This window comes from Paracoccus sp. (in: a-proteobacteria) (assembly GCF_047605025.1).
Lineage (GTDB): Bacteria > Pseudomonadota > Alphaproteobacteria > Rhodobacterales > Rhodobacteraceae > Paracoccus.
This window is the reverse complement of the sequence record NZ_JASGGO010000014.1, coordinates 1-95,714: the sequence shown is the minus strand read 5'-3', so window position 1 is coordinate 95,714 and position 95,714 is coordinate 1. Positions and strand designations below refer to the sequence as shown.

General features: G+C 68.1%; 77 protein-coding genes, 1 pseudogene and 1 riboswitch. Of the genes and pseudogenes, 39 read left to right on the top strand and 39 right to left on the bottom strand.

The window, feature by feature from the left end:
• Both QM682_RS10045 and QM682_RS10040 read right to left on the bottom strand, forming a co-directional pair.
• Window positions 1-176: hypothetical protein (locus QM682_RS10045; RefSeq protein ID WP_415129295.1), on the bottom strand; the 176-nt coding region annotated here is incomplete at its 3' end.
• A 1,006-nt stretch (window positions 177-1,182) separates the two neighbouring features.
• Window positions 1,183-2,361: a replication initiation protein gene (locus tag QM682_RS10040; RefSeq protein WP_415129291.1), complete on the bottom strand. Its 1,179-nt coding sequence runs from the start codon at window positions 2,359-2,361 to the stop codon at window positions 1,183-1,185.
• A 529-nt stretch (window positions 2,362-2,890) separates the two neighbouring features.
• Between QM682_RS10040 and QM682_RS10035 the strand changes: the two genes are divergently transcribed.
• From QM682_RS10035 to QM682_RS09985, 11 genes are all read left to right on the top strand, one after another.
• Entirely contained in the window at window positions 2,891-4,315 is a 1,425-nt protein-coding gene (locus tag QM682_RS10035) for an AAA family ATPase (protein ID WP_415129289.1), read from the top strand.
• A complete protein-coding gene (locus QM682_RS10030) occupies window positions 4,308-5,417 on the top strand; it encodes a ParB N-terminal domain-containing protein (RefSeq protein ID WP_415129287.1) in 1,110 nt (369 codons plus the stop codon). The genes QM682_RS10035 and QM682_RS10030 overlap by 8 nt, the downstream gene beginning before the upstream one ends.
• Window positions 5,418-6,069: 652 nt before the next feature.
• Complete coding sequence (locus QM682_RS10025) at window positions 6,070-7,218, top strand: YncE family protein (RefSeq protein WP_415129285.1); 1,149 nt, start codon at window positions 6,070-6,072, stop codon at window positions 7,216-7,218.
• Between the two features lie 130 nt (window positions 7,219-7,348).
• Window positions 7,349-8,572, top strand: coding sequence for a PepSY-associated TM helix domain-containing protein (locus tag QM682_RS10020; protein WP_415129283.1), 1,224 nt, complete (start codon window positions 7,349-7,351; stop codon window positions 8,570-8,572).
• Window positions 8,569-9,117, top strand: a complete 549-nt coding sequence (locus tag QM682_RS10015) for a thiamine pyrophosphate-binding protein (RefSeq protein WP_415129281.1) — start codon at window positions 8,569-8,571, stop codon at window positions 9,115-9,117. The genes QM682_RS10020 and QM682_RS10015 overlap by 4 nt, the downstream gene beginning before the upstream one ends.
• Window positions 9,114-9,443: a hypothetical protein gene (locus tag QM682_RS10010; RefSeq protein WP_415129279.1), complete on the top strand. Its 330-nt coding sequence runs from the start codon at window positions 9,114-9,116 to the stop codon at window positions 9,441-9,443. Before QM682_RS10015 ends, QM682_RS10010 begins: the two co-directional genes overlap by 4 nt.
• On the top strand, window positions 9,440-9,976 hold the full coding sequence (locus QM682_RS10005; protein WP_415129278.1) for a DUF6162 family protein: 537 nt from the start codon (window positions 9,440-9,442) through the stop codon (window positions 9,974-9,976). Before QM682_RS10010 ends, QM682_RS10005 begins: the two co-directional genes overlap by 4 nt.
• Entirely contained in the window at window positions 9,973-10,950 is a 978-nt protein-coding gene (locus tag QM682_RS10000) for a metal ABC transporter solute-binding protein, Zn/Mn family (RefSeq protein ID WP_415129276.1), read from the top strand. Before QM682_RS10005 ends, QM682_RS10000 begins: the two co-directional genes overlap by 4 nt.
• Complete coding sequence (locus tag QM682_RS09995; protein WP_415129274.1) at window positions 10,947-11,654, top strand: metal ABC transporter ATP-binding protein; 708 nt, start codon at window positions 10,947-10,949, stop codon at window positions 11,652-11,654. Before QM682_RS10000 ends, QM682_RS09995 begins: the two co-directional genes overlap by 4 nt.
• On the top strand, window positions 11,651-12,535 hold the full coding sequence (locus tag QM682_RS09990; RefSeq protein WP_415129272.1) for a metal ABC transporter permease: 885 nt from the start codon (window positions 11,651-11,653) through the stop codon (window positions 12,533-12,535). Before QM682_RS09995 ends, QM682_RS09990 begins: the two co-directional genes overlap by 4 nt.
• The gene (locus QM682_RS09985) at window positions 12,532-13,437 is read left to right on the top strand and encodes a metal ABC transporter solute-binding protein, Zn/Mn family (protein WP_415129270.1); all 906 of its coding nucleotides are present in this window, start codon (window positions 12,532-12,534) and stop codon (window positions 13,435-13,437) included. The genes QM682_RS09990 and QM682_RS09985 overlap by 4 nt, the downstream gene beginning before the upstream one ends.
• A 16-nt stretch (window positions 13,438-13,453) precedes the next feature.
• Here QM682_RS09985 and QM682_RS09980 read toward each other — a convergent pair whose 3' ends face one another.
• Window positions 13,454-15,562, bottom strand: a complete 2,109-nt coding sequence (locus tag QM682_RS09980; protein WP_415129268.1) for a TonB-dependent siderophore receptor — start codon at window positions 15,560-15,562, stop codon at window positions 13,454-13,456.
• Window positions 15,563-16,030: 468 nt separating this feature from the next.
• Here QM682_RS09980 and QM682_RS09975 point away from each other — a divergent pair, with 468 nt between their 5' ends.
• Genes QM682_RS09975 through QM682_RS09960 form a run of 4 tightly spaced genes read left to right on the top strand, consistent with a single transcriptional unit; the run spans window position 16,031 to window position 28,734 of the window.
• On the top strand, window positions 16,031-18,991 hold the full coding sequence (locus QM682_RS09975; RefSeq protein WP_415129266.1) for a DUF6603 domain-containing protein: 2,961 nt from the start codon (window positions 16,031-16,033) through the stop codon (window positions 18,989-18,991).
• Window position 18,992: 1 nt separating this feature from the next.
• Window positions 18,993-22,445, top strand: coding sequence for a hypothetical protein (locus QM682_RS09970; RefSeq protein ID WP_415129264.1), 3,453 nt, complete (start codon window positions 18,993-18,995; stop codon window positions 22,443-22,445).
• Window positions 22,446-22,450: 5 nt separating this feature from the next.
• Window positions 22,451-27,031 carry a hypothetical protein gene (locus QM682_RS09965; RefSeq protein ID WP_415129262.1) on the top strand — a complete coding sequence of 1,527 codons (4,581 nt, stop codon included), beginning with the start codon at window positions 22,451-22,453 and terminating at the stop codon, window positions 27,029-27,031.
• The gene (locus QM682_RS09960) at window positions 27,031-28,734 is read left to right on the top strand and encodes a hypothetical protein (RefSeq protein ID WP_415129260.1); all 1,704 of its coding nucleotides are present in this window, start codon (window positions 27,031-27,033) and stop codon (window positions 28,732-28,734) included. The genes QM682_RS09965 and QM682_RS09960 overlap by 1 nt, the downstream gene beginning before the upstream one ends.
• A gap of 100 nt (window positions 28,735-28,834) precedes the next feature.
• Here QM682_RS09960 and QM682_RS09955 read toward each other — a convergent pair whose 3' ends face one another.
• Both QM682_RS09955 and QM682_RS09950 read right to left on the bottom strand, forming a co-directional pair.
• The gene (locus QM682_RS09955; protein ID WP_415129258.1) at window positions 28,835-29,617 is read right to left on the bottom strand and encodes a pyrroline-5-carboxylate reductase family protein; all 783 of its coding nucleotides are present in this window, start codon (window positions 29,615-29,617) and stop codon (window positions 28,835-28,837) included.
• 9 nt (window positions 29,618-29,626) lie between these two features.
• Window positions 29,627-30,244, bottom strand: coding sequence for a TetR/AcrR family transcriptional regulator (locus QM682_RS09950; RefSeq protein WP_415129257.1), 618 nt, complete (start codon window positions 30,242-30,244; stop codon window positions 29,627-29,629).
• 125 nt (window positions 30,245-30,369) lie between these two features.
• On the opposite strand from QM682_RS09950, the gene hpbA reads away from it, so the two are divergent.
• Window positions 30,370-32,406, top strand: coding sequence for an N-methyl-L-proline N-demethylase HpbA (gene hpbA, locus QM682_RS09945; RefSeq protein WP_415129255.1), 2,037 nt, complete (start codon window positions 30,370-30,372; stop codon window positions 32,404-32,406).
• A gap of 39 nt (window positions 32,407-32,445) precedes the next feature.
• Here the strand turns inward: hpbA and QM682_RS09940 are convergent, their stop codons facing one another.
• Both QM682_RS09940 and QM682_RS09935 read right to left on the bottom strand, forming a co-directional pair.
• Window positions 32,446-33,186, bottom strand: a complete 741-nt coding sequence (locus QM682_RS09940; RefSeq protein ID WP_415129253.1) for a CbtA family protein — start codon at window positions 33,184-33,186, stop codon at window positions 32,446-32,448.
• 10 nt (window positions 33,187-33,196) lie between these two features.
• Window positions 33,197-33,415, bottom strand: coding sequence for a CbtB domain-containing protein (locus tag QM682_RS09935; RefSeq protein WP_415129252.1), 219 nt, complete (start codon window positions 33,413-33,415; stop codon window positions 33,197-33,199).
• Between the two features lie 54 nt (window positions 33,416-33,469).
• A riboswitch (cobalamin riboswitch) is annotated at window positions 33,470-33,535 on the bottom strand.
• Between the two features lie 92 nt (window positions 33,536-33,627).
• On the opposite strand from QM682_RS09935, the gene QM682_RS09930 reads away from it, so the two are divergent.
• Together QM682_RS09930 and QM682_RS09925 are read left to right on the top strand one after the other, a co-directional pair.
• Window positions 33,628-34,167: a histidine phosphatase family protein gene (locus QM682_RS09930; protein ID WP_415129250.1), complete on the top strand. Its 540-nt coding sequence runs from the start codon at window positions 33,628-33,630 to the stop codon at window positions 34,165-34,167.
• Window positions 34,168-34,271: 104 nt separating this feature from the next.
• Window positions 34,272-34,608: pseudogene (locus tag QM682_RS09925) on the top strand (ParA family protein); the annotation flags it as partial.
• Window positions 34,609-34,759: 151 nt separating this feature from the next.
• Here QM682_RS09925 and QM682_RS09920 read toward each other — a convergent pair.
• The 7 genes from QM682_RS09920 to cysD all read right to left on the bottom strand — a co-directional run bounded on the left by QM682_RS09920 (window position 34,760) and on the right by cysD (window position 45,069).
• The gene (locus QM682_RS09920; protein WP_415129248.1) at window positions 34,760-35,752 is read right to left on the bottom strand and encodes a TAXI family TRAP transporter solute-binding subunit; all 993 of its coding nucleotides are present in this window, start codon (window positions 35,750-35,752) and stop codon (window positions 34,760-34,762) included.
• Window positions 35,739-36,710 carry a hypothetical protein gene (locus QM682_RS09915; protein WP_415129246.1) on the bottom strand — a complete coding sequence of 324 codons (972 nt, stop codon included), beginning with the start codon at window positions 36,708-36,710 and terminating at the stop codon, window positions 35,739-35,741. The genes QM682_RS09920 and QM682_RS09915 overlap by 14 nt, the downstream gene beginning before the upstream one ends.
• An 867-nt stretch (window positions 36,711-37,577) precedes the next feature.
• Window positions 37,578-38,753 (bottom strand): FMN-dependent L-lactate dehydrogenase LldD, encoded by a 1,176-nt coding sequence (lldD, locus tag QM682_RS09910; protein WP_415129244.1) that lies wholly within the window; start codon window positions 38,751-38,753, stop codon window positions 37,578-37,580.
• Between the two features lie 5 nt (window positions 38,754-38,758).
• On the bottom strand, window positions 38,759-39,517 hold the full coding sequence (gene lldR, locus QM682_RS09905; protein ID WP_415129242.1) for a transcriptional regulator LldR: 759 nt from the start codon (window positions 39,515-39,517) through the stop codon (window positions 38,759-38,761).
• A 145-nt stretch (window positions 39,518-39,662) separates the two neighbouring features.
• Window positions 39,663-41,333, bottom strand: coding sequence for an L-lactate permease (gene lldP, locus QM682_RS09900; protein WP_415129240.1), 1,671 nt, complete (start codon window positions 41,331-41,333; stop codon window positions 39,663-39,665).
• Between the two features lie 838 nt (window positions 41,334-42,171).
• Window positions 42,172-44,079: a sulfate adenylyltransferase subunit CysN gene (gene cysN, locus QM682_RS09895; RefSeq protein WP_415129238.1), complete on the bottom strand. Its 1,908-nt coding sequence runs from the start codon at window positions 44,077-44,079 to the stop codon at window positions 42,172-42,174.
• Between the two features lie 48 nt (window positions 44,080-44,127).
• Complete coding sequence (gene cysD, locus QM682_RS09890) at window positions 44,128-45,069, bottom strand: sulfate adenylyltransferase subunit CysD (RefSeq protein ID WP_415129293.1); 942 nt, start codon at window positions 45,067-45,069, stop codon at window positions 44,128-44,130.
• A gap of 61 nt (window positions 45,070-45,130) precedes the next feature.
• Between cysD and QM682_RS09885 the strand changes: the two genes are divergently transcribed.
• A complete protein-coding gene (locus tag QM682_RS09885) occupies window positions 45,131-46,189 on the top strand; it encodes a helix-turn-helix transcriptional regulator (protein ID WP_415129236.1) in 1,059 nt (352 codons plus the stop codon).
• A 117-nt stretch (window positions 46,190-46,306) separates the two neighbouring features.
• A complete protein-coding gene (locus QM682_RS09880) occupies window positions 46,307-46,528 on the top strand; it encodes a hypothetical protein (RefSeq protein ID WP_415129234.1) in 222 nt (73 codons plus the stop codon).
• Here QM682_RS09880 and QM682_RS09875 read toward each other — a convergent pair.
• Together QM682_RS09875 and tam are read right to left on the bottom strand one after the other, a co-directional pair.
• The gene (locus tag QM682_RS09875) at window positions 46,525-47,232 is read right to left on the bottom strand and encodes a VIT1/CCC1 transporter family protein (RefSeq protein WP_415129232.1); all 708 of its coding nucleotides are present in this window, start codon (window positions 47,230-47,232) and stop codon (window positions 46,525-46,527) included. The genes QM682_RS09880 and QM682_RS09875 overlap by 4 nt on opposite strands.
• A 92-nt stretch (window positions 47,233-47,324) precedes the next feature.
• On the bottom strand, window positions 47,325-48,095 hold the full coding sequence (tam, locus tag QM682_RS09870; RefSeq protein ID WP_415129230.1) for a trans-aconitate 2-methyltransferase: 771 nt from the start codon (window positions 48,093-48,095) through the stop codon (window positions 47,325-47,327).
• Window positions 48,096-48,194: 99 nt separating this feature from the next.
• Between tam and QM682_RS09865 the strand changes: the two genes are divergently transcribed.
• The 7 genes from QM682_RS09865 to QM682_RS09835 all read left to right on the top strand — a co-directional run bounded on the left by QM682_RS09865 (window position 48,195) and on the right by QM682_RS09835 (window position 54,860).
• Window positions 48,195-48,536, top strand: coding sequence for a hypothetical protein (locus QM682_RS09865; protein ID WP_415129228.1), 342 nt, complete (start codon window positions 48,195-48,197; stop codon window positions 48,534-48,536).
• Window positions 48,537-48,595: 59 nt separating this feature from the next.
• Window positions 48,596-48,949 carry a DUF305 domain-containing protein gene (locus QM682_RS09860; RefSeq protein WP_415129226.1) on the top strand — a complete coding sequence of 118 codons (354 nt, stop codon included), beginning with the start codon at window positions 48,596-48,598 and terminating at the stop codon, window positions 48,947-48,949.
• A gap of 152 nt (window positions 48,950-49,101) precedes the next feature.
• Window positions 49,102-50,304 (top strand): CAP domain-containing protein, encoded by a 1,203-nt coding sequence (locus QM682_RS09855; protein WP_415129224.1) that lies wholly within the window; start codon window positions 49,102-49,104, stop codon window positions 50,302-50,304.
• Window positions 50,305-50,461: 157 nt separating this feature from the next.
• On the top strand, window positions 50,462-52,057 hold the full coding sequence (locus QM682_RS09850) for a GMC family oxidoreductase (protein WP_415129222.1): 1,596 nt from the start codon (window positions 50,462-50,464) through the stop codon (window positions 52,055-52,057).
• Between the two features lie 491 nt (window positions 52,058-52,548).
• Complete coding sequence (locus QM682_RS09845) at window positions 52,549-53,265, top strand: lysophospholipid acyltransferase family protein (protein WP_415129220.1); 717 nt, start codon at window positions 52,549-52,551, stop codon at window positions 53,263-53,265.
• Window positions 53,262-54,212, top strand: a complete 951-nt coding sequence (locus QM682_RS09840) for a phosphatidate cytidylyltransferase (protein ID WP_415129218.1) — start codon at window positions 53,262-53,264, stop codon at window positions 54,210-54,212. The genes QM682_RS09845 and QM682_RS09840 overlap by 4 nt, the downstream gene beginning before the upstream one ends.
• 3 nt (window positions 54,213-54,215) lie before the next feature.
• Complete coding sequence (locus tag QM682_RS09835; RefSeq protein ID WP_415129216.1) at window positions 54,216-54,860, top strand: CDP-alcohol phosphatidyltransferase family protein; 645 nt, start codon at window positions 54,216-54,218, stop codon at window positions 54,858-54,860.
• Window positions 54,861-54,918: 58 nt separating this feature from the next.
• Here QM682_RS09835 and QM682_RS09830 read toward each other — a convergent pair whose 3' ends face one another.
• From QM682_RS09830 to QM682_RS09820, 3 genes are read right to left on the bottom strand one after another with little or no spacing between them, the layout of a single operon-like run.
• Window positions 54,919-56,376, bottom strand: coding sequence for a mannitol dehydrogenase family protein (locus QM682_RS09830; protein WP_415129214.1), 1,458 nt, complete (start codon window positions 56,374-56,376; stop codon window positions 54,919-54,921).
• A complete protein-coding gene (gene uxuA, locus QM682_RS09825; RefSeq protein WP_415129212.1) occupies window positions 56,373-57,593 on the bottom strand; it encodes a mannonate dehydratase in 1,221 nt (406 codons plus the stop codon). Before uxuA ends, QM682_RS09830 begins: the two co-directional genes overlap by 4 nt.
• Before the next feature lie 25 nt (window positions 57,594-57,618).
• A complete protein-coding gene (locus tag QM682_RS09820; RefSeq protein ID WP_415129210.1) occupies window positions 57,619-58,665 on the bottom strand; it encodes an L-idonate 5-dehydrogenase in 1,047 nt (348 codons plus the stop codon).
• Window positions 58,666-58,937: 272 nt separating this feature from the next.
• Here QM682_RS09820 and betC point away from each other — a divergent pair, with 272 nt between their 5' ends.
• The 3 genes from betC to glf all read left to right on the top strand — a co-directional run bounded on the left by betC (window position 58,938) and on the right by glf (window position 62,622).
• Entirely contained in the window at window positions 58,938-60,449 is a 1,512-nt protein-coding gene (betC, locus tag QM682_RS09815; RefSeq protein WP_415129208.1) for a choline-sulfatase, read from the top strand.
• Between the two features lie 64 nt (window positions 60,450-60,513).
• Window positions 60,514-61,479, top strand: a complete 966-nt coding sequence (locus tag QM682_RS09810; RefSeq protein ID WP_415129206.1) for a glycosyltransferase — start codon at window positions 60,514-60,516, stop codon at window positions 61,477-61,479.
• A 12-nt stretch (window positions 61,480-61,491) separates the two neighbouring features.
• Window positions 61,492-62,622 carry a UDP-galactopyranose mutase gene (gene glf / locus QM682_RS09805; protein ID WP_415129204.1) on the top strand — a complete coding sequence of 377 codons (1,131 nt, stop codon included), beginning with the start codon at window positions 61,492-61,494 and terminating at the stop codon, window positions 62,620-62,622.
• On the opposite strand, the gene QM682_RS09800 is transcribed toward glf, so the two are convergent.
• Genes QM682_RS09800 through QM682_RS09785 form a run of 4 tightly spaced genes read right to left on the bottom strand, consistent with a single transcriptional unit; the run spans window position 62,611 to window position 66,842 of the window.
• On the bottom strand, window positions 62,611-63,453 hold the full coding sequence (locus QM682_RS09800) for a hypothetical protein (protein WP_415129202.1): 843 nt from the start codon (window positions 63,451-63,453) through the stop codon (window positions 62,611-62,613). The two genes, glf and QM682_RS09800, sit on opposite strands and share 12 nt — an antisense overlap.
• 40 nt (window positions 63,454-63,493) lie before the next feature.
• Window positions 63,494-64,276: a hypothetical protein gene (locus QM682_RS09795; protein WP_415129200.1), complete on the bottom strand. Its 783-nt coding sequence runs from the start codon at window positions 64,274-64,276 to the stop codon at window positions 63,494-63,496.
• A 47-nt stretch (window positions 64,277-64,323) separates the two neighbouring features.
• The gene (locus QM682_RS09790) at window positions 64,324-65,223 is read right to left on the bottom strand and encodes a glycosyltransferase family 2 protein (protein ID WP_415129198.1); all 900 of its coding nucleotides are present in this window, start codon (window positions 65,221-65,223) and stop codon (window positions 64,324-64,326) included.
• Window positions 65,220-66,842, bottom strand: a complete 1,623-nt coding sequence (locus tag QM682_RS09785; protein WP_415129196.1) for a glycosyltransferase — start codon at window positions 66,840-66,842, stop codon at window positions 65,220-65,222. Before QM682_RS09785 ends, QM682_RS09790 begins: the two co-directional genes overlap by 4 nt.
• A gap of 153 nt (window positions 66,843-66,995) precedes the next feature.
• Here QM682_RS09785 and QM682_RS09780 point away from each other — a divergent pair, with 153 nt between their 5' ends.
• Together QM682_RS09780 and QM682_RS09775 are read left to right on the top strand one after the other, a co-directional pair.
• The gene (locus tag QM682_RS09780) at window positions 66,996-67,874 is read left to right on the top strand and encodes an NAD(P)-dependent oxidoreductase (RefSeq protein WP_415129194.1); all 879 of its coding nucleotides are present in this window, start codon (window positions 66,996-66,998) and stop codon (window positions 67,872-67,874) included.
• Between the two features lie 106 nt (window positions 67,875-67,980).
• A complete protein-coding gene (locus QM682_RS09775) occupies window positions 67,981-68,169 on the top strand; it encodes a hypothetical protein (RefSeq protein ID WP_415129192.1) in 189 nt (62 codons plus the stop codon).
• Here the strand turns inward: QM682_RS09775 and QM682_RS09770 are convergent.
• On the bottom strand, window positions 68,166-69,053 hold the full coding sequence (locus QM682_RS09770; RefSeq protein WP_415129190.1) for an urea carboxylase-associated family protein: 888 nt from the start codon (window positions 69,051-69,053) through the stop codon (window positions 68,166-68,168). The two genes, QM682_RS09775 and QM682_RS09770, sit on opposite strands and share 4 nt — an antisense overlap.
• 480 nt (window positions 69,054-69,533) lie before the next feature.
• Between QM682_RS09770 and QM682_RS09765 the strand changes: the two genes are divergently transcribed.
• A complete protein-coding gene (locus QM682_RS09765) occupies window positions 69,534-71,981 on the top strand; it encodes a sensor histidine kinase (RefSeq protein WP_415129188.1) in 2,448 nt (815 codons plus the stop codon).
• A complete protein-coding gene (locus QM682_RS09760; protein ID WP_415129186.1) occupies window positions 71,950-72,615 on the top strand; it encodes a response regulator transcription factor in 666 nt (221 codons plus the stop codon). The genes QM682_RS09765 and QM682_RS09760 overlap by 32 nt, the downstream gene beginning before the upstream one ends.
• Window positions 72,616-72,666: 51 nt before the next feature.
• On the opposite strand, the gene QM682_RS09755 is transcribed toward QM682_RS09760, so the two are convergent.
• Together QM682_RS09755 and QM682_RS09750 are read right to left on the bottom strand one after the other, a co-directional pair.
• A complete protein-coding gene (locus tag QM682_RS09755) occupies window positions 72,667-73,500 on the bottom strand; it encodes a shikimate dehydrogenase family protein (RefSeq protein ID WP_415129184.1) in 834 nt (277 codons plus the stop codon).
• A gap of 101 nt (window positions 73,501-73,601) precedes the next feature.
• Window positions 73,602-74,990, bottom strand: coding sequence for an MFS transporter (locus tag QM682_RS09750; protein ID WP_415129182.1), 1,389 nt, complete (start codon window positions 74,988-74,990; stop codon window positions 73,602-73,604).
• Between the two features lie 282 nt (window positions 74,991-75,272).
• On the opposite strand from QM682_RS09750, the gene QM682_RS09745 reads away from it, so the two are divergent.
• The gene (locus QM682_RS09745; RefSeq protein WP_415129180.1) at window positions 75,273-76,205 is read left to right on the top strand and encodes a LysR substrate-binding domain-containing protein; all 933 of its coding nucleotides are present in this window, start codon (window positions 75,273-75,275) and stop codon (window positions 76,203-76,205) included.
• Here the strand turns inward: QM682_RS09745 and QM682_RS09740 are convergent.
• The gene (locus tag QM682_RS09740; protein ID WP_415129178.1) at window positions 76,202-76,993 is read right to left on the bottom strand and encodes a LysR substrate-binding domain-containing protein; all 792 of its coding nucleotides are present in this window, start codon (window positions 76,991-76,993) and stop codon (window positions 76,202-76,204) included. The genes QM682_RS09745 and QM682_RS09740 overlap by 4 nt on opposite strands.
• 94 nt (window positions 76,994-77,087) lie before the next feature.
• On the opposite strand from QM682_RS09740, the gene QM682_RS09735 reads away from it, so the two are divergent.
• Window positions 77,088-78,083: an aldo/keto reductase gene (locus tag QM682_RS09735; RefSeq protein ID WP_415129176.1), complete on the top strand. Its 996-nt coding sequence runs from the start codon at window positions 77,088-77,090 to the stop codon at window positions 78,081-78,083.
• Window positions 78,084-78,156: 73 nt separating this feature from the next.
• On the top strand, window positions 78,157-78,417 hold the full coding sequence (locus QM682_RS09730; RefSeq protein ID WP_415129174.1) for a hypothetical protein: 261 nt from the start codon (window positions 78,157-78,159) through the stop codon (window positions 78,415-78,417).
• A gap of 14 nt (window positions 78,418-78,431) precedes the next feature.
• Here QM682_RS09730 and QM682_RS09725 read toward each other — a convergent pair whose 3' ends face one another.
• From QM682_RS09725 to QM682_RS09690, 8 genes are all read right to left on the bottom strand, one after another.
• Window positions 78,432-79,208, bottom strand: a complete 777-nt coding sequence (locus QM682_RS09725; RefSeq protein WP_415129172.1) for an SDR family NAD(P)-dependent oxidoreductase — start codon at window positions 79,206-79,208, stop codon at window positions 78,432-78,434.
• Window positions 79,205-80,029: a PCC domain-containing protein gene (locus tag QM682_RS09720; RefSeq protein ID WP_415129170.1), complete on the bottom strand. Its 825-nt coding sequence runs from the start codon at window positions 80,027-80,029 to the stop codon at window positions 79,205-79,207. The genes QM682_RS09725 and QM682_RS09720 overlap by 4 nt, the downstream gene beginning before the upstream one ends.
• Window positions 80,026-81,609: an acyl-CoA synthetase gene (locus tag QM682_RS09715; protein ID WP_415129168.1), complete on the bottom strand. Its 1,584-nt coding sequence runs from the start codon at window positions 81,607-81,609 to the stop codon at window positions 80,026-80,028. The genes QM682_RS09720 and QM682_RS09715 overlap by 4 nt, the downstream gene beginning before the upstream one ends.
• Window positions 81,606-82,775 carry an acetyl-CoA acetyltransferase gene (locus QM682_RS09710; protein ID WP_415129166.1) on the bottom strand — a complete coding sequence of 390 codons (1,170 nt, stop codon included), beginning with the start codon at window positions 82,773-82,775 and terminating at the stop codon, window positions 81,606-81,608. The genes QM682_RS09715 and QM682_RS09710 overlap by 4 nt, the downstream gene beginning before the upstream one ends.
• Window positions 82,776-82,903: 128 nt before the next feature.
• Complete coding sequence (locus tag QM682_RS09705; RefSeq protein WP_415129164.1) at window positions 82,904-83,920, bottom strand: TRAP transporter substrate-binding protein; 1,017 nt, start codon at window positions 83,918-83,920, stop codon at window positions 82,904-82,906.
• Between the two features lie 29 nt (window positions 83,921-83,949).
• Window positions 83,950-85,827, bottom strand: coding sequence for a TRAP transporter large permease subunit (locus QM682_RS09700; protein WP_415129162.1), 1,878 nt, complete (start codon window positions 85,825-85,827; stop codon window positions 83,950-83,952).
• Window positions 85,828-86,013: 186 nt separating this feature from the next.
• Window positions 86,014-87,609 (bottom strand): DHA2 family efflux MFS transporter permease subunit, encoded by a 1,596-nt coding sequence (locus QM682_RS09695; protein ID WP_415129160.1) that lies wholly within the window; start codon window positions 87,607-87,609, stop codon window positions 86,014-86,016.
• A gap of 4 nt (window positions 87,610-87,613) precedes the next feature.
• On the bottom strand, window positions 87,614-88,816 hold the full coding sequence (locus QM682_RS09690; RefSeq protein ID WP_415129158.1) for an HlyD family secretion protein: 1,203 nt from the start codon (window positions 88,814-88,816) through the stop codon (window positions 87,614-87,616).
• Between the two features lie 151 nt (window positions 88,817-88,967).
• Between QM682_RS09690 and QM682_RS09685 the strand changes: the two genes are divergently transcribed.
• The gene (locus QM682_RS09685; RefSeq protein ID WP_415129156.1) at window positions 88,968-89,591 is read left to right on the top strand and encodes a TetR/AcrR family transcriptional regulator; all 624 of its coding nucleotides are present in this window, start codon (window positions 88,968-88,970) and stop codon (window positions 89,589-89,591) included.
• 121 nt (window positions 89,592-89,712) lie between these two features.
• Window positions 89,713-90,915 (top strand): PLP-dependent aminotransferase family protein, encoded by a 1,203-nt coding sequence (locus tag QM682_RS09680; protein ID WP_415129154.1) that lies wholly within the window; start codon window positions 89,713-89,715, stop codon window positions 90,913-90,915.
• Window positions 90,916-91,056: 141 nt separating this feature from the next.
• On the opposite strand, the gene QM682_RS09675 is transcribed toward QM682_RS09680, so the two are convergent.
• The 4 genes from QM682_RS09675 to QM682_RS09660 are packed head-to-tail and all read right to left on the bottom strand — an operon-like array spanning window position 91,057 to window position 95,297.
• Window positions 91,057-92,172, bottom strand: a complete 1,116-nt coding sequence (locus tag QM682_RS09675; protein ID WP_415129152.1) for an OmpA family protein — start codon at window positions 92,170-92,172, stop codon at window positions 91,057-91,059.
• On the bottom strand, window positions 92,165-93,091 hold the full coding sequence (locus QM682_RS09670; protein WP_415129150.1) for a hypothetical protein: 927 nt from the start codon (window positions 93,089-93,091) through the stop codon (window positions 92,165-92,167). The genes QM682_RS09675 and QM682_RS09670 overlap by 8 nt, the downstream gene beginning before the upstream one ends.
• Window positions 93,091-93,924 carry a hypothetical protein gene (locus tag QM682_RS09665; RefSeq protein ID WP_415129148.1) on the bottom strand — a complete coding sequence of 278 codons (834 nt, stop codon included), beginning with the start codon at window positions 93,922-93,924 and terminating at the stop codon, window positions 93,091-93,093. Before QM682_RS09665 ends, QM682_RS09670 begins: the two co-directional genes overlap by 1 nt.
• Window positions 93,924-95,297 carry a hypothetical protein gene (locus QM682_RS09660; protein ID WP_415129146.1) on the bottom strand — a complete coding sequence of 458 codons (1,374 nt, stop codon included), beginning with the start codon at window positions 95,295-95,297 and terminating at the stop codon, window positions 93,924-93,926. The genes QM682_RS09665 and QM682_RS09660 overlap by 1 nt, the downstream gene beginning before the upstream one ends.
• Window positions 95,298-95,714 lie beyond the last annotated feature (417 nt).

The window sequence follows — 95,714 nt, the reverse complement described above, 5'->3', positions numbered from 1 at the left end:
GGCAGTTCCATCCGGGCGATTTCATGGTCGCCGCTTTCGTCGAACAGGCACAGTTCGACCGCCGTGGCATGGTCCGAGAACAGGCCGAAATTCGTGCCCTCGCCCAGGAACTCGGCACCCAGCAGGTCAGAGCGCCCGGCGGACGGATCGAAGCGGGGAAAGATGCCCTCAGCCATGGCGGATCCCCCGGCAAGCGGATGGGAAAAAAGCGAACATCGGCGGCTCCCTCGGATAATGGAGACAGGGCAACGTGGCCGGCCCCCGCCCCGTTCCCCGGCCCATTTCCGCGGCCCCATTTCCATATCACCGCCACCGCCGCGAATTCGGGCACCGATCCTGCCGGACCAGCGCCCTGCCCCACATGACTTCCCAAGGCCCCATCCGGCAGCGGCGGGCGGCCGGCAAAGGCAAAAAACCCTTCTCCGCCCTGAACCGAACCCCATGATCGAACGTTCGGCGCAATGCCATGCAATCCCGCACCCCCGGCCAAAGCCGGGCCCATCCTTTCGCAGCCCATCCTTTCGCAGCCCGGCCCGTTGCCGCCGGGACCGCGCACGCTCAGGGGCTGCCGCGTGCTTCTGGTCGAGGACGAGCCGCTTGTCGCCATGGATCTGTGGCTGGACCTTGAGGATGCGGGGACCAAGGTGGTCTCGGTCGCGCGCACCCTGCCCGAGGCGCCGGCGGCGCAATAGCGCGGGACAGATCGCTTGGCGCAGGTATCCGCGAAGGCGCACGACCTGCGCCGGTGGCGGGGGTAAAAGCCTAGCCGTTTGGATATTTGAGCAAGAAAGAGGGGCGGAATCCGTGCGCATGCGCCTTTCCGCCGACTGTCGGCGAAATCCTGCCCAAATAGGCAGGTTCAGTCGCTCCCCTGGATGATGCTATAAGCCTTTCGTAGGTTGATGAGTGATGTGTTACCGATTAACCAGTTGTTTTGTTTATCACTCTCATCCGGGCGGGTTCGGTCGAGCCCGCCCGATTGAGTTTCGGGGATTGGCGTCCCTTCCCAGAAAAATCCTTTTGCTGCCCGCTCAAATTGCCCATGAATAAGGCATTCCGGCCTGGATCAGCGCCCTGCCCGTGCCAGTCCGCTTTTCAAGGAACAAGGATCGGTTGTCCGGCGCATGGCCACCCCGCCCTTCCCGCCAGAGAAGAACAGCCCCCGCGCGGTTCCGGACGCGATCAGCCCTCCAACCCGGCCAGAAGCCCCGGCGACATCTCTTCCCAGAAGGCCGCGACCCGGGCGGCGTTCAGGGGCGACATCCAGCCGTGCTTCTCGAAATCCTCGCGCAGGCGCGCATCGGCCAGTTGCGTCGCGAACAGCCGCTTGTCGGCGTCGCGCTGGGTAGGGGTGCGCGCCTTCACCGCCTCAAGGATGCGGCGCAGCCGCTCGGCCCGGCCGTTCGGCGGCTCGGGCGCCGCCGGGGCCGGTTCGCCGAAATTCCCCTCCAGCGCGGCGGTCAGATAGCCGACCATGCTTTTCACGTTCTTGCGCCCGGCCACATAATCCAGCTTTTCCTGAACCTGGCTTTCGCCATGGCTCGACAGCCATTGCCGCGCCAGCCGGTCGCTGACCCCCAGCGCGCGCAGCCGGGCATAGACCGGCCCGTGGCGCATCCCCTCGCCATCGTCCATGTCCAGGATGGCAAGCTGCGGGTTCTCCTTGATGCGAAAGCGGATCTCGGCGATGACGCGGCCCTGCTTGCGGGTCTCGGGCGTCACCAGGATATTGCTGGTGCGGTTCACCTCCTCGACGGCGGGCTTGATGATCTTGGCGTTCAGATGCTTGAAGGTCTCGTAATAGGCGCTGCCCTCGACCCCCATCAGGCGGCGGAACAGGTCCAGGGGCCACCAGCCCGTCGACCCGGTGCGCACGAAGCGATAGCAGTTCTCGTAAAGCGCCAGCGCGTGGCCGCTGGTGAAGCGGCGCTGGATGTTCAGGTTGATCAGGGCGAAGACCTTGGGATCGTGCAGCTTTTCCGCCAGGGCCGGGGAATAGGCATATTCGCAGATCCCCCCCTTCAGCTTGGCATAGCTGAGCAGGCTGCTGACCCCCCATTCCTGCTGGCCCTTCTCGTCCAGCATGTCCCATTCGGCGACCGTTTCGGCCAGGCCGCGCAGCGACTGCTTCAGCGTGTCCATGTCGTTGCTGTTATAGCCGATCATCAGGCACAGCGTGCGCGCGTCGATCTGATGGCGCGTGCGGCTGATCAGCGTGTCATAGGCGTTCAGCAGCAGCACGTTCGACAGCTTGCGCTGCAACAGCGTCAGCTTGCCCGAGACATGGATCGCCGCCACATGCTTCTTGACCGCACCCCGGCGCAACGCGCCCGACAGGCCGTCCCTTGGGATATCGTCCATTGCTCCGCCTCTTCATTCTTTTTTTGCCATTATGCCTCAAAAGGCACCTTCCCACAATCAGCTTCCGGGTGCCTCTGGCGGCGCCCAGGCTGTCCTGTAAACGGGTTCCTTGGCGGTTTTGCGGCACCGGCCCCAGGTGAACAGGCACCCTTCTACGGGATGGAGGGATCGGGTTTCGGACGGTTTCGCGCGAAAAGCAGCATCTCGGAGGGGCTTCCCGCAGCCGGATGCCCCGGTTCCCGCGAATCGGTCCCCCTTGGCCCGGAATCGGGGACCCCTCGCCCCGTATACGGGCACCCTTGGTCCTGTAGCCGGGTGCCTTATGTCATGTATACACTTGATAATGCTATGGAATTATGGGCCAAAGATTCTAAAGATTCGTAAAGCACTACAAGCTTTATCGTGGTCTTCGACGATGATTATCAAGGATTTCGCTGCGAAACCTCGATCCACGATTCACTTGGCGCCCGCCATGTGTAATAGTTTCCCGAAAACACGTATCGAAGCAGCACATCGCAAAGGCAACAGCATGTCCGCAGGCAAAGTTCCCCTTCCCCCCTATTTCAACATCGACCCGGCGCGGGCGGCACAGCGCCTTTCGGATCCCATCGACACCGCCCGATTCGCCAAGGCCGCCGCCTTCGCCGCCCGTGGACGCCAGGATCTGGCCGAACGCGGCTATGCCCCCGATGGTCGCAAGCGCCTGCGCCGCTTCTCGACCTGGGAAGTCTGCCGTTACCTCATTCCCGTCGCGCCCGCGCATTTCCGCCGCGTGCTTTTGAAGAACCCCGACCTGCCCCAGGGTCTGGGCGAGGGGAATTCGAAATGGTTCAGTCTGGAAGACGTGCTGCGTCTGCGCGACCATTTCGCGGTCGAGGGCGCGGCGGGCCGCGAATATCGGCCCTGGCGCCCCGAGGGGCTGCCGGCCAAGATCCTGGCCGTCGCGAATTTCAAGGGCGGCGTCGGCAAGACCTCGACCGCGGCGCATCTGGCCATGTCCGCCGCGCTTGACGGCTACAAGGTGCTGGTGATCGACCTTGACAGCCAGGGCAGCATGACCTCGATCATGGGCGGCAAGGTCGCCGACGAATGGTCCACCGCCTTTCCGCTTCTGGCCAAGGATTACGCCCTGGCCCTGCAAGAGGAAAACCAGGTCCGCGCCGCCGCCGGCCAGGCCCCCCTGCCCTTCGACGAGACACTGACCGAGGCGCTGAAGATCACCGCCAATGACGTGATCCAGCCCACGCATTGGCCGAATGTCGATCTTCTGGGCGCGCAGCTTAACCTTTACTGGGCCGAATTCCAGGTGCCGGTCTGGCGCATGGGCCTGCGAAGCTGGCCGCTTTGGGATGCGCTTGGCAATGCGCTGGTCAATGACGGCATCACGACGCGTTACGATCTGATCATCCTGGATACGCCGCCCGCGCTTGGCTATCTGACGATCAATGCGCTGGCCGCCGCCGATATCCTGCTGGTGCCGCTTGGCGCCTCGTTCCTGGAGTTCGATTCGACCGGCCGCTTCTTCGACATGCTCTATTCGACCTTCGCCAGTATCGAGGAAGGCGAGAATGCCGCCCGCCGTCGTGGTGGCCTGCCTGAGATGCGCTTTGAATGGGATGCCGTCCGTGCCATCGTCACCCGCTTCGACGCCGGCCAGCAGACCGACCTTGCCAATGTGATCCAGGCGTATTTCGGCGATTTCATGACCACCTATCGCCAGGAGTTGACGGCCATGGTGGGGCAGGCCGGCGAACAGGTGAATGGCATCTATGAGGCCGATTACCGCGAGTTCAACCGCGACACCTATGTGCGCGGCCGCGAGACCTTCGACCGCACCTGGGCCGAGGTCAAGGAACTGATCCTGGGCACCTGGTGGCGGGATCTGCAAATGGAGCAAAGCGAGCGGGAGCCGATGAAGAATGCCCCGGCGATGAAGGAGCAGGCAAATGGCTAAGCGCAGGCGTCTTGAAACCCCCAGCACCGCCGATCTGAGCCGGATCGAAGAACAGTTTCGCAGCGAAACCCCCGAGCGCCCGCCCATCGGCCGGGGCATCGCGCCGATCGCGCAGGTCGCCGCCGAAAGCGCCTCGATGGCCAGCGCCGAGACCCTTGAAAGCCGCACCGCCCGCGCCCGCGCCGAGGCGGATGCCCTGCGCCTGAAAGAGGCCGAGGCCCGCGGCCTTTTGATCGCCGAACTACCCCTGGAGCAGATCGACGAGACCGCGATGGTCCGCGACCGCATGGTCATGTCCGAGGAGGACATGCAGGAACTTCGCCTTTCGATCTCTGCCCATGGGCTACGCCTGCCGATCGAGGTCTTTCAGATGCCGGCCTTGGGCGGGGCGGCGCCGCGCTATGGCCTGCTTTCGGGCTATCGCAGGCTGCAAGCCATGCGCGCGCTTTTCGCCCTGACCCAGGCCGAGAAGCATGCCCGGATCCGCGCCCTTGTTCGCCCCCGGTCCGAAAGCGATGAGGCTTTCGTCGCCATGGTCGAGGAAAACGAGGTTCGCCAGGAGCTTAGTCATTTCGAGCGCGGCCGGATTGCCGTCATCGCCGCCAATCAGGGGGCCTTCGCCAATACCGAGGACGCGGTGAACAAGCTTTTCGCCACCGGCTCGAAGGCCAAGCGGTCCAAGGTCCGCTCATTCGCGCTGATCTTCGAGGAGTTGGGCGACATGCTGGCCTTTCCCGAGGCGCTGACCGAAAGGCGGGGGTTGCGCATCTCGGCCGCGCTGCGCGGTGGCGCCGAGCCCAGGTTGCGAGAGGTGCTTTCGGTGAACCAGCCGCGCGACGCGGATGAGGAATGGGCGCTGATCGAACCGCTGCTGCGCGAGATAGAGGAGGGGCCCCGCGAACCCTCACGGGGGGGGCGGCCCCGCCTGAAGCCGGTTGCTTCGGGCTGGCTTGATGCCGGGACCCTGCGGACCACCAGCGGCATCACCCTGCGGCGCAGCCGCGATGGAAGGGCACATGTGATCCGGCTGGAAGGCGATGCGCTGCATGAGGATCTGATGGACAGCCTGATGTCCGAGATCCGGGCGCTGCTTGACCGCTAGTTTCGCAGCGAAACCATCGCGGGGCCGGTCCTGGCAAGGGCTGGCCCTGTTCCTGTCCCGCCCAAGTCATCCGCGAATAGCCGAGTTCCTGCGGCTGTGATCAAATCTGGCTTTGATTTGCTGGGGTCGGAAAATGGCCATCATGGCATCCGGCAGGGCCTGGACCGGCCCGAGGCAGGTATCTGTCCCGAAGACATGTATAGCCGGATCGGGCCTGCGGGGCAAGGCTGCCGCAAGGGGATGGCGTAAGGTGCCCATTTACGGGATGCCATCAAGGCACCCGTTTACAGGATGATTTCCGCCGCATCGCGGGAAGGCATCAGGGCCAGGCTTGCCGGCGGATAAGAGGGGCAGGGGCGTCCCAGCCCGCGCCGCATGCCGACAGGCTTGATCCCGCGCGGGCGCGATGCCTGGCCCGGACAGGGCCGAGGCGGCAAATCGGCCTGGGTCCAGGGCGGCTTTTCCGGGTCGGTGAAAAGCAATCCCGGCCCTTAAGCCCCGGCTGGCATCCGGCGGCAAATCCGTTTATAGCAGGCGGCCCTGCGCCAGGCAGCTTCCGGTCCTTGGGCCAAGGACAAGCCACCCCATTGGAGACAGGTCGGACGGTGCCGCGGCCCGGCCCGGCAGATCGAGGAAAACGGAAGGAGATCCAATGCGTTATCTATCCCTGCGACTGACCACGGCCCTGGCGGGCCTGATACTTTGCGGATTCGCGGCCCAGGCCGAGCAGGCCAGCGCGCCCGCGACCGGCGCCGCCGTCATCCAGCAGGACGGCCGCATCGCCGCCGTGGCCCTGGCCCAGGGGCTTTACGAGCAGGTCTATTCGCCCAGCCAGGATGCGCTGTTCGTGGTCTCGGCCGGTGGTTTCGGCGATCATGCGGCACCCTCGCGCGTGTTGCGGCTGGACCCGCAGAGCCTGGCCGTCCAGGCTGAGATCCCGCTGGAGAAGAAGGGGTTCGGCGTGACGCTGGACGACGCGGCGGGTCGGCTTTACGTCGGCGCGGGGCTGGATGCCGCCGTCATCGTCATCGACACCGCCTCGAACAAGGTGATCGGCACCATCCAGCTTGCCGAGAAGGTCAAGGACGAGGCGGGCGAAGAGGGCTATCCCGACCATTTCCGCGAATTGGCGCTGGACCCCCAGAGGCACCGCCTGTATGCGCCCGGCCTGCGCCCCCAGGGGTCCAGCCTTTACGTCATCGACACCCAGGCCCTGAAGGTCGAGAAGGTCCTGCCCGGTTTCGGCTATAACGCCACCGGCATCGCCGTCGCGCCCAAGGGGGATGTGATCTATGTCTCGAACCTGCAAGGCCAGCTTTTCACCGTCGATGCCGAGACCCTGACGATCGCGCGCAAGGTCGAGACCGGCGCCGACCAGTTGCTGAACCTGGCGCTGGACGCCGAGGGCGGGCGCATCTTTGCCACCGATCAGGGCCATCCCAGGGTCACGAAATACCGTGCCGAGGTGCTTCCCGACTATAAGCCCAAGGGCGAGGGCAACCAGGTGGTCGTGCTGGACGCCAAGGACGGCGGCGAGATCAAGCGCCTGCCCACCGGCGAGGGTCCGGTCGGGCTGCGCTTTGATCCCGAGGCGAAGCGGCTTTACGTCACCAACCGCCCCGAGGGCAGCGTCAGCGTCTTCGATACCGAAAGCTATGCTCTGGTCGAGAAGTTCCAGACCGGCGGCAATCCGAACAGCCTGGCCTATGACGCCAAGCGCCGCGCGCTGTTCGTGACCGTGAAATCCGGCGACGACGCGCCCGAGGGCGGCGACGAGAGCGTGGCGCGCATCGGTCTGTGATCCTGGCGCGTTTTGGAAAGGGGCCGCATGCCGGCCCTTTTTTCCGTCTTTGCCCAAGGCGCGGGGAATTCCTACTATTACTCTCGGAAAATTTTTGCGATATTGGGTCCGGGATTAGCGGGACGATCCGATGACAGAACGGGCGCAGACCGGGCCTGCGGCGGCCCCGAGGCCGAAGAAGAAGAAAAAGGGCGGCATGGCGCGGCTGTGGCTGCTGATCCACGGCTGGCTGGCGCTGCCGCTTTGGGCCTATGTCTTCTTTATCTGCGTGACCGGAACGATCGCCACGATCAGCCATGAATTGATCTGGCTGACCAGTCCCGACGTGCGCGCCAGCCGCCCCGAGGGCGCCACCGAACGGCTGACCCCCGACGCGATGATCGCCGCCGTCCTGGCGCAGCGCCCGGAAAGCCGGGTCCGTTCCGTTTCATGGCCGGTCGAGACGCATTTCGCGCCCGAGGTGACGCTGAGCGACAGGGCAGGGCTGTCGAGCACGGTCTATGTGAACCCCTATGACGGGCGGATCCAGGGCGTCTCGGGCACGGTGGGGTTTCGCTATTTCATCCGCGCGCTGCATGGCTGGCTGTTCCTGCCATGGACGGGCGGGGGCTATTCCTGGGGCTGGTATGCGGTCAGCTTCATGGGGATTCCGATGATCGGCTCGTTGGTCACGGGGATCATGGTCTATAAGAAATTCTGGCGCGCCTATCTGAACCCGCGCCTGCGCATCGGCAAGGGCGCGCGCACCTTCTGGGGCGATTTCCACCGGCTGGCGGGGATCTGGTCGATGCCCTTCGTCGCCATCATCGGCGTGACCGGGACCTGGTTCTTTGTCGAGGCGCTGCTGTCGGACAATGGTGTGAGCATATCGACGGCGGGCGTGCCCACCGTGCTTGAGCGCGAGACGCTGCCCCTGGTGGCGCATCGCGCCGACCTGCCGCCGGTCAGCCTGGACGAGGTGATCGCCTCGGCCCGCGCGGCGCATCCGGGGCTGCGGGTGGACGGGCTGTGGCTGCCCGAGAACGCCTTTTCGCCGGTGGATATTTATGGCCGGGGGGCGTTTCCGCTGTTTTACGAAAGCGCCTCGGTCAATCCTTATGACGGGCAGGTGGTCAGGCTGCGCCGGGTCGCGGACCAGTCGGCGCTGGAGCTGGCGACGACCTTGATGTATCCGCTGCATTTCGGGGATTTCCTGGGGATCTGGCTGAAGCTGGTCTATTTCTTCTTCGGGCTCCTGCTGTCGATGATGGTGCTGTCGGGCATGCTGATCTGGACCAAGCGCACCGCGCGCGAGACGAAAGCCTATGTCGCCGCGCGCCGCGCCCCCGCGCCCGTCACCGGACCCGCCGAATGAGCGCGGGCATCCAGCGCGGCCATGCCGCGACCCGGCTGGGCCGCTGGTGGCAGGACTGGCGGTTTCATCTGAACGCGCTGGCGATCCTGGTGCCGGTCGCGGCCTTTCCCGCCTTTTATCACCTGGCCCGCATGGATACCGGCGAGGCGGGCTTGGGCGCGCGCGAACCCGCCATCGTGCAGGCCGGCCCCCATGCGCTGCGCCTGGTCGAGTTCACCGTCGACCCGCCGATGAATGCCGGCGTGGCTGGCCGGCGCAAGGTGTTTCGCCTGGCGCTGTGTCCCGGCTGCGACGACGATATCCGCGCCGTGCATATCCGCCTGGGCAAGCCGCGTTCGCTGCGTGCCGCCGGGGCGCTGTTCTCGGGTCCGCCGGAGCGCCAGACCGCCGATATGGCGGTGCCCGACAGCGCCCGCGCGCGGGATGCGATCTGGCTGACGGTCGAGGAATGGAGCGGCGCGACCCATCAGGCCCAGGTGCCGCTGGCCGAGGTCGCGCCCGCCACCGCCGACTGGCTGCGCCGCAGGAAGGAAGGCCGCGAATGATCCGTTCCCCAATCCCGGCAACCCTGGCCTGCGTCCTGCTGGCGCTGTCCGCGCCGCCCGCCGCCGCGCATTATCCCTTTTGCAACTGCGCCGCCCTGGGCGAGACGATCACCTGCAACGGCGGCTTTTCCGACGGCACCAGCGCCGAGGGGGTCAGGCTGGACGTGATTTCCTATGACGAGGACGTGCTGGTCCCCGCGAAATTCGACGCGGCCAGCAAGGTCCAATTCCCCAAGCCCGAGGGTGAGTTCTATATTCTGTTCGACGCCGGCCCCGGCCATGTCGTGGAAGTGGACTGGCAGGATGTCGAGGGCCTGAACCCGTGACCACGCGCGTCATCGTCCCGCCGGCCTCGGGGCGGCGGGAAAGCCTTGCGGTGCTGGCGCTGGCGCTGGCCATCGTCGCGGCGGCCGCCTTGGTCGTCGGGCTGCATCGCGACCGCGGCCAGGTGGCGGCGTTGCCGGGCTGGCAGGTCGATCTGCGTTCGGGGCTGAACGCGGCGGAACAGGGGCTGGCGGCGGATCTGCTGACGGCGGCGCCGGAATTCGCCTGGCTGACGGACACGTCGCCCCAGGCGCTGGCCCAGGAGGGGCTGGCGCCCTTTGTTCCCGACGCCACCGCCCAGGCGCGCGGCGGCCATCTTTGGCAGGCGCTGGAGGGTGGCGGCTGGCTGGGCCTGCCCGCCGATGCGGGGCTTGCCCGCGCCCTGCTGCTGCGCGCGGGCGATCCGCCCTCGGTCTGGATCGCCGAAACGGCGACCGCCCCGCAGGCGCTGGACGATGCCGCGCTGATCGCGGCGGGCTGGCGGCAGGTCGTGACCCGCTTTGATGCCAGCGTCACCCGGAAGGACGGCCATTGACCCTGATCCCCCGCAGCCCGACAAGGCCCAGCCCGACAAGGCCCAGCCCGACAAGGCGCAGCCTGATCCTGGCGGGCCTTGCCCTGCCTTTCGCTTTGCCCTTAGGCCGGGCCGCCCGCGCCGCGACGCCCTTGCGCATCGGCGTGACGCTGCATCCCTATTATTCCTGGGTCGCCAATATCGCCGGCGAGATGGGCCAGGCGGTGCCGCTGGTTCCCGTGGGCTTCAACCCCCATGCCTATGAACCCCGCGCCGAGGATATCCGCCGCATCGGCGCGCTGGACGTGGTGGTGCTGAACGGCATCGGCCATGACGATTTCGCGGGCCGGATGATCGCGGCATCCGAGCGCCCCGACGTGCCGGTGATCGAGGCCAACCGCAATGTGCCGCTGCTGCCCGCCGTCGGCGGTTTCGCGCGCGGGCTGGGCGATACGATCGACGGCAAGGTGGTGAATTCGCATACCTTCATCTCGATCTCGGGGGCGATTTCGCAGGTCCAGACCATCGCGGCGGATCTGGGCGCGCTGTATCCCGACCGGGCCGAGGCGTTCCTGGCGAATGCCCGCGCCTATAACCGCCGGCTGCGCAAGCTGCGCGCCGATGCGCTGGCGCAGGTGGTCCAGGCGCCGCCCCCGGATTTCCGTGTCGCCACCATCCACGGCGCCTATGACTATCTGCTGCGCGAATTCGGCCTTGAGGTCAGCGCCGTGGTTGAGCCGGCGCATGGCATCGAGCCCAGCCCCGCGCAACTGGCCCGCACCATCCAGAAGATCCGCGAGATGAACGTCCTGGTCATCTTCTCGGAGTCGAATTTCCCCTCGGCCTATGTCGAGACCATCGAGGCCGAGACGGGCGTGCGCATGTATCCTTTGTCGCACATCATCCACGGCGCCTATACGCCCGAGAAGTTCGAGGTCGAGATGGCGCAGAACCTGGCCACCGTCGCCCGCGCCATCCGCGAGGGCGCGTCGTGAGCGGCGCGGGGATTTCGGTCGCGGGCCTGTCGCTGGTGCTGGGCCGGACGCAGGTGCTGCAAGACGTGGCGCTGACGGTCGCGCCGGGCACGATCCACGCGCTGGTCGGGCCGAACGGGGGCGGCAAATCCTCGCTGATCCGCTGCCTGCTGGGGCGGATGCCGCATCGCGGGCAGGTTGTCATCGACTGGCCGGGCGCGCCGGGGCGCATCGCCTATGTGCCCCAGGCGCTGCAATTCGACGCCGGCCTGCCGATGACGGTGCTGGATTTCCTGGCCGCGCTGGACGCGCCGCGCCCGGTCTTTCTGCGCGCCGATGCCGCGACCCGCGCCCGGATCGAGGCGCGGCTGGCGCGCGTCGGCATGGCCGGCAAATCCGGCCGCCGCATGGGCGCGCTTTCCGGCGGCGAGCGGCAGCGCGTGCTGATGGCCCAGGCGTTGGAGCCGGCGCCCGACCTGCTGATCCTGGACGAGCCCATGGCCGCGCTGGACGAATCCGGCGCCGCGCTGTTCGAAAGCCTGCTGGCCGATCTGCGCGCGTCGGGCGTGACGGTGCTGTGGGTCGAACACGACCTTGACGCCGTGCGCCGCATCGCCGACCGGGTGACGGCGCTGAGCCGCCGCGTGCTGTTCGACGGCCCGCCCGCGCGGGAACTGACGCCCGAGCGGGTGCTGGCGCTGTTCTCGCATCGGGGGGCCGCATGAGCTTTGAGGGATTTCGCCACTGGGTCCAGGGATTGGCCCAGGCGGGCTGGCTGCCCGAGGCGCTTGGCTGGGGCTTCGCGGTCAACGCGATGCTGGCCGGGCTGATCGTCGGGCCGATGCTGGGCGGTCTCGGCACGCTGGTGGTGATCCGCCGCCACGCCTTTTTCGCCGAGGCCGTGGGGCATGCCGCCCTGACCGGCGTGGCGCTGGGGATCCTGGCCGGAGAGCCCTATACCGGCCCTTACGGCGCGCTGTTCGGCTATTGCCTGATCTTTGCCATCGGGCTGGAATATCTGCGCGGCCGCACCGGGCTTTCGGCCGATACGCTGATCGGGGTGTTTTTGTCGATGTCGCTGGCGCTGGGGGCCTCGATCCTGCTGGTGCTGGCCGGGCGGATCAACGTGCATATCCTGGAAAATGTGCTGTTCGGCTCGATCCTGACGGTGAACGGCACCGATCTGGCGGTGCTGGCGGTGGTGGGCGCGCTGGTGCTGGCGCTGACCGCCTGGCTTTACAACCGCTTCATGACGGCCAGCTTTCATCCCGCGCTGGCTTTGGTGCGCGGCGTGCCGGTGCGCCGGCTGGACTATCTGTTCGTGATGCTGGTGACGGTGGTGACGGTCGCGAGCCTGAAGATCGTGGGCGCGGTGCTGGTCGGCGCGCTGCTGGTGATCCCGGCGGCGGCGGCGCGGACGGTGGCGCGGGGGATGCGCGGCTTTTGGTGGATCTCGGTCGGGATCGCCAGCCTTTCCACCCTGGCGGGCATCCTGCTGCCGATGCAGTTCGACCTGCCCGTGCCCTCGGGGGCGGCGATCATCCTGATCGCGGGAAGCTGCTTTCTGCTTTGCGCCCTGATCCGGGCGATGCGAGGTGACGCATGAGACGGCTGGTCCTGACGCTGGCCCCGATTCTGGCGCTGCTGGCGGGAAGCGCCGCCCAGGCCGAGACGCTGCTGACCGCCCATCCCGCGACCGATGCCCTGGCCCGGCGGCTGGCCGAGGGCACCGGGATCGAGGTCACGGCGGTCCAGCCCGAGAACCTGCCGCCCTCGCGGCTGCATTCATTTCTGGCCGGGCGCGGGCGCGACAAGGCCGAGGCGGCGGCGCGCGATGCGGATGCGGTGCTGACCCTGGGCGGGATCTGGCCCGAGGATCCGCTGTATCCCGCCGCGCGCCGCGCCAATATCCGCATCGTGGAAATCGACGCGACCCGGCCTTTGGACCAGCGCCTGCCGGGGATCGCGCTGCTGCCCCCTGCCGACGACGCCGCGCTTTACGCGCTGCTGGGGCTTCAGCCGATGCCCCCCTCGGGCGAGGAAACCGCGCCCTGGCTGTCGCCCACCCGGCTGGGCGAGATGGCCGAGATCACCGCCGCCGATCTTGCCCGCCTGTCTCCCGGCGACGGCGCGCGGATCGCCGAGAACCTGCGCGGGCTGAAGCAGGATCTGCTGCAAGCCAAGGCCCGCGCCGATGCGGGGCTGGCCGCGCAGGAAAACCCCGAGGCCGTCGCCCTGTCGCCGCAATTCGGCTATCTGGCCGCCGATCTGGGGCTGGATCTGCGCGCCCGCATCATCGCCGCCCCCGACGAATGGACGCCCGAGCGCGCCGGGAAGCTGGCCGCATGGCTGGCGGGGCAGGGGATCGGCACGGTGCTGACCGCGCGCGATCTGCCCCCGGCCTTGGCCCAGGCGCTGGCGGGGCTGCGCGTGGTGCGGCTTCGCGCGCAGGCCCCCGGCGATCCGGCGGCGCTGGTCGCCGCCAATATCGCCGAACTCGTGCCCTAGGGCCTTCTTCAGGCGCCTAGAACTTCCATGCCAGCGACATGCTGGCCGAGGGCTGCTGGATGTAATAGCAGCCCCAGCCGCTGCATTGCGTCTGCTTGCCCGCGCCAAGGTTGTGCGCGGCCAGGTCCAGCCGCAGCCCGTCCAGTTCGGGATTGCGCAGGCCGAAATCATAGCCGACGGCCAGATCCGCCACCAGAAGCGAGTCGTTGCGGACGGTGTTCGCCTCGTCGCCCCAATTGGCGCCGCTATAGCGCAGCCCGCCGCCGAGGTTGAACCCGGCAAGCGGTCCCTGTTTCGGCGCGTAACTCGCCCAGGCCGAGGCAGTGTGACGCGGCGTGGTGTATTCGTTGCCCTGGTTGCCGTCCTCATTGCTGGTGATCCTGGCGTCGAGCCAGGTCCAGGCCAGCGACAGATCCCAGTCTCCGCGCCGCATCCGGCCTTCCAGGTCGATCCCCTTGATCTGGACCTCGCCGGTCTGGCGCGAGAAATCGGGATGTTCGGGATCGGTGGTCAGCAGGTTCTGCTGGGTGATATGATAGGCCGAGGCAGCCAACATCGCATCGCTGCCCGGCGGCTGGTATTTCACGCCGATCTCGTATTGCCTGGCCTTGGTCGGGTCGAAGGGGTCGCCCTGCCAGTCGGTCCCGGTTTCGGGCTGGAAGGACTGGGCGAAGCTGACATAGGGCGCAAGGCCGGCCTGGGTCAGGTAAAGCAGGCCGGCATTGCCGACGAAAGCCTTTTGCTTGCGTTCATAGTTCCAGGCGGTGATCGAGGCGTCCTCGCCATTGGTGGTGCGCGACCAGCGCCCGCCGAAGGTGGCGCGCCAGGGGCCGGCCTGAATGCTGTCCTGGACATAGACGCCCAACTCGCGCTTCCATTCGTCGTCCCGGATCAGATCGCCGAAGGGGCCGACGGGCAGGCCATATACCGGATCGGCGAAATCCAGCGCCGCCGCCTCGCCCCAGCGGCTTTTCATCCGCGTCTTGATGTTCGAGTAATCGACCCCGGCCAGAAGGGTGTGACGGCTGGAACCGGCATCGAGGTTCCATTGCAGCCGCGTGTCCAGGTCGAAGGTGTCGACCGTCTGGTCCTGCATATAGGTCTCTCGCGAGACCTCATAGGGCCGGTCCGGGTTCCCGGTCGTGCCGTTCCAGGCGAAGACCTGGTGATAGGTGCCGTCCATCCGGTAGAAGCGCAGGTTCTGCACCAGCTTCAGATCGTCGTTGAAGCGATGCGTCAATTCATAGCCGATGGCGTATTGGTCGGAATCGCGCCGGTCGAAACCCGGTTCGCCGGGATTGAACGAGGGCGAGACGCTTAGCAGCGCATCGCGCGAGGTTTCGTTGTTCCATTCCTGTCCGCGCAGCCGCCGCCACGAGGCGAGGAAGGTGATCTCGGTCTGATCGGTGGGCCGCCAGGTCAGGCTGGGCGCCAGATAGATGCGGTCGTCGTCCACATCGTCCATCTGCGTGCCGCCCGATTGCGCATAGCCGACGAAGCGCCAGCCCAGCGTGCCGTCCCGGTTGACGCCGTTCATGTCCAGGCCGGTCTGCACCTGGCCATAGCTGCCATAGCGCAGCACCGCCTCTCGCGAGGGGGTGAAGGTCGGGCGCTTGCTGACGGTATTGACCATGCCGCCCGGCGTCACCTGCCCGTAAAGCACCGAGGCCGGGCCGCGCAGCACCTCGAAACGCTCCATGCCATAGGGTTCGATCGAGGGCTGGCCCGCGCGGGTCATGCCGGTGCCGACCTTCAGCCCGTCGAGATAGTTCGCCCCCCAACTGTAAAAGCCCCGGATCGAAAAGCCGCTGTCGTTGGTGACGCCGAAGCTGGGATCGACCCAGATGCCGGGGGCATAGGCGATGGCCTCGCCCAGGTTGGTGACGCCGCCGCGCGCCGCGATCTCGGCCGCGCCGATCACGCTGACCGAGGCGGGGGTTTCCACAAGCGGCGTGTCGGTCTTGCTGGCCGTCGTGCTGCGCGTGGCGACAAAGCCGTCGACCGGGCCGGTCGCGGTCTCGGATTCGGCCTGTAGCACGACCTCATCCAGCACCACGCCCCGCTCTTGCGCGAAGCCGGCGGTCGTGGCCAGAAGCCCCGCGACCAAAGACAGTTTCCATGACATCGAAAGCTCCCTCCCTGAACCAAGAAATGATGCTTGCGTAAGGCTGGCGCTGCGGCTGATGTGACTCACGCGTTCGTGATTGTCAAGCTGGGCGCCCCAGTCGGTGCGGATGCCGTCTTTGAAAGGCCATGCCTGCCGGCACTATGCGGGAAACATCGTTTCCGCCTGGACGGGATCCGCCAGGAACCTTTCCTGGTCGCGGCTTCGTCCGAATGCGGCGCCACCCATATTAGCGACATGATTTCCAACAATTACGGGCGTCTGGTCCTGGTCCACCAAAGACTGGCGCGGCGAAAGGGGGCGGATGGCCGGTGCAGGGTTCTTCCGAAAATCCCGCGATATTTCCATACTGTTTATTTATGTTGCACGAATCTGTCCAGGGGCGCAGTATATGCGGCAAGACAGACTCATCACCTTTAAGGAAATTCTTAATTTTTTAATACCTGTGCGATAAGCACCGAGGTAGCGATGGCAGACGATATTTTTTCTGCATTCGGCAGGGGTTTCGTGGCCTTTGCCCATACCCGCGCGGCTGATCTTGTCGGAGACAGTTTCTCGGACACGGGGAAATTGGTTTCTTCCCTGGCCGATGGCCAGGAAGGCACGACGAAAACCGCATTCGAGACGCTGAAGCAGGATATTCAGCAGCTTACCGATATTGGCAAGGCGGTCGCGGCTGAAATAAAGCCCGAGATAGACGCCGCCAAGGCCGCCGTTCAGGAAATGGCGACGGAATTGGGAGCGGCGGAATTCCAGGCCGATGAACTGGCCCGCGCGCTGACCGCGCTGGGGAAATTGCTGAACGCCTATGACAGCGCGATTACAAAGATCGCGGCCAAGGTCTCGGAAAAGGCCAATGGCACGATGACGCCCGATCAGGTCAAGGAAGCGATCAGCGGGATGCATGCCCCGATCAAGAAGCTTTTGAACGACGCGGGCGGGGCCGTCACCGGGAATTTCGACAAGCTTTGCAAGCTGGTGATGAATGTCGACAACGCCTCGGACAAGCTGGGCGACGCGCTGAAATGGGATTACGCGGAAAAGCGGCTTTCGGTGATCTTTGCCCAGGCGGGCGCGGCCAGCCTGCCGCCGCTGTCCTTCGACGGCGCCTCGCTGACGGCGTTCTTCACCTACAAGACCGAATTCAAGGCTGGGATCGAATTGAACACCACGCTGAAGGCCGGGCTGCGCGGCGACAAGCTGATGGACAAGATCATGCCCGGCCAGCCGCCCACCGCGGATGCCAACGGCGTGGCGATCACGCTGGACACCAAGGACGGGCTGACCTTCGGCTCGGGCAAGGACAAGCGGCTGGTGCTGCCGGTGCGCTTCTCATATCCCGCCATCGAATTGCGCGAATTCGCCATCGAGCAGCCCGCCGCCGACAATGCCGAGAACCGCAACCGCGTGAACGTGGTCTTCACCGTCGCGGGCAAGCTGGGCGATGTCTTCGCCTGCGTGGCCGAGGGGGGTGGCGTCTCGATCCGCTGGGTCGATGGCGGCGACCCGGAGGTCAGGCCCAAGATCCCCTCGGGCGTCGGGCTGCGGCTGAAGACGCCCGCCGTCACCGGCGGCGGCTTCCTGCGCTATGACGAGGTGAAGGAGGAATATGGCGGCGTCTTCGAGCTGAGCGTGCTGGACAGCTTCAGCGTCACCGCCATCGGATTGCTGGGCACGGATCCCTTCAACATGGTGATCGTGATCGGGGTGCGTTTCAGCCCGGCCATCACCATCGGGCCGGGCTTCACCATCTCGGGACTGGGCGGGCTTCTGGCGATCAACCGCAGCCTGGACAGCGCGGCGCTGCGCGACGGGCTGAAGGACGGCGTGGTGGGGCAGTTGCTTTTCCCCGCCGATCCGGTTGCCGCCGCGCCCGACATCCTGAACAACCTGGGCAAGATCTTTCCCGTGCGTCAGGGCGGCTTCGTCATCGGCCCCATGGCCGAGATCGGCTGGGGTTCGCAGGCGGGCTTCGTCGTGGCCCAGCTTGGGCTGGTCATCTCGCTTCCCGATCCCAAGCTGGTGCTGCTGGGCAAGGTGGTGATCGGCGTGCCCTCGGCCAAGGTCGAGGAAAAGCTGCGCGTCGTCGATCTGCGCGCCGAGTTGATGGGAGAGATCACGCCGGATTACTTCTTCCTGAAAGTGTCGTTGGCCAAGTCCAAGGTCTTCAAGCTTGAGATCACCGGCGACATCTGCATCTTCGTCCAATGGGGCGGAGAGGGCGCCTTCGTCATCTCGGTCGGCGGCTTCTTTCCCGGCTACGAGGCGCCCAAGCAGATCGGCGACATGCAGCGCGTCGGCATCAAGTTCGCGCCGCCGGTCAAGTGGATCGCCATCTCGGTCCAGGCCTATGTCGCGATCACCACCAACACGGTGCAGTTCGGCGGCCGGGTCTCGATCATCGCGGATCTGGAGGTCGCCAAGGCCGAGGCCTGGCTGCAACTGGATGCCCTGTTCCAATGGGCGCCGCATTTCTATTTCGAGATCCGCATAGATGCCGGGATCAAGGTCTCGGCGCTGGGGGTCACGCTGGCGGGGGTGCGCTTCCAGGGCAAGCTTTCGGGCGACAAGCCCTTTCACCTGGAAGGCAAGGCTTCGGTCGAGATCCTGTGGTGGGACATCGATGTCGATGTGGGGCCGATCGAATGGGGCGAAAGCCGCCCCGCGCCCGCGCCGCAGATCGACCCCATCGCCGCCGCCACGCAGGCGCTGGCCGCCGACAACGCATGGGCGCCGCTGCTGCCGCAGGGCGCGGCCTCGGTCGTGCGACTGGTCCCGGCCGACGGCACGCCGCTTTATCACCCGATGGGCCAGATCGAGTTGCGCCAGCTTTCCGTGCCGCTGGAAACCGATATCGACCGCATCGGCTCGTCGCGGGTGACGCATAAGCGCATCAACCTGCAAGCCGCGACCCTGGGCGGGGCGGCGGCGGGGGCGGTCTGGCCGCTTTCGGACCGTTTCCCGCCCGGCCATTTCCTGGACCTGAAGGATCACGAGATCCTGTCGCGCCCGGAATACGAGGAACATGCCTCGGGCCTGGGCATGGGCGCGGCGCGGGGCGCCAGCTTCAGCGCGGCCACCCATGCGGGCGTCGCCTGGAACACGGTGCTGCCGCATCACGACATCGCGCCCAGTGTTTCGGGCTGGCTGCTGGGCAGCCATGCGGCGGCGATCCTGGGCGCCTCGGCCAAGATGCGGGCGCGCGACGGGGTGAACCCCTATCTGCGCCGCGAGGGGCCGGTTCCGCTGCGCATGGCCGAGCGCGGCGAGGTGCGCGTCGTCTCGGCCGAGACGCTGGCCATCGAGGCGACCATTGGGACGGGTATCGGGGCGGGCATCGCCCTGCCCGCAAGCGAGGCGGCCGCCATGGTCCGGCTGGGCCAGTTGGATGGCAAGGAACTGACGGTGCTGTCGGCGGGGTTGGTGTGACATGGCGGAATTCGCGACGCTGAAGCAATCGGCCGGGCTAAGCTTTTTCGCCTCGGCCAGGGCGCTGGTCCCGGTGGCCTTCACGCCCGAGAACATCCATCTGGGCGACTATGCCTTCGTGCCTTTCGTGCGCACCGGCCTTGCCGCCGCGATCAAGGACCCGCCCCAGGGCAATCGCGCGGTGATCGAGGCGCGCGTCGAGGTGGCCGATTCCGCCAATCCCGCGACCAGCCAGGCGGTCAGCCGCACGCTGGCGCTTTACGGTCCCGGCGACGTGACCGGGATCGACCCGGCCCAGGTCATCCGCCGCGAGCCCGCCCCCGACAGCACCGATGCCGAACAGGGCTATATGGCGCATATCGAATTCGCGTTGCCGGATTTTCCCTGGATGTTCTCGCCCGAGCCGGTATCGGGCGACATCTGCAAGCCCTGGCTGGCGCTGGTCGTCTGCGAGGCGGCGCTGACCCATATCGAGCCGTCGCGGGCCGAGCTTCCGGCCCAGATCTGGACCAAAAAAGGCCAGTTGCAGCCCTTGCAGGAAAATCACCGCTTCTGTCACGCCCAGGTCGTCGGCGCGGCCATCGACCCCGCCGGCCCGCGTCTGCGCGGCGATGCCGCCGATACGGTCGAGACGCGGCTGTCGCCCGAGCATGGGCCGGCGAACCTGGCGCGCATCCTGTGCCCGCGCCGGCTGGACGATGGCGTGACCTATGTGGCCGCGCTGGTCCCGGCCTATGATTGCGGCGTCCGCGCCGGCCTGGGGACCGGCGGCGGCACGCTGGCGCCGGCCTGGACGCGCGCGCCCGGCGACGATCAGGACGATGTGGTCCTTCCGGTCTATGATTTCTGGACCTTCCGCACCGCGCCAGGCGGCACCTTCCGCCAACTGGCCGAGCGGATCGAGGGGCTGGCCGCGCCCTGGGCCATCGGCCGGCGGCTGATCGACCTGTCGCGCCCCGGCGGCGCGATCCCGGAATTGCCCGAGGGCGACAGCGGCGCCATCCAGATCCTGAAATGCGCGCTTTACTCGCCCGCGAACCAGCCGCCCGGCCAGGCGGTGCCGACCGAATGGCCCGTCGCGCATCGCGATGCGGTGCGGCTGCGCGTCGATCAGGCCAATGACATCGCCGATCCTGACCTGCCCCGCGTGGGGGCGCGGCTTTACGCCCGGTTCCAGCGCGCCGCCAGCCGCCTTGGCCCGGTCTTCGGCACGCCCGCCGCCAGCGCGGACGCGGCCGATGCGGATTGGTTTGCGCAGCTCAATACCGATCCGATGCTGCGCATCGTCGCCTCGCTTGGCGCCAAGGTCGTGCGCCGCGACCAGGAGGCGCTGATGCAGGCCGCCTGGGCGCAGGTCGAGGGCATCCGCCGCGCCAATCAGGCGCTGGTCTGGGCCGGCATGGCCGAGGTGGTGAACATCTCGATCCGCGACCGCCATATCGCGGTGCTGGAACCGGGCGCGCTGATGCAGGTGACGCGCAACCTTCATGCGAAGCTGCGCGACAGCGGCCATGACCGCACGGTCTGGGCGGCGGTCACGAACAGCCGCACCGCCGCGACCACGATGAGCGGCGCCTTTCGCCGGGCGTTGCGCCAGGGCGGCGGCATTGCGCGCAAGATGGCAGGTGCCGTCGAGGGCGCGATGGTCGCGGGTCCGGGCGGCTTCGCCGATCACCGCCGCGCCTACCGGACACCCGATGGGATCCGCGGCATTTCCAAGGCCGGGCTTGCCTTTTTCGCGCCCGATCTGGTGGCGCGCAGGCTGGGCGTCGCGCCCGATGCGGCGCTGGCGCAGCTGGACCGGCGGATGGGGGTGCTGGCCAAGGGCAATGCGCTGGCCCAGCTTTCGGCCGGCGAATGGCGTGGCCCCGACGGCATGGCGGGCAATGCGATGGCCGGCGCGCTTCTGGACCGGCTGGGGGCGCAGGTCGGGCGGGTCCAGGCCGGCGATCCCGAGGCCGCCCAGGGTCTGGCCGAGAGCTTGGCCGAAATCCTGGTCGGCATCGGCAATTCCGGCCTGGCGACCGCCGACCGCGCCAAGACGGCGCTGGGGGGCGTGGCCCAGGTCGTGCCGCGCGTCGATCTGCCGGGCCGCGTCGTCGCCCGGCCCCAGGTCGCGACCCAGCCGCAGGCGACCCTGCCGGGCGCGACCTTGCCGGGGGTGGCGGGGCGGATCACCCGGCCCGGCACCACGACTGGTCCCCTGACTGGCACGCGTCCCGGCCTTGGTTCTGGCCTTGGCACGGGCCTTGGTTCTGGCCCGGTCCTGACCGACCGGCCGCAGGACATCCCCGTCCTTATCCCGACGGAACCGGCCGCGCGGTTCGAGACGGACATCTCGCGCTGGGTCTCGGGGCAATTGGCCGACCTTGGCCGCACGCCGCTGAAGACCCTGCGCGACCGGCTTGCCACGATGGTGCGCGACCAGGCCGCGCCGCCCATGATGCAGATGGATCTGGGCGCGCTTACGGTCTCGAAACCCGCCGTGCTGGCGCAGATCGACCCGCGCGCGACCGCCCGCGCCGCCTTCAAGGGCCGCCTGACGCTTGCCGGCGCGGCGATCCCGGCGGACTGGATCGACATCCAGGGCCTGCGCCCGATCATGGCCGCGCCCGAGTTCCGCCGCCCCATGTCCCGCGCGCTTGAGGACATGGACCGCGACTGGCTGGTGCCCGGCCTGGGCACCATCGCCGAACGCGATTTCGTCACGCTGCTTTCGATCAATCCGGGCTTCGCCGAAGCCTTCCTGATCGGCGCCTCGGACGAGATGGGGCGCGAACTGCTGTGGCGCGACTATCCGACCGACCAGCGCGGCACCTATTTCAAACGCTTCTGGGACGCCGAGGAAGACGAGCTGACCGGCCCGATCCACCGCTTCAGCCGCCGCCCCATCGGCAGCCATTTCATCATCGGCGGCGACAAGCCGGGGGCGACGACGGGGGCGGGGGCGCTGGCGCTGGTCGTGCGGGGCGAGCTTCTGCGCCGCTTTCCCGACACTTTCATCATGGCGATCCGCGCCGTCTCGGACGCGGTGCCGCCCACCTTCGCCGCCGGGACCGAGGCGCGGGTGCTGTTTCACTCCTACATGAAGCCCGACTACACCATCGTCGGCTTCGACCTGACGCCCGAGCAGCTTGGCCCGCAGAACTGGTGGATCGTGCTGGCCCAGAACCCCACGGCGCCGCGCTTCGGGCTGGACCTGAACCCCAGCGCCTCGACCGCGCATGACAGCCTGGACTGGGCCGATTTCGGCACCATCCCGCCCGGCGGCTTCCTGGGCGCCGGGCGCAGCTTCGATGTCAAGGACCCCAACGGCAAGCCCGACACGGTGCGCTGGCCCGGCCATGCGGGCGTGGTGGCCCGCATCCTGCTGACCAACCCGATCCGCGCCGCCTGGCGGGCGGATACGCTGATCGACACCAGCGGGGCGACCCGCCGCGACGTGCAGAGGTAACAGCCATGCCCCCCGTGGATCTTCGCGAACTGAAATCCGCCCAGACCCAGGCCGCGCGCTCGCGGCTGGCGCTGGAAAACGCCGTCCGCGCCGAGGCGCAGGCCCGCGCCGATCTGAAGGCCCGGCAGGCGGCGCTTGAGGCCGCGCAGCGGGCCGGCGACCAGCGCGGCGTCCAGCGGCTGGGCGTCGCCATCGACAAGGCCAATGCGCAGCTTCAGGACCGGCTGGGCGCGCGCAAGGATCTTCAGGACCGGCTGCGCGACCGGCTGGGCGACCTGCTGCGCTTTGGCCTGGACGCGCCGGCCGAGGTGCCGCTGCTGCTGTTGCCGCTGCGCCTTGAGACCCGCTTCGGCCAGGACGCGGGCGGCAAGCCGCTGCTGAAGGTGCGGATCTATCCCGACGAGATCCATGTGGACCGCCTGCGCCCCGGTCTGACCGATCCCGAGGCCGAAGCCGGGCGCGCCTATTGGAGCGCGCTTTTCCAGGCCCCCGACGACAGCGCCATCGAGGCACCCTGGGCGGCGCTGCGCCAGGTCACCGGCCCCGACCGGGCGCGGCATGTGGCCTTCGCCACCCGCCCGACCAATCCCCAGGCGCGCGGCGGCACCCCCGCCTTTCCCGAGGTGCCGGCCCTGGACCCCGGCGCCGCCCGGCCCCGCCTGCTGCCCGAGCGGTTCCGCATCTCGGCCTGGCAGGGCGGCCAGCTTCTGCGCGCCGAGGGGGCGCTGGTGGATCGCGGGCTGCGCATCGGGCTGCTTTCGGGCGATGGCGCGGCGCTTAAGGACAATGACGGGCTGAAGGTGCTGGAAGGCACCGAATGGCTTTCGGATTACGATCTGGCGCTGAAACTGGGCATGGCGATCGAACTGCCGCTGCCCTCGAACGCGCCGATCGAGCGGCTTTTCGTCTATGGCGTCACGCAAAGCCGTCAGCCGGCCGAGGGCGCGGCGGCGCTGGACGAACTGCTGGGCGCGCATGACGGTGCCGCGCGGCTGGCCTTCGTGGCGCCGGGCACGCCCACCAACAATACCGAGGCCGACGCGGCGGGCTGGATGCGCTGGTCCGATCCCGCCCCCGTGCCGCTGGCCGCGCCCGCTTTGCCCCAGGACAGCGCCGCCGCCATCGCCGCCCGCGCGCTTGGCGCGGACCCGGCGCGGCTTTCGGGCCTGGCTGGCGCCGAGGCGGGCGACGAAACCCTGGCGCGCGCCGTCAATACCGCGCTTTGGCCCGCGACCTGGGGCTATTTCCTGGAAACGCTGGATGACGGGCAAGAGGCGCTTTCGCCGCGCGTCATCGAGGATCTGCGCATCTTCCACCGCGATTTCCTGCGCGGCGGCGGCAGCCTGCCCAGCCTGCGCGTGGGCCAGCAGCCCTATGGCATCCTGCCCTTCGCGGGCTTTTCGCATCGCTTCTCGGCCCAGGACGCGGGCCGGACCGAGGCGGGGGTCGAAAGCCTGACCCGCAAGATGCTGCCCAACTGGCTGGCCGGCTTGCCCGATGTGCCCGTGCTGGATCAGGGCGCGGACGCGCAGCGGGTGCTGGCGATCTTTGGCCAGGCACCGCAAAGCTGGGGGGTCAGGGCGCGCAGGTGCATGTCCTCGGATTTCCTGAGCAGGATCCAGGCCACCACCGACCAGGCCCGCCCCGCCGCCGAGATCGAGGGCCTGCTGAACCAGCTTCTGGCGGAATCGCTGGGCGGGCTCTCCTATGTCTACGGCGCGGGGTCGCTGGACGATGAATCGCGGCCCGTGGCGCTGCCCTATGCCGATCCGGCGCGCGATGCCGACTATCTTCAGGCGCTGCTGGACGGGCGCGGCCCCGGCGCGATTTCCAGCGTGTTCCAGGCGCTGGTCGGGCTGGGCTGGACCCAGGTCAAGGCGGCGGCGACGCCCACGCGCGCGCTGCCCGACGCGGTGCGCGCGGTCTCGACGCTGGATGCCGCGCTTGGCCAGCAGGTGATCGCGCTTTCGACCGCGGACGAGACCCGTGACAGCCGCGCCTATGCCCAGGTGCTGGCCCGGATCGACGCCGGCCCGGCCAGCCGCCCGGCCAGTCCGCGCCCGGTGACGATGCAGGCGGATGCCGCGCAGCGCGTGCTGGACGCCACCTCGGCGGTTGAGCGCGACCGCCTTGGCCTGGCGCTGGTCGAAAGCATCCTGATCGCCCGCGCCCGTTACGCCGATCTGCGCGGCGCGCTGGCGGCGCTGGTGGAGCTGGGCCGCGCGGGCGCCGATTTCACCCGCGCCGTGGCCCAGACGCTGGACAGCGCCAGCCACCGGCTGGACGCCTGGATCCTGGCGCTGTCCTGGGCGCGCTTCACGCGGGTCCGGGCGGGGACGCCCCAGGGCCTGACGGTCGGGGCCTATGGCTGGCTCTTTGATCTGCGCCCGCAGGACCGCGCCGCGCGCGAGGGCGGCTATATCGCCGCGCCGACGCTGGAACAGGCCACCACGGCGGGGCTTCTGCGCAGCGCCTATCTGGCGCATAACCCCGCCGACGGCACCGGCGGCGCCTTCGCCATCGACCTGTCCAGCGCCCGCGTGCGCCGGGCGCAGCTTTTGCTGCAAGGCGTGGCGAATGGCCAAAGCATCGGCGCCCTGCTGGGCTATCAGTTCGAGCGCCGCCTGCGCGAGGCCGATTGCGACCGCTTCATCCTCAGCTTTCGGGGTCTCGCGCCGCTGGCGGCGGGCAAGCCCGATCCGCAGAACCCCGCCAGCGACCCCGAGGCGCAGGCTTTGGCCCTGGTCAACGTCACCGACATGCTGCGCCTGCTGGAACGCTGGAACGCCGAGGGTGCGTCGGCGATCCATGCCAGGCTGGCCCAGCCGCCCATTGGCAACCCCTATCTGGACGACCCCTCGGCCTGGACCGGCCCCGATACGGACGAACGCAAGGCCATCGAGACCGCCATCGACGAGGGCGCGGCCGATGCCGATGCGCTGGCCGATCTGATGCTGGCGGAATCGGTGCATCAACTGGGACAGGGCAACATGGCGCGCGCCTCGGCGGCGCTGGACGCCTCGGGGCGGGGCCAGGCGCCGCCGCCCGAACTGCCCGATGTCGTGGTCTCGCATGGGCCGGGGGTGATCGTCAGCCACCGCCTGATCGCGGTGCCGGACCCGGCGCGGGGCTGGTCGAGGGCGGCCCCCCGTGCCGCCGTCAGCCCCCTGGCCGAGGCTTGGGCGGCGGGCCTTCTGCCCGACCCGGCCCGCGTGGTGATCGGCGCGAAGGCGGGGGGCGGGCGCGCCACCCTGGCCGATACGGGCCTGGCCGCGCTGGATTTCGCCGCCGCTTGCCGCCATCCCCAGATGCTGGCCCGGCTGGTGCGCGCGCGCGGTCCCCTGGCCAACCCGGACGCCGCCTTCCCCGAGACCGATCTGGGACCGCAGGGCATCCCGCTTGAGGAAGCGCGGCTGACGGGCCTGGCCCTGCAAGACGTGCTGGACCGCGCCACCGCGCTTGACGGCACCGGGATCGGCCTGCCCGGCAATGCCGGCTGGCAGCCCAGGGCCGGCGCGCTGACCGATGCCTTCGGCCGGATCTCGGACGCGGCGGCGGCGCTTTCCATGCGGCTTGGCGCGCTGCGCGACCTGCTGGCGCTGGCCAGCGTGCCGCGCGACCGGATGGCGGGCGCGCTGCTGGCTCTGACGGATTTCGGCATCGCCCTGCCGGATCTGTCGGACAGGCACAGCGCCGATATCGCGGTCCTGGCCCTGCGCGAGGGCGAGAACCGGCTGGCCCGGCTGGGCACCGTGCTGGCCCTTCCCGCCACCGCCGAAAGCCTGGCCCAGGCGGCCGAGGCGCTGTTCGGCGCGGCCCTTCCGGTGCCGCTGCCGCATGTCTTCGCCCCCGCTGCCCCCGTCGATCCCGCCGATCCTGGCGAGCCGCTGGGCGAGCACGCCTTTGCCCCGCCCCCGCCCGGCGCGATGCGGCGCTATCTGGCCGATATGGGCGCCGTGCGCGCCCCGGTCGGGCGCTTCAACCGGCTGGCGCTGATGTCGGGGATCCATGGGCGCGGCCCGGCGCTGGTGCTGCGCCAGCTTTGCGGCTTTGGCGAAAATCCCCCTGATCGCTGGATCGGCGCGGGCCTGCCGGCGGATGCGGTCTCGCCCACCTGCCCGGTGGTTTCGCTGCTGGCCGATGCGCCGGCAGGGCTGGATCTGGCGCAGGGTGTGGCGGGCCTGCTGCTGGATAACTGGTCCGAGACCCTGCCCCTGCGCGAGGCGGGCGGGGCGGGGGCGAGTGTGGCCGCCGTCAGTCGCAGCACCGCCGGGGTGGCGCTGCATGCCGACGCGCCGGCGGCCGAACCGCCGCAGGTGCTGCTGCTGGGGCTTTCCCCCGACCGCGCGCGCTGGACCGAGGACAGCCTTTGCGACTTTCTGGCCGACACGCTGGAACTGGCCAAGGCCCGGCTGATCACGCTGGAGACCTTGCCTCTGGCCGGCCGCGTCCTGCCCGCGATCTATACCCAAAGCTGGTCCCTGCAAGGCGAGCAGGTGATCGACTGGACCCGCATCACCCTTGAGGCGCGGCAACTGGCCCGCCTTTCGGGGCTGAAGAACTTCACCATGACCAAGGAGGGCTGATGATGATTCAGGACAAGTTCGCCGTCCATGACGCCATGATCGCCAAGACCTTCGACGCGAAGGCCATCGGCGCGGTCCTGCTTAAACCCCCCGCCTGGACCCGGTTGGAGCCGCAAAGCCTGTCGGGCGAACCCGCCCCCGGCGTCGAGATGCGGCTGGCCGACGCGCTTTGGATGTTGGCGCGGCAATGGCAGCTGGGCGAGTTCCGGGGCGAGGATTGCGGCACCCCCGTCTCGGTCCGCGTCACCGCGCAAAGCCAGGCGCTGGCGGGCTTGCGGGCCGGCGATGCCGCGCGCCGGGCGGCCCCCGCGCCGCTGCCCCATGGCTGCGCCATCGAACCCCAGATCGAGGCCGAGCCATGGGCTCCGCCCTCGCTGCGCGACCGCGCCGAGGCGGGGCAGGTCCTGGTCGAAAGCCTGTCCCCGCTGGGCTGGGCGGGCGAGGCGCGGCTTCTGGCCGATTGTCCCTTCGATCTGGCGGCGCCCGATCTTGCCGCCTCCGAACCGGATGCGGGCTGGCAGTTGATCGCGCGCCGCCTGCCCGATGCCGAGGCCGCCGCCCTGGCGCTTGAGGCGGGCACGCCCGGTTGGATGCAGGGCGAACCGCCCGAGGTGGCCGCCGCCGCCCAGGACTGGCTTTCCTGGTATCGGGGCAATGTCTCGCTTCGGGGCGAGGCCGACAGTTGGCATTCGGACCGGCTGGAATACCGCTTCGGCCTGCAAGCGGGTTCCGGGCGGCAGGCGCGCCTGCTTGAGGCGCCCTGCCATCTGGGCGGCCCCATCGACTGGTTCAGCGTCGACCTGGCCGAGGGCGCGGGCCTTGGCCTGGATGCCCAGGCCCCGGTCCAGACCCATCAGGCCCATGTCCATGCCAGCCCGCTGCGCTATCCCGGCATGCCCGCGCCCCGGCTGTGGCAGTTCGAGGACGGGCTGGTCAATTTCGGCCTGGCCGAGGTGCAGCCCAACGACCTCGCGCGGCTGGCCTTCCTGGAATATGCCACGATCTATGGCACGGATTGGCTGATCGCCCCCATCGACCTGCCGCGCGCCACGCTGGCGGGCGTCACCGCCGTCAGCTATCGCACCACCTTCAACGAAGAGATCGCCGTCCCCGCCGCCGCCGACAAGCCGCGCAAGGGTCGCTTCCTGCTTTACCGCACCGATGGGCCGAAAGGGGCCGAGCCGCTGTTCCTGATCCCGCCCAATGCCCGGCCCGCGATCGAGGGCGAGGCCCGCGAAGAGGTGATCTTTGCCCGCGACGAGACCGCCAACGTGGTCTGGGCCATCGAGCGCAGCCATGAGGGCGCGGACGGCCTGGCCCGCGACCGCAGCGCCGAGCAGGCGCCCGGTCCCCTGCCGGCCCGGCCCCGCGCGGGTGCCCAGGACGCCTGGACGCTGGAAATCCTGCCGCCCGCCCATTGGGTGCCGATGGTGCCGGTCCCGACCAGCCGCTTCGGCGGGTTCGTGCTGCGCAAGGGCTCGTTCGACGGCGGCGACGCCTCGCGCGGGCGCGTCCTTGCGCCCCGTCCCTTCGATTTGCAGGATGAGGAAGTCCCGCGCGAAGGCGTCCGGCTGCGCCGCGTCCCCTCGGTCCTGCGCGACGAGGAAGGGGCGCTGCACCGCTGGGTCGCGCGCCGCGTCGGCACCGCCTGGGGCGAGGCCAGCTCACGACTGGAATACGACGCCACCCGAGGGGCCGAGTGACGGCCCCGCGCCAGCCTGTCTCGCGAATCCCGTCGCGCGCTGACTACACCGGCGCGATGGCCCCTTGACGGGGATGGCGCGGATGAAACCGCGGCCCGGTTCACCCGATCCCCTGCGGCCCGCCGATGTCGCGCGCCTTGCGCGCCGCCGCCTCCAGCGCCCGGCCGATGGCCTGGGCAAAGCCCGCCGCCTCGGCCGCGGCGATCCCGGCGGCGGTGGTGCCGGCATAGTCGCGATACGCGGCCAGCAGTTCCTCCGCCCGCTGGGGCGCGCCCGCCAGCATGGCCGCGCCGCCGCAGACCGCCGCTTCGGTGGCGCGCCAGGCCACCGCCTCGGGCACGCCGCGATCCGTCATGAACCGCACCATCGCCATGGCCATCAGCGCCGGATAGGCAGCACCCGAGCCGGGCAGCGCCGTCATCAGGTCGATCTGCGCCTCGTCCGGCAATTCGTCGCTGGTGCCGATCGCGCCCAGGATGCGGCGCACCGCCGCGCGATCCGCCGCGTCCACCCCCGGTCCGGCCCAGAAGGGCGAATAGGATCCCGCGCTTTCGGCGGCGGCATTGGGCATCGCGCGTACCACCCGCCCGCCCGCCCGCGCCAGCGCCGCGTGCCCTATCCCGGCCATGAAGGAAATCACCAGCCTGCCCGGCGCGCGCAGGTCCAGGCCCGCCCAATCCTGGGGCCGGACCGAGACCACGATCACATCCGCCCGCGCCGCCAGATCCGCGACATCCGCCGCCCAGACCGACCCTTCATAGCCGCGCCGACCCGAGCGGTTCAGGACCACCAGATCCCCCGGCGCGACCACGCCTTGCGCCAGCAGATGCCGGCCCAGGGCGCCGCCCAGCCATCCCGTCGCGCCGATCAGTCCCAGTCGCATCATTGCTTCCTATCCTCGCAGCCGGGCGTTGAAGCGCGCGATCTCGCGCGGTTCGGGCGCCGTTCCGGCATAGATCCTGACATAGATCGGAATACGCGCCAGCCGCTCTTCCAGATCCTCGCGCGCCTGCATCGAGATATAGCCGATCTGCGCCAGATAGATGATGCGGGCGCGGATGTCGGCCTCGGCGGCGTCGATGCCCCAGCGGATCAGCATGGCGCCAAGCGCCGCCAGCCGCGCCTCGTCGGCGGCGCGGATGCGCGCGCCCACGGTGTCGTCGCGCAAGGCCCAGCTTCGCACCGCGAATTCCAGCCGCGCGTCGAACTGGTCCGGTGCCAGGAAGGCGGCCAGAAGGTTCAGCATCGCCTCGGCCCTGGTTTCGGCATAGGCCTGGGCCGCGGCGATCAGGGGCCGGGTGGTGCGGTCCTCCCACCCCTCAAGCAGGGCGGACAAAAGCGCGTCGCGATCCTGGAAGAACCAATAGAAGCTTGTCCGCGACAGGCCCAGGCGTTTCGCCAAGGGCAGGATCTTGACCGAATCGATGCCGCTTTCGATCAGCGCCTGATAGCCGGCCTCAAGCCAGCCCTCGCGCGATCCGCGCCATCCGGTTTCCGATGCCTGCTCCATGCGGCCGATGCTAAGGCATTGCCTTTGGCGCGGGCAAGCGGAATGTGCAGAGATGAATTTTGACTTGACACAGGTGAACATTCCGCGCTGCCCTGCCTTACAGCATCCACCCCATAGGCAGAGCCATGTCCAACGATCCGCTGTTGCAGCCCTATCGACTTAAACATCTGACGCTGCGCAACCGCATCCTGATCACCAGCCACGAACCCGCCTATCCCGAGGACGGGATGCCCAAGGACCGCTACCGCGCCTATCACGTCGAGCGTGCCAAGGCGGGCGTGGCGCTGACCATGACGGCGGGCTCGGCCGCCGTCTCAAGGGACAGCCCGCCGGTCTTCAACAATATCCTGGCCTATAAGGACGAGGTCGTGGGCTGGATGAAAAAGCTTGCCGACGAATGCCACGACCATGGCGCGGCGGTGATGATCCAGTTGACGCATCTGGGCCGGCGCACCCGCTGGGACAAGGCCGACTGGCTGCCGGTCCTGGCCCCCAGCCATGAACGCGAGGCCGCGCACCGCGCCTTTCCCAAGCGCATCGAGGATTGGGACATCGCCCGCGTCATCCGCGACTTTGCCGACGCGGCCGAGCGGATGAAGGCCGCCGGCGTGGACGGCATCGAGCTTGAGGCTTACGGCCACCTGCTGGAACAGTTCTGGTCGCCCCTGACCAACGACCTGGACCCGCCCTATGGCGGCAGCCTTGAAAACCGCCTGCGCTTCACCATGGAGGTGCTGGGCGCGATCCGCGAGCGCTGCGGCCCGGATTTCATCGTCGGCCTGCGCTATACCGGCGACCAGATGCAGCCCGGCGGCATGACGGCGGATGAGGGGATGGCGGTCTCGCACCTGCTGAAAGCCAGCGGGCTGGTGGATTTCCTGAACGTGGTGCGCGGCCATATCGACACCGATCCCGGCCTGACCGACGTGATCCCGGTGCAGGGGATGGCGAACGCGCCGCATCTGGAATTCGCCGGTGCGATCCGCAAGGCGACCGATTTCCCGACCTTTCACGCGGCCAAGATCCCCGATCTGGCGACCGCGCGCCATGCCATCGCCTCGGGGTTGCTGGACATGGTGGGCATGACCCGCGCGCATATGGCCGACCCGCATCTGGTCCGCAAGCTGATCCAGGGCCGCGAGGACGAGATCCGCCCCTGCGTCGGCGCGAATTACTGCCTGGACCGGATCTATCAGGGCGGCATGGCCTTTTGTCTGCACAACCCCGCGACCGGGCGCGAAGAGACGATGCCCCAGACCATCCCGGCCGCCGTCGCGAAAAAGCGCGTCACCATCGTCGGCGCGGGACCGGCGGGGATGGAGGCCGCCCGCGTCGCCGCCGAGCGCGGCCATGCCGTGACGGTCTTCGAGGCCGCCGACCAGCCCGGCGGCCAGATCCGCCTGACCGCGCGGGACGAGCGCCGGCGCGAGATGATCTCGATCATCGCCTGGCGCGCGGCCATGTGCGAAAAGCGCGGCGTCTCGTTCCGGTTCAACAGCCTGGCCGATGTGGACGACGTGCTGGCGACCGATCCCGACGAGGTGATCGTCGCGACCGGCGGCCTGCCCCATGTCGAGGTGCTGGACAGCGGCAACGATCTTGTCTGCTCGGCCTGGGACATCCTTTCGGGCGACGTGAAGCCGGGGCGCGAGGTGCTGATCTTTGACGACGCGGGCGATCACCCGGCGCTTCAGGCCGCCGACCTTGTTTCGGCCACCGGCGCCAGGGTCGAGATCGTGACCCCCGACCGCGCCTTCTCGCCCGAGGTGATGGCGATGAACCTGGTCCCCTATATGCGCAACCTGCAAACCCGCGACACCACCTTCACCGTGACCTGGCGGCTGAAATCCGTCGCCCGCCACGGCAACCGCCTGCGCGCCACGCTGGGCAGCGATTACGGCGGCGCCACGCGCGAACGCATTGTCGATCAGGTCGTGGTGAACCAAGGGACCAGGCCCCTGGACGAACTTTATTTCGCGCTGAAGCCCATGTCCTCGAACCTGGGCGAGGTCGATCACGCCGCCCTGATCGCGGGCGAGCCGCAGGCGGTGGCGAAAAATCCGGCGGGCCGCTTTCGCCTTTTCCGCATCGGCGATGCGGTCGCCGCCCGCAATACCCATGCCGCGATCTATGACGCGTTGCGGCTGGTCAAGGATCTGTAAGGGGCGCGCGGGAAGGGGGCGCGCGGGCGCCCCCTTTTTTCAAGCGGGGCGCCGCTCGGCCAGCAGGCCGAAAAGCAGCCCGATCCCCGCCCAGAGCACCGCCGAGACGATCAGCGAGACGCTGCGGAACTGCCACAGCAGATCCCCCGGAAAATCCGCCGGCACCTCGTTGATCGCGGGCAGCGCCATCGCGGCGGCCAGGACCAGGACCAGATAGGCCAGCCCTCCGGTCACCGCGCCCCGCCAGCGGTCGCGCGCGCGGCCCCCGATCAGCGCGGCGATCGCCATGGCGGCCAGCGACAGCGCCATCATGGCGAAGAACATCTGCGTGCGCAGCCCGATCGTCTCGCCATGGCCCACGGCGGGCGGGTTCGCGGGATATTTCAGGAAGGGCACCAGCACCAGGGCGACATAGCCGCAGCCGGCCAGAGCCGCCGCCGTGCCCCGCGCCGTCAGATGCGACAGCCGGTCCTGGACCAGCGCGAAGGCCAGCGCGAAAAGCCCGCCCAGACCCGCGCCAAAGACCGCCATGCCGGTGAAAAGCCCGATCCCGGCCTGGGTCTGGCGGCTGATGCCCCCCTCTTCGTCCTCGCCGTGGCTATGGGTGGGGGTCGCGGGGTCATGGCCATGCGACCCCGTTTCGGCCCCCGTTTCGGTCGCCGCCTCTTCCAGCGCGATGGCGGCGGCGACGGGGGGTTCGCCCCAGACGCGCGCCACGCCGAAGGCCAGGACGGCCGCGAGCAGCCCGGCGATCATGCCAAGCAACAGATAACGTGCCATCGTCGCCCCCTCAGTGGCAGGGAAAGCCAAGCAGGTGGCGGGCGTCATGCACGAATTCATGCAGGTTGCTGCCGTCGAACAGCGCCGTCGCGCCCTGCTCGGTGCTGACGAAATACAGCGCCAGCAGCAGGACCAGCCCGGCGAACAGCGCCCAGGGCGCCCATTGCGACAGGGGAACGGGGGCGGGCCGGTCAAGGCCCGGTGGGAATGCGGTGTGGCTATGCGCCATGGCTCAACTCCTTCGGATACGCGTCCGTGAATCGGTTTCGATGCCTCGATCCGGGTCTGACTTCCTGGGCCTGGGCCCAGGTTACAGTGGCGCGACCGCGCCGGGTTTGCACCGGCTTCCGTGATCGGGACAATGCGGCGACGCTGCGCCGCCGCGGGCGAAAAGTCAAAGCAAACTTGCGCCCGGCCGGGCGTGTCGCCCATGCTGGTCCCATGACCAGCCGCATCACCCTGATCTGCGCCGCCGCCCCGCCGCCGGGGGTCTTTCCCGATGACCAGCCCGCTTGCGCGCGCGCCCTGGCCGCGCTTGCGCCGCTGCGCACGGCGCGCGATTGCGTCAGCGCGCCCGCGCTGCGGGCGATGCAGACCGCCCGCGCCCTGGGCCTGGACCCCAGGCCCGAGCCCGCGCTGCGCGAGGCCGATTTCGGCGCCTGGGCGGGCCTTTCCATGGATCGGATCCTGGCCGTGGACGCGGCGGGCCTTGCCGCCTGGACCAGCGATCCCAAGGCCGCGCCGCATGGCGGCGAAAGTTTCGCGCAGATGCGGCGCAGGGTCGCGGCCTGGCTTGACGCGCGGGCGGGCGCGGGCCAAAGCCTGATCGCCCTGACCCATCCCGGCCCGATCCAGGCGGCGCTGCTGCATGTGCTGGACGCGCCCTCGACCTCGGCCCGGCGGGTGGGGGTGCGCCCGTTTTCGCGCCTGCATCTTAGCCATGACGGCGGATCATGGACGGCGCGGCTGGGCCGGGACTGAGGGACCGCCCCAAGGCTGGGGGCCTGCCGGAGCGCCTTTCGCGTCCCATGCGCCTGTCGAAGGGTTCGCATGAACGCCCGGAACCCGGCTCGATTGGCGGATGCGGGCTGTTCACGCCCCGGCGCAAGCTGCCGGCCCTGATCCGCGACATGGGCCTTGGCGCGTTGCGGCCCGGCGATTTCGTCAAGCCGACCGCCTGGCCCAGCATCGACATCGTGCCAAGCCGCGCCAACGCCGCCTTCGTCGAATTCGCCAGCGGCCAGTATCGGCACCTGAACCCGGAATGGGCCTTCTTCGGCGCGGTGTCGCGGTTTCTGGACCGCCTGCCGGACATGCCTATGATCTGATCCTGTTCGACTGCCCGCCGGCCATCGGCTATCCGTCCATGAACGCGGTCTTTGCCGCCGACATGCTGTATACCCCCCTGGGCCGGACTATTGGCCGAGGCGTTTGAGGATCTGTCCCATGGTCTCGAAAGCTTCCCCACGGAAAAGGCCGGGGGCGTTCATCCCGCGTTAACGCCTCTGTGCCAGTCTGCCTGGGAAAGGAGGGCTTGCGCGATTCGGGGCGAAGCCTGGCCAGGCTTGGCCGGTCAGGGCAGGATACCGGCCTCGCGGTAGAAACGCTCGGCGCCGGGATGCAGCGGGATGCCGGCGCCCTGGGTCGCGGTCCGAAGGGTGATCTGGCGCCCCTTGGCATGGCCGCCGGCGAAAAGACGGGTCGCGCGATCGGTGAAAAGCGCGGCGGTGATGTCGTGGATCAGCGGCTCGGGCTGGTCGGCGGATGTCACCAGTTGCGCGCCGACCGAAAGGGTGGGGATGGCCAGGTCCTGTCCCCTGTAGGTGCCGGCGGGCAGGCTGTCGGGGGCGAAAAAGGCATAGTCCCGGCGCAGCCCCTCGATCTGGGGGCCGGCGATGGGGATCAGGACGATCTGGGCCTGACTTGCCAGTTCGGCGATGGCCCCGGCGGGATAGCCGCCGACAAAGAAGAACGCGTCCAGCGTGCCTTCGCGCAGATGCCGGGCGGCCTGGTCGGGGCGCAGATCCGTGGTGATCAGGTCGCCATCGGACAGGTCGAAGGCGCCGAGGATGATCCGGGCGTCGACCTGGGTGCCCGAACCCGGCTCGTCCATCGAGACGCGCTTGCCGCGCAGATCGGCGACCGAGGCGATGCCGGCATCCTTGCGGGCGACCAGGTGGATGCTCTCGGGGTAGAGGTTGGCGATCAGGCGCAGCTTCTCGACCGGGGGGGTGCCGGTCCAAAGGCCGGTGCCGGTCTGCGCCCAATGGGCGATGTCGGACTGGCTGAACCCGGCCTCGATCCGGTGCTGGCCGATGTCGCGGACATTGCCGACCGATCCGGTCGAGGCCAGCGCCGAGGCGATCAGCCCCGGCACCCCGCAAGGCCCGCCCTGGTCGCAGGGCGGCGCGCCCGGCGGCTGCGAGATCGCCTCGGCGATCAGGCCGCCGATGGGGTAATAGGTGCCGGCGGTATTGCCGGTGCCGATGCGAAAGAAGGTCAGTTCCTGCGCCATGCCTGGGCTGGCGAGGGCAAGCGTCAGGGCCAGGGTTTTAAGGAAAGTCATGGGGTTCCTTGCATCGGTTCAGGTCCGGGGCCAGGTCCAGGGCAACAGACGGCGCGGCGACCAGCGCGCCGATGGCTTGGTGCCCGGTTGCGGCCTGGGCACCGGCTTGCCCGGCAGGGTCTTGCCGGGATGGCGGGTGACGCCCTTTGGGGTGAAGACATGGCGGGCGGGGGCGTATTGCCCCAGTCCCCAGTCCCCAGTCCCCAGTCCCCAGTCCCCCGGCTCTCGGTTCCGGGCGCGGTCCAGGTTCGCCAGGAAGCGGCGCGGATCCTCCAGTCCCAGGCGCAGCAGGGCCTGGGGCGGATAGTCCCACCATTCCGAGGCCAGTATCCCGGCCCGCAGGCCGGGGTCCTGGATACGGTGGCGGATATGGCGGGGGGTTGCCGCCGACGATGGAATAGGGCTCGACATCGCGGGTCACGACCGCGCCCGCGGCGATCACCGCGCCGGTGCCGATGGTGATGCCAAGCGCCAGGGTCACGTCGCGGCCGATCCAGACATCATGCGCGATCACCGGCCAGGGCTTGCCGTTGCGCACATCCCAGCCGATTTTCTCGCAGAGTTCCCTTGTGTCAAGGCCGTGAAACAGCGGGCTATGGGGGCGAAAGGTGATGGTGGAGCTGGTCACCGCATCCAGCGGATGGTGGCTGTCCAGCAGCACCAGTCCCGACGAGATCGAGCAGTAGCGCCCGACCGTCATCGGCTCGGGCAGGGCGGAATAGGAATAGGACATCATTCCGATCGAGCAAAGCCCGCCAAAGGGCTGGCCGCCGATCGAGGGGGCGTAGGGCAGGCGGTAAAGGGCCGAACGCTCTTCCATGGTGACGGTCCCGGCAAGGGGCAGTTCGCAATCGAGCTTGATCTTGCCGTAAAAGCCCTGGCCCGGTGCCTTGCGGACGGGACCAAGCAGCACGCGGTCCTGCCAGAGGGATTCGGCGATGTCGGCGGTCAAAAGCATGATCGGCGGTCCTGGTTGGCTTTTGCCGGTATGGCGCGGGGCGGGGAAGGGGGCAAGGCATTCGTCGCCCGCTTGATGTATCGCCAAAGGCGGGTGACGGGCGTGGGGCGCGTGAAAGCGACGGGTTTCGGCCCCGCCATTCCTTCGCCCGCCTATCCTTTTCGCTTGCCATCCCCTTCGCCCGCCGCCCGTGCTGCCGATGCGGCGGTGCCGCTTTGTGGTGACGCGCCGCCTTTCCCAGTGGCATCCCGCCGCCGGATGCAGGGCCATCGGCCTTTTCCCAACGTCCTTCCGGCCCGGCCGGCCCTGCCCCCGCAATCAGGCTTCGGCCGCCCGAATGCGGGTAATTTCCATTGCCCCCTGATGATCGGCTGCTGCGGGCGGGCCGCTTCATCTGCCTGTCCGCCTGTCATTCGGGATGAGGTGCGCCATGCCCTGCCGCGAGGGCGGGGCTGTGCGGCTTTTGGACGGGCGGCCGCGCCGGACGCGACACCAGCCCCGCTGGTCGCGGTTGGGCAATCAGGCCCCTTGGCGTGATCATGGGCAGCTTGCCACGAAAGGGGCCTCATGGCTTGTGATCGGCGATTCCCGGAGCGGCGAATAGCGGATCATTCAAATGCCCTGAAGAAACCGCGTCATCTGGTCCGAATGCCGATAGTGGCGGGGGTTTGCGTCGATCGGTTGCGTCGATCAATCGCGGCGAGGGGGCGTGGGGCCTGCGGATGACTTGCCGGCCTTGCCAAAGCGACGGGTCGTTTTCGCAAGGCCGGGACGCGAAGGCCGGGACGCGAAGGCCGGGACGCGAAGGCCGGGATGCGAAGGCCGGGATGTGGCGGGCAGGCGCGGCCCTTGGCCGCGCCGGATCGTTCATGGGATGAGGCTTGCCGGGGCGGCGTTGGACGAAAGCGTGTCCAGTGCCAGCGCGTCCCGCGTCAGCTCCAGGACAGATTTCGCACCGCAAAGGGTCATCGCCACACGCAGCTCCTTCTCGAAAAGATCAAGCAGGTTCTCGACCCCCGCCTGGCCGCCCGCCGCCAGCGCATAGATGAAGGCGCGTCCGATCATCACCGCATCGGCGCCAAGCGCGATCATCCGCGCCACGTCCAGGCCCGAGCGGACGCCGCCATCGACCAGCACCTTCATCTGGCCCTTGACGGCATCGGCGATGGCCGGCAGCGCGCGGACCGAGGACAGCACCCCGTCCAACTGCCGCCCGCCATGATTGCTGACCACGATCCCATCCGCGCCGAAGGCCACCGCGTCCCGCGCGTCCTGCGCGTCCAGGATGCCCTTGATGACGATCGGCCCCTGCCAGAAATCGCGGATCCATTCCAGATCCTTCCACGAGATCGAGGGGTCGAAATTCGCCCCCAGCCAGCCGATGTAATCCTTGAGCCCCGTGGCCTTGCCCAGATAGCGCGAGACGTTGCCCAGATCGTGCGGCTTGCCGTGCAGGCCCACGTCCCAGGCCCAGCGGGGATGGGTCACGGCCTGCAACGCGCGGCGGATTTCGGCGTTCGGGCCGCTCATGCCGGAATGGGCGTCGCGGTAGCGGGCGCCGGGAACGGGCATGTCCACGGTGAAGACCAGCGTTTTCACCCCCGCCGCCTGCGCGCGTTCCAGCGCGTTCTTCATGAAGCCCCGGTCGCGCAGCACATAAAGCTGGAACCAGATCGGCCGGGAAATGGCGGGCGCGACCTCTTCGATGGGGCAGACCGAGACGGTCGAGAGCGTCAGCGGGATGCCCTTGGCCTGGGCCGCCTTCGCGGCCTGCACCTCGCCTCGGCGGGCATACATGCCAGTCAGGCCCACGGGCGCCAGCACCACGGGCAGGTCCAGCTTTTCGCCCCAAAGCTCGGTGCCCAGCGACAGGTCGGACATGTTGCGCAGCACCCGCTGGCGCAGCGCGATATCGGCCAGGTCCGAGACGTTGCGGCGCAGCGTATGTTCGGCATAGGCGCCGCCGTCGATGTAATGAAACAGGAAGGGCGGCAACCGGCGGCGGGCGGCTTCGCGATAGTCGGTCGAGGCTGAAATGATCATGGCGGTTACACCTTTTCCGAAGGCGGACGGAACGAACGCGCCCTGCGGGCCTCGTCCTCGTCGATGGTTTTCAGGGATGTGTGGACGAAATCGATATGGCGATGCGCGGCCTCGCGGGCGCGGGGGGCATCGCCCGCGACGATGGCGTCCAGCAATTCGCGATGCTGGGCGGAAAGCGGCTGGAACACCTTGGGCAGGGTGTAAAGCTTTTCCAGGCTTTGCGAGATGCTGACCTGCAAAAGATCGAACAGCGCGCGCGAGACCTGGAACAGGATCAGGTTGTGCGAGGCTTCGGCGATGGCCTGATGGAACGAGGCATCCGCGCGGGCCTCCTCCATCGGGTCCTCGCTGCCATGCAGGGCCAGCGTCCGCTCGAAGCTTTCGCGCAGCCGGGCCTTGTCCTGGGGCGTGGCGCGGATGGCGGCGTGCCAGGCCGCCGCCCCGTCCAGCGCATGGCGGATTTCCAGCACGTCGAAGCGGTATGCCGGATCGCCCTTCACCAGCGTTTCCAAGGGCGCGAAGATCGCGCCACTGGACCATTCGGGGGCCGGCTCGGCCACATAGGTGCCGCCGCCAACCCGGCTGACCAGGATGCCCCGGCTTGCCAGCCGCTGGATCCCCTCGCGCAGGGATGAGCGCGAGACCAGCAGATCCTCGGCCAGCCTGCGCTCGGCGGGCAGGCGGTCGCCCGGCCCCAGGCCGCGCGCGGCGATCATCTGTTCAAGCTTTTCGGCGATCTGGTCGGCAAGGCGCGTGGCTGGCATGGGGGCTGATCCGCAAGGCGTCCGCCCGGCAGACCGGATCTGCGAGGCTTGGCGGGTGACAGAAAGGAGCGGCATGATGGCATGGCTTCGGCGGGGAAGGAAAGGCTTCGGCGACCTGCTGGCCGGGCCGCCGAAGCGGGGCTGTCTAGGGGATCATCCAGGGCAGCACATAGGCTTGCAGCGTGGTGATGACGCCGATCAGCGCGGTGAAGAGCAGGCTGTGCTTCAGCGTGAAGCGGAACAGGTCGGATTCGCGTCCCGCCAGCCCCACCGCCGCGCAGGCGATGGCGATGGACTGGGGCGAGATCATCTTGCCCGTCACGCCGCCGGTGGTGTTGGCCGCGACCAGCAGCACCTCATGCACGCCGATCTGTTGCGCGGTCGTTGCCTGAAGGGCGCCGAACAGCGCGTTCGACGAGGTGTCCGATCCGGTCAGGAACACCCCGAGCCAGCCCAGGAAGGGCGAGAAGAAGGTGAAGGCCCCGCCGGTATGGGCCAAGGCCAGCGCCAGCGTCGCCGAAAGGCCCGAATAATTGGCCACGAAGGCGAAGCCCAGCACCATGCCGATGGCATAGATCGGGATCCGCAGTTCGCGCAGGGTTTCGCCGAAGGTCTTCAGCGCCTCGGCCGGCCGCATCTTCAGGAAGGCGATGGTGACGATCGCGGCGATCAGGATCGCGGTGCCCACGGCCGAGAACCAGTTGAACTGATAGACCGCGTCATAGGGCGCCGGCTGGGGCACGATGGGCGCGACCTTCTGGACAAGCTGGTGCAGCAGCGGCACCTTGATCTTGATCACCCAGCTTTCCAGCGCGCCGCCGGCGGCGAAAAGCTGCTTGAAGGGCGCGATGCTCCAGATCGTGACCATGACGGTCAGAAACAGGAAGGGCGACCAGGCGCGGATGATCTGCCCGCCGGTATGGCCTTGGCGTGCGGTTGCGGCATCGGCGCCGGTGATCCTGGCCGCCTCGTCCGCGTCCAGCGCGAAGCGGAAGATATGCGCCGGCTTCCACACCCGCAGGAACAGCGTCAGGCTGACCATGGCCGCGATGGCCGAGGTGATGTCGGGCAGTTCCGGGCCGACGAAGTTCGAGGTCAGGTATTGCACCACCGCGAACGAGCCGCCGCCCACCAGCACCGCTGGCCAGGTTTCCTTGACGCCGCGCCAGCCGTCCATGATCGCCATGACCCAGAACAGCACGATGATGGTCAGGAACGGCAATTGGCGCCCGGCCATCTGGCCGATGGCGAAGGGGTCCAGATGCGTGACCTGGCCCGCGACAATGATCGGGATGCCCATGGCGCCGAAGGCCACCGGCGCGGTATTGGCGATCAGGCAAAGCCCCGCCGCGTAAAGCGGCTTGAAGCCCAGCCCGACCAGCAGCGCCGCCGTGATCGCGACCGGCGCGCCGAAGCCCGCCGCACCTTCCAGGAAGGCGCCGAAGGCGAAGCCCACCAGAATCATCTGCAATCGCTGGTCCTCGGTCACCGACAGGATCGAGGAGCGGATGATCTCGAACTGGCCGGTCTTGACCGAGATCTTGTAAAGAAACACTGCGCCCACGATGATCCAGGCGATGGGCCAAAGTCCGTAGAAGAAGCCGTAGACGCCCGAGGCCAGCGCCATGTCCACCGGCATGCCGTAAAACAGCACCGCCACCAGCAGCGCCAGGATGACGGTGATCGTCCCGGCGACATAGCCCTTCATCCGAAAGACGGCGAGGGCCATGAAGAAAAAGCCTATGGGGATCAAGGCCACCAGGCTTGAAAGCCATATGTTTCCGGCCGGGTCGTAGTTCTGCGCCCAAACTTCCATGTATCAATGCCTCCACTCACTGAGAGGGTTTCGGACAAGCGCCGACCGTCCCTCCGCATGCGGCCCTGACGGTTGGCGGGTCTTAAATCGGTCGTTCCAAAGGGGCGGGGGTTCTGTGCCTGTCCTGGCAAACCGGCCCGACCTTCCTTTTGTCATTCAGGGAAGAAATGGCATAGTGGTCATACCAAATGCTTATTTCTGGCATGAAGATGCCACGAAATCGAGGCTAGTCAAGAAATTTTTAGGAAATGCCTGGAAGTATCCAAATATTGGTAGGACCAATATACCGATTTAGGGCCGAAACCGGGTTTCCCGCGCCGCAATGCGCCGCGCGGCCGCCATTCCCGATGCGCGGGACGGCGATTTCCGGTGATTGAAGCCTGTTCCAAGGGGAAGGTCGCGGCATCGCGCCGGGCGAAAGCGGCGTGATTCGGCAATCCTCACCGTCTTAGCGGGGGGGGCGCAGAACCTGTGCGGCCATTTTCAGCCTCATGGCGGGTATGATCCCGCCGATGCCCATATCCGGGCGTTCGTTGTGACAGGTCCATCGCCAGTCGGTGGCGATTTGCCGCGCGTTATGGGGAAGGCCGCTTCTTGCGAAGGGCGAATGCCGGCCTTTGATTTCATGCCAGAGGGCTTGCCGGGAAGGTGCCCGGCCGCGCGGTTCCGTGTCCGACGGTCAGCGCCTTGCGGCGCCGCCGGCCTTTCCCGCCGGCGCCGCAAGGCCGATACCCGCCAGATGAAAGGGCCTGCGTCGGACCGCCGTGATCGCCGTCCGATGCTGTTTCCTTCCACCCGCGCGCCCGGCCAGCCCTGGTCCGGGCCGCAAGGCCCGGACCTAGGGGATCAGCCGCGCGATGATCAGGTCGGCCGCCTCGGCCGGGGTCATCTGCGTCGTGTCGATGCGGATCTCGGGCGAATGCGGCTCTTCATAGGGGCTGTCGATGCCGGTGAAGTTCTTCAACTGACCCTTGCGCGCCTTGGCGTAAAGGCCCTTCACGTCGCGCCGCTCGGCCTCTTCCAGGGGCGTGTCGACGAAGACCTCGACGAATTCGCCCGGCTGCATCATGCCGCGCACCATGTCGCGTTCCGAACGGAAGGGCGAGATGAAGGCCGTGATCACGATCAGCCCGGCATCGGTCATCAGCTTGGCGACCTCGCCCACGCGGCGGATGTTCTCGATCCGGTCGGCCTCGGTGAAGCCCAGGTCCTTGTTCAGCCCGTGGCGCACGTTGTCGCCGTCCAGAAGGAAGGTGTGGCGGTTCATCCGCGCCAGCTTCTTTTCCAGGATGTTGCCGATGGTGGACTTGCCCGAGCCGGACAGGCCGGTCAGCCAGACCACGGCGGGCTTCTGGTTCTTCATCGCGGCGTGGTTGTCGCGCGAGATGTCGGTATGCTGCCAATGGATGTTCTGGGCGCGGCGCAGCGCGAAATGGATCATCCCGGCGGCGACGGTGCGGTTGTTCATCTTGTCGATCAGGATGAAGCCGCCCAGATCGCGGTTCTGGTCATAGGGCGCGTAAGGGATCTCGCGGTCGGTGGTGATATTGGCCACCCCGATCGCGTTCAGGTCCAGCGTCTTGCTGGCCAGATGTTCCTGCGTGTTGACATTGACCTCGTATTTCGGGGTCTGCACCGTGGCCGAGACGGTCTGCGTGCCGATCTTGAGCCAATAGGCGCGGCCGGGGATCAGTTCGTGATCGTCCATCCAGACCAGGGTGGTCTCGAACTGGTCGGCCACTTCCAGCGGCGCCTGGGCGGCGACGATCACCTGCCCGCGCGAACAGTCGATCTCATCGGTCAGGGTCAGGGTCACGGCCTCGCCCGCGACGGCCAGGTCGCGGTCGCCGTCCAGCGTCACGATGCGCGCGATGCGCGAGGTCTTGCCCGAGGGCAGCACCCGGATTTCATCGCCCGGACGGACCTGGCCGCCGGCGATCAGGCCGGAAAAGCCCCGGAAATCCAGGTTAGGGCGGTTCACCCACTGCACCGGCATGCTGAAATCGCCCGCTTGCGCGGTCTCGTTGTCGATCTCGACGGTTTCCAGGAAGGGCAGCAGGGCCGGGCCGTCATACCAGGGGGTGTTGTTGCTGGGGCCGGTGATATTGTCGCCCTTGAAGCCCGAGATAGGCATCGCGGTGAAGCTTTCGATGCCGATGCCGCGGGCGAATTCGCCGTATTCCGCGACGATCTGGTTGAAGATCGCCTGATCGTAGCCGACCAGATCCATCTTGTTCACCGCCAGCACCACATGGCGGATGCCCAGCAGGTGGACCAGATAGGAATGGCGCCGCGACTGCGTGAGCACGCCCTTGCGCGCGTCGATCAGGATCACCGCCAGATCGGCGGTCGAGGCGCCGGTGACCATGTTGCGGGTATATTGTTCGTGGCCGGGCGTGTCGGCGACGATGAACTTGCGCTTTTCGGTGGCGAAGAAGCGATAGGCCACGTCGATGGTGATGCCCTGTTCGCGTTCGGCCGCCAGGCCGTCGACCAGCAGGGCGAAGTCGATTTCCTGCCCCTGGGTGCCGACGCGCTTGCTGTCGGCCTCAAGCTGGGCAAGCTGGTCCTCGAAGATCATCTTGCTGTCGTAAAGCAGCCGCCCGATCAGGGTCGACTTGCCGTCATCGACCGAGCCGCAGGTGATGAAGCGCAGCATGGTCTTGTGCTGGTGCGCCTGAAGATAGGCGTCGATATCCTCGGCGATCAGCGCGTCGGTCTTGTAGATCGGATCTTGGGTGTTCATGGAAGGCACCTGAAAGGAATTGTCGGGAGAAAGCGGGAAGGGAGGGCGTCAGAAATAGCCTTCCTGCTTCTTCTTCTCCATCGAGGCGGCCTGATCGTGGTCGATGGCGCGGCCCTGGCGTTCGGATGTGGTGGTCAGCAGCATTTCCTGGATCACCTCGGGCAGGGTCGCGGCCTCGCTTTCCACGGCGCCGGTCAGCGGATAGCAGCCCAGCGTGCGGAAGCGGACGGAACGCGTCACGGGTTCCTCGCCGTCCTGAAGGCGGAAGCGTTCGTCGTCGACCATCAGGATCAGCCCGTCGCGTTCGACCGTCGGGCGCGGCGCCGAGAAATACAGCGGCACGATCTCGATGCCTTCCAGGTGGATGTATTGCCAGATGTCCAGCTCGGTCCAGTTCGAGATGGGGAACACCCGCACGCTTTCGCCCTTGGCCTTGCGCGCGTTATACAGCCGCCACAGCTCCGGGCGCTGGTTCTTGGGGTCCCAGCGGTGATTGGCCGAGCGGAACGAGAAGACGCGTTCCTTGGCGCGCGACTTCTCTTCGTCGCGGCGGGCGCCGCCGAAGGCCACGTCGAAGCCGTATTTGTCCAGCGCCTGCTTCAGCCCCTCGGTCTTCCACATGTCGGTATGCAGCGAGCCGTGGTCGAAGGGGTTGATCCCTTTCTCGACCGCCTCGGGGTTCTGGTAGACCAGCAGGTCCATGCCCGCGTCGCGCGCCGCCTTGTCGCGCAGCGCATACATGTCGCGGAATTTCCAGGTCGTGTCCACATGCAGCAGCGGGAAGGGCGGTGGCGAGGGGTAGAAGGCTTTCTTCGCCAGATGCAGCATGACGGCGCTGTCCTTGCCGACGCTGTAAAGCATCACCGGCTTGTCCGCCTCGGCGGCGACTTCGCGCATGATGTGGATGCTTTCCGCTTCCAGGCGCTGCAAATGGGTCAGTGTCTTGGTATCCATTCCAAATGTCTCGGTGTGAGAAGAGGTTGACCCGATCTAGCGACTGGATCTAATTCAAGAACCCCCCATATGGGGGTAATTTTGCCGGGGATATGCCATGCCTGCCGAGGCCGATCTGATCAAGGGGCTGTTTCGCGCTTCGGCCGGTCTGGACGGCTGGGGCCGGGTGGTGTCGGCGCGCCATGCCTGGGCGGGGTTCCTGGGGTCGCTGGCCGGATCCGTGCAGGCGCAGCGGGCGCGGCTGCTGATCCTGCGCCAGGGTCGCGTGGTCCAAGACTGGCGCATAGGCGGGCAGGTGGCCATGCCCGAGACGGATCTGGCGCTGATGCGCCGGGGCCGGGTCTATTCGCAGGTCGATCATCCGGGGCTGGCCGATCGCGCGCGGCCCCTGCGCAGCCTGCGCTGGCAGGCCGGGTCCGAGGTGGACGGCCTGCTGCTGCTGGGTCGGGACGAGCGCGATTTCCGCGCCGTGGACGGGGTAAGGCTGTCGAACCTGCTGCCCTATCTGGGCCAGGCCGTGCAGGACTGGCAGACCCAGGACGAGATCCGGTCCCGCGCCGCGCTGGACGCGCGGCTGGCGGGACGGCTGGGCGCGGGCTGGCTGGTCTTCAGCGCCGCCGGGCTGGTTCTGGCGGCCTCGGACCCGGCGCGGCGCTGGCTTGCCGGGGCCGAGGGCGCCCCGCGCCTGCGCGCCGACGGCTGGCTGGAATTCGCCGAGCCGATGCGGGCGCAGGCGTTGCAGCAGGCGGTGGCGGCGGTGGCGGTGGCGGAGGGCTCGGAGAGCGCGGCGGCCCCCTCGCGGCCGCTGCCGCTGGCCGTTCGCCCCCGGCTTGAGATCGTGCTGACCCGCGGCCGTCTGTCCGGGGAAGAGGTGGTTCTGGGCGCGCTGCGCCGGGCGCGGGCGGCGCGCGACCTGCCCCTTGCCGATCTGGCGCGGGCCTTCGACATCAGCCGCAGCCAGGCGCGGCTGGCGATGCTGCTGGCGGATGGGCTGTCGCTGGCGCAGGCGGGGCAGGAACTGGGCTGGACGCTTGAGACCGCGCGCAGCGCCTCGAAACAGCTTTACGCGCGGATGGAGGTTTCGGGGCAGGGCGGCGTCCTGCGCCGGGTGCTGACCAGCGCGCTGTGGCTGGCCATGCCGTCCGAGGGGGAGTGAACGCGGCCTTCGGCGGCGCGCCCGGTCGATCCGGGTTGCTCTGTGCGGCGGCATGTGGGGCAAGCGCAGAGGGGAAGTGCAGGCGAGCCCGTCCCGCGCCGGTCCCATGCGCGGCAATTGGCGAAGGCGCTGGAACTTCCGGCCGGGCCGGCGATCTGGCGCATGGTCGAGGCAGATGCCGCGCTGCTGGATCGGGTGATCGCGGGGAAGCTGCCCGGCTGGCTGTGCGCCGTGCGACGTGTGCGGGTCGAGGGCGGGTTGAGGGCGGCGAATGCCGCATGGGTATTTGGAAAACGAAGAAATCAGGAGGACCACCAGATGCCGGGACCGAACAGCTAGAGGCCGATCCCGAAGATCCGGCCCACCCCGGCGGTGACGGCCATGGCGATGGCGCCCCAGAAGGCCACGCGCCGCGCCGCCGCCGCCTTGGGCGCGCCGCCCGCATGGGCGCCGAGCGCGCCCAGCACCGCGAGGCTGACCAGCGTGACCGCCGCCACCAGCGGCACGACCATGCCCGCGGGCGCCATCGCCGCCGTGATCAGCGGCACCGCCGCCGCGCCCGAGAAGGTCGCGGCCGAGGTCAGCGCCGCCTGCAAGGGATTGGCCGCCATCGCCTCGGAAAGGCCCAGTTCCTCGCGCATGTGGGCCGAAAGCGGGTCCTTGCGGCTCATCTCATGGGCGACCAGTGCCGCCGTGCCGGCCGAAAGGCCGCGGCTTTGGAAGATCGCGGCCAGTTCGGCCTCTTCCTCCTCGGGCATTTCCAGCAGTTCCGCGCGCTCGCGCGCGATGTCGGCCTTCTCGGTGTCCCGTTGCGAACTGACCGAGACATATTCCCCCGCCGCCATGGACATCGCGCCCGCCGCCAGCCCCGCCGCCCCCGCGATCAGCATGGCCGAGCGGCCGGGCTGGGCGGCCGCCACGCCCACCATCAGCGACGAGACCGAGACGATGCCGTCATTGGCCCCCAGCACCGCCGCGCGCAGCCAGCCCATGCGGTTGACGAAATGCATCTCGGGATGCGCCGGGCGCAGGGTTCGGTCCATGGCGCTTCTCCTTCGCGGTCAGGGGGCCAGCATCCGCCCATCCGTCCCGTGGCGCAAGCCCGGCCGGGCGTGGCCGCCTTTGGTTCCCGCCCTCAGTCCAGGGCCTCGGCCACGAAGAAATAGCGCGGAAAGGCCAGCAAGGCGCGGCCTCCGCTTTCGGGATAGGCGGGTGCGATCTCGGCGCGGTAGGCCGCTAGGAAAGCGGCCCGTTCGGCCCTGTCCAGGGGCACCAGATAGGGGCGCAGGGCCGAGCCCTTGAACCATTCCACGATGGCGTCGAGGCCGGCCAGTTCGACCTGGTAGACCGTGTGCCAGATGTCCAGGCGTCGGCAGAGCGGGCGCAGCAGGGCATGCAATCGCGCGGGTGCGATCAGCGGCCTGCGCCGGGTTTCGGCATCGGCCAGGCGGCCGGCCCATTCGGGGCGGCGGGCGATGCGGCGCATGGCGGCGTGGCTTGGTTCGTCCAGGTTGTCGGGCATCTGCACCGCCAGCGCCCCGCCGGGCGCCAGCAGGCCGACGAGGCGGGGAAACAGCACCTCGTGCCCGTCCAGCCATTGCAGCACGGCATTGGCGAAGATCAGGTCGGGGGGCGCTTCGGGGTGCCAATCCTGGATCCGGCCATGCTGGAACCGCAGGCCGGGCAGGGATCGGCGCGCGGCGGCCAGCATGTCGGGATCGCAATCCAGGCCCAGGGTCCTGGCCCCCGGATAGCGCGCGGCCAGAAGCGCGGTGGAATTGCCCGGCCCGCAGCCCAGATCCACCACCAGGCGCGGCGCCGTCAGCGGCACCGCCATCAGCAGATCCCGCGCCGGGCGGGTGCGGTCGTCAAGGAAGCGCGCATATTGCTGGGCCGACCATCCCATGGCGCGCCTTTCGCGGTGAAACAGAGCAAGAGTAACAGTCCTGGACCGGATGGAAAGGGCGGGCTTGCCTTTGGCGGGAATCGGCGGCTAGATCGGGGCATGCTGCGCCTTGTGCCTAGATTTCTGGCCTTGTTGGTCTGGGTGGTCCTGCTGGGGCCGGCCCCAGCCTGGGCGCAACCTATCGCGGCGCAACCCGTCTTGGCCCTCGCCGCGTTCCCGGTCGAAAGCCATGCCCATGCGCATATGGCCAAGCGCCATGCCGCCGCGCATGAGGCCCCCTGCGCCGATGCCTGCGCCCAGCATGTCTGTTGCGCGCCGCCGCTGGCGCTGCCCGATCTGGCGCCGCGCCGCAGGCTGGCCGAATTGCCGCTGTATCCCGCGCCGCCGCGCCTGCATGCCCCGCGACGCGGCGGCGGGCTTTATCGTCCCCCTCGGGCCTGACCCTTCTCGCGCCGGGTCCTTCCGGCATTCCTTTCAGATCGAACCCGAGGAGCGGACAGATGAAATCCGTGACGATCCCCCTTTTCACCGCGCTGCTGGCCATGCCCGCCCTGGCGCAGCACGCGGGCCATGCCGGCCATGGCGACGATTCGATGGCGGCCTATATGGCGACGATGGAGCCGATGATGGGGTCCATGCAGGGCATGGCCTCGACCGGCGACGCGGATGCCGATTTCCTGCTGATGATGATCCCGCATCACCAATCCGCGCTGGACATGGCCCAGGTCGAACTGGCCCAGGGCGACGATCCCGAGACCCGTGCCCTGGCCGAGCGGATCATCGAGGCCCAGAAGGCGGAAATCGCCCAGATGAAGGCCATGCTGGAGCGTCTGGGCCATCCGATGCCCGAATAGGCGGGGGCCCGAATAGGCGGGGGCCCGAATAGGCGGGGGCCGGGGCCGCTTTGGCGGCCCCGATCCCGGATCGCGACAATTCTTGGCATCCCGCGCTGGACCGGGGCGGGGGATCCTGCGACCCTGCCCTGGTCGCAACCAGGAGCCCGCCCATGTCCTTCGCCAGCGCGGACGAACGCTATTTCGCCCAATTGGTCAATCAGGCCCGGCAGGCGGACGGGTTGGCGCCGATGCGCCTGGAAAAGCGGCTGAACGACGCGGCGGATGCTCATTCGCAATGGATGCTGGATGCCGACCGCTTTTCCCATACCGGCGCCGGCGGCTCCGGTTCGCGCGAGCGGATGCAGGCGGCGGGCTTTGATCTGGCCGGAAGCTGGAGCACGGCCGAAAATATCGCCTATGTCTCGATCCGGGGCGAAGGCGATCTGCGCGACGAGATCCGCGAACTGCACCGCATGCTGATGGACAGCCCCGGCCACCGCGCCAATATCCTGGGCGAGAACACCCTGATGGGCATCGGGCTGAAGGTCGGCATGATGACGGTGGGCGGGCGCTACTACAAGGTGCTGATGGCGACGCAGGATTTCGGCCGGACCGATGGGCAGGTGCGGCTGGATACCGGGGATTTCGCGCCGGTCGCGAACCCTTTTCCGGGACCTGCGCCGCAAAGCCGGGCCGAATGGCTGAAGGGGTTCGACGGCCAGGTCTTCACCTCGCCCGGCCAAGGGACGGCCCGCAACGACGATTTCCGGCTGACGGCGCGCGGTGAGCGTGCCGATGGCGCCGCCGGCCATGACTGGATGTCGGGCGGGGCCGGAGATGACAGCCTGACCGGCGGGGCGGGTTTGGACCGGCTGATCGGTGGCGCCGGGTTCGACCTGTTGAACGGGGGCGCCGGCAACGACACGCTGCAAGGCGGCGATCATGGCGACCGGCTGATTGGCGGCCTGGGCCATGACCGCCTGTGGGGAGAGAATGGCCGCGACCGTCTTGAGGGCGGGGCGGGCGATGACCGGCTGGCCGGCGGTCGGGGCGATGACAGCCTTTTGGGCGGGGCGGGCAACGACCGCCTGCACGGGGGCCTTGGCGATGACCTGCTGAACGGCGGCGCCGGGGCGGATGTCTTTGTCTTTCAGCGCAGCCATGGCGCCGACACGATCACCGGCTATCAGCGCGGCATCGACCGGCTGCTGATCGACGACGCCCTGCTTGACCGCCCCGCCGCCTTCATGCGCGACCACATGAGCCGGGCCGAGGGCGGTGTGCTGATCGATTTCGGCGATGGCGACCGGATCCTGCTGATCGGGCGCAATCTGACCGTGGCCGGCGTGGCCGACGATATCTTCGCGATCTGAATCTTCGCGCTCTGACCAGGGCGCGCGGATAGGGCTTTCCCCCGCCGGCGGCTCGGGACAGACTGGGTGGCGGATGCCGGAGCAGGCGGCCGGGCCATATGCGGCGCCCGTGCCCACACCCTCATGCCAAGAGGGGCCGCGCGCCAAGGGGGGAGCCATGGAAAGCTATGACTATATCGTCATCGGGGCGGGCAGCGCGGGATGCGTCCTGGCCAATCGGCTTAGCGCCGATCCGCGCAACCGCGTGCTGCTGCTTGAGGCAGGGGGCCGCGACAATTACCATTGGGTGCATATTCCGGTCGGCTATCTTTACTGCATCGACAACCCCCGCACCGACTGGCTTTATCGGACCGAGCCGGATCCCGGCCTGAACGGGCGTGCGCTGATCTATCCGCGCGGCAAGGTTCTGGGCGGCTGCTCGTCGATCAATGGCATGATCTATATGCGCGGCCAGGCGGCGGATTACGACAATTGGCGGCAGATGGGCTGCACCGGCTGGGGCTGGGACGATGTGCTGCCGCTGTTCAAGGGGCATGAGGATTACTATCGCGGCCCCGACGAGATGCATGGCGGCGGCGGCGAATTGCGGGTCGAGACCGCCCGTGTCCGCTGGGCCGTCCTTGACGCCTTCATGGCGGCGGCCGAACAGGCGGGCATTCCCCGCACGCAAGATTTCAACCGGGGCGACAATGAGGGCAGCGGCTATTTCGACGTGACCCAGCGCCGCGGCTGGCGCTGGAGCGCGGCGCGCGCCTTTCTGCGCCCGGTGGCCAGCCGCCCGAACCTGCGTGTCCTGACCCATGCCCAGGTCGAGCGTCTGGTGATCCGGTCGGGCGAGGTGCGGGGCGTCATCCTGCATCACCGGGGCCAGCGCCGCGAGGTCCTTGCCGGGCGCGAGACGGTGCTGGCGGCGGGCACCCTGGGCTCGGTCCAGGTGCTGGAGCAATCGGGCATCGGGCGGGGCCAGATCCTGCGCGAGGCGGGCATCGCGCCGCTGCTGGACGTGCCCGAACTGGGCGAGAACCTTCAGGATCATCTGCAACTGCGCCTGGTCTACAAGGTCAGCGGCGTGCCGACCCTGAACGAGAAGGCGTCGCGGCTGATGGGCAAGGCGGCGATTGGGCTGGAATATCTGCTGAAACGTTCGGGGCCGATGGCGATGGCGCCCAGCCAGGTCGGCATCTTCACCCGCTCGGACCCGCGCAAGGCGACGCCGGATCTGGAATATCATGTGCAGCCGGTCAGTCTGGACAAGTTCGGGGATCCGGTTCACTCCTTTCCCGCCATGACCGCCTCGGTCTGCAACCTGCGCCCGGAAAGCCGTGGCTCGGTCCATGTCTCGGGGCCGGATTTCCGCGCCGCGCCGAAGATCCGGCCGAATTATCTTGCGACCCCAGGCGACCGCGAGGTGGCGGTTCGCGCGATCCGCCTGACCCGCCGGATCGTCGCGCAGGACGCCTTTGCCCGGTTCGATCCGCGCGAGCATCTGCCGGGCATCGCCTTTCAGTCGGACGAGGATCTGAAACAGGCCGCCTCGGCCATCGGCACCACGATCTTTCACCCCGTGGGCACCTGTCGCATGGGCGCGGATGACGGCGCCGTGGTCGATCCGCGCCTGCGGCTGCGCGGCCTTGGCCGGCTGCGCATCGCCGATGCCTCGATCATGCCGCGCATCACCAGCGGCAACACCAATGCCCCGGTGATGATGATCGCCGAAAAAGCGGCGCGGATGATGCTGGAGGAGGCCCGCTGATGTCCGGGGCGGACCGCTTTCGGCCGGAACGCGGAAACAGCGCCGCCGCGACCGTCGCGAACGTCGGGGCAATGGGGGTGAAGAGCAGCGAGAGACTTGTCGCGGCATGCCGATCCGCCCGAGGTGGCGCGCGATTTTTATCGGGGGCGCGCCGCCGGGGGGGGGCTTCGCCCCCGCGCGTTCCGCGCTCCCCCAGGATATTTGGGCAAGAAAGACGGGCAAGGGGGCGCCGATTCGGAAGGGCGCGTGATCTTGTCGCATGGCTGGCCCTGGATCCCGCCGAGCACGCGGCTGGGGGCGGGTGTGTTCGCGCGGGCAGGCATGGGCAAGGCGCAGGTTCGGGGGCGCATTTCTTGAAATGCTTCCGCAGGCAATACGGGCGCGCGCCGCGTCGTTTCTGGTTGCCGCGCCGCGAGGGGTAGGGCCATCCGGGGCGAGCGATTGCCAAGGCACCGTAATCGGTTATCTTGCGCGTCCACGAGGGAGGCGTCATGCGCAAGGCTTTGGCCCGGCTTAGCGGGCGGATCATCACCTTCTTTGCCCGCGCGGTGACGGCGGTGCAGCCGGTCTGGCAGGGCGTGGACCCGAATGCGGCGCGCCAGCGGGTCTATTTCGCCAATCACGCCAGCCATGGCGATTTCATTCTGATCTGGGCGGTGTTGCCGCCCCGCGCGCAGCGGGCGACGCGGCCGGTCGCGGGCGCGGATTACTGGCAGGCCGGGCGGCTGCGGCGCTTTATCGGCATCGAGGTCTTCGATGCGCTTCTGATCGCGAGGAAGGGGGGCGGCGCGCCGGGCGCGGCCATCGCGCGGATGGCGGGCGCGCTGGATGCGGGCGCCTCGTTGATCCTGTTCCCCGAGGGCACGCGCAACCAGACCGATGCGGTCCTGCTGCCGTTCCGCGCCGGGCTTTACCACCTTGCCCTGGCCCGGCCCGAGGTGGATCTGGTCCCGGTCTGGATCGAGAACCTGAACCGCGTCCTGCCCAAGGGCGCCGTGATCCCGGTGCCGCTGATGTGCAAGACCATTTTCGGCGCCCCTTTGCATCTGGCCGCCGGCGAGGGCAGGGACGCCTTCCTGGCCCGCAGCCGCGCCGCCCTGCTGGCGCTGCGGCCCCTGCGCGAGGGGGCCGACGGCGAGGGGGCCGCGTCCGGGGCGGGCGCGTCTGGGGCAGGCGCGTCTGGGGCAGGCGGGGGAGGGGCGGCATGAACGGCGCGCATGAGGATCTGCTGGCGGTGATCCTGGGGGTCGGGGGCGTCCTGGTGCTGGCCTCGGCCATCGGCTGGGTGCTGGCGCGGCGCTATTCGCCCGACGGCGAGAACTCCGCGATCGAGAACCTGAACGACCGCATCCGCGCCTGGTGGCTGATGGTTCTGGCCCTGGCGCTGGCCCTTCTGGGCGGGCGCGCGGGGGTGATCGTGCTGTTCGCGATCTGCGCCTTCGCGGCCCTGCGCGAGTTCATGACCCTGACCAATGCCACGCGGGCCGATCACCGCACGCTGGCCGCCGCCTTCTTCGTCGTGCTGCCGGTGCAGTTCTGGCTGGTCTGGATCGGCTGGTATGGCCTTTTCACGGTCTTCATCCCGGTCTGGGTCTTTTTGCTGCTGCCCATCGTCTCGGTTCTGGCCGGAGAGGTGCGCAACTATCTGGTCCGCGTCGCCGAGATGCAATGGGCGCTGATGATCTGCGTCTTCTGCGTCTCGCATGTGCCGGCGCTGCTGGATCTGAAGATCCCCGGCCATGGCGGGCGCAACGTGCTGCTGATCGCCTGGCTGGTGATCGTGGTCCAGCTTTCGGACGTGCTGCAATATGTCTGGGGCAAGCTGCTTGGCCGGCGCAAGCTGGCGCCAAGGCTGTCACCCTCGAAGACGGTCGAGGGGCTGGTGGGCGGCGCGCTGTCGGCCAGCGCCATCGGCACCGCGCTGTGGTGGATGACGCCGTTCCGCCCGCTGGAAGCGGCGGGGATGAGCCTGATGATCACCGCGCTTGGCTTTGCCGGGGGGCTGGTGATGTCGGCGATCAAGCGCGACAAGGGCGTCAAGGACTGGGGCCATACCATCGCCGGCCATGGCGGGTTCATCGACCGGCTGGATTCGGTGGTCTTTGCCGCGCCGATCTTTTTCCATGTCACGCGCTATTTCTGGAACGTGGGGTAGGCCATGGCGGATCTTTCCAATCGCAGGCCCCTGGCCAGCCGGCAAAGTGGCTGGGCCGCGCGGGCGACGCGCTGGCTGGCGGGAACGCGGGTGACGCCGAACCAGATCTCGGTGGCGGGGATGGTCGCGGCGGTGGGCGCGGGCGCGGCCTTCTGGGCGGCGGGCGGCTGCGCCGGCTGGGGGCGCGCGGCGGCCCTGCTTCTGGCGGCGGGGCTTTGCCAGATGCGGCTGCTGTGCAACCTTTTCGACGGCATGGTCGCGGTCGAGGCCGGGCGCGGCGCCCCCGATGGCGGGTTCTGGAACGAGTTTCCCGACCGCGTTTCGGACCTGCTGATCCTTCTGGGCGCGGGCCTGTCGGTCGGCGATCCGGCTTTGGGCTGGGCGGCGGTCGCGATGGCCTTTCTGACGGCCTATCTGCGCGAGTTGGGGGTGAATTGCGGGCTGGCCGCCGATTTCTCGGGACCGATGGCCAAGCAGCACCGCATGGCCCTGGTCACCGCCGCCGCGCTGCTGTCGCTGGCCGAGCCGCTTTGGGGCGGTCATGGCGGCGTCCTGCGCGCGGCGCTTTGGCTTTTGGTGCTGGGCACTGGCCTGACCGCGCTGCGCCGCGCCCGGCGGCTGGTCGCGGGGTTGCGGGCGCGGGGCTGAGGCGCCCGGACGCGGTTCGCGTGCGCGATCCTTGTCTTCCCGGCCGTGTCCGTGCCCCTCAGCCCGCCAGTTCCTTGGCCATGACCTTTCGCAGGCCCCGTGCGCGGATCGCATCGGTCAGCGCGGCGATGCGTGCCAGGAAGGCGGCATCCCCGGTCAGGCGGGTCGGGGCAAGGCCGGGCAGGCCCAGCACGCGGCGGGTCAGCGCATCGGCGTCCGGCCCGGCGGCGCGGGCTTCGGCCATCAGCGCCCCGGCCCTGGGATCGTCGGGGCTGGCCCCCGCCTGCGCAAGCCCCGCCAGCCATGACAGCCAGACCGCGACGGCGAAGGCATAGGGCCGGGCATCGCCGCCTGCCTGCAAAAGCTGCACCGCCGGGGCGAACCAACGCTGCGGCAGCTTTTCGGTCCCGTCCATGGCGATCTGGCGGGTCTGGTGGGCGATGGCCGGATTGGAGAAGCGCGCCATCAACGCCGCGCCATAGCCTTCGGGGTCAAGGCCCGCGCCCTGGGGCAGGGTCGTCCCCGCCGCGCGCATGTGGCGCCGGACCAGCGCGGCCAGCGGGGCGTCGGCCACCGCCTCGCGCACATGGGCCAGGTCCAGCATCTGCCCGGCATAAGCGATCAGGGAATGGCTGCCGTTCAGCATGCGCAGCTTCATCGCCTCATGCGCGGCGACATCGGCGGTGAACTGCGCGCCGCCCGCCTCCCATGCGGGACGGCCCTGGGGGAAATGGTCCTGGATGACCCATTGGCTGAAGGGCTCGGTCTCGACGCAGGCGGGATCGCGATGGCCGGTCACGGTGGCCACGTCGTCCAGCGTGGCCTGGGTCGTGGCGGGGGTGATGCGGTCCACCATCGTGGCCGGAAAGGCCACATGGTCGGCGATCCAGTCCGCCAGCGCCGGATCCAGGCGGCGGGCAAAGCCCGTCACCCCGGCGCGAAGCAGGGCGCCGTTCTCGGGCAGGTTGTCGCAGCTTAGCAGCGTGGGCGGCGGGCTGCCCTGGTCGCGGCGCAGGGCCAGCATCCGCACCAGAAGGCCCAGCACGCCGCGCGGCGCCCCTGGACCGGCAAGGTCGGCCGCGACGGCGGGATGGGCCGGATCGGCATCCATCGCGGCGCGGTCGATGCCGTAAGCCTTTTCCGACACCGTAAGCGAGACGATGCGGATCCGGGGCAGGCAGGCCGCGCGCAGGATCGCCGCCGCATCGCCGCCGATCGCGGGGCCATGCGCGCCGATCACCCGCGCGCGGGTCCGGGGGCCGCGTTCCAGCACGGTGTAAAGCCCGTCCTGTTCGTTCAGGGCCTGGGCGATGTCGCGGCTGCGCAGGTTCGCGCCCAGGATGCGCCAGTCGCCCCCCTGCGCCGCCAGCGCGTCATCCGTCGCCACCGCCTGATGCGCGCGGTGAAATGCGCCCAGGCCCAGATGCAGGATGCCGAAACCATGCGCCGTCCGGTCATAGCCGGGTCGCGCCACATGCGGCGGCAGGCCCCCCAGCCCGGTCAGCCGGGGCGTCATGCCGCGCCTTCGGCCAGCAGCGGATGGGACAGCGCCGTCTCGACCCCGCGCAGCTCGGCCAGGCCCTTGAGGCGGCCCACCGCAGGATAGCCGGGCTGGCCGCCCTTGCCGATATCCGACAGGATATCCTGGCCATGATCGGGGCGCATCGGGATCCGCCAATCCTCGCGTCCGGCGGCGCGGCGGGCCTTTTCCTGCGCCAGGATCTGGGCGATCAGCGCCACCATGTCGGTCTGGCCGCCCAGATGCTCGTCCTCGAAGAACGAGGCGGGGGTGCTGTCCTGATCCCGGCGGACATTGCGCAGATGCAGGAAATGCACCCGGTCGCCCAGCCGCCGCATCATGCCGGGCAGGTCGTTGTCGGGCCGCGCCCCGAGCGAGCCCGAGCAAAGCGTGATCCCGTTCGCGGGCAGGTCCACGGCGGCGACGCGCTCGGCGAAATCGGCCTCGGTGGACATGATCCGGGGAAGGCCCAGCAGGCCGAAGGGCGGGTCGTCGGGGTGACAGCAAAGCCGCATCCCAAGTTCCTGCGCGACGGGCGCGACCTGTTCCAGGAAATCGTGGAAATGCCGGCGCAGCACCGCATCAGTGACCGGGGCATAACTCTCCAGCAGGGCGCGCACATCGTCGAGCGTGAAGCTTTCGGCGGCGCCCGGCAGGCCGAAGACGACGTTGCGGGCAAGCTGGGCGCGCTGGCCTTCGGACATGTCGGCGAAGCGGCGGGCGGCGGCCTCGCGCAGGGATTCGGGAAAGTCCTGCGAGGCGCCGCGCCGTTGCAGGATATGCAGGTCGAAGGCCGCGAAATCCACCAGGTCGAAGCGCATGCACAGCGCGCCGGTCGGACGGCGCCAGGCCAGGTCCGTGCGCGTCCAGTCCAGCACCGGCATGAAGTTGTAGCAGATCACCCGCAGCCCCGCCGCATGCAGGTTGCGCATGGACTGGATCCAGGCGGCGACATGGCCGCGCCAGTCGCCGGTCTGGGTCTTGATCGCTTCCGAGACGGGCAGGCTTTCGACCACCTCCCAGCCCAGTCCCGAGGGGCCGCCATCGGTCATCACCGCAAGCTGGGCCTGGCGCTTGGCGATTTCCTCGGGCGACCAGACGCTGCCCGTGGGGACGTGGTGCAGCGCGGTGACCACGCCCTGCACCCCCGCCTGAAGCATGTCATCGACCGAGACCAGATCCTTTGGTCCGAACCAGCGCCAGGTATGTCGCATCCTTGTTCCCTCTCCTTGGGGCCGTTCAGGCCGTGAAATCCAGTTGCACCTTGACCGCGCGGCCGCGATCCCCCGCCAGATCGAAGGCCGCCACCGCCTGCGCCGCCGGCAGCACCTGCGTCACCATGGGCGCAAGGTCGATCCGGCCCGTGCCCAGCATCCGCACCGCCTGTTCGAATTCGCGGTCGAAGCGGTGGGTGCCGATGAAGCGCAGCTCCTTGCCGACGATCAGGTTCAGGGGCAGGGGCGTGGTGCCGCCGACGCCGACCTGGACCAGCGTGCCCTGCGGCCGCGTCACCGAGATCGCCTGCGCGATGGCATGCGGATTGGCCGAGCATTCCAGCACCACGTCGACGCGGCCCTTGCCCTGGGCCAGGTCGTCCAGCGCGCGTGGATCCTTGGCCACGTTATGGGCTCGGTCGGCACCCATGCGGCGCGCGATGTCCAGGGTGAAGTCCTGCACATCCGTCACCACCACCAGCGCCGCCCCGGCGTGGCGGGCAAGCGCGGCGCAGATCGCGCCGATGGGGCCGGCGCCGGTAATCAGCACGTTGCGCCCGCCCAGGTCGGGGGCATGGCTCAGCGCATGCAGGCAGACGGCCAGAGGCTCGGCCCCGGCCAGGGTCTGTGCGGTGGCGCCGGCGGGGGCGGGCACGCATTGCGCGGCCGGATGGGCAAGGCGGGTGCGGAAAAAGCCGTCCTCATGCGGCAGGCGCATGGCCGAGCCGTTGAACCGCATCGAAAGGCAATGCCGGGGCTGGCCCGCCGCGCAATAGTCGCATTCCCCGCAGGGCCGCGAGGGCGAAAGCGCGACGAGCTGGCCGGGGACAAGGCCCGAATCCGGGGGCGCCGTCTCGATCAGGCCGGCGGCCTCGTGGCCCAGCACGATCGGCGCGCGCACGCGGACCGGGCCGAAGCCGCCGTCATGGTAGTAATGCAGGTCCGAGCCGCAGATGCCGCCGCGCACCACCCGCACCACGGCCTCGCCCGGCTGGGGGTCCAGGGGCGGGGCCGCCTCGATCCGCAGATCATGGGCGGCGTGCAGGCGGCAGGCAAGATCCGAAGCGGGCATGAGGTGGTCCGATGGCTGGATTGAAGGGCTGGATTGAAGGGCTGGGGGATCGGGCGCGCGGCCGGCATCGGCGGCCCGCAGGCCGGCGGCGCGCGCATGTCCCCGGCCATGCCCTGGCGCATGTCCCCTCCCGCTCCTCCGTTTTCCCCTGCTTTTGGGATAGCATCGCCGCACCGGCGCTGACAACGGGGAACCCTGATGGTTCCGCCCATCTCTTGCCGGGGCCGGGTCCGGCGCAGTAGAGAGCGGCGAGCCGGAGGAACACGCCCCAGATGACACGCCCCAATATCCTCATCCTGATGGTGGACCAGTTGAACGGGACGCTGTTTCCCGACGGCCCCGCCGATTTCCTGCACGCGCCGAACCTGCGCGCCCTGGCCGCGCGCGCGGTCCGGTTCCGCGACGCTTATACCGCCAGCCCGCTTTGCGCGCCGGCGCGCGCCAGTTTCATGACGGGGCAGTTGCCGGGCCGCACGCGAGTTTATGACAATGCCGCCGAATTCGCCAGCGACATCCCGACCTATGCCCATCACCTGCGCCGCGCCGGCTATCAGACCTGCCTGTCGGGCAAGATGCATTTCGTCGGCCCCGACCAGATGCACGGCTTCGAAGAGCGGCTGACGACCGACATCTATCCCGCCGATTTCGGCTGGACCCCCGATTACCGCAAGCCGGACGAGCGGATCGACTGGTGGTATCACAACCTGGGTTCGGTCACCGGCGCGGGCGTGGCCGAGATCACCAACCAATACGAATATGACGACGAGGTAGCCTATCACGCCTGCCGCAAGCTTTACGACCTGTCGCGGCGGCTGGACGAGCGCCCCTGGTGCCTGACCGTCAGCTTTACCCATCCGCACGATCCCTATGTCGCGCGCCGCCGCTATTGGGATCTTTACCAGGATTGCCCGGCGCTTGATCCGCAGGTCCCGCCGATCCCCTATGCAGAGATGGACCCGCATTCGCGGCGGCTGCTGGATGCCTGCGACCACCGGAATTTCGCCATCGGTCCCAAGGACGTGCGCCGCGCCCGCCGGGGTTATTTCGCCAATATCTCGTATATCGACGACAAGATCGGCGAGATTCTGGCGGTGCTTGCCGCCGGGGGGATGCAGCGCGAGACCATCGTGGTCTTCGTCTCGGATCATGGCGACATGCTGGGCGAGCGCGGGCTTTGGTTCAAGATGAACTTCCTTGAGGGCTCGGCGCGGGTGCCGCTGATGATCGCGGCGCCCGGCCTTGCGCCGGGGCTGGTCACGGCGCCGGTCTCGACCCTGGATCTGGTGCCGACGCTGGCGGGCCTGGCGGGGCTGGACATCGCCGCGATCGCGCCCTGGACCGATGGTCAGGATCTGGCGCCGGTCATCGCCGGCGCGCCGCGCGGTCCGGTGCCGATGGAATACGCGGCCGAGGGCTCGGTCGCGCCTTTGGTCGGGCTGCGGGACGGGCCGTGGAAGCTGACGCTTTGCGTCGCCGATCCGCCGATCCTGGTGAACCTGGACGAAGACCCGCTGGAGCTGGCGAACCTGGCCGGCGCGCCGGAGCATGCGGGCGTGCTGGCGCGCATGACCCAGGCCGCGCGTGCGCGCTGGGATCTGGCGGCTTACGACGCGGCGGTGCGCGAAAGCCAGGCGCGGCGCTGGATCGTCTATGAGGCGCTGCGCAACGGCGCCTATTTCCCCTGGGATTACCAGCCTCTGCAAAAGGCGTCCGAACGCTATATGCGCAATCACATGGATTTGAACGTATTGGAGGAATTAAAGCGTTATCCGCGCGGCGAATAGGCGGGGCGGGTTGTTCCGCCCGTGCCGATCCGCTAGAGGAAAGCAGCCCAACAGTGACATGGACATGCCACAAGCCAGCCCTCGCCCCCGGATCGCAGCCCTTGTCGTCACGCATGACCGGCTGGAAAAGCTGAAGGTCACGGTGCGGCGCCTGCTGGCCGAGGATCTGGACCATGTGCTGGTTTTCGACAACGCCTCGGGGGATGGGACGGCGGAGTGGCTGGCGGGAATCGCGGATGCGCGCCTGCGCGTGCTGCGCTCGGAGCGCAATCTGGGCGGTGCGGGCGGCTTTTCGCGCGGTCTGCGGCAGTTGGCCGAACGGATCGACCCCGACTGGACCGTGATCATGGACGATGACGGGCGCCCCGCGCCGGGCTGCATCGCGCGGTTCCGCGATTTGGACATTTCGGGCTGGGACGCGGTTGGTGCCGCCGTGCTGACGCCGGCGGGCACCGTCTGCGAAATGAACCGCCCCTATCGCAACCCCTTCTGGCACCGGGCCGAGTTCCTGCGCACCCTGCGCGGCGGCCGGCGCGGCTTTCACCTGGCCGATGCCGCCTATCTGCCCGAGGCGCCCGCCACGGCCATCGACATGACCTCTTTCGTCGGGCTGTTCCTGTCGCGCGTGGCGCTGGCGCGGGCCGGCTATCCAGACGAGCGGCTGTTCATCTATGGCGACGACCAGCTTTACACCCTGCAAATGCGCCGGGCCGGCCTGCGCCTGGGCTTTCTGCCGCAACTGCGCTTCGAACATGACACCGCTTCGGTTCAGGCCGGGCATCTGGTGCTGCGCCCGATGTGGCGGGTCTATTACATGTATCGCAATGCGCTGATCGCCTATCGCGTGGCGGCGGGGCCGTGGTTCTGGCCCCTGCTGCCGGTGCTGGCGCTGAAATGGCGCGGGCTTGCGCGGAATTACGGCGCGGACGGGCCGCGCTTTCGCCGCATTCTGCGCCATGCCTTTCGCGACGGGCTGCGCCGAAGCCTGAGCCGCTCCCATGCCGAGATTCTGGCGCTGGCGGAACGATAAGGAGGAGTGAGCATGAACATAGTTCTGGTCGGCGCGGGACTGTCCGGCGCGGTGATCGGCCGCGCCCTGGCCGAGGCCGGGCATGATTGCCGCGTCATCGACGCCCGCCCCCATATCGGCGGCAATTGCCATAGCGAGCGTGACGCCGAGACGGGCGTGCTGATGCATGTCTATGGCCCGCACATCTTTCACACCGACGACGAGGGCGTCTGGGATTACGTCAACCGCTTCGCCGAATTCATGCCGTTCCAGAACCGGGTCAAGACCACCTCGGGCGGGGCGGTCTATTCGCTGCCGATCAATCTTCTGACGATCAACCAGTTCTTCGGCCGGACCCTGCGCCCGGACGAGGCGCGCGATTTCATCATGGCCAAGGCCGACACCTCGATCGAAGAGCCGCGGAACTTCGAGGAGCAGGCCCTGCGCTTTGTCGGTCGCGATCTGTATGAGGCGTTCTTCAAGGGCTATACCGAAAAGCAATGGGGCTGTTCGCCCACGGAACTGCCCGCCAGCATCCTGAAGCGGCTGCCGGTGCGCTTCAACTATGACGACAATTATTTCTTCCACCGTTTCCAGGGTATGCCGCGCGAGGGCTATAGCCCGATGATCCAAGCGATCCTGGACCACCCGCGCATCACGGTCCAGCTTTCGACGGAATATGATCCGGGAATGGCGGCGGATCATGTGTTCTGGTCCGGCGCGCTGGACGGGTATTTCGGCTATCGGCTGGGGCGGCTGGGCTATCGCACGCTGGATTTCGACCGCTTCACCTATGAGGGCGATTATCAAGGCTGCGCGGTGATGAATTACGGCGACCGTGAGGTGCCCTATACCCGCATCACCGAGCACAAGCATTTCAGCCCCTGGGAAAGCCATGAGGGGACGGTCTGCTATCGCGAATATTCCCGCGCCGCCGGCCCCGAGGATATTCCCTATTATCCGATCCGCCTGGTCGATGAGAAATCCCTGCTGGCGCAATATGTCGCGCTGGCCGAGGCGACGCCCGGCGTGACCTTCGTGGGCCGTCTGGGCACCTATCGCTATCTGGACATGGACGTGACCATCCGCGAGGCCTTGGACACCGCCAAGGCGTTCCTGGCCGCGGACGGCGCGCTGCCGGCTTTCGTGAAATCACCGCTTTAGGGGCAGGTAAGCCCCCGCGACGATCCGCGCGACCTCCTCGGGCGGGGCTTGGCGCAGGCAGGCCAGCAGGGCGGGACCAAGCAGGCGCCGGGATTGCAGATGGCGCGGAACCGCATGGCCGGCCCCCGGCACGGTGATCCGGTGCAATCTGTCGCCCGCCGCCATGGCGATCCGCGCGACATGCGGCGCGTCGGGCGAGGCGGGATCGTAAAGCGCGTAGATCGAGCGGACGCCCGTGATCCCAAGGGCGCCGTCGCGATAGGCGCCGTCCCAGTCATAGTTGTCGCGGCCATGGTCAAAGCGGTCTTCCCAAGGCGCGAGGTCCGGGGCCAGCGTCGAGATCGGCTGCAAGGCGACGATGTTCGAGATACCCAGCAGTTCGGCGAAAGTCAGAGCGCCGAAGCCGCCCATGCTGGAGCCGTAGCCATGCACCACGGGGAACCTGGCCATGAAGGCCCGGACCTCCTTGCGCTTGAAGGCGTCGAGGATGGCGGGGGGACGGAACCAGTTCGGGGTCGCTGTCAGGACCGACAGCACCGCATATCCCTTGCGTAGCAAAAACTCCTCGCCGAAGCCTTTACGCAGCGGGTTCTTGCGGTCGATGAGGGGGTCGGCGGCCTCGAAGCTGATGACCAGTTCGCGGGCGTTTCTGGGCGCGGCGAGGCGCAGGATGTAATTGCCCTTGCGGATAAGGCGCGCGCCATCGGCGTCGCGCGGGGGCAGGGGCGCGGGGCGGCGCTTCGCTGGGGGCGCGGCGGGCGGCGCCGGCTCGGGCGCGGCAGATCCGGGCGATGAGGCTGCCCGCCACAAGATGCTAAAAAACTTGCGCATGTGGCGGTCTCCTGAAGCTTGGCTGGCGCGGGCGGATCCGTCAGGCGTAAAGCCGGGTCAGCAGCCGGTGCAGCTTCAGATCGTTATGGCTGCGGTCCAGGATCATGCGCGATAGCTCGGCCGAGACGACGGCCTCTTTGTTGCTGCCCACATTGGCGCGATGCTCCTGGAAAGGGCGCAGGCCATGGCTTCGCGCCAGATGCGCCAGCGAGGCCGAAAGCTTTTCGGTGATGCCCAGGAAGGTGTAATAGCGGTTCAGCTTGGCCAGCGCCTCGTCGAAGCTGGACACGAAACCCAGAGCCTGGGTCAATTGCACGTCCAGTTCGGCGTTGCGGGCATAGCTTTCGACGGTGGGAAAACGCTCGGTAAAGCCCACGCGGCCGGGATGGGCGCTGGAACGATTGTAGTTGAAATTCGACACCAGCCGCTCGACCGGATGGCGGAAGATGGCGCCGCATTTGATCGCCATCTCATGGTTGCGCCAAAGCTGGATCTCGGGCCAGCCGAAATGTCCCATGATCACCTGGCGCCCCGCGCCCCGGCTTTGGTTATAGGCGGCCTGGCGCGTCGAATGGCGGAACGAGGGGCCGATGCTGTCCCACTGCACGGCATGGAACTTGTCGAACGTGCTTTGGAAGGACTTGCCGATCGAGACCCCGGCCGTTTTCGGGATATGCACGAAAAGCATCGTGTCCGAGGGCGCGGCATAGGCATTCGGGGCAACCCGGCCGGGCGCGAAACGGGCGACGAACTGGGCCATGATGTCTTCGCTGGCGCCGAATTCGGCGGCAAGCTCGCGGACATTCTGATCGGGGCTGGTCATGCTTGCGACTGTCTTTCCTTGAATTCAACTTGGCGGCGCGGAACCTGTCACACCTTCACGACCTGCGGCCGGAACGTCGCGCCGCGCAGGATGGCGCGGTAGATGTCGCGGCGCATCCTGCCCGGCACATTGGCGCGCCTCATCTGCTGGCGCACGCCATAGGCATAGCTGAGCAGGCTCATCAGCCCGCCCTCGCGCCGGCGCCACGAGGCTTCGTTGCGCGCGCCATAGCGGAATTTCCACAGGCTTTTCTCATTCACCAGGCCGAAATTCACCCCGCGATTGTCCGGCGTGTCGTGGATCACGCGGCTTTCGGGAACGAAGATGCCCGGATAGCTGCGCGACAGCCGGCGGGTATATTCGGCATCGTCGAACCAGATGAAATAATCGGCGATGGGCAGGCCATGCGCCTCGACCGCCCAGCGGGGCACCAGGATCGACACGAAGGAGGCGCTGTCCACCAGTGCCCAGGCCGCATCGGGGCGGACGAAGCGGGGCCAGTCCCAGACCGGGCGGGGGGTGTTCATCTCGCAAAGGGTGCCGTCGGTCCATTCCACGCGCGAGGCCGCGAAACTGGGGCGCCACTGGTTCTCGGCCTCGAACTGGCGGATCGCGTCGCGCAGCTTCTGGATCGCGTCGGGCTGGGGATAGGCGTCGTCGTCCGAGATCCAGAAATAATGCGCGCCCATGTCATAGGCGGCCTTCAGCCCGGCGTGAAACCCCCCGGCGCCGCCGACATTCTTGGGCAGGCGCAGATAGCGGATGCTAAGGTCCTGGCGCGCGCGGGCCTCGACCACGGCCTGGGTGTCGTCGGTCGAGGCGTTGTCCACGACCAGGATGATCTCGGGGCGGGCGGTCTGGCGGTCCAGCGCGTCCAGCACGTTCACCAGCTTGCGCGAGCGGTTGAAGGTGACGATGACGGCGGCGGTCTTGGTCAGGGCGGTCATTCCGGGCGGTCCTTGGCATGGGCGCGGTAAAGCGGCATCAGCACCTCCTTGGCGGTGGGATCGGCGGCGATCCTTTCCCATAGCCGCTGCATCTGGTCGCGCTGGCGGTCGATCACGTCCTGGCCGCGCCACATGTCGTCCACGGCGGCGACGATGCGCTGCACGGCGGCGCGCGGCGCCAGCGGCACCAGCAGATCGGGGGGCACGATTTCGTCCTGGGAACCCACATCGGTCGAGATCGGCATGCAGCCCTGCTCGATCGCCTCATAGCAGACCAGGGCCAGCCCCTCGTTGTTCGAGGGCAGCAACAGCACGTCCGAGCGGGCCAGCAGCGCGGGCACGTCGGCATTGGCCGCGACCATCTCGACCGCCTCGGTCAGGGCGTATTTCTGTAGCAGGCGCCGGACCTCGCCCAGGAAAGGCCCCTCGCCGACCATGGTGGCCGAGAAGGCGACGCCGTTGGCCCGCGCCCAGGCGGCAAGCCCGCGCAGCGCCTCGACCACCACGACCGGGCGCTTCTGGTAATAAAGCCGGCCGATGAAGCTGACATGCAGGGTCTTCTGCCCGGCCTTGAAATTCGGCGCGGGCAAGGCGCCTGGCACGGCGTGGCGTTCCAGCATCCGGCCCAGGACGACCTTGCCGACGACATGGAACGTGTCGCGGTAGTAATCGACCAGCTCGCCGCTGATGACATGGTGCAGGTCGATGAAGTTGGTCCATACCCCGGATGAGCGCGGATAGCCGCCATCGGCATATTCGACGATATGGGTCGAGTCGATGACCTGGATCCAGGGCAGCGTCGCGCGCAGATGCGGCAGGGCGTCGTAAAGCTGGCGGCAATGGTGGATATGGATCAGGCGGATGTTCTGGGACCGGGCCAGGGCCTCGACATAGCGGGGCCACAGATGCGGCGGCAGATAGCGGTCCAGCCGGATGAAGCGCAGGTCCGGGTGGTCGGGCAGCCGGTCGGCCAGGCGCTGGATCGAGGCCACGCCCGCGACCACGAAGACCCGCAGCCCGGCCTCCAGCGCCCAGCGGATGCAGTCGAAGCCCAGCTTCTCGGCCCCGCCCACCTCCAGCCAGTGCATGCCGATCAGGATGGCGGGCGGCTTTTCGGGTGGCTCCTCGGCCGGGCGGGGAAAGAACGCGGTGGCGCCGTCGCCGAAGGGCAGGGCCTTGCGGCTGTGGCGCCGGGTGCCCCGGCGCTTGCGCGCCATCTCGGCTAGGTAGCGCACCTGCTCATATCCCAGCGGCCAAAGCCGGTGCAGCGGCTTCAGCGGCCTGATCGGCACCCAGGGCGCTTCGCTAAGCTGGATCTCGCTTGGCAGGGGGGCGCGGGGGATCGTGACCGAGACGGTGACATGGGGCGCGGCCGGGCTGGCGCCGGGGCGGCGGATCAGACCCAGGTAATCGGCATCGACCTGGGCACTGTTGAGGGTGGGGGCGCCCTCGGTCACGACGGGCTGGCCCCAGGTCGGCTCACGGCCCTGGCGGAACAGGAAGGTCAGGTTCTCGACCGGGAAAAGCAGTTCGTAGATCGCCCGGATCTCGGCCACTTCCCGGTCGAGATGCTCGCGGGTCAGGCGGTCCGCGCTGATCGTCTCTGTCGTGCTGCTCATCACGCAGGTCTCTTTCGGCATTGTTCTTGCCTGCGATTTATCCGACCCGCGCGGAAAGGGAAAGCGGTAAGCTGGCCGCAAGGTGGCTGGTCGCCGGCCATGCGGCGGTGCTATGCCTGTATCACAGGCATGGGCGCGGAAAGAGAGGGCGGGATGCGGCTTGGGATGATCGGGATCGGCCTGATGGGGCACGGGATCGCGCGAAACCTGCTGGGCCGGGGCGGCTTTCCCCTGCGCTTCCTGGATCATCCCGGCAATCGCCCGGTGGATGAGATCCTGGCCCTGGGGGGTGTCGCGGCGCGGACCCCCGCCGAGGTGGCGCGCGACGCGGATGCGGTGATCCTTTGCGTCACCGGCTCGGCCCAGGTCGAGGCGGTGCTGACTGGCCAGGACGGTGTGCTTTCGGCGCTGAAGCCGGGGGCGGTGATCGTGGACTGTTCGACCGCGCTGCCAGACTCGACGCTGCGCATGGCCGCGCTGGCCCGCGCGGCGGGGGCCGAGTTCCTGGACGCGCCGATGACGCGCACGGCCCAGGCCGCGCATGAGGGGCGGTTGAACCTGCTGATCGGCGGGGACGCGGCGGTGCTTTCGGCGATGCGCCCGGTGCTGGCGGCCTTTACCGAGGAGGTGTTCCATGTCGGCCCGGTCGGCGCCGGCCACCGGATGAAGCTTTTGCACAATTACGTCTCGGTCGGCGGCATGGTGCTGCTGGCCGAGGCCGCCGCCCATGCCGCCGATGCCGGCATCGACCCCGCCCGTTTCGTCGAGGTGCTGGCCAAGGGCGGCGGCGCGGGCGCGGCCTTGCAGCGGCTGGCGCCCTTCATCACGACGGGCGACCGCGAGGCGCTGCCCTTCGCGATCGGGAACGGGTTGAAGGACATCGCCTATTACCGCCAGATGGCCCAGGCGTCGGGCGCCGGCCATGCCGTCGCGGACGGGATCGAGGCCACGCTGGCCCAGGTCGTGGACGACGGCCAGGGCGACGCCTATCTGCCCGAACTGGTGCGCATCCTGCGCCGAGGGCTGCCTTGATCCGCCACATGCCCGCCCGCCGCGATGCAACCAAGCCGCCTGGCGGGCGTTTCTGGCCCAAAGCAACGGCGCCCGAAGCCAGGGCGCGCGGGACCAGAGGGCAGAGATGGCAGAAATTCCGAACGACCTGATCCAGGCGATGCGCGCCGCCCTGGCCGAACTGCCCGCATCGCTGCAATCCGAGACCGAGGCGGCGTTTGACCCGCGGGCGGCGATGGGCCTGGACGACCTGCTGGCCGCCGCCTATCAGGTGGTCGAACTGGCGCAATGCGCCGCGTTGAGGCGCGGCGGCTAGCTGCCCGGACCATCCTGGCCCGCCCGCAGCCCATGGCCACGGTCATAGGCGTTCATGCGCGGCGGTTGCCAACCCCTGGGGGCGGAGGCGGGCTTCAGGATCTCGACCAGCAGCGGATGGCAGGCGGCCGCGTCCGAACTGTGCACGGTCGAGCAATCGCCCCCCGGACAGGCCGACAGCACGCCCAGAAGATCCATCTCGGCGAAGAATTCCAGGTAGTCGCCGGGGCGCACGGGGCTGGCCTTCATGAAATATTGCCCGGTATCGCGCGTGAAGCCGGTGCACATGAAGACGTTCAGCACATCATGGACCAGCGCCTCGGCCCGGTCGGGGGGCAGGCCGGTCGCGGCCGCCAGGGCGCGGGTCAGGTTCGAATGACAGCAATGATGATACTGGCCCCCGTCGCTTAGCAGCGCATGGGTATAGGGGTCGCAGCGGGTGCCGATCACGTCATGCACCGCGCCGCCGAAGGCGTCGAACCCATACCAGTCCAGCGTGTCATGGGTGATCGTCGCCATGGGCCGCAGATAGGGAAAGCTGGAAAACATCTGATCGCCCAGCCCCAGATGGGTGCCGTTCAAGGCGCGCGTCTTGCCGCTGTAGAAGCGTTCGTCCAGGTTCTGGGCATGAAACAGGTTCAGATCGCCGACCTGCGGCCCCTCGACCGAGCGGATGCGGAAGAAATACCCCGCCGGCACGCGAAAGGCCGCCGCGTCGCGCGGCGCCACGGTGACGGTCTCGACGGTTTTCGCCGTGTCGCGCAGGGCGCGATAGCTGGCGAGGTCCGGGCGCGGCAGGGTCTGGACCGGATAGCAGATCACCGGCGCCACCTGGCGGCGGGCTTCGCCATCTGCTGGGGCGGGGGTCAGGGGCGCGGGCTTCATCGGCGTCTCCTTGGATGTCCGCCCCTGCTTAGCCCCGCCCGCCAAGCGCGGGAAAGGGGCAACGCGCGCGGTGGACGCCCCGCCGGGGCCGGGAGTGACCCGGCGCCCGCTCTACGGGCATCCCGGCGAGGGTAAAAATCCGACCATCTTCATGGTCGGAACTCTGGAACCAACTATTCGGGACAATCCCTGCCAACAGCACGGATCCTTGCCGGAAATATGGCGATCCGTCCTATTGGTAGGACCTTATCTCTCACCTTGGTGGAAAGGCGTAAATCCGCGTCATTACCTAGGTAATCTTACCTATGCCTTCGGGGGCGATTTGCCCTGCAAACATGAAGGGGAGCGTGATAGGCAAAGAGTCGGGGCGAAACTGCCCGCAGTAATTTCACCCGTCGCGTGTGTTTCGGATCCCGCGCGGCAGATATTGAAGCGGTATCCATCCAGGGCTGTCATGATCTGGATTGGTAGTGGGTAGGCATGAAGAGATCGCTTGGGACAGTGCTGGTCCTTGGCCTTTCGGGCCTGCAATTCCTGGCGGTGCTTGGGGTAGTGCTGTCATCGTATCTGACATCGGAGCGGGCGCTGATAGCCCATGCGCGCGCGTTGATCGCGGATGTCGGCCACAATGCCCAGATCCATTCGCGCAGTTTCCTGAACCCGGCCAAGGGCGCGGTCACGGCGGCGGCACGGCTGTCACGGACCAGCCGGGGGGAATCGCGGCGTCTGGTCGGACTTGAGCAGTTGATGTTCGACCAGCTTCATACCTCGCCGCAATTCAGCGAGATGTATTTCGTGGCCGAGGATGGGCTCTTCCTGCGCGTCCGGCGCCAACTCGCGCCCGGAGACGGTTTCGAGACCCTGATCATACCGGCGCCGGGAAGCGGTCTTCCTGCACGGCGCGTGATACGGGGGCCGGATTTCGCGATCAGGTCCGAAATCTCGGAACGGCTGCGCGAGGACGACCGCCGCAACCGCTTCTGGTATCGCAAGACGGTGGATGGAAGTGACATGCTGTGGCTGCGGCCCTATAGCTGCCTTGCCGGGAACCAGACCACGATCAGCCTGACCAGTCCGGTGCGCGGTGCCGATGGCGTTCTTCAGGGCATGGTTGGCGTCAACATCCGCATGAATCAGCTGTCGGACTTTTTGAGCGAGCTGAAATTCGGTCAGAACGGGCGCATGCTGATCGTCGATGACGAAGGCCATATCATCGCCCATCCAGATCCGATGCTGATGATCGGCGCCGGGCCGGGCGGTGGTATCCGCTTGCCCGAGATCCCCGAACTGGTCGATCCCGTCGCCCGCGCCGCCTTCACCGCGGCCCGGTCCCGGCAAGAGGCGGGGCGGGATCAGGTGGTCCAGTTCGTCCATGGCGGGACGCGCTATAACGGTGGGACGCGCTATATCGGCATGCTGACGCCGCTGATCGGGCCGGGCATTCCCTGGAGCGTCATCGTCTATGCCCCTCAGGACGATTTCGTGAGGGAGTTGAAGCAGAACCGGCGCGAAAACATCGTCCTGGCGGTGCTGCTGTCGCTGATCACCGCCTGCGCGGGACTGCTGCTGGCCGAATACATCCACCGCCCGGTGCGCGACCTGGCGCGGATGGGCGCGCGGCTGGACCTGGTGGACCTGCCCGACGACACGTCCCAGAAACGCGATTTCCGCGAGCTTGAACTGACCAGGCAGGCGCTGGCCCGCCAGGCCCGCGCCCGCCGCAACCGCGAGATCGAATACGGCCAGACCTTCGACCTGGCGCCGCGCGGCATGGCCCAGATCGGCGACGGCGAGATGGTCTTGCTGCACGCCAACCAGCGCCTGGGCGACATGCTGGGGGTGCCGCCCGAGCAGTTGCGCGGCCGGACGATACGCGAATTCATCCACCCGCTGGACGACGGCACCGAGACCTGCCCGATGGCTTCCGGGGCGGCACCGGGCGCGGATTCGGGCCTGGCCTCGGACAGGCTGGCGCGCGAGGGGATCGAACTGCGGCTGGTGCGGGCGGACGGCTGCGTCATCTGGGCCTCGCTGCATGCCATCCCGGTCTGGGATGAGCAGGGCCGCCCGCTTTACAACGTGCTGACGCTGGACGACGTGACCGAGCGGCGGCGCATCGAGCAGGAGGTGGACCGGCTGAACGCGGATCTGTCGCATCTGGCGCGCGGCGCCACCATGGGCCAGATGGCGGCGGGACTGGCGCATGAGTTGAACCAGCCCCTGACCGCCATCGCCCAGAACGCTTATACCGCCAAGGCGATGGTCGACACGTCCCACCTTGACCGGGACATGATGCGCGGGCTTCTGCACAGCATCGAACGCCAGTCCCTGCGCGCGGGCGAGATCATCCATGCCCTGCGCGGTTTCATCCGCAAGGATACCGGCCAGCGCGCGCCGGTTGATCTGGTGCCGCTGGTGCGCCAGACCCTGCTGCTGGTCCAGCCCGAGGCGATGGATGCGGGCGTGGTGATCGACGTGTCGCTGCCGATCCCTCTGCCGCCGGTGCTGGGCAATCGCGTCCAGATCGCCCAGGTGCTGGTCAATCTGCTGCGCAACGCGATCCAGGCCGCCGCCGCGAAGGCCCAGGCCAAGGGTGGCGGCCGCGTGCATCTAGGCGCCAGCGTCGCCCCCGGCCTGGATCGCGTCTGCATCGAGGTCGCCGATAACGGCGCGGGCGTTCCCCCCGACATCGCGCTTTTCTCGGAGTTCGAGACCAGCAAGCCGGACGGGCTGGGGCTGGGCCTGTCGATCTGCCGCGCCATCGTCGAGGCGCATGGCGGGCGGATCTGGCATCATTCCGAAGGCGCGGGCGATCTGGGCGGGGCGGTGTTCCGCTTCGACCTGCCCGCCATGTCGTCCTCACCCCCCCCCCCCCCCCGCAATTTTCGTGATCTAAATGGACGAATCCGCTCCGACCCCCGACAATGATGAGCAGGGCCTGCCCGACGAGATGGTGGTCTATGTCGTCGATGATGATGTGGACGTGCGACTGGCGATCTGCGCGGGGCTGACCTGGCGCGGCTATGTGGTCCAGGGCTTTGCCTCGGCGCGCGAATTCCTGGCCGAGACCGGGGAAAATGTCGCGCCCGGCTGTCTGGTGCTGGATCTGGGCATGCCGGTCATGGACGGGCTGGAATTGCAGGAATTGCTGGCGCGGCGGGGCAGCGACCTGCCGGTGATCTTCATCTCGGGGCACGCGGCGGTGAATGACGCGGTGAAGGCGATGCGGGCGGGGGCGATCGATTTTCTGGAAAAGCCCTTCGCGCAATCCGCGCTGGTCGAGCGCATCGAAGAGGCTTTCGCCGGCCTGCGCCGGCGTGCCGCCGAACATCGCGCGCAGCGCGGTCAGCAGGCGCGGCTGGACAGCCTGACCGTGCGCGAGATCGAGGTGGTGCGCCACATGCTGGGCAATCCCGACCGCATTTCAAGCAAGCAAATCGCACAAGATCTTGGCATCAGCCCGCGCACGGTGGATCATCACCGCGCGCGCATCCTGGAAAAGCTGGGGGTCGGTTCGGTCGCCGAACTGTTCGACATGGCGCACCGGCTGGGCTGGGGCTAAGCCCACCCCGCCGCTGGCCGGACTGGGACTGGACGGGGCTGGGGCCCAGGATCAATAGCTGACCTCGGCGTGCTGGCGCAGTTCCTCGACCGTGGGTTTCGGAAAGCCGAAGAATTCCAGATAGGCCGGGATCTGTTCGAACAGCATGTCCGTGCCGACCTGATAGCGGCAGCCGCGTTCGGCGGCGGCGGTCAGGAAGGGCGTCATCTCGGCCTTCAACACGACTTCGCCGACGAAGGTGGCGGGGTCGATCCGGTCGACATCCATCGGCAGCGGGTCGTCGGGCTTCATCCCCAGGGGCGTGGCGTTCACCACGATGTCGAAGCCCGCCGGGTCCTTGTCCCCGGTCTGAAGCCGGATCTGGGGATAGGCGGCGGCCAGGCGGGAGGCCAGCGCCTCGGCCCCGGCGGCATTGGGGTCGAAAAGCGCCATGCGCGCCGCGCCGGCCTTGGCCAGCGAGGCGGCGATGGCCGAGCCCACGCCGCCCGCGCCGACGACCAGAACGGATTTCCCCGCGACCGGCTGGCCCTTGTTCAAAACGCCCGCGACGAAACCTTCGCCGTCGAACATGTCGGCCTCGATCAGCCCGTCCTCGGCCAGGCGCAGCGCATTGGCCGAGCCCGCGATCCGGGCCGTCACCGAGACCCGGTCCGCCAGGCCCACCGTGGACACCTTGTGCGGCATGGTGACCAGCGCGCCGTGAATGTTGGACAGCCTGAAAAGCAGCGGCAGGAAGGCCGCGTAATCCTGGGGTTTGACGCCCATGGGCATCACCACGGCGTCGATCCCGCGCGCGCGAAACCAGGGGTTATAGATCATCGGCGCCTTGAAGGTCGCCGTGGGATAGCCCAGATGCCCGATCAGCTTGGTTGTGCCGCGAATCATGACGGTGCTCGCTTTCTACGATGTCGGTGGGAGATGCGGCGGGCCGTGCCCCGCCCAGGGTGGAAACGCCCCCCGGTTCGGACCGGAGGGCGTTGGTGGCCTTAGCGTTTCGCGATGGCTTCGGCGCGCAGACGCTCGTATTCGGCCATCGGGATCGGCTGGGCGTTGGGGTTGCCCAGATCCTCCTTGCGCATCCGAAAGGTCTCTCGCGCCGTGAAGGCCGCGATGGCCGAGATGCAGGTCACGCCGAAGGCGATGGCGCCGACCGTCAGCCAGACGTTTTCCGAGCCGGGGGGCGCGACGATGGCGAAGACGGCGGGCAGCAGCGCGGTGATCGTGGTGCCGACGTTCTGCGAGATCGCCATCGAGGACACGCGGGTCCGGGTCGGGAACAGTTCGGGATAGAAGCTGGGGAAGGTGGCGTTGTAGCCCTGATAGACCAGGCCCCACATCAGAAGCGACATGAAGATCGCCAGCGGAACCGAGTGGATCGAGATCGCATAGAGATAGCCAAAGGCCAGGATGCCCGAACCCAGCGCGCCGATGATGATCGGCGGACGACGGCCGATCTTGTCGGTCAGGTTGCCGACGATGGGGATCACCAGGCAGGCCAGGATGTTGCCCATGACCGGGATCCACAGGTAAACGTCCTTGTGGAAACCGATGCCATAGGCCGCCTGCACCGCATAGGCCGCGCCGAAGACGGTGGCGACGACGGGGATGGTGTTCATCAGCGCCATGCACATCACGCGGATCATGTCGGGCAGGTTGTTCTGGAACGCCTCGATGACAGGCGACTTCTGCTTGACGTGCGGCTGGTGGTCTTCCTTCTGGAAGGCCGGGGTTTCCTCGACCTCGCGGCGGATGATCCAGCCTGCGATGATGACGACGAAGCTCAGCAGGAAGGGAATCCGCCAGCCCCAGCTGTTGAACTGTTCTTCCGGCATGAAATGGGCCAGCGGCAGGAAGACGGCGGCGGCCAGGATCTGGCCGGCCTGCACGCCTTGCAGCGTGAAGCTGGCGAAGAAGCCGCGGCGTCCGACGGGCGCGTGTTCCATCACCATCGTGCTTGCGCCCGAGATTTCGCCGGCGACGGCAAAGCCCTGGATCAGGCGCAGCAGGACCAGCAGGATCGGGGCCAGGATGCCCACCTGCTGATAGGTCGGCAGCACGCCGACCAGCAGGGTCGAAAGGCCGATCATGAACATGCACAGGATCAGCACGTTCTTGCGGCCATGGGTATCGCCCCAATGGCCCAGCACGAAGGCGCCGATCGGGCGCGCGACATAGCCCACCCCATAGGTCGCGAGCGAGGCAACAATGGCGACGCGGGGGTTCTCCGACGGAAAGAAGATCTGCGGAAAGACCAGCGCGGCGGCGGTCGCATAAATGAAGAAGTCGTAATATTCGAGCGCGGAACCGATCCAAGCACTGGCTGCGGCCTTGCTTGATTGGCTCTTGCCCGTCGACACATGTGTCGAAGCGGTCATTGGTGTCCTCCCAGAAACAAACCGCGCTAACTCCTCGGCGCGGCTTACAGATAGTGAATGCCGACGGGAGGCCGTAACGTCAAAGACGGATGCTTCGCTTTGGCTAACATGATGTTAATCTGCACCCGACTCGCACATTGCCGATGAACCCTGTCTGGCAAACCCTCGCCAAGCTTCACATGATCGTTTTGTCGGATTGGGCGCAAGAAAAATTCGCAGAAATGGAAATAAATGTAATGATTGTGCGCCGCTATATGCCGCCTGCCGTTCCGGGTGACGGTCATGCGTGAATTGACCCTGCGCCAGGTCGAGGTGATCCGCGCCGTCACCATGGCGGGCACGATCCAGGGCGCGGCCAAGCTTCTGAACGTCTCGGCGCCCGGCATCTCGCGGCTAGTCAAGCATACCGAGGAATCGCTCAACATCCGCCTGTTCGAGCGTCGCGGCGGGCTTTTCACGCCCTCGGTCGAGGCCGCCTCGATCTTCGAGATGGTCCATCAGGTCCATCGTCAGATGGAGAACCTGAACATCGCCGTGGCCTCGCTGCGAAAGGGCCAGGACGTGCGGCTGTGCTTTGCCTCGGCGCCCTCGATCGCGCAGTTCATCGCCGCCCGCGCGATCCGGGGCGTGCGCGCGCGCTTTCCCGACCTGTTCATCGACCTTAATATCCTCAAGATCGAGGAGGCGGCGGATTACCTGCTGCTTGAGCGCGGCGAATTCGTGCTGATGAGTTCGGCGGTCGAGAATTCCGCGCTGGAAAGCCTGCCGCTGGTGCGGGGGCGGCTGGTGGTGATCGTTCCCGAGGGGCATCGGCTGGCGGCGCGGCAGGCGATCTCGGTCCATGACCTGGCGGGCGAGGATGTCATCGGCGTGGAGACCGAGGATCCCTATGGCCGCGCCCTGGCCGCGCCCTTCCGCGAGGCCGGGATCGCGATCAACCACACCATGCGAGGGCGGTTCGCGCAGACCGTGGTAAGCCTGGTGCGTCACGGGCTGGGCGTCGCGGTGATCGACGAATTCTCGGTGGCCGAGGTCTATATGCCCGGCCTGGTCCGCCGCCGCCTGGTCGAACCGGGGGGGATCACGGCCTGGGTGGTGACGAAAAAGGGCCGGGCGTTGTCCAGTTTCGCCGAATTCGCCATCTCGCGCTTTCGCCGGGAACTGGCCGCCGTGGTCGCGCGCGAGACCTGGGACGAGCCGGCGGCGCCGCGCTAGCCGTCGCGGTGACGGAAGAAATCCACGAAGGCGCGCAGCGCAGGCCGCATCTGCCGGCGCGAGGGGAAATAGATATAGAACCCCTCGAATTCCGGGCACCAGTCCGTCATCGCCGCGACCAGCCGCCCCGACACGTCGACCGCCAGCGCCTTGTCGCCGCGCTGGAATTCCCAGCGATAGAGATGGCCGGAATCGAAGCGGCGGCGGATGCAGTCATGCGCGTCCAGATCGCCCGGTTCGCGCGGCGGTGGATGGCGGGCGAAATAGTCCGGCGCCGCCACCACCAGCGCCCGGCAGGGGCGGCTGGCGCGCACCGCGATCATGTCCCGGCCCAGGCTTTCGCCCAGCCGCAGCCCGGCATCGTAGCCGCCTTCGGCGATGTCCTCGAACCGATCATGTGCGGCGATTTCCAGCGCGATGCGGGGGTGGCGGGCGAAGAATTCGGGCAGGCGGGGCAGGATCAGCTCTTCCGCGGCGATGCTGGGCATGGTGACACGCAGGATGCCGGATGGCTCGGCCTGCCGCGCGCGCGCCTCATCCAGCCCCGCCGCGATGTCGGAAAGCGGGCCGGCGACGCGGGCCAGAAGCGCCGCGCCCTCATCCGTGGGCCGCACGGCGCGGGTGCTGCGCGCCAGAAGGCGCAGGCCCAGCCCGGCTTCAAGGCTTGCCACGGCATGGCTGACCGCCGAGGGGGCGATGCCCAGGGTCTTCGCCGCCGCGCGAAAGCCGCCCTGCCGCGCCACGGTCGCGAACACCACCAGTTGCGAAAGCATAACGCGGTCGATCATGCGATCTGATAGAATGGCCCGATCCGAATTGCACGGATTTTCAGCCCAATCCTCTGCGCCTATCCTGCCCCTATCGCATCCGAAGGAGAAGATCATGCAACATCGCCAAATAGGCCCGCTTTCCGTCTCGGCCATCGGCCTCGGCTGCATGGGGCTAAGCCAGTCCTATGGCCCCCAGGACGAGGCGCAGTCCGTCCAGACCCTGCACCGCGCGGTCGAGCTTGGCGTCGATTTCTTCGACACCGCCGAGGTCTATGGCCCCTTGCGCAATGAGCGCCTGCTGGGCCGCGCGCTGAAGCCCTGGCGCGACCGGGTTACCATCGCGACCAAGTTCGGCTTTACCTATGTCCAGCAGAATGACCGCTTCGGCGAGATGACGGGAACGGATGGCCGCCCCGAACATGCCCGCGCCGTGGCCGAAGCCTCGCTGAAGCGGCTGGATTGCGAGGTGATCGATCTTTATTATCTGCACCGCGTCGATCCCGCCGTGCCCATCGAGGAGACCGTGGGCGGCATGGCCGAACTGGTGGCCGAGGGCAAGGTGCGCGCGATCGGCCTGTCCGAGGTCTCGGCCGGGACCTTGCGGCGGGCGCATGCGACCCATCCCATCGCGGCGCTGCAAAGCGAATATTCGCTTTGGACCCGCGATGTGGAAACCAACGGCGTGCTGGCCACCTGCCGCGAGCTTGGCGTGGGCTTCGTTCCCTTCAGCCCGCTGGGCCGGGGTTTCCTGACCGGCAAGGTCGCCCCGGTCGAGGATCTGGCGCCCGACGATTTCCGCCGCCGCCTGCCGCGCTTCCAGGCCGAGCACGCGCAGGCGAATGCCCGGCTGGTCGCGGTGATCCAGGATCTGGCGGCGGCGCGGGGGATCAGCGCGGCGCAACTGGCGCTGGCCTGGGTGCTGGCCCAGGGCGATGACATCGTGCCCATCCCCGGCGCCAAGCGCATCCCGAACCTGGAGCAGAACGTCGCCGCCGTGGCGCTTGAACTGGACGACGACGCCCGCGCGGCGCTTGAGCGTGCCTTTGCGCCCGATGCGGTCTCGGGCGGGCGCTATCCGGCGGACATGACGGTGATGGCGCAGAGATAGCCGCGCGAAAGGCGGGGCCGGGAACGCGCCGGTCCGCCCGGACGTTTCTTCTGCGGGCGGCCAGGAGGGGACCATGGCGGATCAGGGCATGAAGCTGGCGGCGCTGGAAGGCCGCATCCTTGCGCATCGCGCGGCGATGACGCGGCTGATCGGGTTGCTGGAAGGCGGCCAGCGCCAGCAGATGCTGGATTGGCTGGCCCAGCAAAGCGTGATGCGGGACGGCCAGGAAGATCCCGGCGCCGTCCTGGATCCGGGCGCGGCCGTCGAACTGGCCCTGGCCGACGAGATGCGGCTTCTGCGCGAGCGGATCGCGCGGAAGCATCCCGCCGGCTAGGTGTCGGTGCCTGGCTAGGCGGGCGCATCCTCGCGCCGCAGGGCGGGCAGGCCCACGCCGGTGGCGTCGAACCCGCCATCGACGGCAAGGGTCTGGCCGGTGACGAAGCTGGCCTTCTGGGAGCACAGGAACACGATGGCCTCGGCGATCTCGCGCGTTTCGCCATAGCGGTTCAGCGGGATCGCGTCGTAATAGGCGGCGATGATCTCGGGGGCGTGGACGGCCATGGCAAGCTTGGTCCTGACCGGGCCGGGCGCCACGCAATTCACCCGCACGCCCAGTTCGCCGAACTCGGCGGCGCATTGCTTGGTCAGGTGGATCACGGCGGCCTTCGACGTGCCATAGGCCACCCGCAGGGTCGAGGCCCGCAGCCCCGAGATTGAGGCGATATTGACGATGGCGCCGCGCGTCTTGGCCAGTTCGTCCACCGCCGCCTGGGTGCAAAGGAAAACCCCGTCCAGGTTCGTCGCCATCACCTCGCGCCAGTCCTGGAAGCTGGTGCGGTCCGCGCGGGAAAACAGCGCCACGCCCGCATTGTTCACCAGCGCGTCCACGCGGCCGAAGCGGGACAGGACCTCGGCCATCATGCGCTCCACATCCTCGGGGATCGAGACATCGGCCTGGACCGTCAGCACGCCCTGGATGTGATCGCAGGCGCGATGCAGCTCTTCGGTATCGCGGTCCACGACGGCGACCAGCCAGCCCTGCTCCAGGAAAATCTCGGTCGCGGCCAGGCCGATGCCACGGCAGCCGCCGGTCACGATGGCCACCTTCTGCGCGGTTTGGGTCATGAAAGTTCCTTTATTGGCTCGATGATCAGTTCCAGGGTGACGCCGACCGGATTGCCCGGCGCCAGCGTGCCGCGCGCGATATGGCCGGCGATATCCACCACCTCGATGGGGACATGCGCCAGTCCGGCTTGCAGGCGGGCGTTGTCCAGCCGCAATTCGGTCGCGTGGCAATCCATGCGGTGGCCTTCGGCGAAACGGATATGGTCTATGCTGCCCACGCCATGCAGGTAGGCATCGGCGATGCCATGGGCCGCCGCCAGGGCCTCGATGGCGGGGACGACATCCTCTCCGGGATAAATCCGCGCCAACAGGCCCGCGCCCCGGTCGGCACCCTGGGGGGTGAAAAGGGTGAAGGCGGTCTCGGGGTCGGGCAGGGCCTCGAACCAGGCCGTTTCCGTGCCCAGGCCGATGACGGGCGTGTCCTGGGCGACGACGCTTTCAAGGGGCAGCAGATGGCCCATGGCGCGCGCCTGGCCATCCGTCCAGATGCCGTGGCAATGCAGGAAGGGCGCGCCGTCCCGCCAGCCGACGCTGGCCGAGGCGCTTTCGACGGTCCAGCGTCCCGGCGGGGCATGGGTGTCGGAATACCATGCCGCGTGCAGCCCGTCGGTCGCGGGCGCGGGCAGGACGAAGCGCATCGGGTCGCAGACCAGCCCCGCCAGCGACAGCGTGCCGCCGCGACAGCCGCGCGCCGCGAAAAGATCGCCCACCGCCCGCATGACGGTCTGGCCCGCGGGCAGCACGCCCAGGACCGGGCGCAGATCGGCCCGGCGGGTCCGGGCACGTTCGGGTGCGCGGGGGCCGGGATGGATCATCCTCATGCCGGTTCCGCCAGCCCGCGCGCGGCGATCTCGTCGCGGATCATCTTCTTGGTGATCTTGCCATAGGCCGATTTCGGCAAGGCGTCCCAGAACAGGAACCGCTTCGGCAGCTTGTAGCGTGACAGCCTGGGTTCCAGGAAGGCGGCCAGCTCGGCCTCGGTCACGGGGACGCCGGCCACGCAGACGGCCCAGCCGACCTCTCCCCAAAGCGGATCGGGCATGCCGAGGACGGCGACCTCGGTGATGGCGGGATGGGTCAGGATCTTTTCCTCGATCTCTCGCGGGTAGATGTTCGAGCCGCCCGAGATGAACATATCGCTTTCGCGCCCGGTGATATAGACGAAGCCCTGCGCGTCCATATGCCCCAGATCGCCGGTGCGAAACCAGCCGTCGCGAAAGGATTTCGCGTTGGCCTCGGGGTTCTGGTAATAGCCCGCGAAGACGGCGGGGCCGATGCAGCAGACCTCTCCGGTCTGGCCGGGGGGCAGTTCGCGGCCCCTGTCGTCCTGGACCTGGATCTGGATGCCCGTCCGGGCAAGGCCGCAGGTGCCGATCCGGGTCGCCGGGCCATCCTCGGCCTGGTGCAGATGCGCGGGCAGAACGGTGATGTTGCCGGTGACTTCGCCCAGGCCGAAATACTGCACCAGGACCGGACCAAGCACCGCCAGCGCCTTTTGCTGGTCTACCCGATACATCGGCGCCCCGGCATAGATGACGTAACGCAGGCTGGACGTGTCGGCGCCTGCGGTCGAGGGATGCTCGACCAGAAGCTTCAGGATCGTCGGCACCGTGAACATGGTCGAGACGCGCCATTCCCGCACCAGATCCCAGGCCGTCGCCACGTCCAGCCTTTCGCTGGGCATCAGCACGGTCTTGACCCCCCGCGCCACCTGGGTCAACTGATGCACCCCGGCGCCATGCGACAGCGGCGCCACCACCAGCGAGGCATCCGCCCCGGTCAGGCCCGGCATCAGGTCGGCCAGGTGGTTCGTGACCACGAATGCCATCTGACCATGGGTCAGGACGCTGGCCTTGGGCCGCCCCGTGGTGCCCGAGGTGAAGAAGAACCAGCAGGGATCGTCGCGATCCACCGCGGCGACCTCTGGCCGCCGTCCCATCGCCTCATCCGTGACCGCATCGACCGAAGGACCGAAATCCGCGTCGCCGAAAGCAAGCGTCCGCACGCCGCAGGCCGCCGCGTGATCGGGAAAGGCGGCATTGCAGAACATCAGCCGCGCGCCCGAGGATCGGGTCAGCCAGGCCACTTCCTCGGGCGTCTGCCGGAAGTTCGCGGGCACCCAGACGCCGCCCGCGCGCCATGTGGCAAACATCGCCTGCATCATCTGCATGCAGTTCTGCGACTGGCACATCACCCGGTCGCCCTTGCCAAGCCCGAAGCGGGTTTGCAGCGCATGGGCCAGCGCGTCGGTGCGCGCCTCGAACTCGGCCCAGGTCCAGCGCGCATCCGCCATGACCAGGGCCACCCCCTGGGCGTCGCGTCGCGCGGCCTGGGTCAGAAAGGTCGCAAGGTTCATCACCCGCGTGCTGACCGGGGCAAGGCCGCCATTCGGAGCCGTCATTTCAGCCGCTCCAGGATCGAGCAATAGCTGGCCACCGCCGCGCCGCCCATGTTGAAGACGCCCCCAAGTGTCGCGCCGGGCACCTGCATCGCGCCGGCCTCCCCCGCGACCTGCATCGCCGCCATGACATGCTGCGACACGCCGGTGGCGCCGATGGGATGGCCGCGCGATTTCAGCCCGCCCGAGGGGTTGACCGGCAGCGCCCCGTCCATGCGGGTCACGCCGTCGCGGATCACGCGCCAGCCCTGGCCCGGTTCGGCCAGGCCCATGGCTTCGTATTCGATCATCTCGGCGGTGGTGAAGCAGTCATGCGTCTCGACCAGGGACAGGTCGGCGATGGCGATCCCGGCCTGGCTCAGGGCGCTGGCCCAGGCGCGGCGCGGGCCATCGAAGGCGATGGGATCGCGCCGCGACAGCGCCAGATGGTCCCCGGCCTGGGCGCGGGCGCGAAAGCGGATCGCGCGCGCCAGATCCGCCGCCACCTCGGGCGCGGCCAGCACCAGCGCCGCCGCCCCGTCCGAGACCAGCGAACAATCCGTGCGCCGCAAAGGCCCCGCCACGCGGGGGTTCTTTTCGGAAGGAGTATCGCAGAAGGCCAGGTCGAAGGGCTTTTGCAGATGCGCATAGGGGTTACGCATGCCGTTCTCGTGGTTCTTGGCGGCGATCATGGCCAGTTCCCGCGAGCGGTCGCCGTGGCGCTGGAAATAGTTCTCGGTGATGCGGCCGAAGATGCCGGCGAAACCGCCGGGGATCTGGCCCTCTTCCGGGACATGGCTTGCCGACAGCAGGATGTCGCCGACCTGATCGCCGGGCGTGGCGGACATCTTCTCGGCCCCGATCACCAGCGCCACGCGCCCCCGCCCCGAGGCGATGAAATCCGCCGCCGCATAGATCGCCGCCGAGCCGGTGGCGCAGGCGTTCTCGCAGCGCAGGAAGGGCACGCCCGCCAGTTCCGGCGTGCCCATCGCGACCAGCGCGCCCTGGAAATCCTGGCGCGAGAAGCCGTTATTATAGACGCCGACGAAAATGCCGTCGACATCCTGGGCGCCAAGGCCCGCATGGTCCAGCGCCGGGCGCGCAACCTCGGCCATCAGGGACAGGGTGTCGGGAGCCTGGGCCTTGCCGAATTTCGTATGCGCCCAGCCGACGATCAGGGGATCGGTCATCATATGTTCCTTCGCGGTTCGAGGGCGGCGGGACGCTGCCCGATCAGATGCGCATCGCGGCGCGGGGCCGGTCCTGGTCCCCCGCGCCGCGCCGCCCACGCGCCGTTTCCCATGGTCGCCGGCATGGCTTAGGCGAGGCTGCGCCCGACGGCGCTTTCCAGGATCGACCAGGCTTCGTCCCCATAGGTCTTCTTCCACTCGGCATAGAAGCCCGCCGCGCGCAACGCCTCCTCGAAGGGTTTGGGATCGACCTCGTTGAAGGTGAAGCCGTGGCTTTCCAGATCCCCCCGCAGCGACGAGTTCAGCGCCATCACGTCGGCGCGCTGCTTCACCGCGCCTTCGTTGAAATGCCTGGCGACGACCTCTTGATGGTTCTCGGGCAGGGCGCGCCAGGCGCGGCGGTTGCCCAGAAGCCAGAACCCGTCCCACATGTGGTTGGTCAGCGACAGGTATTTCTGCACCTCCCACAGCTTCGCGACCTTCATGATCGCCAGCGGGTTTTCCTGCCCGTCCACGATGCCGGTTTGCAGCGCGGTATAGACCTCGGCGAAGTTGATCGAGGCGGGCGCGGCGCCGAACGCGCCGAAAAGCGAGGTCCAGAGCGGGCTGACCGGCACGCGGATCTTGAAGCCTTTCAGATCCTCGGGCGAGGCGATGGGCTTGGTCGAGGTGGTCGTCTGCCGGAAGCCGTTGTCCCAGATCCTGTCCATGACGACCAGGCCGGCATTTTCGATCTGGCCACGCTCATAGGCGCCCAATTCGCCGTCCATGGCCTTCCAGACCGTATCGTAATCCGGGAAGGCGAAGCCGACGCCGTTGATCGAGGAATTGGGCACCAGCGTCGACAGGATGATCGGCGAAAGCTGGAAGAACTCGACCCCGCCCGAGCGGAGCTGGCCCAGCACGTCGGTATCCGCGCCAAGCTGGTTCGAGGGGAAGATCTGGATGTCCACCGCGCCGCCCGTCTCGTCCAGGATCGCCTTGACCGCCTCGGTCAGGCGGACATTGCTGGGATGTTCCAGCGGCTGGTTGTTCGCGATCTTGTAGCTGAATTCGGCGGCAATGGCCGCGCGGGGCCGGATGAAGGGCGCGGCAAGCGCGCCTGCGGCGGCGCCCAGCAGGATATGGCGGCGGGTGGCGATCATGGGTTTTCTCCTTCCCGGAAGGGTGTCGATCAAAGAAGAGCGGTCGAGAACCAGGGCACGGCGGCGATGACCAGAAGCCCGACCAGCAGCGCGGCCAGATAGGGCCAGATCCCGCGCATGACCTGATCCGCCGGGACATTGGCGATCTTGCAGGCGATATAGAAGCCGATGCCCACCGGCGGAGCCATCAGCCCGATATTCATCGCGGTGACGATGACCATCGCATAATGGATGTCGTGGATGCCAAGGCCGCGCGCGATGGGAAACATGATCGGCGCCAGCAGCACGATGGCGGGCAGCCCCTCTAGAAAGCAGCCCAGCACCAGGAAGATCGCGATGCTGGCCAGCATGAACACGGCCCAGCCGCCCGGCAGGCCGGTCACGATGTTCATCAGGTCGCGCGCGAAGCCCGATTGCGTCAGAGCCCAGGCCATCGAACTGGCCGCGCCCAGGATGATCAGGATCGCGCCCGACATGGCGGCGGTCTCGATCAGCATGCGGCCGAGCCTGCGCAGCGGGATGCCGCCGTAAAGCAGGACGCCGATGACGAAGGCATAGACCACGGCGATGGTGGAAACCTCGGTCGCGGTGGCGACGCCGCCCGCGACCAGGCTGCGGATCATGAAGGGCAGGACCAGCGCCGGGGCGGCGATGACGGCGGCCTTCAGGATGCCCGCGCCGCCGACGCGGCGCACGCCGGCCATATCCTCGTCCCGCGCCTTCCAGCGCGCCAGGATCGCCAGCACGACCAGCAGCACCATGGCGATGGCGAAGCCGCTGGTGAAAAGCCCCGCGATCGAGACCCCCGCGACCGAGCCGAGCACGATCAGCACGATCGAGGGCGGCACCGTATCGGCCATGGCCGCGCCCGTGGCCAGCAGCGCCGTCATCTCGGGTGGCGAATGGCCGCGCCGGCGCATCTCGGGGAACAGGGCCGGGGCCACCGTCGCCATGTCCGAGACCTTCGAGCCGGAAATCCCCGAGACCAGGAACATCGAGCCAAGCAGAACATAGCTCATGCCCGCCTTCACATGGCCCAGCATCGAGGCCAGGAAATTCACGATGGCCTTGCCCATGCCGGTCGCGTCCAGGATGCAGCCCAGAAGCACGAAGACCGGCACGGAAAGCAGGATCAGCGAGGACATGCCCTCGTCGATGCGGCCCAGCATGACGAAGACCGGGGCATGGCTGGCGAAGGTCAGATACGAAAGCGTGCCGAGCGCGAAGCAGAAGGCGATGGGCACGCCGATGCAAAGCAGCCCCGCCACCACCAGCCCCAGCCAGATCGGCAGGTTCCAGTTGCCGATCCCCAGAAGCGCCGGCCGCGACAGCCAGAGCGCGCCCAGGATGATCGCCAGGACGATGGCCGTCGTCGCGATCAGCCGCCATTCCCGCGTGCGGATGACCGAGAGCACCGTCAGCAGCGCCATCAGTCCGATCCCGGCGGGCAGGGCCGAGGCGCGCCAGGACATCGGGATTTGCAGCGCGGGCGAGGTGACGAAGCTTTCCTCATAGGCATATTCCACCGCGACCGGCAGCAGCCGCAGCAGCAGCAGGCAGACCAGGATCTGACCCACGATCTCGGCCCCGCGGGCGATCTGGGGCGGCAGCAGCGGCAGAACGACGGTCAGGCGCATATGTTCGTGGCGGTCCACCGCCAGCGCGGCGCCCAGCATCGCCATCCAGATGAAGCTGATCGAGGCGATTTCGTCGCCCCAGATCAGGGGCTTGGCGAGGGCATAGCGAAAGAAGACATTGGCAAGGACGGTCGCGATCATCACCGCCAGAAGCGCGGCCGCGCCGATCTCGACGGGGCGCATCCAGGGCGCCGCGTGGCGCGGCGCCGCCAGGGTCTCGATCCCGCCCAGGGCCGGCCCGGCATCCGGCTGGGTTTCGCTGAACGACATCCGCTTACCTCCCTTTTGGGCGACGGGGCCTCCACTCCCCTGCCGGGTCCAGATCGTGGACACGCGGCCGTCGCCTCGGGCGTCATATCATGGGCGCAGGCACGCGATTGCAAGCGCAAATCGCGCATGCGCGCATGGGTGCCGGGGAAAGCCCGCCCGGCGGAGAAGGCGCGCGGGGATGCGGCGCTAGTGCCCGCCTCCGCCGCCGTCTCCGTTTGGCCGGGGTCTGCTCACGAAGACCAGAAGCAGGCCAAGCGTGGCGAAGAACCCCGCCAGCAGCACGAAGATATCGGCAAGCGACATCACCACCGATTGCAGGGTGACCATCTTTGAGACTGTCGCCAGCGCGGCGGTATGGGCCGTGTCGCCCAGGCCCGCATAGGCGCTGGTCAGCAGTTCCAGCGCCTGATCCGCTGTCTGGTTCAAGGGCGTCACCGCCTCGGCCAGGCGGGCATAATGCAGATCCTCGCGGTTGCGCAGGATGGTGTTGATCAGCGCCAGCCCCACCGCGCCCCCCAGGTTCCGGGTCAGGTTGAACAGGCCCGAGGCGTTCTTGATCTTTTCCGGCGGCAGCATTCCCAGCGCGATGTTCGAGACCGGGACCATGCAGATCATCAGCGACACGCCGCGCAGGATCTGGGGCAGGAAGATCTCCCAATAGTCCCAATCGGCGGTGAGATGGGCCAGCATCCAGCAACTGAAGGCGAAGAAGGCCAGCCCCGTGCCCATCATCAGCCGGGGATCGACCGTTTGCGACAGCCGCCCGGCCAGGGGCGCGGTCAGAAACATCGCCACGCCCGAGACCATCATCGCCTCGCCGATTTGCAGCGAGTTATAGCCGCGCACCGCCGAGAGATAGACCGGCAGGATATAGATCAGCCCGTAAAGCCCGATGCCGATGCCGAAGGAAAAGACCGAGCCCATGACGAAATTGCGGTCCGTGAAGGCGTCCAGACGGACGATCGGCTCTTCGGCGGTGAAGGCGCGCCAGAAGAACAGAAAGCCGCCCGACAGCATGATCGCTGTCATCAGCACGATGACATGATCGGCGAACCAGTCATCCCCCGCACCCTCTTCCAGCACATATTCCATGGCGCCCAGCATCAGGCCCAGGCCCAGGAACCCCCACCAGTCGAAGCGGTTCAGAAGGCTGAGGTCCGGCTTGTCGAAATCGATCAGCAGGAAGGCCGAGGTGGTGACGATGATGCCCGGCACGACATTGATGAAGAACAGCCAGTGCCAGCTTAGGAACTCGGTCAGGTAGCCGCCCAGCGTGGGGCCGATGGTCGGCGCGAGCGTCGCCACCAGCCCGATCAGGGGCGAGACGACATGCATCTTGGAACGCGGGAAAATCGTATAGGCGCAGGCGAAGACCGTGGGGATCATCGCGCCGCCGACGAAGCCCTGAAGCGTGCGCCACAGGATCATCTCGCCGATGGAGTTCGACAGGCCGCAAAGCAGGCTCATCAGCGTGAAGCCGCCCGCCGAGATGGTGAAGACCCAGCGCGTGGACAGCATCCGCGACAGATAGCCCGAGAGCGGGATCATGATCACCTCGGCGATCAGATAGGATGTCTGGACCCAGGGGATCTCGTCCCCCGAGGCGGCCAGCCCGGCCTGGATCTCGGACAGCGAGGCCGAGACGATCTGGATGTCCAGGATCGCCATGAACATGCCCAGCACCATCAGCAGGAAGGTGATCAGGCGCCTGGGGTCGATGCGGTCTTGGTCGATGCGGGCCTCGTCCATCCGGGCGGGGGCGGCCGCGGCGGGGGCGGCCATGGCGTCAGCCCTCGCTTGCCGCAGCCTTGCCGGGCGGCAGGGCGCTGGTCGCGGCGCCCTGGGGCGTGGCGGTTGCGGGCGTGGCGGTGGCGGGTGCGGTGGCGGGCGCCGGCGGCTGGGCGCTGCCGGTGCGGGTGTCGATGGTGGTCACGACCGACATGCCGGGGCGCAGCGGCAGGCGGGTGCGGTCGGCGGCGTCGATCTGGATGCGCACCGGCACGCGCTGCACGACCTTGGTGAAGTTCCCCGTCGCGTTCGAGGCCGGAAGCAGGCTGAAGACCTGGCCCGTGCCCGCCGTCAGGCTGTCCACGGTGCCGTGCAGCTCCACGTCCGGCCAGGCGTCCACGGTCAGCGCCACCCGCGCGCCGGGATGGATATGGGCGATCTGGGTTTCCTTGAAGTTCGCCTCGACATAGACATCGGCGACCGGGACCAGGGTGCCGATGCGGCTGCCGGCGGCGACATATGAGCCGATCTCGATCTGGCGCTCGGTCAGGATGCCGTCGAAGGGCGCGCGGATCTCGGTGAAATCCAGGTCGCGCTGCGCCTTGCTCAGGCTGGTCCGGGCCGCGCGGATGTCCAGATCGGCGCTTTCCGCCTTGGCTTGCAGCACGGTCAGCTCTGCCTGGGCCTGGGCCAGCGCGGCCCTGGCGCTTTCCACCTGCGCGGCGGCGGATTTCGCCGTCGCCTCGGCGGAATCGACGGCGGACTGGGTGCCGGCCGAGGTGTTTTTCAACTCGCGCGCGCGGCGATAGCTTTTCTGGGCGCCGTCATTGGTGGCATCCGCGGCGCTGAGCGCGGCCTGGGCCTGCTGGATCGCCGCCTGGCCCGCGATCAGTTGCGCCTGAAGCTGCGCCTTGGCGCTTTCGGCGGTGGCAAGGCTGTTCGCGGCGCTTTCCAGGGCCAGCCGGTAATCCTCGGGGTCGATGCGGGCGATGACCTGATCCCTGGTCACGGAGGCGTTGGGAGCGACGAGGATCTCGGCGATATAGCCGGTATCGCGCGCCTGAAGCGTCACCAGATCGGCTTGCAGATAGGCATCGTCGGTTTCCTCGTGGAAGCGGCCATAGCTGAACCAGTTCCAGCCCTCATAGCCGCCCGCCGCCAGGACCACGAGGGCCAGCACCGTCAGGATGCGCTTGGCCTTGCCGCCCTTGGGCGCGGGCTGGGTCGTTCGCGGGTGCGCGGTTTCATCGCTGGAGGCCATGGCCTGAACCTTTCCGTATATCCGCCTGATGGGGGAGGCCCGGCGGGGGAGGCGCCGGCACGGGGCGCTGAGTCCCTGTCGGCGACAGACTATCATGTATATTGACCGAACCGTTCGGTCAATATACTTTCACGGCAGTCAAGGAGAGACCATGCCCGTTCCGCAAGCTGCCGAACCGCCCCCGGACGACACCCCCAAGCGCCTTCAGATCCTGGACGGGGCGCGGCGCATGTTCATGTCCAAGGGGTTCGAGGGCACCTCGATGCAGGACGTGGCACGGGCGGCGGGTGTCTCGAAGGGGACGCTTTATGTCTATTTCGACGGCAAGGAGTCGATGTTCGAGGCGCTGGTGCTGAAGGAATGCGGCCGCCTGCAAGAGACGATGCGGCGCATCGGGTCGGGCACGGGCCGGGTCGAGGACGAATTGCGCGCCATCGCCCGGCAGATGATCCTGACCCTGACCCAGCCCGAGATCCTGGCCGCGCTGCGCATGATGATCGGCGCGGGCGAGAAATTCCCCGAGCTTGCGCGCAAGCTTTACGAATCCGGTCCCGCAGCCTCGATCCGCACGCTGGGCGAATACCTGGCCCTGCGCGAGGCGCGGGGCGATCTGCGGCTGGGCGATTGCCAGGCGGCGGCGGGGGAGTTCGTCGATCTGGTGATCTCGGGGTTGCAAAGGCGGGCGCTGCTGATGATGCCGCCGCTGCCGGACGAGCGGATCGAGACCTATGTGGCCCAGCGGGTGGCGCGCTTCCTGGCCGGCTATCGCGCCTGATCCCGTCCGCGTGTGGGGATCGCCGCCCTTCGGCCCTGAAAACGGCCGATTGTCAAACAGCCCATTGTCTTTGCCCGGCATTGCGCCCATGGCTTGGCCGCAATGGAAAGGGAGAGTCGCCTTGGATTGGAACCAGGTATTCGCCAGCCGGATGGGACGGATGAAGGCGTCCGAGATCCGCGAGCTTCTGAAGCTGCTGGACCAGCCCGACATCATTTCCTTCGCCGGTGGCATTCCCGATCCGGCGCTGTTTCCCGCCGATGCCTTCGCCGCTGCCTTCGCCGAGGCGATGCGCCCCGGCCAGGCCGAGGTGGCGCTGCAATATTCGGTCTCGGAAGGTTATCCGCCGCTGCGCGACTGGATCGCGGAACGCATGGGGGAACTGGGCATTCCCTGCGACGCGGACAATATCCTGATCACCTCGGGTTCGCAGCAGGCGCTGGACTATCTGGGCAAGATGCTGCTGTCGCCCGGTGACACGGCCATGGTGACATGGCCCAGCTATCTGGGCGCGCTTGGGGCCTTCAACGCCTATGAGCCGCGCTATGTCCGGCTGGACCCGATGGCGAACCAGCCGCCCGAGACCCTGGCGGCCGAGGCCGCCGCCGCCGGAAGCCGGATCAAGTTCGCCTATCTTTCCGCCGATTTCGCCAATCCGACCGGCGAGACGCTGCCCCTGGCCGCGCGCGAGGCGCTGCTGGACCTGGCCGAGGCGCTGGACATCCCCGTGATCGAGGATGCGGCCTATCAATCCTTGCGCTATGACGGCGCGGCGGTGCCGCCGATCCTGGCCCTGGACATCGCACGCCATGGCGGCATCGAGAACACGCGCACGCTTTATTGCGGCTCGTTTTCCAAGACGCTCGCGCCGGGGCTGCGCGTCGGCTGGGTCTGTGCCGCGAAGGCGGTGATCGGGCGGCTGGTGCTGATGAAGCAGGCGGCGGACCTGCATTCGCCGACCCTGAACCAGATCGCGACGAACCATGTCGCCCGCCGCGTCTTCGACGCGCATGTGGCGCGGATCAAGGCGGTCTATGCCGCCCGCCGCGACCGCATGATCGCCGCGCTTGAGCGGGAGATGCCGCCGGGGGTCCAGTTCACCCGCCCCGAGGGCGGAATGTTCATCTGGCTGACCCTGCCCGACGGCGTGGACGCGGCCCAGCTTCTTGCCCGCGCGGTGCGCGAGGCGCGGGTGGCCTTCGTGCCGGGCGGTGCCTTCTTTGCCGACGGTTCGGGGCGCGATACGCTGCGGCTTAGCTTTTCCTGCGCCTCGGACGCGCAGATCGACCAGGGGATCGGGCGGCTTGCGGGGCTGCTGCGCTAGCCCGGCGGCTTGCGGTCGGCGGCAACCCGTGGCGGCCTTCAGGGCAAGGACGAAACCCTTGGGCGCCACCGGCAAGCTCAGCCGCGTGTGATCGCCGAAGCGCCAGCCGCCCGGTGCCTTGGCCCGGCCGCTTCGATGATGCTAGCGCGTCTGGGGTCTTGGCCTTGGCGCGGGGGAGAGGGGTGTGCCATTGCCCAGGTCCTGCTGGATCTGGTCCAGAAGCTCCTGGCGGTCCACCGAGACCGAGAAGGCCACCCTGCGCGAGGCGTCGCGGTCCTCGGCACCCTTGGGATTGTGGATCAACCGCGTCGAGGAATAGCCTACGGCGACCAGATGGTCGCGCGCCCATTTCTGCACCTCGGGGATCAGAAGGCCCCCCAGGCAGACCCGCAGCGCGTTCTGCGCCCGGCGCTGCGACAGGTCGAGATTGTAGAGATAGGACTGTTCGGGCGAGGCGCCGGACGGACCTTCGCTGGAGGCGTGCCCCTCGATCTTCAATTCCGAGATGTCCACGCCCGAGCGGCGCAGCGTCACCAGCCAGGGGGCGCAGAATTCGCGCAGGAATTCGGGATTCTTGACGTGATCGTCATTCACATCGAAAAGCACCGATTGCGGCAGGCTGATCGTGCCGTTGGGCGCGATCGAGCCGCCCGCCGCGCGGATGCGCCGGCCCAGCCGCTGTTCAAGCGCGTCGACCAGGCTGCGCTCGGCCGCTGCCGCCGTCTCGATGCGCTGGGAAATGCGGTCGGTGGTCTGCTCCTCGGGCTGGGGTTCGGGCTTTGGTTGCGGCTCGGGTTCGGGGGTTTCCAGCCGGGTCATCGCCTGGACGAGTTGGGCCGCATCGCCGATCTCGACCGTATCGGCCAGGCGCAGCCGCGTGTCCGGCGGCAGTTGCGCCGCGCCCTGCATCAGCCGGCGCAGATCCTCTTGCGACATGAAGCGCGAGAATTCGCGGGCGTCCTTGACCGCTTCAGGGCCGACCATGGGGATGCCGTCCTTGCGAAGCTGGTTCGCGACGGCGAAGGTGCCGTCCGAGAGGCCGCGCAAGATCTCGGTCTTCTGCTCGGGCGTCAGGTCGGCCAGGTGATCGGCGGCGATCAGGCTTTTCCGCTCGGTCTCGACCTGCCACCAACTGAAAAGAAGAAGCAGGCAGAAGGCCAGCAGGATGAACGCCTCGGCCACGGTCAGGCCCATGACCGCGCCGCGCCGATAGCTGCGATCCGCGCCGGGACGAGGATTGGCGCGCGGGTCAGACATCGCCGCCGTCCCGCTGCAAGCGGCTGGCGGCATGGTCCAGCGCGGCGCTGAGCGCGTCGGCCTGTTCGGCCAGCCGGGCGCAGGCGGCCTCGACGGCCAGCGCGCCGCGCGTCATCCGCTCGGTCGCGCGCAGGCGGGCGGCATGGGCGGCGTTGGCGTCGGCCTCGGCCCTGGCTTCGGCGCCCTGCATGGATTGCACCGCCCCGCGCGAGGCTTCGGAAATGGCGTGGCGCAGCGCCTCGATGGCGGCTTCGGCCTGGGCGCGGGTCGTCTCGCGCATCTCGCTTTGCATGGCGGCGGTGGTTTCCCCAAGCCGGGCCTGGATGCTTTCGGCCATCTGCTGGGTCATGCGCTGCATCGCTGCCTCGCGTTCGGCGGCATGTTGCAGCGACTCGGTCGAGAACGCCTTGATCTGGCGCAGGCTGCGGGCCATTTCGTCGCGCAGGTCGCGCGCCGCCATGTCCAGCTCCAGCCGTGTCTCGCGCTCACGCGCGACGAGATCGGCGCGGAACTGCATCATCAGGACGCGCAGGAACACCCCCATGATGGTCGAGGAAAGCGCCACCCCGAAGCCCGAGATCACCTCGGGGATCAGTTGCGCGCGGTCCTGGTCCCCGGCCTGGACGACAAAGTAAAGCGTCACCGCGAGGCTGGTCAGGGTAAAGAGGAAGCCCAGGTAATAGCAATTGTCGCCGATGGCCTCGGGGTCGAGGCGCAACTGCGTGGTGAAATAGGTCAGCCCCGCATAGATGCAAAGCACCAGCGCGGCGTAGCTTGCCGACCAGAGCGGGTTGATTTCCTGAAATTTCAGGATCAGGCCGCCCGCCACGCCGGCGGCGAAGGCAAACAGCAGGACGACGCGGTCCCAGGACTGGCGCGGGGCGACATCATGGATGCGGCGCGGGGCGATGCGGGCCATCAAAGGTCCCCCAGCTTGTGGACCTGGGGCAGATGGGCGCCCTGATGGTCGAAATAGCGGATCCAGAAATCCTCGATGGTGGCCGGGTCACCCCTGTATTCGGCGGGGCGCGGGATCAGGAACAGTTCGACCTCGGCCCCGCCCAGGCTTTCCGAGAGGCGCTGCGCGGCGGGCGAGGCGGTGAAGCTTTGCCAGTCTTCGCCGCGATAGAAGCTCATCGCATCGCTGTGCTGCAACAGGTCCGAGACCAGGATCACCCGCTTCGGCCCCTCGAATGTGACAAAGCCGGGCGTGCCGGCGATCAGCGCCTGAAGCGCTTCCATGATCGGCGATCGTTTGGCGTCCGAGGCGCGGATCATCTGGTCGAAAAGCCCGCCGAGAGGTTTCAGGAAGCGGTCCTGATAGCGCTCGCTGACCAGCCGCACGTTCTGGGTCAGTTGTGTCACGTCGCCGCCGGAATGCGGCTTGCAAAGCGCCACCTGTGCCCCCAGCCGGGCGCTGTCATCCGAGACCATGCCCAGCGAGAATTCGGTCCCGACCTCGGCCCGGTCCACCTCGCGCCGGACATATTCGCGCAGCTTCATCGCCTGCGAAGGGGCCAGCGGATCGGTGACATCGACCAGGATCGCCACCATGGCGCGTGGGCCGGTCGCGGGGCAGAGCGTATCGGCGTCGATGGCCATCTCGGTTTCGGTCCGGCGTTGCAGCACGAAAAGGCCGGCCATGATGGCCACGGCGGCGATGGCGCCCAGGATCAACGGCAGCGAGGGGCCGCGGCGCTGGGAGCGCCGCCTTGGCCCGCGCCGGCTGGATGTGCGGCGAGCGCGCGCCATTACGCGCCGCTCCGCGGGCTTCGGCCGGGCTTCGGCCCGTCAAGTTCAACATCGTCGGTGACGTTGAAGACCTGGCGCGCCTGCTCGAACTGCTCGAAGATCTCGCTGATGGCGGTTTCCACCGTGGCCTTGACGCGCGCGGCTTCGACCTCGGCGGCCTGACGGCGGCTGGCATCGACGGCTTCGGGTTCGAAGGGCGGGAAGGCGTAGGGCTGCTGGAACGAGGCCGGGGCGGGCGCGGTCCGCTCGGCCAGGTTGGCGTCGCGATAGGTCGCCAGCAGATGCGCCGCCTTCAGGTCGCATTGGTCCAGGAAGCTGCGCAGATGCGCGCCGAGGCTTGACTGGCCGAACAGCGAATCGACGGCTTCGGTGATGCCGTCGCGAACCTGTTCATTCGCGTCCTGCAACTCTTCGATGGCGTCGTCGCGGCGCTTTTGCAGTTCGTCCAGGGCGGAATGCAGATCTTCCTCATAGCGCAGCCGGGCCTGTTCCAGCCGCCGCTCGACCGGGCCGTAACCGGGATAGGGGTCGTCCGTATGCCAGCCCTTGCGGAAGGCCAGGGTCGAGATCAGCGCGCCCAGCCCCACCAGCAGCCAGCTTTCGATCGAGGCCAGGGCGACGGGCCGCGCGATCAGCGCCGGCACGGCCTGCTGTGCGGCGACCGCCCATTCCAGCCCCTGTTCCAGCCCGTCGCGGAAATGCGCCACGGCCAGGTTGATCGCGACGGCAAAACCAAGCCAGCCGGCCAGCGCCGCCAGCCCCAGCAGCTTCAGGATCAGGTTGCGGTGATTCAGATAGCGCGCCAGATAGCCCAAAAGGATCGAGGCGCCCACATTGACCAGCGACACGATCACCGCGACCAGAAGCCCGCCCAGCAGGCCGAACTCGTTTCCCTTGGAGAACAGATAGCTGTTCATCCCCGCTTCCAGCGTGATCAGGATCAGCGCCAGGGCGATCACGTTGGTCCAGCCGCCGAACTCATGCGCGGGACGCTCCAGCCGGTGGATCTGGCGATAGCGGTTGCGCCAGTTGTAGCTTTCGTTCAGCCGCTCGCGCACGGCCACGATGCGCGAGCGCCAGACCTGCACCAGCGCCCCGAAATCGTTGCGCGCGGCGCCGGCGGCGATGTCCACCTCTTTCGATGCCTGACCGGCGCGGGCCAGACGCTCATTATAGACGCGGCGATTGTTCTCGTAATTCTCCAGGCCCTTGCGGCGCAACTCCTCGATCCGCTCGATGATCGCGGTCTCGATATGGTCGTGGCCCGAGGCGTCGGCGGGCGGCTGGTTCTGGCGCCCGCGTGTCCGCCCCTGCTCTTCGAGCTTGAGGCTGCCGGCGATGGACTTGGTGTCGATGCTGGGGAAGACCGACATCGAGGGGACGAAGCCATCGGAACGAAAAATGGATTTCAGGCGTGAAAGCACGAGGAACCTCAATGACGCATAAGAACGGGGATTCCTTCATCCCTGCATGCAGTTCAAACAACATATTCGTCATCGGCGGGAAACCTGTCCATCGGGGCAATCCCGCAAGGTTGCAGGACCGATTCTGGGGAACGATTCTGGCGGGGCGATACGGGCAGCGATTCTCTGACCGGGGCCGGGCGTTCCTGCGGGCGAAGCTTCTGTCCGAGGCCCGCCAGAGAGAGGGGAATGCCTGGATTCGCCGGGGGTCGTGAAATTTTTCCCATTTTCTGTCAGAAAGGGGTTGCGCGGCCATGATTTCTTTTCTAGATACCGCTTCACCGAACGACGGCAACGTTGTGAGGTTACGGGGCTGCGGCAGCGCGG

Bases quoted from the DNA above. Each gene is read 5' to 3' on its own strand.
- QM682_RS10040 (WP_415129291.1), bottom strand. From the start codon at position 2,361: ATGGACGATATCCCAAGGGACGGCCTGTCGGGCGCGTTGCGCCGGGGT.
- QM682_RS10035 (WP_415129289.1), top strand. From the start codon at position 2,891: ATGTCCGCAGGCAAAGTTCCCCTTCCCCCCTATTTCAACATCGACCCG.
- QM682_RS10030 (WP_415129287.1), top strand. From the start codon at position 4,308: ATGGCTAAGCGCAGGCGTCTTGAAACCCCCAGCACCGCCGATCTGAGC.
- QM682_RS10025 (WP_415129285.1), top strand. From the start codon at position 6,070: ATGCGTTATCTATCCCTGCGACTGACCACGGCCCTGGCGGGCCTGATA.
- QM682_RS10020 (WP_415129283.1), top strand. From the start codon at position 7,349: ATGACAGAACGGGCGCAGACCGGGCCTGCGGCGGCCCCGAGGCCGAAG.
- QM682_RS10015 (WP_415129281.1), top strand. From the start codon at position 8,569: ATGAGCGCGGGCATCCAGCGCGGCCATGCCGCGACCCGGCTGGGCCGC.
- QM682_RS10010 (WP_415129279.1), top strand. From the start codon at position 9,114: ATGATCCGTTCCCCAATCCCGGCAACCCTGGCCTGCGTCCTGCTGGCG.
- QM682_RS09990 (WP_415129272.1), top strand. From the start codon at position 11,651: ATGAGCTTTGAGGGATTTCGCCACTGGGTCCAGGGATTGGCCCAGGCG.
- QM682_RS09985 (WP_415129270.1), top strand. From the start codon at position 12,532: ATGAGACGGCTGGTCCTGACGCTGGCCCCGATTCTGGCGCTGCTGGCG.
- QM682_RS09980 (WP_415129268.1), bottom strand. From the start codon at position 15,562: ATGTCATGGAAACTGTCTTTGGTCGCGGGGCTTCTGGCCACGACCGCC.
- QM682_RS09975 (WP_415129266.1), top strand. From the start codon at position 16,031: ATGGCAGACGATATTTTTTCTGCATTCGGCAGGGGTTTCGTGGCCTTT.
- QM682_RS09970 (WP_415129264.1), top strand. From the start codon at position 18,993: ATGGCGGAATTCGCGACGCTGAAGCAATCGGCCGGGCTAAGCTTTTTC.
- QM682_RS09965 (WP_415129262.1), top strand. From the start codon at position 22,451: ATGCCCCCCGTGGATCTTCGCGAACTGAAATCCGCCCAGACCCAGGCC.
- QM682_RS09960 (WP_415129260.1), top strand. From the start codon at position 27,031: ATGATGATTCAGGACAAGTTCGCCGTCCATGACGCCATGATCGCCAAG.
- QM682_RS09955 (WP_415129258.1), bottom strand. From the start codon at position 29,617: ATGCGACTGGGACTGATCGGCGCGACGGGATGGCTGGGCGGCGCCCTG.
- QM682_RS09950 (WP_415129257.1), bottom strand. From the start codon at position 30,244: ATGGAGCAGGCATCGGAAACCGGATGGCGCGGATCGCGCGAGGGCTGG.
- hpbA (WP_415129255.1), top strand. From the start codon at position 30,370: ATGTCCAACGATCCGCTGTTGCAGCCCTATCGACTTAAACATCTGACG.
- QM682_RS09940 (WP_415129253.1), bottom strand. From the start codon at position 33,186: ATGGCACGTTATCTGTTGCTTGGCATGATCGCCGGGCTGCTCGCGGCC.
- QM682_RS09935 (WP_415129252.1), bottom strand. From the start codon at position 33,415: ATGGCGCATAGCCACACCGCATTCCCACCGGGCCTTGACCGGCCCGCC.
- QM682_RS09930 (WP_415129250.1), top strand. From the start codon at position 33,628: ATGACCAGCCGCATCACCCTGATCTGCGCCGCCGCCCCGCCGCCGGGG.
- QM682_RS09920 (WP_415129248.1), bottom strand. From the start codon at position 35,752: ATGACTTTCCTTAAAACCCTGGCCCTGACGCTTGCCCTCGCCAGCCCA.
- QM682_RS09915 (WP_415129246.1), bottom strand. From the start codon at position 36,710: ATGCTTTTGACCGCCGACATCGCCGAATCCCTCTGGCAGGACCGCGTG.
- lldD (WP_415129244.1), bottom strand. From the start codon at position 38,753: ATGATCATTTCAGCCTCGACCGACTATCGCGAAGCCGCCCGCCGCCGG.
- lldR (WP_415129242.1), bottom strand. From the start codon at position 39,517: ATGCCAGCCACGCGCCTTGCCGACCAGATCGCCGAAAAGCTTGAACAG.
- lldP (WP_415129240.1), bottom strand. From the start codon at position 41,333: ATGGAAGTTTGGGCGCAGAACTACGACCCGGCCGGAAACATATGGCTT.
- cysN (WP_415129238.1), bottom strand. From the start codon at position 44,079: ATGAACACCCAAGATCCGATCTACAAGACCGACGCGCTGATCGCCGAG.
- QM682_RS09885 (WP_415129236.1), top strand. From the start codon at position 45,131: ATGCCTGCCGAGGCCGATCTGATCAAGGGGCTGTTTCGCGCTTCGGCC.
- QM682_RS09875 (WP_415129232.1), bottom strand. From the start codon at position 47,232: ATGGACCGAACCCTGCGCCCGGCGCATCCCGAGATGCATTTCGTCAAC.
- tam (WP_415129230.1), bottom strand. From the start codon at position 48,095: ATGGGATGGTCGGCCCAGCAATATGCGCGCTTCCTTGACGACCGCACC.
- QM682_RS09865 (WP_415129228.1), top strand. From the start codon at position 48,195: ATGCTGCGCCTTGTGCCTAGATTTCTGGCCTTGTTGGTCTGGGTGGTC.
- QM682_RS09860 (WP_415129226.1), top strand. From the start codon at position 48,596: ATGAAATCCGTGACGATCCCCCTTTTCACCGCGCTGCTGGCCATGCCC.
- QM682_RS09855 (WP_415129224.1), top strand. From the start codon at position 49,102: ATGTCCTTCGCCAGCGCGGACGAACGCTATTTCGCCCAATTGGTCAAT.
- QM682_RS09850 (WP_415129222.1), top strand. From the start codon at position 50,462: ATGGAAAGCTATGACTATATCGTCATCGGGGCGGGCAGCGCGGGATGC.
- QM682_RS09845 (WP_415129220.1), top strand. From the start codon at position 52,549: ATGCGCAAGGCTTTGGCCCGGCTTAGCGGGCGGATCATCACCTTCTTT.
- QM682_RS09840 (WP_415129218.1), top strand. From the start codon at position 53,262: ATGAACGGCGCGCATGAGGATCTGCTGGCGGTGATCCTGGGGGTCGGG.
- QM682_RS09835 (WP_415129216.1), top strand. From the start codon at position 54,216: ATGGCGGATCTTTCCAATCGCAGGCCCCTGGCCAGCCGGCAAAGTGGC.
- QM682_RS09830 (WP_415129214.1), bottom strand. From the start codon at position 56,376: ATGACGCCCCGGCTGACCGGGCTGGGGGGCCTGCCGCCGCATGTGGCG.
- uxuA (WP_415129212.1), bottom strand. From the start codon at position 57,593: ATGCGACATACCTGGCGCTGGTTCGGACCAAAGGATCTGGTCTCGGTC.
- QM682_RS09820 (WP_415129210.1), bottom strand. From the start codon at position 58,665: ATGCCCGCTTCGGATCTTGCCTGCCGCCTGCACGCCGCCCATGATCTG.
- betC (WP_415129208.1), top strand. From the start codon at position 58,938: ATGACACGCCCCAATATCCTCATCCTGATGGTGGACCAGTTGAACGGG.
- QM682_RS09810 (WP_415129206.1), top strand. From the start codon at position 60,514: ATGCCACAAGCCAGCCCTCGCCCCCGGATCGCAGCCCTTGTCGTCACG.
- glf (WP_415129204.1), top strand. From the start codon at position 61,492: ATGAACATAGTTCTGGTCGGCGCGGGACTGTCCGGCGCGGTGATCGGC.
- QM682_RS09800 (WP_415129202.1), bottom strand. From the start codon at position 63,453: ATGCGCAAGTTTTTTAGCATCTTGTGGCGGGCAGCCTCATCGCCCGGA.
- QM682_RS09795 (WP_415129200.1), bottom strand. From the start codon at position 64,276: ATGACCAGCCCCGATCAGAATGTCCGCGAGCTTGCCGCCGAATTCGGC.
- QM682_RS09790 (WP_415129198.1), bottom strand. From the start codon at position 65,223: ATGACCGCCCTGACCAAGACCGCCGCCGTCATCGTCACCTTCAACCGC.
- QM682_RS09785 (WP_415129196.1), bottom strand. From the start codon at position 66,842: ATGAGCAGCACGACAGAGACGATCAGCGCGGACCGCCTGACCCGCGAG.
- QM682_RS09780 (WP_415129194.1), top strand. From the start codon at position 66,996: ATGCGGCTTGGGATGATCGGGATCGGCCTGATGGGGCACGGGATCGCG.
- QM682_RS09775 (WP_415129192.1), top strand. From the start codon at position 67,981: ATGGCAGAAATTCCGAACGACCTGATCCAGGCGATGCGCGCCGCCCTG.
- QM682_RS09770 (WP_415129190.1), bottom strand. From the start codon at position 69,053: ATGAAGCCCGCGCCCCTGACCCCCGCCCCAGCAGATGGCGAAGCCCGC.
- QM682_RS09765 (WP_415129188.1), top strand. From the start codon at position 69,534: ATGAAGAGATCGCTTGGGACAGTGCTGGTCCTTGGCCTTTCGGGCCTG.
- QM682_RS09760 (WP_415129186.1), top strand. From the start codon at position 71,950: ATGGACGAATCCGCTCCGACCCCCGACAATGATGAGCAGGGCCTGCCC.
- QM682_RS09755 (WP_415129184.1), bottom strand. From the start codon at position 73,500: ATGATTCGCGGCACAACCAAGCTGATCGGGCATCTGGGCTATCCCACG.
- QM682_RS09750 (WP_415129182.1), bottom strand. From the start codon at position 74,990: ATGACCGCTTCGACACATGTGTCGACGGGCAAGAGCCAATCAAGCAAG.
- QM682_RS09745 (WP_415129180.1), top strand. From the start codon at position 75,273: ATGCGTGAATTGACCCTGCGCCAGGTCGAGGTGATCCGCGCCGTCACC.
- QM682_RS09740 (WP_415129178.1), bottom strand. From the start codon at position 76,993: ATGATCGACCGCGTTATGCTTTCGCAACTGGTGGTGTTCGCGACCGTG.
- QM682_RS09735 (WP_415129176.1), top strand. From the start codon at position 77,088: ATGCAACATCGCCAAATAGGCCCGCTTTCCGTCTCGGCCATCGGCCTC.
- QM682_RS09730 (WP_415129174.1), top strand. From the start codon at position 78,157: ATGGCGGATCAGGGCATGAAGCTGGCGGCGCTGGAAGGCCGCATCCTT.
- QM682_RS09725 (WP_415129172.1), bottom strand. From the start codon at position 79,208: ATGACCCAAACCGCGCAGAAGGTGGCCATCGTGACCGGCGGCTGCCGT.
- QM682_RS09720 (WP_415129170.1), bottom strand. From the start codon at position 80,029: ATGAGGATGATCCATCCCGGCCCCCGCGCACCCGAACGTGCCCGGACC.
- QM682_RS09715 (WP_415129168.1), bottom strand. From the start codon at position 81,609: ATGACGGCTCCGAATGGCGGCCTTGCCCCGGTCAGCACGCGGGTGATG.
- QM682_RS09710 (WP_415129166.1), bottom strand. From the start codon at position 82,775: ATGACCGATCCCCTGATCGTCGGCTGGGCGCATACGAAATTCGGCAAG.
- QM682_RS09705 (WP_415129164.1), bottom strand. From the start codon at position 83,920: ATGATCGCCACCCGCCGCCATATCCTGCTGGGCGCCGCCGCAGGCGCG.
- QM682_RS09700 (WP_415129162.1), bottom strand. From the start codon at position 85,827: ATGTCGTTCAGCGAAACCCAGCCGGATGCCGGGCCGGCCCTGGGCGGG.
- QM682_RS09695 (WP_415129160.1), bottom strand. From the start codon at position 87,609: ATGGCCGCCCCCGCCGCGGCCGCCCCCGCCCGGATGGACGAGGCCCGC.
- QM682_RS09690 (WP_415129158.1), bottom strand. From the start codon at position 88,816: ATGGCCTCCAGCGATGAAACCGCGCACCCGCGAACGACCCAGCCCGCG.
- QM682_RS09685 (WP_415129156.1), top strand. From the start codon at position 88,968: ATGCCCGTTCCGCAAGCTGCCGAACCGCCCCCGGACGACACCCCCAAG.
- QM682_RS09675 (WP_415129152.1), bottom strand. From the start codon at position 92,172: ATGTCTGACCCGCGCGCCAATCCTCGTCCCGGCGCGGATCGCAGCTAT.
- QM682_RS09670 (WP_415129150.1), bottom strand. From the start codon at position 93,091: ATGGCCCGCATCGCCCCGCGCCGCATCCATGATGTCGCCCCGCGCCAG.
- QM682_RS09665 (WP_415129148.1), bottom strand. From the start codon at position 93,924: ATGGCGCGCGCTCGCCGCACATCCAGCCGGCGCGGGCCAAGGCGGCGC.
- QM682_RS09660 (WP_415129146.1), bottom strand. From the start codon at position 95,297: ATGTCGGTCTTCCCCAGCATCGACACCAAGTCCATCGCCGGCAGCCTC.